Genomic DNA, 112,129 nt, shown 5'->3' on the forward strand with positions numbered 1-112,129 from the left:
CGCGTCAAATGATTGCGACATGGTGGCGCTCCTTTTGGTTGGTTCAACAGCGCCAAAGGATGCCACACCCTCGCCGCTCGACCCATAGCATCTACAGCGCTACTAACGGCGCGCTCGCGAGCGGCTTCGTAACCCCAGAGCTACACCACCTGATGGGACACGACCATGATCTTGGATCGAAACCTGAAATCGTGCCGTCCGATCGCATTGGCGACACCCGAGATCGACAGGAATTCTTCAGGGCGGCAGCCGGAACGATCACGGCCCGAGACCGGCTTCTTGGGCGGCCCAGGCCCTTTTCTGTGCCGCTGCCCTGGCTCGCTCTGCATCGGCAGGCCTCCTTGAGACCGATAATTTGGCGCGGCCCTCGGCCACATGGCAGGCATCGTCTTAGAACATCGTCACGAGCGCTCAGAGCGCGACGTCGCCAGAAGAGACAACGGCGCTGATATTATAAAAATCTCATATAGGTGCCGTCCAGCATCCAGCACGTTGGCGAGCTCTTTTCGACCCTTGCCAGGTTTATCCAGTGGGAGGTGGTCCTCGTTGACCTGTATAAAGGTCCGGATGCTGATGCTGCGCAGGACGCTAGCTATGAAACCCTTCGCACCGCAATGACCGCAGCGCTCTTTCTTCACCACTTTGCCGAGGCAGCATTCGCCCGGGGCGCTCTGGCGCATATCCATGCCAACAACAAGCAGGCGCTGTTTAATGCCATCGGCGGTTTGGTTGCGGTAGATGGAACAAACCGGCCCGATGACGTGAAAATACTTGGGGAGGTTGCCGACGCAGTTGAGCACGGCGTTTTGAACGCAAACCATGTCATCCACGTCCCTAAGAATGGACGCGTCATCGAAATCTCCCATGCACAACCTTTGTTCGGTGAGGGTCACCAAGACGGCAGGCCACAGGTTGTTATCTCTACAGCAGCCGGAGTCCGATCTTTCAGAGCGATCGTCGAGAATGTTTGTCGCGGCTGGATCAATCAGCTCAACCTTGATCCAATTTAGCGCGGTCCGGAGCCAGTGGGACATTGCCGCCGCATTGCCCATAGGTCAGATTGAGTGGTGTAGAAATTTATCACCGCAGCGCGTCGGAAACCAAGCAAACCTTCTCAAGGTGGCTGCTTTCCGTCACCTTTTCCTCGCCGAAATCCGAAAAGATGACAGTCGCGCACCGCATCCGGGAGTAAATGCTCGGCGGCGAATTTCTCGGTGTATCTGCAAAGATAGTCCTTGATGAGGTTCGTGGTGAAATCGCTGATGTTGTCGCGACCGACACCGCTTCGGGCTGCCATCATAGCAGCACTATCCAATCTGCGCGGCATCTGGGGCTGGAAGTAGGCCTTTGCAGATTACCGCCTGACAGTTCGCTTTGCGGCAGGGTCCAGAGATTGGACATCGTCCAGGACGCGGACACGCGCGGCTTATCAATGTGCAATTCGCTGCTCCGCTGCTGCCGTTCCCCCGATAACTGATGTAGCTTGCTCGCGTCTGGCCGAATTGACGTCCATCTCTCTTGTGCAACGATGATTCAAGATTACTTGGCAGAGGTCGTTCAAATACCTTCAATCAATCTCCTCAGACCGCTCATGGTCGCCGTCGTCAGGAATCCACTCAGCTGGGATCAGGAAGTCCGCGGCGCCGCGCCAATTCTCGACTTCCTTGATCCCCTCGATCTCGCCCCAGGCGTGCCGGTCGGCATGGTCGAGCACGATGATCTGCAAGCTCGATTCGAAGGATTTGTGCGCCCGGGCCAGACTCGAGAAGATCTTCTGAGTGCTCTCGAGGTCGCTAAGGCGGCGTTTCCGACGCCGGTCTGCCTCGAGCGATCCCTCGGCGGCGCCGGACACGTCGTCTCCAGTAACGATCTGCTCGAATGTATCGCTCGGGAAGTAGACCTGGCTGGGCTGGTCGATGACGAGGAAGGTCGGCACCGGATTGTTCTGGGCCCTGGCGAGGAAGACCCCGTGCAGCGCCAGTAGCGCCGCCAGGTGGTAGGCCATCCAGTTCTCGCCGCTGCCGATTTCCCAGAGATAGTCCGAGCCCTTCGAGCCTTCGTGATCGAAGCGAAGGTTCAGTTCGCGCTCGTCAAGCACCGGACGACCGTCCGCGCCCTTGATGCCGAGGTGCTGGATGAAGCGGACGATGTAGCTGGAGATCCGCCCATGGACTTCTTGGGCCCGTTTGCGGCGCTCCTCCTCATTGCCCTGACGCTCGATTTCCCGAATCTCGCCACGAAGCTTGTCGAGGCGGGCCTCGAGGCCTTCATCCCCCTGGATGTCACCTAGCATTCGCAACGCCTGCTCGGTTGATCCGATGAACCGGTAGATGTTTTCCAGGCTCTGGGATTGGCCGCGCTCATTGTCGACCACGACCTCGAACTCTCGTCGGGTCCGCTGCAGCGTCAACAGGTCGTTCTCCGCCTGCAGGAGAGTGGTCTGGACCGCGATGAGGTCCCGATCCACCATTGGTCGCGTCGTAGTCGCGCCGGCGGAAAGGCTTTCCAGTTCGGCAATCAGTTCGTTCAGTTCTTCCAGAGCATACCTCGCCACCTCGGTATCCGAGCCACACAACACGCAGGACTCGCCAGCGACGTGGGACTTGAACCAGCCCACGCCCTTCACGCTGGCCGACTGTTCGGCGAGCACATCAGCATAGTCGACGACAGAGCGGGAGAGGCTGCGCAACTTGCGGAGACGACGCCGCTCTGCGTTGATCTTCTTGTCGAGCACCTCCTCCTGCCGGCGGATCTCGTCAAGCCGGTTGACCGCGACGGAAACCCTACCCGGCGCCGCCACGGACTGACCGCCAGCGGCGACGACTTCCTTGAGGACGTTCAGCAATCCCACCAGATCGCCGGGAGGATCGCCGGGCGGCAGGAGGCTGAGCTCCTGGGCGCGGAAGAAGGAGCCGCGAGCGTTAGCACTCCAGTTTTCCAGGGCGTTGCGGCGAGTGCGAAGCTCGGTCTCCAGCTTGCGCTGCTCGTCGCGCAACAACTTAAGGCGATGGGCCCGGACCAGGTCATCATTGGTCACGACGCCCATGGCCAGCGGAAGGACGTGGCGCAGGGTCTCGCGGTGGTGTGAGGAGTCCGCCTTGAAGAACAGGGTGTGAGGGTTGGCGACGATATGCTGCGGCAGCAGGTTGAACGCCGCAAGATCGCGAAAGCTCGCCCGACCACCAAAGCCCTGCTCCCTCTCGGGATCGAGGGCGAGGTTCGACAGGCCGGATCGAAGATCCAGCAGGACCTTTAGCCTAGTGACGCTCGAGTTCGCGTGCGGGCGCGCCGGCAGCGGCTGGCCAACTGAGTCTATATCTTGAATCCAGATGTCTTCGGAAACCTGCCGAGCCGCGGGCTTCGGGCGGGCGATCCGCATCAGGCCGTTGTCCGTCTCGATGGTCAGGCCGAACCAAGACACTGCGTTTCGGATGGCGCCCACCGCAATCGAGCAGGTGCCAGATCCCAGCACATAATCGATGATGTTGACGATCGACGACTTGCCGGTGCCGCTCCAGCCGGTCACCACCGACACAGCGCCGGGATCGAAGGGCAGAGTCCGGGGCTGGAATTTGACGTCTTCCGGCCAGATGACGATTTCGCGAATGAAAAGCTTCATAGGTCAGAACTCGATGTTCAGTTGACGTCGGGCGGCGTCGAAGCCATCCATCGCGAACCAAGTCCCCAGCCGCTTGGCCGCGCTGAGGACATGGGAAACCGGGGGATCGAGATCCCGGATGGCTGAAGGAAGATCGTTGCCGCCCGTGGCACGGAAACGGGGAAACCCGTCTCCACCCTCGCGGACCAGCAGCCCCGAGGCGACCCCGACCTGAAGCGCGCTCAGCGTTGTGTCGGCGTGGGACTCGACGCGACCCTGGAGGCCGGCGAGAAGATCGGGTGCTTCGACGACCGCCTTCAACATTCCACTGTCGAATTGCATCGCGCGGATCTTGGTCACCGTGGCCCTGTGCAGCAGCATCGCGGCGCTGACAAAGAATACGGGGAGGATAGGCGGTTCGCCTTGAGCAGCCCCGGCATGACGGTGCGCCACATGCCAGAAGGCGCTCGCGACAAGGGCTGGGTTTCGGGCGAGGAGTTCCTCGTGGTCAATCTTCACGGGTGTGCTCCGGGAGATAGGTCGGGTCCCACCAGACCTCGTTCTCGTCCGCGAGCCGGTGGTAGTGGCCGGAGGTCATGTAGGTTTCGCCGCATGGCTGCCCGTCGAGCGGTTCCTGATGCTCGTAGGTCGCATCGGCGAGAATTGCCTGCCCAATTTCCCTCGCCGGCCGGGGTTTCATTTCTCTGGAGAGCCGGCGCATCAAAGTCCGCCAGCGGGCGCGAAGGCGTTCGCCGCGGTCGCGCCACTCCCGGTCCGCGATTTCGCCCTCGACGACCAAACGGTGCTTCTCCACATTGAACTTCAGGAAGTGGTCGACGGCGTCGACAATGTCGTCGTCCCCAGCCTCGATCCGACCAAGGTGTTCGACAAAGGTTCTCGACAGGGCGCCCGCTCGATCCGTTTCGGACACCACGATGTCCGAGGCCGCCCTGGGCAGGAACCGGCCACGTGCCTGACGGTCTTGAAGCGCGTCCTTCTGTAGCAGGACCGCGTCGCGGGTGATGAGGCCGGGCCGGCTGGCGCTCCACTCCTCCCGCATCAGCCGCGTCAGCCACCCAAGGAGACCGTCGAGGATGTCGTCCACATTGACCCGGCGGCTGAGCCCCAGTCCATTAGCCATGGCCACCCGGTCCGCCGCTGGGTCGCCGGCCTCAACGATCTCGATACGGTCGATGAGCGCGGTCAGATCCTCGTCGGATCGCTGGAGGACCCGGTCGATCAGGGCTTGAGCCTGACTGATCGTTCTGGCATTGCTTTTTTTGGGCGATGTCCCCTGCGCGCGCAGAGCGGCCAAGACATCCAACGACGTAGCCTTCTGTCGCATTCGCCTTTTCACGAGAGTCGCAATCGGCGTGTCGACTGGCCTATTAACGAAGAACAGATAGCGCTCACACGGGACCGCTTCCGGCGCCTCGCGCTGCAGCAGCCAAATCTCCAGCGTCCGCCAGATCGCCTTACCGCGGTCCGCGAGCAGTTTGGCGCTAGGTGCGGCTGTGCTCTTGTCCTGCTCTTGGAGAACGGTTCTTCCGTCCCGTTGGACGGCGACGTCATCCAGATGCTCGACGGCCACCACGGCCCCCGCACCGGCAAGTGCCAGATGATAGAGGGCCCTCTCAAGTTGAAGGATGTAGCCGGCCGCCTGCGGCGCCGCCGTGTTCTTAGTCCTCACCCACCCCGCCCCTGATCTCGACAGCGATCGCATCGCCAGGACAGCGATTAAGTTTACTTATTCTTGCGAGAACGCCAATAGCGACGTGCCAGTCAACATGTGGATAGGATTTGGTTCTCAGATAGCGGTAATCGCCGTTGCAAGCGTAGATTGCACGCATAGGAACAAGGACGAGCATCGCCCCGCGCGCTACAGCATCCAGCCCTTATCGGTGGCACCCCGTCCCGTGGTGCTTCAGAAGTAGCCTTTCACTGAGCGCACCGAGGATCCGATCGAGACCGGGGACAGGATAATCCGCGCTTCCATTTCGAGATCAGTAGCGAGCAGCCTGACGAGGCCCTGTGGATCGGGTCGCGCTGCATTCTCAAGTTTAACGTGGTAATCTGATCCCGGCCGCAGGACGCCAGGCGCCGTCTGGCCTAACTCACCAACAAAATCCGGCTGGAGGCTCGCGTCGACCTCCTTTGAACACTGGCAGCTGAGAACAAAAGCCCTTTCGAGGTTGCGGCGGCGGTCATTGCGTACGTTGTAGCCAAGTACTTCGGGCTGGAACGGAGTGTGATGCCGGTGCGGACAGACCGAAGGAAGGTGAATCGCGCCGGAATTCTTGGACCAGCTTCAGCGCTAGCTTGTTGATAACGGGCTGCCGCCCTTGCGTCACAGCATGGCGGCTTGTTCAATCAGCATCGGCTTGCGGATAGATTTTTCTGTGGGGGTTCTCCACAGGTGAAAGCAAGACGGCCTTAGTGCTTCCCGAAGAGCGACGACGAGGAGCATTACGTTAAGCGATGATACGCTGGATCGCGTAGGAGTATCCGCAAGCCGCCCCATGACAGTGTCGCTGAAATTAGCGCTCTACAGAAAAGCCAGGGACTTGACCGACGTGGCCAAGATTCTTGACGTCATGCCAGCCCATCTTTCCTATGCCCTATACAAGCTCGATAAACCGGGCTTTCCGCCGAAATACGAAGAGTTCACGGTCTCAAAGAAGGCGGGCGGCGTACGCACCATCAAGGCGCCGCACAAAGCTCTGAAAGCTGTCCAGAAGCGCCTCGCCAACGACTTGCTGGAAATCGAGCAGGTGTTGGAAAAGACGCGGGTGAATAAGGCCGATTGCATCTTGGCGCACGGCTTTAAAAAGAACCTTTCGATCATGACGAATGGGGAGAACCACCGAAAGCGGCGGTACGTTTTCAATGTCGACCTAAAGGACTTTTTCCCGAGCCTGAATTTCGGGCGGGTTCGCGGCTTCTTCATGAAGCACAAGGATTTCGAGCTAGATTCGGACGTTGCCACTATTCTCGCGCAGATCGCCTGCCACGATAACCAGCTGCCACAGGGAAGTCCATGTTCCCCTGTTATCTCGAATCTCATCGCAAGCGTGCTCGACATCCGTCTGAATGAGTTAGCCCGGCAGCATAACTGCACCTACACCCGCTACGCTGACGACATCACGTTCTCCACCAATGAGAAGCTATTCCCGGCCGCCATAGGTCGTCGTGAACATGGAAGCCTCAACCTTTGGGAGGCGGGTTCGAAGCTGGTGAAGGCCATTGAACGGGCAGGATTCGAGCTCAACCCGGCCAAGACCCGTATGTTGCTGGACTGGTCCCGGCAGGAAGTGACCGGGGTCGTCATCAACCAGAAAGTTAACATCCCGGCCGACTATTACGCCACTGTGGCAGCTATGTGCCACCACTTATTCATGGATGGCGCGTGCTTCACCATGGTCGGCGGAGTCAAGCAGCCTTTCCCGCTTACCAAATTGAGAGGGCGACTTGCCTACATCTATCAGGTTCGCGGGAGATGCCCAAAGACCAAGCCAGCGGCCGATGACACGGAGGACAAACCCAAGCTCGGAAAGCCCTGGGCCAGCACAAACCTTTTCCAGAAGTTCGTTGACTATGCCGACCTCTACGGCATCGAAAAGCCTGTATTGCTGTGTGAAGGTGTGACGGACAACATCTACCTCAAGGCCGCGATACAGGCTTTGGCGCCGAAATACCCTGCGCTAGCGACCGCTGCCGGCGAACTGAAAGTGAAGCTGTTCAAATACACCAAGACGTCAGCTGCCCTTCAGCACCTCGGGGGCGGCGGCGGGGACTTGGGCAAATTGGCAAACGTCTACGCGCAGCGCACGAGGAAATTCAAAAGCGGCGGCAAATACCCGCTCATCCTGATCGGCGACAATGATGAAGGGTCGGATAAGCTCTTTGGAGCGGTAAAGACCAAGACTGGCAAAAAGGTCGACGGCTCTGACCCTTGGTACTATCTCGGCCAGAACATGTACGTCGTGCCAATCCCCAAGGTGGGCGGAATCGACACCCCGATTGAACGGCTATTCGAGCCGAAACTTCTCGCCACCCAATATCAGGGGAAGACGTTCAACAAAACCAATGCCAGCAAGGACCCCACCAAATTCTACGATAAGAAGGTATTCGCGACGAAGGTCGTAGCTAAAGACAAGGCCAACGTGAATTTCGGTGGATTTGAGCCTCTGTTGAACGCCATCGTGAGCATTATCAACCACCACAAAGCGAAGGTTGCGCCTATCGCGGTCGCTGCTCCAGCTGTCATGGTCACCGCCGCAGGTCCGTAGGGCAAACCCAATCACTTACCCGGCAGGTTAAGTAGGATCGGCTTGGCGGATGTGTCACTGGCGGATGACATCTGCATCCGTCCCCCTGAACAAATGGCCGCTTTCAGGGTCGGCTATCGATTGATTGAACGACTGAAATCAGGCGCAAAGCGGCCGTCGCAACTGAGCTATTTCTGAATTTCGTTTAGTGGGAGCGTGGCCGAAGCAGCGACTTTGAAGCGAGACGCGGCACGGTAGCTGTGTAACAAACTGCGTAACACACATCGTAAAAAAGTCAACATTTTCAATGCCATAGCAGTAAAATCGAAAGACGCTCTCTCCGCCAGAATTTCTCTAATAAGTCAATTATTTCAAATAATTAGTTAACTCATAGAAGCGCTTCGAGGTCGAAGCGTCGTTAGTCTGTGCAACAAACGGTCAGGAATCCGCATAGTCCGCCATTGCGTCGCTCAACGTCGAGGAGGTCAGCGCCCTGTTTGGGGCCGAGAGCGGACCGGCAGCTTCGGTCTGCGAATCTTCAAGAGCGGACATTCAGGTTGGCCGTGGGCATCGTCCTGACGTGACCCTAGCCGGTCATTCGGGGCCAGCGAATCTGGCGTCCCGCTGCCAGACGGGCTAGATAGAATTACGAGTTGACGAATTGCTGATCGTGACTCGATAGGAAGTTGAATGGCCGAAGGCCGTGCACATCGTCGCCTCGCCGCTATCCTCGCGGCGGACGTGGTCGGCTATTCGCGCCTCATGGAGACCGACGAAGCCGGAACGCTCGCGCGGCTGAAGACGCTGCGCCAGAACATCATTGACCCCTCCATCGCCTCGCATTCAGGCCGGATCGTCAAGCTGATGGGCGACGGCGCCCTCGTCGAGTTCGCCAGCGCGGTCGAGGCGGTGACCAGCGCGGTCGAAATCCAGAACAAGATGCGCGAGCACAACGCCGACGCTGGAGACAACGCGATCTGGTTCCGCATCGGTATCAACGTCGGCGACATCATCGTCGAGGGTGACGACATCTATGGCGACGGCGTCAACATCGCCGCCCGGCTGGAAGCGTTGGCCGAGCCCGGCGGTGTGTTCATCTCCCGCACCGCCGCGGACCAGGTGCGCGATAAGGTGCCAATCAATATCGAGGACCGCGGCGACTTCGCGGTCAAGAACATTGCGCGCCCCATCCAGGTGTTCTGTGTCGTGGTCGACGACCGGGTCGCCAAGGCTGCCCAACGGGGCGAAGCGGCACCTTCCAAGCGGCCCAGAACTCCGTCAATCGCGGTTCTTCCGTTCGTCAACATCAGCGGCGATGCTGAGCAGGAGTACTTTGCCGACGGCATCAGCGAAGACATCATCACCGATCTGTCGAAGGTCGCCGGGCTGCTCGTCATCGCCCGCAATTCGAGCTTCACTTACAAGGGCAAGAGCATCGATATCCGCACCGTGGGGCGCGAGCTCGGCGTGACCTCGGTGCTGGAGGGCTCGATCCGGCGGGCCGGCAACCGGGTGCGGATCACCGCGCAGCTCATCGACGCCACGGCCGGGACACACCTTTGGGCGGACCGCTACGACCGTGACCTCACCGACATCTTCGTGGTTCAGGACGAGGTAACGCGCCAGATCGTCGAAGCGCTGAAAGTCACGCTTACGCCAGCGGAGTCGGCGCGTATCGCCCGTTCGCCAACGAGAAACATCGAGGCGCACGATCTCTTCCTGCGCGGGCGGGAGGCGTTGTTCGGTCCTGAAAAGACAAAGGAGTCTTTCGAGCGCGAAGTCGCGCTGTTCACCCAGGCGATCGAGCTCGACCCCGACTATGCCGAACCATATGTTGGTCTGGCCCAGGCCTACAACCACGACTTCCAGAACCACTGGAGCGGGCGCACCGACAGCCAACAACTATCGGGCCACTACAGCAGGCTGGCGCTCGAGAAGGACCCCACCCTGCCCTATGCGCACTCTGTAGCCGCGATCGTGAAGTTCTGGGAAAAGGATCTGGCCGGACATCGCGAGGAAGTGGAGAAGGCGCTGGCGCTCAACCCCAACTTCGCGTTGGCCCTCCGCATGCGCGGGGTGGGCAACATCTACAACGGCGCGCCGCTGGAGGCGATTCCGGATCTGGAGCACGCGCTGCGCCTCGATCCGCTGGTGGGACACTTGACCTGGCAGTTCATCGGCTCCGCCTATCTCATCGCCGGCCAGTACCAGAAGGCTGTCGAGGCCTTCCGTGAGCGGATCCGCCTCTCGCCCAAGACCGACCTGTCGCGCGGGTTTCTCATTGCCGCCCTTGGTCACCTCGGCGAAGTCGACGAGGCGCGGCGTGTTTGGGCGGAACTGAAAGAGATAAATCCGAACTATCGCATCTCGGAGCATGTCGGGCGGCTGCCATTCCGGGATCCCGCCGATGCCGAACGTATCCGGGTCGGCTTCGCCATGGCGGTACCCGAATAAGCGGTTGCGCGGCCCTCTTTTGCGGGCGCGACCGCGACCTCCAGCGTGGTCGCCGGCAATGCCTGGTTTCGGTCAACGGCAACGCTGACCTTTTCGGCCGATAAGCGGCGCAAAGCGGTCATACGTGACTCACCTATTGCTTTGAACCTGCGCCACGACGAAACCAACTGAGAATGTGCGTAACTCGGTCGGCGTCTGTGATGCAGGCGGATTGGGCGGTGAATTTTAAAGCTGCCGGAGTAATTCGAAATCATGTCAATGGCTGTGCAACAAACTGTGTAACAAACAGCAAGAAAAACTCAATCTTTTCAGCGCCATAAGCGTTGAATCGAAAGATGCTATCTTCGCCAGCAAACTTCCTAATAATATAATGTTTTCAAATTATTATCAGAATCGGTGAGCACCTCAAGGCTGACGCATTCTTGATCTGTGTAACAAGCTGCCACTTAGTCCGCTAAACGTCCTAGAGCCTTTTTCACCACCAAATCATGGGTGGTTTTGCAATTCCGACACCTAGCAGCTTCCTTCAGCATGGCACGATGTTCCTAAGAGCCTATCGTGGGGAAAGTGCTTTCCCGAAGGACAATCAGCCAAAGTCGGTTTTTTGGGCGACAGTACGAACGGTATCTGCGACCGACAGGCGTCAATTCTTAACGTCGGACCAGTCAACGTCGAGTTTGGGCCGATTGCGGACAGGCCGCTTTGGGCCGGGATACAAGAGAGCAGATATTCAGGTCGTCGACCTGACCCGATCACGATGTTCACTCCGGCCAGTGGAATGTATGGATTTGGCGCGCGATTCCGACCTCGGCGAACGAAGTCATGACACGCACTCGCGCTTGCCGAAGGGGCTGTCGGGTCTGACGGGATTGGCGTAAACTACCCGTCCATATGGGGTGCACACATGCACCGTATCATCGCCATAGCAATCGTAATTCTCGCGGCCGTGTTCAGTTCCGCGAGGGCCGAGGTGCTGATCGGGGTCTCGGCTGCGATGACGGGACGGCTTGCCTGGCTCGGCGAGCAGGGACAGCGCGGCGCGGAGATGGCGGTGGCCGACGTCAACGCGGCGGGCGGCGTGCTCGGCCAGAAGGTGAGGCTCATCTCGGTCGACGATTTCTGCGATCCCGAGCAAGCGGTCGCGGCCGCCCAGAAGCTGGTGGCTGACGGGGTGGTGCTCGTCGTCGGGCATTATTGCTCCGGGGCCTCGATCCCCGCATCGAAAGTTTACGAGGAAGCGGGCGTCGTCCAAATATCCCCAGGCTCGACCAATCCGCAGCTGACCGAACAGGGTCGTCGCAATGTCTTCCGCACCATCGGCCGCGACGACGCGCAAGGGTTCATCGCCGGCAACTACCTTGCCGATCGCTGGGGCGACAAGAAGATTGCAATCCTTCACGACAATTCGACCTATGGGAAGGGTCTCGCCGACGAGACCAGGAAGCAGCTGAACAAACGGGGCGTGACTGAAGCTGTTTACGACTCATACGCGCCCGGGAAGGACGACTATTCAGTCGAGGTCGCTGCGTTGCAGAGCGCCGGCGTCTCAGTCTTGTATGTGGGTGGGTATCATGCCGACGTTGCGCTGATCGCTCGCGCCGCACACGACCGTGGCTACACGGTTCAGCTCATATCCGGAGATTCCTTGGCTACCGAGGAATTTGCCCTGATCGCAGGCTCAGCGGCGGAAGGCACCCTGTTCACCTTCCCTGCGGACCCGCGGCGAAATGCCGGCGCGGCCGCGATCGTGGAGCAGTTCCGTGCGGAGAACTTCGAGCCCGCGGGCTACACGCTGTTGAGCTACTGCGCCGTCCAGGTTTGGGCTCAGGCGGTCGCGAAGGCAGGTTCGCTGGAGCCGAAGGCGGTCATCGCGGCACTGCACGAACAGCAATTCGACACCGTCATTGGCCGGGTCGATTTCGACGACAAGGGCGACCTCACGAGGCAGAGCTGGGTTTGGTACGTCTGGCGGGGCGGGGAGTACGTGCCGGTTGAATAGGGTTCGCCGAGCGCCGGCGTGCCGCCTGAGACGTCTAGTCTGATGCAGACCAGTGTGGCTGGATTGTTCCGACTCACCGCGATGCTTGAACGCCTCGGCATACGCGGCCGGCTGCTGTTCGCGTTTTTCGGGATCAGCGCACTTGCGGTGCTGGCAACCGCTGCGGCGCTTTATGCCTTCCTCCAAGTCGGCGACGTCGTCGACCGAATTACCACGGATCGGGTGCCGTCGGCACTGGCCTCCCTGCAATTGTCGCGCCAGGCCGAACGGGTCGCTGCTGCCGCGCCATCGGTGCTGGCGGCGACAAGCAGGGCTCAGCACAGCGAGGTCTCGGCTGCCGTCGCGCTCGAGATGTCCCGCCTCGAGGCGCTGCGCACTGACCTCAGGGACGCCACGCTGGACACAGTGCCTTTGGCCGAGATTGAGGAAGCCGCGATTGTTCTGAGGCGCAACCTGAAGGAGCTCGACTCTCTGGTTGTCGCCCGGCTCGATGTGGTCGCCCGCAAGGAGGAGCTCCTGAACCGCCTCGCCGCGACGACGACCGGAAGCCACCGCCTTCTGGCCACCGGCATCCTGGTGATGGATTCCAGATTCCCGCAATGGCGGGCGGTCGCGGCCGATACGTCGCTGTCGCCCGATCGACGCGCAGCGGCAATGGCCGACATGGTCGGGGCGATTGCGGCTTACATCCCACAGCAGAACGCGCTGCTGGAGATCTCGGCGGTCAACGACGCGCTGGTCAAGGCCGCGACCGCGCCGACGCGAGGCGACCTGGCGTTGATCCTGTTTCCGCTGCGCCGCTCGCTTGCCGCCCTGGAAACGGCTTCCTCGGAGATCGACCAAAAGCTGCAGGCCCGTTTCCGGCAGCGGGTGGACGAGTTCAAGGCACTAGCTGACGGTGAGAACAGCATCCCGAAGGCACGGGAGGAGGAGCTTGCGGTCCTCGCGCAGGGCGAAAAGCTTCTGGCCGAAAACAATCGGCTGTCGCGCAGTCTTACCGCTGCCGTCGACCGTCTTGTCGCAGCAGCGGACCGCGAGATCGCTGCCTCCGGGCGCGAAGCCGCGCTCGTCCAGCGCTACGGAACCGGAGTTGTCCTGGGCTCTGCCTTTCTCAGCCTGTTGAGCTCGGTTCTGGTCGTCTGGCTCTATGTCGACCGCAGTCTTCTCGCCCGTCTGGGAGCGGTGAGCCAGGGCATGCTCGCGATCGCGGGCGGCGATCTTCGTGCGCCGCTGCCGGCCGCGGGCAGCGACGAAATCGGGCGCATGGCCGAGGCGCTGAGCCTCTTCCGGGATACCGCTGTCGAGGTCGAGGAAAAGAACCTGCGCGACGTTGCAGAAGCACGTCAGCGGCTAGTCGATGCCATCGAAAGCATTTCCGAAGGGTTCGCTCTCTACGATAGAGAGGATCGGCTTGTTCTTAGCAACAGCCGCTACCGCGAATTGCTATACGCCGGTCTGGAGGCCGAGCTAACCCCTGGCACGGCATTCGAGGAGATCATTCGCCGATCCGCCGAGCGCGGCTACATCAGGGATGCCGAGGGGCGGATCGATGAGTGGGTTGCCGAGCGCCTGTGGCGGCACCGCAACCCTGGCGAACCATGGGTGCAGCGGCGGGGCGACGGACGATGGATCATGATAAGCGAGCGGCGGATCAGCGCCGGCGGCACAGTCGCCGTCTATTCGGACATCACCGAGCTGAAGCAAAGGGAGGAGAACCTTGCCGAGAAGTCCACGGCTCTAGAGGCGCTCTCCAGCAAGCTGGCCAAATATCTGGCGCCGCAAGTGTACAGCTCGATATTCACCGGCCGCCAAGACGTTAGAATCGCCAGTCAGCGCAAGAAGCTGACAATATGCTTCTCCGACATCGCCGGCTTTACCGAAACGACCGACAAGATGGAGTCCGAGGATCTCACCCAGCTCCTCAATCACTACCTGACGGAAATGTCGAAAATCGCGTCGGATCATGGTGCCACGATCGACAAGTACGTCGGCGACGCGATCCTGATGTTTTTCGGCGACCCTGAGACGCGCGGCGTCAAGGAGGACGCGCTGGCTTGCGTACAGATGGCGCTTGCCATGCAAAATCGGATCAGCGAGCTTACCGAAGTCTGGCGGGACATGGGGATCGAAACACCGCTGCGCTGCCGCATCGGCATTCATACCGACTACTGCACCGTCGGTAACTTCGGCAGCGAGGACCGGATGGACTACACGATAATCGGGGGCGCGGTGAATCTCGCCTCGCGCCTGGAACAGGAGGCGGCTCCAGGGGCCATCCTCATTTCCTACGAGACGTTTGCGCAGGTGAAGGACACGATCGATTGTGAGGAGATGGGGCACGTCCAGGTCAAGGGGATCGCCTATCCCGTCGCCACCTACCGCGTCATCGATCTGAAGGCCAATCTCGTGGGCACTTGTCGCGCTGTTCGAACCGAGCTGCCGCACTTCAGGCTGGAACTTGAACCGGAGCTGATGTCCGCCGACGAGCGTGGCGGTGCCGCCACTGCGCTTCGAGATGCGCTGGATCGGCTTTCCCACAAGCCCGGGCAGTAGGGCTTGGTTCACAACGGCCCTCCCCAAAGGACGCAAGGAGTAGGATGTGGGAAGGCTTGTTGGTGCTATCGATGCAAAGGCCGCAGAACGATCGCGGTTAGTCTTGAACTCGGGCGAGGGTCCGGGTGCCTGACCTGCTCAATGGAAGCAGCTCTTAGCAAGGCGCTCTAGCTACGACACCCACTCGGAAGGTCGATCAGGCGGTCATCTGGTTGAGTTGGATCATGTTTGCGCCTTGCCGCAGACCGGTGGCGACGACCGACACCCGGAACTTCCCAGCCAACGCTTGGTCGAAGATGGCGCCGACGATAATGTTGGCGTCGGCATCGACCTCCTCGCGTATCCGTGTCGCGGCCTCATCGACTTCGAACAATGTCATGTCCATGCCGCCGCTGATCGATACGAGCACGCCCCTGGCGCCCGCCATGGAGGCCTCATCCAGCAGCGGATTGGCGATCGCGGCCTCGGCAGCCGTCTTTGCACGGCCCTCTCCGAAGGCCTCACCGGTTCCCATCATCGCTCGCCCCATGTCCCGCATCACCGCCTTGACGTCAGCGAAGTCGAGATTGATCAGGCCTTCCTTCACGATGAGGTCGGTGATGCAGCCGACGCCCGCGTAGAGAACACGGTCCGCCATCGCAAACGCGTCGGCAAACGTTGTCCTGGCGTCGGCGACCCTGAACAGGTTCTGGTTCGGGATGACGATCACGGTATCGGCGCTCTCGCGAAGGCGTTCTATGCCTTCCTCGGCGGCCTGGGTCCGGCGCTTGCCTTCGAACACGAAGGGCTTGGTGACGACGGCCACGGTCAAAATGCCAGCATCGCGTGCGGCACGCGCAATAACGGGTGCGGCGCCCGTTCCGGTCCCGCCTCCCATGCCCGCGGTGACGAAACACATATGCGTTCCCGCCAGATGATCCATGATCTCGTCGATGGACTCTTCCGCGGCAGCGCGGCCGACGTCGGGCAATGATCCGGCACCAAGGCCTTCGGTGACATGGGCACCCAATTGGATCAGTCGCGAAGACTTCGACATGGCGAGCGCCTGCGCGTCGGTATTGGCCACGACGAACTCCGCGCCTTGCAAGCCCTCGGTGATCATGTTGTTGATGGCGTTTCCGCCGCCGCCGCCAACGCCGACCACAGTGATTTTAGGCCTCATCTCGAGGATTTCGGGCTTGTCGGTCATTGCGATCTCTCCACGGAAGCACCCGCCGCGCGAGCACGCGAATCAGGCGACCCCCACCAAGCCTACGGAATCAGACGGGATACCTCCCTGCAAGGGCTGCGCGAGCGTTGACCGCAGTCGATGTTCGCCGGCGCGTTTATCAGTCCCCGTATGTGGCCACCGGCTTGCCGAACATGCCGGGTTCCGGTTTCACGCCGAGGCCCGGCCGCTGCGGCACGGCGATGTGGCCCTTTTCGATGACGACCGGGTTCTTCCGGTCGAAATGCCCGTCGATATATTCCTGAGCGATCCAGGCGCCCTCCATGCGGCGCGGCTCGACGGTGGCAGCCAGATGGACACACGCCGCCGCGATGATGTCGCCGCCCCAGGCGTCGTCGCAGCTGTGCGGCAAGGAGCGGATCGCGCAAAGATCGCGCACCGTCGTCATCTTGGTGAGACCGCCGAGGCGCGTGACCTTGAAGCCGAAGCCGTCGGCAATCCCCAGCGAAATAGCCCTCAGCACCGCGTTCTGGTCCTCGGTATTCTCGTCCAGATACACCGGATGCGTCACCCTGCCCTTCAGCGTGGCGACTTCATCCATGGTGTTGCAGGGCTGCTCGAAGACGAAGGGGATTGCCTGGCAAAGCCGGTCGAGATGGATGGCGGAGGCGACCGTCAAGCCCCGGTTCCCGTCCACCGCGATGCGCGCCTTATAGCCTACCGCCTCCCAAACCTTGTGAACGGTCGCCACGTCCTCTTCGAGATCGCGGCCACCGATTTTCACCTGAAGGCGTGGATAGCCCGCTTTGACCTTGTCGGCCGCGATGCGGGCGGTTTCCTCCGGCGAACCGACGATCAGCGAGTAATAGGCCGGCACGCGGTCGGTCAAAGCCCCGCCCAACAGCGTCGAGACCGGCACGCCCAGTCTCTGGCCGAGAAGGTCGAGAAACGCCATGTCGAATGCGGCTTTGGCGTAGCCGTGTCCGTTCAGACGCTCGTCCATGCGTTTTGCCAGGAGCCTGATCGAAGCGATCTCGGACCCGATGAGCCCGGGCGCGATCTCGGCGATTGCGGCGCGAGCGCCCAATGCGTGATGAGGCTGGTAGACAGGCCCGACCGGGCAGGTCTCGCCCCAGCCGGTCAGCCCATCATTGGTGACGATCTCGACAAGCGTGCTGTCCAGCGATTCGACATCGTCGCTCGCCATGCGATAGACGCCGCCCTTCACCGGCAGCGCGGTCGTATAGATGTTGATCCTTTCAATGCGCATGACGTCGCTCAGTATTCCTCGTTCAATGCATCGACCGCAGGATTCGCGCGATCGCCGGTCGATATAAGTGCGCAGCTCCTCGTCTTACGCAATATTCAGCCTGGCTCTTCATACTCTGCCAGAAGCCGGGGGGCATGCTCCAGCGCCCGCTGCCTGAGGCCGATCGCGCTATTGCTTCACCGAGGTCGACGTGCCCCACGTGTCCGACAGCACATAGCCTTGCGGATAAGGATCCGTCGGATCGAGGTAGTAGTTGTGCTCGCCCGTGATCCAGGCTCGGCCGGTGATCTCAGGAACGATCGCTTTGTGTCCGGCGATTTCAGTCAGTTCGAGAATTCTGCCGGTGAAGCGCGAGCCGATGATCGATTCATGGATCAGAACGTCGCCGACGCCCATCAGACCGCGCGCCTGCAGCACGGCCATGCGGGCCGACGTGCCGGTTCCCGTCGGGCTGCGGTCGGAGCGTCCGGGCGAGACGATACAGGTGTTGCGCGTGACGTTGCCCGGACCCTGGAACGGCATGGCGAACTGCACGATCGACACGCCGCGCACGTGCTCGAATTCCGGATGCACGACATCGAGCTGCTCGCGCGCTGCGTGACGGACCTTCTCGCCGGTCACCGCCAATTCCCGGGCCTCGTCGGGTGTGACCGAGAAGCCGAGCGCGGCCGCATCGACGATCGCGTAGAACATGCCGCCATAGGCGATGTCGACCTTCAGCGTTCCCAGCCCTTCCACCTCGATATTGGCATCGAGGCGTTCGGCAAAGGCGGGCGCGTTGCGGAAAGTTATCGACAGGCATTTGCCGTCGCGGCATTCGGCGCGCACCTCGATGACGCCGCCGGGCATGTCCAGCTTGAAGCGCGTCTCGGGCTCGTTCATCGGCACCATGCCGGTCTCGAGCAGCACTGTGGCGACGCAGATCGTGTTGGAGCCGGACATCGGCGGGTATTCCGTCGGTTCCATGATGATGGCGCCGGCGACACAATCCTCGCGCGTCGAGGGAACCAGGAGATTGACGTGCCGGGCAACGCTGCCGCGCGGCTCGCAGATCAGCATGCGCCTGATATGGTCGTGATCGCGTTCCATCGTGATCATCTTTTCCATCATCGTGCGGCCCGCCGGCGGCAGCACGCCGCCCACGATGACGTCGCCGACCTCGCCCTCGGCATGGCAACCGACGACGCGAATGCTGGATCTGGTACGCATTGTTTCTCCCTGTCGTCCAAGACTATCCGCTTGGCAAGCGGTATCACTCCGGGACAAACTGGCCAATCTGCCTGCCGGCCTCAAGGAGAATCCGAATGACCGCCAACGTCTTTTCCGGCTGCATGCCGGCGCTGATGACGCCTTGCACCAATGATCGCCTTCCCGACTTCGACGGGCTGGTGCGCAAGGGACGCGAGCTGATCGCCGCCGGAATGTCGGCGGTCGTCTATTGCGGCTCCATGGGCGACTGGCCCCTGCTCTCCGACGAACAGCGCATGGAAGGCGTCGAGCGGCTGGCGAAAGCCGGCGTGCCGGTGATCGTCGGCACCGGCGCGGTCAACACCGCCAGCGCCGTGGCGCACGCCGCCCATGCCCAGAAGGTCGGCGCACGCGGCCTGATGGTGATCCCGCGCGTCTTGTCGCGCGGACCCTCGGTGACGGCGCAGCGCCACCACTTCAAGGCAATCCTTGCCGCCGCGCCCGATCTGCCGGCGGTCATCTACAACAGCCCCTATTACGGCTTTGCCACGCGCGCCGATCTCTTCTTCGCGCTTCGCGCCGAACATCCGAACCTGGTCGGCTTCAAGGAGTTCGGCGGTCCGGCGGATTTGCGCTATGCGGCGGAAAACATCACCAGCCGCGACGATGACGTTGCGCTGATGATCGGCGTCGACACCGCCGTCTTCCACGGTTTCGTCAATTGCGGCGCCTCCGGCGCCATCACCGGCATCGGCAATGTGCTGCCCAAGGAAGTGCTGCATCTGGTGGGTCTGAGCCAGGCGGCGGCGAAGGGCGACGCCGAAGCGCGCCGGCTGGCGCTGGAGCTGGACGCCGCGCTTGCTGTGCTTTCCTCTTTCGACGAGGGCCCGGACCTGGTGCTCTATTTCAAGCACATGATGGTGCTCAAGGGTAACGCGGAATACAAGCTGCACTTCAACGAGACGGATGCGCTGAGCGACAGCCAGCGCGGCTATGCGGAGCAGCAGCTCAAGCTGTTCGACGCCTGGTACGCCCAGTGGTCGAAGCAGCCCGCAATGGCGAGATACGCGGCCTGATCGGCCCGGATGGCGGCGGGAGCTATCTGAACAATACGCTCCTCCGCCATCAATTCCGAGCGGACCAGTCCTGCTGGTCAACGAGCAAGCCCTCGAAGGCGCTCTCGAGCACCTTGGCCATCTCGGCGTAGCCATCGTCGGACGGATGCAGGCCGTCGCCGCAATCGAGGGCGCGGAGCAGCCTGGACGGGTTGGCGGGATCGGCGAGCGCGCGCTCGAAGTCGACGACGGCGTCGGCTTCGCCCGATGTCCTGATCCAGGCGTTCACCGCCTGCCGGTCGCGCTCCTTGGACGCCGAGTAGAAGGTCTTTAGCGGCAGGCCCTCGAACGCGCCGCCGAAGGGCGGCAGCGTGCCGAGCAGCACTTTGATGCCGTTGAGGCGGGCGCGCGCGATCAACTGCCGGTAAGCCGAAATGAGACATTCGACGGCGACAGCCTCTTGGCCTCCGGCAAGCATGGTTTCCGGCCATCCGATGTCGTTGATGCCTTCCAGCACCGAGATCCATTTGACGTTCGGGAAGCTTAGCACGTCGCGGTCGAAGCGGGCGAGCGCGTTGGCGCCGCGGGCGCGGCTGGCGAGCACGCGGTTGCCGCCGATCCCCTGGTTGAGGACACCGATGCCCGACAGCCGGCCGCTTTTCGCAAGCCGTTCCGCCAGCCGGTCCGGCCAGCGCGCATTGCCGTCGATGGTCGAGCCGAAACCGTCGGTGATGGAATCGCCGAGACAAACCAGCGAGCCGCCGCCCGGCCCGCTCTCGACCAGCACGGCGCTGAGGAAATAGCGGCTGGTCGAGGTCTGCTGCACCGGCAGACCGGGCGCATCGGCAAAATCCCCGAACTCGGAAATATAGGCGGTCTGCTGCGCCTCGTAGTGGTAGGTCTCGATCGGCGCGAAGTCGGGGAAATAGAGGCTGATCGCGATCTCTCCGAGATCGCGAACCTTGAGCTCGATCGGGTCGCTAAGAAGCGGTGCGCCGGGCGCGAGATCGGTCTGCCTCTCGCCGCCGAACGTCACTTGCCGAATGGTCGCGGCGTCGACCGCGCCATCTTTCGCGGCAAGGGCGACGGTGGCGGCGCCGATCCGGATCGGCGAGGCGCCATATTCGTTGGACAGCCTCAATCGCAACCTGTCGCCGCCTGTGCTGACGCGCAGCACCTGGCGCACCGTCTGCCGGTGGAAGCCGTAGAGCACCGCGTCGCCCGGCCAGACATTCATCGGGCTCGCGCTCCAGGTTCCGATCCAATGTTCCATTCTCTCCATCCCTTCGATTTTCGGCGCGCAGCCCCTCGCGAACACAGATAGCCGCAGCGCGCGACGCCGGCTACCGGTTGCGCTTTCCACGACCCATACATTTTTGACTCATCTGGCCGCGAGCCGGCGGGCCAGCCCTTTGCCTCCGCGGGTACCGGGCCGCCACGGCATCGGCTTTTCCCGAGCGGAATCAAAAAAGTACTAACACCCGCCCCGGAACGTGGTGGCTGGCCGGACAGCGCGCGCCTAGCCTGAAATCGACATCGGATCGCCGGGGGAGGAGACGTCCGGGAGATGTCGGGGGCTGCGTGCCCTGCCGGGTGGCTTCGTGGAAAAGCCGCGCCGGCCAAGGATTCCAACATTTCAGGGAGCGAGACATGGGTTGCGAGACCAAGAGCTTTACGATGAACCGCCGCACGCTTTTGCAAAGCGCGGCAGCCGCTGCCGGCGGCCTGTTGCTGGCAGGCGGCGAGCGCGCCGTGGCACAGGGCGCGGCATCCAAGGTGGTGGCCTGGGAAACCGGCTATCTCGGCTTCTTCTTCTTCGTCGTGCTGCAGGAGGCGCTGAAGCGCAAGGTCGAAAGCCTCGGCCTGGAGTTCGTCGGCAAGGACGCCAACGGCGATGCCAACGCGCAGGTCAACGACTGGAACAGCCTGCTCCTGCAGAAGCCGCGCTACCTCATTTCCGACGCGCTGGATTCGGAATTGCTCATCCCGCTGAGCAAGAAGGCGAAGTCGCTCGGCGTGCCGCTCGGCATGGTCGACACCGTGCTCACCGGCGGCGAGGTGGCCGCTTCCGTTACCTTCGACAACAAGCAGTCGGGCGTCATGGCGGCCGAGAAGACCGCCGAATTGCTCACCAAGAAGCACGGCGCGCCGAAGGGCAGCGTGCTCAACAACTACGGCTCGCTGACGGCCGTGGCGCTGCGCGATCGCAAGGACGGTTTCGAGGACACGCTGAAGAGCAAGTATCCCGACATCGAGATCATCTCGCGGCCGCAGAACAACCAGCATGAGCAGGCGCTCGCCGTGGTCTCGGCGACGTTGCGCGAACGGCCGGACCTCGACGCCATCCACATGCCGACCGACATCTTCGTCGTCGATGCGCGCAAGGCGCTGGAAACGCAGAAGCGGCTGTTCCCGGTCGGCCACGAGAAGCACATCATCCTCACCAGCATCGATGCCTCGCCGAACGCGCTGGAATGGGTGAAGGCCGGCGAGATCGACGCCGATATCGCGCAGGACCCGATCGCATATGTCGAGATCGTCGTCGATCTGCTGGAAGAGTACACGCTGAAGGGCAAGCCGGTTCCGATCGGGCCGTATGAGAACAAGAAGTATTTCTGGGAGAAGGGTACGATCGCGGACAGCCTGTCCGGCCCGCTGCTGACCATCCCGCCCTATTTCCTCACCAAGGAAAACGCCGACGACCCGCGTCACTGGGCCAATGTCGTGACCCAGGTGTGGAAGATGCAGCAGAACGCCGGCTGAGATCGCGGCCGACGAGACGGGTGGGAACGCGCTGTCGCGTTCTCACCCTATTTCGGAATTACCGGTTACCCAGATGAATGTCGCCGACGGCACGATCGTGCCCGATAGTCATGCGCCGGACAGCGCCGATGCTGTCCTGACCGTCGACAACGTCTTCAAGCGCTTCGGCCCGCTTGCGGTGCTGGACGGCGTCTCGCTGACCGTGTCGAAAGGGGCGATCCATGGCCTGCTCGGCAAGAACGGCGCCGGCAAGTCGACGCTGTCCAACATCATCGCCGGCCTTTTGCGCCATGACAGCGGCTCCGTCCTGTTGAACGGCGAGGACGTATCGGCCCTGCCGCTGACGGCGCGCAAGAGGCGCGGTCTCCATCTTCTTTCGCAGCATTCGGAGATCTTCGAGGACCTCTCGGTCGGCGAGAACCTTCTGCTGCCTGAATTGCCGAAGCGCTTGGGCCTGACCGACTGGACATCACTCCATCGGCTTGCGGCGCATCAGCTCGAAAGCCACGGCATGCCGGTCGATCCGCGTCGGCGCGCCGGCGATCTCAACGCCAGCGACAGGCGAAGGCTCGCCATCATCAAGGCGGTCGCGGCCGAGGCGTCGCTGATCATCCTCGACGAGCCGACGGCGGGCCTCGCCGCGGCGGAACGGCTGCATCTTCTCGAATGGGTCGAGAGCCTCACCGAACGCGGCACGTCCTTCATCTACATCTCGCACCACAATGACGAGGTGCGTCAGCTCTGCTCGGAATACACGGTGCTGCGCGACGGCAAGGTCACCGCCGGCGGCAAGGCGGCGGAGCTGTCGGCCGATGCCATGGCGAGCGTCATCACCGGCGCCGACGTCGCCGAATTCCATCGCAGCCGCGAGGATCACCCCACCGCCATCGAGCTCCGCCAGCTTTCCTTCCCCGGCGGCGGGCCGGTCGACCTGACGATCGGCGGCGGCGAGATCGTCGGCCTCGTCGGCCTGCTCGGCGAAGGGCCGCAGGAACTGATGCGGGCGCTGGGCGGCCTGCTGCCCGTCGAAGCCGGCAGCGTCCTCATCGATGGCCGCCAAGTCCGGCTCGGCTCGCCGGGGCAGAGTCTCGGTTCGGGCGTCGCCTATCTTACCCATGACCGCATCGGCGAAGGCCTGGTCGGCTCGATGTCGGTGACGGAGAATCTCAACCTCGGCAACTGGCCGCGCTCGCTCGGCTGGCTGGTCAGCGGCGCCGGCATGAACCGCCGCATGCGCGAGGCGCGCGGCGCCATGGATATCGTCATGGGTAGCGGCGGCCAGGAGATCGGCGAGCTGTCCGGCGGCAACCAGCAAAAGGTGCTGCTCGGCCGGCTCTTGGAGCGCAAGCCAAGGCTGCTTCTGCTCGACGAGCCGACGGTCGGCGTCGACGTCGCCGCCAAGGAACAGATCCACCGCCTGATCGACGACGCGACGAAGAAGGGCGTCAGCGTGCTGCTGCTCGCCCAGGACCCGGAAGAGATGCAGCGCCTCGTAGACCGGGTGGTGATCTTCTCCAAGGGCTGTATCGCGCGCACCTTGCGGAGTGCCGAGATAACCATCGACGCGATCGCCGAAGCGAGAACGGCACGATGAAAGTTTTGAGGTAAGGCTCGCAAATGGCCAGCAAGAAATTCCTTCTCGACAATGTGGTCTGGATCCTGATCGTGGTGTTCAGCATCCTCGCCGGCTTCCTCAATCCGTTCTTCCTCTCGGAAGGCAATCTGCAGAACGTGCTGGTGCAGGCGACCACGCTGGGCGTCCTGGTGCTTGCGGTTTCCTTCACGCTTCTGATCGGCGAGATCGATCTGTCGGTGGTCGGCAATCTCGTCTTCTCGAGCATGGTCGGCGCCTACGCCATGCAGCAGTTCGGCGTCCACTGGACGCTGGCCGTCCTGATCACCATCGTCGCCGGAGTCCTCGTCGGCCTGCTCAACGGCTACTTCGTCGCCTATCTGCGCATGAACTCGCTGATCGCGACGCTCGCGATGGGCCTTTTCCTGCAGGGCGCGGTGCTCGGCGCCACCCAGGCCCGCACCATGGTCGTCGCCGACGAGGGCTACAGCTACATAGGCAGCGCCACCATCGGCAACTGGCCGGTGATGCCGATCGCCCTTTTCGTCGCCTATCTCCTGGCGCATGTCGTGCTCGCCTATTCCGCCTGGGGCCGGAACCTCTATGCCACCGGCGGCAACCGCCGGGCGGCTAATGCCGCGGGCATCAACGTCAAGCGGGCAAGGCTCGGCGCCTTCACCGCTTCCGGCTTCCTTGCCGGCGTGGCCGGCTTCCTCTACACCTCCTATCTCGGCGGCGTCAGCGTCACCGTCGGCAGCACGACGCTGCTCTATGCGGTGGCAGCACCGGTCATCGGCGGAGTTTCGCTGTTCGGCGGGCGCGGCCGGGTCATCGGCATGCTCGGCGGCACGCTGCTGATCACCGTCATCCAGACCGGCCTGCAGCTTATCAATGTGTCGGCCTATTACATCCAGATGATCGGCGGAGCGATGATCCTGCTCGCGATCGCCGTCGACGCCTTCCGCATCCGAAGCGAGGAACGCGGCGTCGTTTGAGACGCGGTTCGGTGTCGTGGAGGCTCAGAATAGTCAAAAAAGTACCAATGATCGGACGGGAACATAGTGGCGCCGGTTTTGTCGGCTCAGTAGTCTGGCTGGCATGAGGCCGATGGGAGGAGACGCGTCGACGAGGCGATCGCGCTGACGGCCTTGCACGGAGGAACAGCGATGAAACCTGACCTCGAGGTTGTGCAGATCAGGCCGGGCGAATCTTTCACCGCCTGGTCGCACGGCTATCCTTTTCGCACGGTGCGCTGGCATTTCCATCCGGAATACGAGCTGCATCTCATCGTCGCCACGCGCGGGCGCTATTTCGTCGGCGACTTCATCGGCGAGTTCGAGCCGGGCAATCTGGTGCTGACTGGTCCCAACCTGCCGCACAACTGGGTGAGCGATGTGCCGAAGGACGCGACGGTGCCGCTGCGCTGCCGCATCATCCAGTTCAACGAGGGCTTCATCGACGGCGCCATCAACACCTTCCCCGAGCTCGCTGCCCTGACGCCGGTGCTCGAAGCCTCGCGCCGCGGCGTGTTGTTCAGCCGGCAGACCAGCAGGCAGCTTGGCCCCCTGATGGAAGAGATCATGAACTCGCAAGGCGTGCGCCGCATCGAGCTGTTCATGATGATGATGGGGCTGCTCAGCCGTGCCGAGGGCGCGCGCATGCTCGCCAGCGCAAGCTATCTGCCCGACCCGTCGGGCTACATGTCGGCCGGCATCAACAAGGCGCTTGCCTATCTGCGCGAGAACCTCACCCAGCCCTTCAGCGAGACGGATCTGGCCGCCATCGCCGGTCAGTCGTCCAGCGTCTTTTCCCGCTCTTTCCGCCAGCACACCGGCATGACCTTGGTGCAGTATGTGAAGCGGCTGCGCATCAACCTGGCCTGCCAGATGCTGATGAGCGACGAGCAGGCTTCGATCACCAACATCTGCTTCGAGGTCGGCTACAACACCCTTTCCAACTTCAACCGGCAGTTCCTCGCCGAAAAGGGCATGACGCCCTCGCACTTCCGGCGGCTGACACTGCACAACATCAACATGGCGAAAGCGGCTTAGCCGGTCGGCACGACAACAGCGGCATCGAGACGTGGCGCAATGTTCATGCTCACCAGGCCGCGCAACATCACCATTCGCGACCTTGTCATCCCGCCGCAAAGCAATGACCTATAGGAACCGGACGGATCGGGCGAAGGATCTGAAGTCATGAGCAGCCATTTCATCGGCATCGACATCGGCACGGGAAGCGCGCGCGCTGGCGTCTTCGACGAAGCGGGCGCGCTGCTTGCATCCGCCAAGGCCGACATCGCCGTCTGGCATGCCGAAGACCATATCGTCGAGCAATCGAGCAACGACATCTGGCGCGCCGTTGCGGCCACCGTCCGCGAGGCCGTGACGCTCGCCGGCATTTCTGCCCAGTCGGTACGCGGCATCGGCTTCGACGCGACCTGCTCGCTTGTCGTTCTCGGGCCGGGCGGCGCGCCGCTGACGGTGAGCCCATCGGGAAATCCGGAGCGCAACATCATCGTCTGGATGGATCATCGCGCCACCGAGCAGGCCCGCAGGATCAACGAAACCGGCGAGGACGTGCTCAACTATGTCGGCGGCAGCATCTCGCCGGAGATGGAGACGCCGAAGCTTTTGTGGCTCGCCGAGAACATGCCGCGGACTTTCGCCGCGGCGCGGCAGTTCATGGACCTCGCCGATTTCCTGACCTGGCGGGCGACCGGCAGCCCGGCGCGCTCGACCTGCACGGTGACCTGCAAATGGACCTATCTCGCCCACGAGGCGCGCTGGGACGACGCCTATTTCCGTAAAGTCGGGCTTGGCGCGCTTGCGGATGAGAAATTCGCGCGGATCGGCACCGAGATCGTGGCGCCCGGGAGCGCGCTCTCCAACGGCTTGACGAACGAGGCGGCGGCAGAGTTTGGCCTGCTGCCTGGAACGCCCGTCGCGGCCGGCATGATCGACGCCCATGCCGGCGGAATCGGCTCGGTCGGCGCGCGCGGCGGCGCCGGCAATGTCACGACGCGCATGGCCTATGTCTTCGGCACCTCCGCCTGCACCATGACGACGACCGAGCAGGCTGCTTTCGTGCCGGGCGTGTGGGGCCCCTACTTCTCCGCCATGGTGCCGGGCCTGTGGCTGAACGAAGGCGGCCAGTCGGCGGCCGGCGCCGCCATCGATCGCCTGGTCGGCATGCACCCTGCCGCCGTCGAGCTTGCCGGGATAGCGACGCGCAGCGGCCGGAGCCTCAGCCAGTGGCTGGCGCAAGAGGCTGAGCGGCACGGCGGCGCGGCCAGGGCGGACAAGGTCATCGGCGGGCTGCACGTCGTTCCCGAATTTCTCGGCAACCGTGCCCCCTTGGCCAATCCCGACGCGCGCGGACTGATTGCCGGGCTGGACATGGCAACCGGCGCCGACAGCCTCGTCGCGCTCTATCTCGCCGGGATCTGCGGCCTCGGCTATGGCGCCCGGCAGATTCTCGAAGCCATGCGCGCCTGCGGCATCAATATCGACACGATCGCCATCAGCGGCGGCGCCGGGCAGAGCCCGCTGGTGCGGCAGCTCATCGCCGACACCACCGGCAAACTGGTCTACGCGCCGACGTCTCCAGAGCCGGTACTGCTCGGCTCGGCGATGCTCGGCGCCGTCGCCACCGGCCGCCACCCCGACCTTCCGGCGGCCATGGCGGCGATGTCGGAAGTGGGCGAGGTCTATTCGCCCAACTCGTCGCTAGCCGCCTGGCACGACAGGCGCTTTGCGGCGTTCGAGCGCCTGCAGGCGGCGGCGCTGTCGGTGCTGGCTGTTTGAAATTTCCATTCGGCAGCGGATGACGGCCATGCCGGCTCCGCCGAGCTTCGCCGTCAGCTTGCCACCCTTCACCGGGAACCATCGCTCGGCGGAGGGGTTGTGTCGTCAGTCTTCGAGACATGGAGGAAAGACGATGCGGACATTGACGATGGTCCTCACGCTTTCAGCGCTGGCCCTGGCACAGCCGGCCTCAGCCCAACGCGCCGGTCCGCAGCCTCCGCAGGCCCTGCCGCCAGCACAGCAACCTGCGCCCGACCAGCCGCAGGCACAACCCGATCAGGACAATTCCGGCCAGAAATTCACCAGTGTCGTGGTGGTGGCGATCGAGGATCTTCCCGCTGAAGTGAAGGCGCAGGCGGAAGCCGTGGTCACCAGGACGACTGCCAAGGACCTGGCCAAGCTGCAGAAATCGATCGATGCGTCGCCCGAGGCGGTATCGGTCCTGCATGCGAACGGACTGAATTCCTCGCAGGTCGTGGCCGCCAACATCGATGGCGACGGCACGCTGACGCTGATCATCCAGACAACGACATGATCGGCGCCGCGAGACGCGGCGGATCGGACAGGCACCAGCCAGAAAGAAACCAGATTCCACGAAGGACCGGCCATGGCCGAAACCTCAGTCCGTAACTTCACGCTCAACTTCGGACCGCAACACCCGTCGGCGCACGGCGTGCTCAGGCTGGTGCTGGAACTGGACGGCGAGATCGTCGATCGTGCCGATCCGCATATCGGTCTGCTCCACCGCGGCACCGAGAAGCTGATCGAATACAAGAACTATCTGCAAGCCCTGCCCTATTTCGACCGGCTCGACTACGTCGCGCCGATGAACCAGGAGCATGCCTTCTGTCTCGCCGCCGAGAAGCTGCTCGAACTACCGGTTCCCCGGCGCGGGCAGCTTATCCGCGTCCTGTTCTGCGAGATCGGCCGGCTGCTGTCGCATCTGCTCAACGTCACCACGCAGGCCATGGATATCGGCGCGCTGACGCCGCCGCTCTGGGGCTTCGCCGAGCGTGAGAAGCTGATGGTTTTCTATGAACGCGCGTCCGGCGCCCGCATGCACGCCAACTATTTCCGGGTCGGCGGCGTGCATCAGGATCTGCCGGGGCAGCTGCTCGACGACATCTGGGATTTCTGCGATCCGTTCCTGAAGGCCTGCGACAATCTCGAGGTCCTTCTGACCGACAACCGCATCTTCAAGCAGCGCAATGTCGATGTCGGGGTGATCTCGCTCGACGATGCCTGGGCCTGGGGCTTCTCCGGCCCCATGGTGCGCGGCTCGGGCGCGGCCTGGGATCTGCGCAAGGCGCAGCCTTACGAGTGCTATCCCGAGATGGATTTCGACATTCCGGTCGGCAAGCACGGCGACTGCTACGACCGCTACCTCGTGCGCATGGAGGAGATGCGGCAGTCGGTGCGGATCATGCGCCAGTGTCTTGAGAAACTGCGTTCGGCCGACGGCGCGGGGCCGGTCGCCGCGCCCAACCAGAAGATCACGCCGCCGCCGCGCGCCACCATGAAGCGCTCGATGGAAGCGACGATCCAGCATTTCAAGCTCTACACCGAAGGGCATCGCGTGCCGCCTGGCGAAGTCTACGCCGCGGTGGAAGCCCCGAAAGGGGAGTTCGGTGTCTATCTGGTCTCGAACGGCAGCAATGTTCCCTACCGCTGCAAGATACGCGCGCCGTCCTTCGCCCACCTCCAGGCGATGGACTATCTGTCGCGCGGGCACATGATCGCCGACGTCGCGGCCATCATAGGCTCGCTGGATATCGTGTTCGGCGAGATCGATCGTTGACTGAAGCCGTCCGGAGAACAAGACTTTAGGGCAATTCCAGGAAAAGTGTGTAACGGTTTTCCGTCAGGAATTGCCTACGGTGAGGGCAATTCAGCGGTTCCACCCAACGCTGAACGGATCTGATGACGCGAGGCTGCCAGGCGTCACCCTGCCGGCCGGCGGGAAGAGCAGGCAACTCCCCTCCGCCTCCGGCAAAGTCCGGTATTGAACTTAGCCGCGGTTCCGCGAACCGCGGCTATCGCCTCAGTGCATGAACACCGATCTCAGCCAGGCGAGAATGCCTGAACCCGGAGAGATCGCCGCGCGAACGCGGGACGCCGCCCAGCGTGCCGGCAGATTGGCGCCGACATGACAATGGCAGACGACCTCATGCAACTGCCAGTCGCTGAGCTCGAAGAAGCGCTTCGCTTCGCCGTAGGTGTCGTCTTGCAAACCCTGCGCACGAAAGATCGGGTCTTCGAAGGCGACAGTGATTGGCGATCCGGCGGAACGCATTCTTTCGCGCACTTCTGGAGTGGCGTATTCGGTGCCCGCAAGCGCCGAGAGGCGCCGGCTGGGATTTTGCTCGAGAAGTTGCGCCCAGCGTTCGAGGCGCTGGCCTCGACTGGCGATAAGTACCGCTGCTTCAGCATGAACGTCGGCAACGGCATTGAGTTGGTCAACGGTTTGGTACTTCAAGGCCGCCTCCTATGTCGGCAGTTTGACCACCCGCCCCGCAATGGAATTAAGGCGCTGCATGACGCCGGCAAGAGCCGAAATGGGTTACGGGAATCATTTGATCGGCATTCGCGTCGGGCGCCGCCGGAATGCGGCAGGCTCGCATTGGAACCATCCGCCGGCATGACCGTTTTGGCAGCGTCAGCCGCCAGTCGGGCGCTCGATGAGTGTCGGGGATGCGGCGATCAATCCGTCATGTTCTGGTCGGGCAGATTATCCGGTTACCGGAAACCGCATCACGCCGACGGACGGCCCGCCAGCGCAACGAGGGAAATCACTTAATGGCCATTATACCCAATCCCGATCCCACACCCACGCCAGTCCCCACGCCGCCGCCTTTTCCCGACCCGAAGCCGATGCGCGAGCCGGATCCGGAGAGGCTGCCGGACGAGCAACCCGTCCCCAATCCGGATGAGAACGATGTGCCGCCCAAGCACTCGGCGTGGGGAGATGTCCAGCGCGACATCTGAAAGCCCGGAAAGCGCCAGGGACACGCCTCCCGAGCCACGCATTCATTCCCCGCGCATCGTCGCCTGGAAGGCCGGCAGGTGCTTCTTCTGCGCCTCGATCATGCGCTCGCGGTAGACGCCGTAGATGACGTCGGTGTCGTGCAGCGTCACGCCGGCGATGGTCGGCGAAGCGAAGACCGGCAGCTCGATGCCGCGCTTCGACAGCTGCTCGGCCGTGCGCGCCAAGAGCTCATGCGCCATGATCATGGCAAGCACCGTCGAGGAACCCGACACCGGCCGGCTCCAGCCTTCGATCGGCACGACCGCGTCCTCGATCGGCGAGCAGGTGTCGATGACGAGATCGGCGGCGTCCGCCAGCCGCTTGCCGGAGGAATGCGTGGCCGGCTTGTCGAGGTTGTTCTTGCTGGTGACCGCGACGACGAAGATGCCTCGCTTCTTGGCATAGAGCGCGGTATCGATGCCGGAGGAGTTGCGGCCGCTATGGCCGAAGATGATGATGGAATCGCCCTTGTTGAGCGGCTGATGGTCGAGGAATTTCTCGGCGTATTTTTCCGTCCGCTCCAGCCACAAAAGCTCGCGCACGCCGCCGGCGCCGAGCACGTTGTGCCACATCACGCGCGGATCGGTGAGTGGATTGAAGCCGACAAAACTGCCGTAGCGCGGGAACATTTCCTGCGCCGGCAGCACCGAATGGCCCGAGCCGTAGAGATGGACCAGCCCGCCCTTCTCAAGCGTGTCGGCGAAGCGGCTCGCCGCCTGGCCGAAGGCTTCCGAATTGGCCTTCGAAGCCTGTTCGATGAGAGCGACGAGACGGGGAATGTAGAGATCGGACACTTTCGGTACTCCTGTTATCGTGTCAGCTTCTGGTGTTTGGGCGGCCGGCGCGCAGCGTCGAGCGGATCTCGTAGCGGTCACCGCGCATGACGGAGACGGTGAATTCGAACGGGCCGCGCTCGTCGATGGTGATGCGCTCAACGACGAAAGCGGGACTGCCAGCCGCTAAATCGAGCAGTTCGGCATCGGCACCGCTGACGGCGCCGACGCGATAGTTCTCGCGCGCCTCGACCGGCACGATGCCGTACTGGTTCTCCAACGCCTCGTAGAGCGAGCCCTTGAGCAGGCCGGCATCGAGGAAGCCAGGCACGCGCGCCGCTGCCAGCTGCGCCGTCTGGATGCCGATCGGCTCGTTGTTGCCGAGCCTGAGCCGCCGGATGCGCACGATAGGATCGCCCTCCTCGATCTCCAGCGCGCCGGCGGCGGCCGCATTGGCCGTCGTCAGGCTGCAGTCGAGCAGTCGCGAGCCGGCGACGACGCCGATATTGCCCATTTCCTGGGTGAAGCTGGTGAGCTCGCGCGTGCCGGCGACCAGCGTGGTGGAACGCACGAAGGTGCCCCTTCCATGCTCGCGCCTCAGCAGCCCGCTTTCCTCCAGATTGCGCAGCGCGTGACGCAGCGTGATGCGGCTGACCCCGAACAGCGCGCAGAGCCGGTCCTCGGCCGGGATCTGGTCGCCGGTCGCCCACTCGCCGCTCTTGACGATGGCGCGGATCGCCTCCTCGACCTGATACCAGAGCGGTTCGGGCCGCCTGCGGTCCGGCTGCTGAAAGCTCGCTTCGCTCATCGGATCTGCCTCCACCCGCTCCCCGCCTGCCCGGCAAGTGCTGCGCCAACCAGCCCCGCGCGCGGACCGAAAGCGCCGGGCCTCAGTTCGATGCCGCGCAGATGCGGCGGCAGTTGCCGCCGTAACGCCGCAAGCAGCGGCGGTGCAATCGCATCCAGCGCATCGGCCAGGCCGCCCGAGACCAGGATCACACCCGGATCGAGCAGGCCGACGGCGCCGGCGAGTGCGGTACCCAGCCGGCGTGCCGGTTCTTCCAGCAAGGCAAGTGCCGCGCGGTTCCCTGCCCGGCCGGCCGCGATCAATTCGCCGCCATTCGCGAGCCCGATCCGCGTGGACAGTTGATCGAGCGCGCGGCCCGAGGCCACGCGCTCCAGCCAGCCGCTGCGTTCCTCGCCCTGGTCGTCAATGTCGGCGCAGGCCCAGCCGAAGGAGCAGGCGCCGCCATGCGCGCCGGCGACGATGCGGCCGTTGGCCAGCACCGCCGAGCCGATGCCGGTGCCGATCGCAAGCAGGATCGTATCGGACACGCCCTTGGCCGCGCCTTCGGCCGCTTCGGCGAGCAGCGCGATCTGCGCGTCATTGCCGAGCGCGACACTGATGTCGGGAAACAGCGCCGCGACATCGATGCCGTCGAGCCATGGCAGGTTCGGGATCCATCGGCAGACGGAGCCTTCGACGAGTCCCGGCACCGCGAGCCCGAGCGCTTCGATGTTGCCGGCAGCCAAAAACGCACGGACGCGGGCGACGAAACCATCGAGGTTTTCCGGTGCCGGCTGGTGGTTCTGCTGCGCTAGCGCGGCGATATCACCTGTGTAGACGGCGGTCCGCAGATTGGTGCCGCCGAGATCGATGGCCAGCACCCGCGTCATGTGTCGCGCCTCCGGTCGGCAGGCGGCGCGAACAGGCCGCTGCCGGCATTCCAGGAATGCGAGGCGGCAGCAAAAGCCTGCGCATGGCGCGTGCCGCGCAGGCAGCCGCGCAGCCTGTAGAGCGCGCTGTAGTAGTCGACATAGGGAAAGCTGCTCAGCCCGCGCGCCAGCTCGTATTCCATCACAGCCTCGTGCCAGGCGTCGAAACCGGCGCTGACGTCGACGAGATGCTCAGGGCGAAAACCTTCGTCGTCCTCCCAATTCTCGCCGAAGAGCAGGAGCTGCGGCGTATGCGCGGGATGGGCCCGTTTCTGCGTCGGCAGAGCGGAAAGGAAAATGCCGTTCTGGGTGAGGTGCGCCGCGGCGCGATGGTCCTTGTGCCAGCTGCCATGCCAGTGGGTGATGACGACCTCCGGCTTCACCTCGCGTATGACGTCGCAGACCTGCAGGGCGGTCGCATTGTCGTTAGGCAGGAAGGCGTCGCGCAGTTTCATACTCAACATCGACACGCCGAGCCGCGCCGCAGCCTTCGCCGCCTCGTCCTCCTTCTGCGCCGAATACTGCTCCGGGATCAGGCAAGGGTGTCCTTGCTCGCCCATCGAGAGATGCAGGAAGGTGACCTGGGCGCCGCCCTTGGCCGCTGCCGCCGCCAGAGGCCCGGCGATGACCTCGGCGTCGAAGGCATGCGCTCCGACAACCAGGATCGAGCGCGCGGCATAGACCTTGTCCTCGATCATTTCATGCCTCCCCCGGCGCCGACGCCCTCGCGAATCTGGCGCGCCAGCAAACAATACATGATCAGGATCGGCGCCATGGAGATCGCCAGCGAAGCGAACACCAGGCCCCAATCGGTGCGGAACTGCCCGACGAAGACGCTGATTGCCAGCGGCACCGTCTTGTAGCGGTCGTCGAAGATGAAGATCAGCGGAAAGAAGAAGTCGTTCCACACCGCGATCGCCGTGAAGATGGCGACGATCGATACCGCCGGCTTCACCATCGGCAGCACGATCTGGAACAAGATGCGCGTCTCGCCGGCGCCGTCCATGCGCGCCGCCTCGTCTAGCTCGGAGGGCAGCACGCGCATGAAATTGGCGAAGATGAAGACGGCGAAGGGAATGCGGATCGCCGAATAGACCAGGATCAGGCCGGTCAGCGAATCGAGCAGGCCGAGGCTGCGCATCAGCGTGAACAGCTCCACCGATGCGAGCCTGATCGGCAGCATGATGCCGGAAAGGAAGAGGCCCAGCATGATGGCGTTCCAGCCGAGCCTGTAGCGGCTGAGCGGATAGGCGGCCATCGCCGAAACGATGATGGTGAGGATCACCGCACCGCCGGTGACGATCAGGCTGTTGATGAAGTTGTGGCCGAGGTCGGCGCGTGTCCAGGCGCGGACGAAATTGTCGAGAGCCCAGCTCTGCGGCAGGCCGAGCCGGTTGTCGTAGATTTCGGCCGTCGTCTTGAAGCAGGAGACGACCAGGATGTAGAGCGGCAAAAGCACCGCCGCCGTCCAAAGCAAAAGGACGGTCCAGCCGGGCAGCCGCGCCAGCCCCTGCGGGGTAGCGAGCGCGCTCATAACTCAATCGTCCGCTTGTCGAAGAAGCGCAGCATCAAAAGCGTGCCGATGCTGAGGATGAGGAACAGCATGGTGCCGAGCGCCAGCGCCAGCCCTATATCGGTGATGCCGACCGCGCCCTCGGCGCCGAAGGCCAGCCGGTAGAAATAGGTCACCAGCGTGTCGGTCGAATAGCTCGGATTGCCCTGCACGCCCTGCATCACATAGACGATGTCGAACTGGTTGAAGGTGTTGATGAAGGAAAGCGTGGTCAGCGTGCCGAGCGCCGGCATCAACAGCGGCAGCGCAATGGAAAACAGCATGCGCGTGTTGCCGGCGCCGTCAAGCTTCGCCGCCTCGAAGATCTGGCCGGAGATCTGTCTCAAGCCAGCCGTGTAGATCAGCACCGGCAGGCCCATCCAGTTCCACGCATCGACGGCGATCAGCATGCCAAGCGCCGTGTGGCTGTTGCCGAGCACCGTCAGGCTCCCCTGATGCAGGCCGAGGCCGTTCAGCGCCCATTCGACGATGCCGCCCGGCGCCAGAAGCAGCCGCCACAGCGCGCCGACGATGACGGGGCTGAGCACCGCGGGGAAGAAGAACACGGACTGGAAGAAGGCCGCTCCCTTGTCGCGCAGGAAGAGCAGCCAGGCGAACAAGAGCCCGAGGCCGTTCTGCAGCAACATGATGCCGAAGAACCAGACGACGTTGTGCCCGAGCGCGCCATAGAGCCGCGCGCCGCTCGGGAAGACGAACAGGCGCGAGAAGTTCGCCAGGCCCGCGAACTCCTGCATGCGCAGCCCCTTCCAGGCGAAGAAGCTGCCCCATAGCGACATCAGCAGCGGGTAAAGCACGAACAGCCCGTAGACGGCCAAAGCCGGCAGGATGAACAGCACGGCCATGCGCTGCTGCGTGCGCTGGAGGCTGGTCATGCGGCGAAGCTTGATCATCGGCTGTTTTCTGTCGGGATGGAGCGCCGGCCGCGTCGCGGCCGGCTGCATGCCTTACTGCTTTGGCTTGAACCAGGTGGCGACGGCGGCCTGCATGTCGGCCGCCAGCTTCTCCGGCGCGACATTGCCCTCGACCATGTCGATGATCTCGGACTGCATCACCGAGGACGCCGTTGGCGTCTGCCAGCGGAAGCCGACCAGCGTGAGGTACGGCGTCGAGTTCTTCGACATCTCCATCATTTTGGCGAGCACTGGATCCTTGACGGTGACGTCGGTGCGTGCCGGCGGCCAGCCGAGCTCGTCGGCAAAGAGTTGCGCGAACTCGGTCGAGGCCATGAAGTTCAGCACCCTGGTCGCCGCCTCCTTGTTCTGGCTCTCCGAGACGAGACCATAGGAGCCGTCGGAGAAGGCCGACGTGTAGAGCTTGGTAGAGGCATCGTCGGCGGGGAACGGGAAGATCGAGAATTTCAGCTTCGGGTTCTGCGACTTGAAGCTGCCGTTCTCGAACGAGCCGCCGAAGAACATCGCCGCCTTGCCGCCGATGAATTGCTGCGTGGCGGTGGTGTAGTCGATGCCGGCGAAGCCGTCGGAATAATAGGGCTTCAGTTCGGCGAAACGCTTCAGCGCCGCAACGTAGCGAGGATCCTCAAACGTCGCCTTGCCGCTCATCATCTCGTCATAGAAGCCAGGCCCGTAGATCGTCGGGCCGATGACGCCGACGCCGATCTCCAACTCCCACGCCGAGCCGTTGGCGCCGCCATTGGCGATCGGCGTGATGCCCGCCGCCTTGAGTTTTTCGCAGGCGGCGACAAAGTCCTTGTAGGTCTTCGGGATCTCGATGCCTTGCGCCGAGAAGATGTCCTCATTGTAGAAGACGCCCATCATCGGCACCGAATAGGGCACGCCATAGAGCTTGCCGTCGGCACGGCCGCGCGCGCCGCCAAGCGCAGCGTCTGGCATGTTCTTCAATTCTGCCACGCTGTCGTCGAGCGCGTCGAGATAGCCGCCTTCGATAAAGGGCTGCAATTCGCCATAGGCCTTGAGCTGCGCGATGTCGGGTCCGCGGCCGCCGCGCAACGCCGTGCTCAAGCGGTTCTGGTAGTCGGCGTCGGGCGTGAACTGGATATCGACCTTGATGCCCTGATTGTTCTTTTCGAAGACATCGAAGATGCGGCGCATCGCGGCCTCGTCCTCGGTGCGCCAGCTCCACAGCGTCACGGTGCTGTCGGCTCGGGCCGGCAGCGTCGTCAAAATGCCGGCGCAGGCGGCGGCGAGGCCGCCGATAAGGCCGAGCGCGGTGCGCCGGTGGATTGAAAGCATGCTCATTTGCCGGTTCTCCCATTTTTTCTGTTTCTGAGCCCGCGCGGCAGCGAAGCCGCGGGAGAGTCATCTGCTTTTTCATAAAGTCATTATAACGACATGATGCCAATCGCAAGAGCCTGAAAGCCGTGGTGACTATCTGACAGTCGCGGGTGAAACGGGGGCGGCAACGTTATCCATATGAATTTCATACATAAATTTCCGAAGAGCGGTTGCTGAAGATTTTTGAGCCACAAGCGCCAACCGAACGTTCTCACGTTGGGGCTTGCGCTCGAGATCAAACTTGTCATAACGTCGACGCTTCTGCCGCGGCTTGTGTGAGGATGCCGATGTCGTCTGCCTGGATCTCGAAACTGGCTCTTGCCGCGGGTCTCGTCGCGCTTCCCGCGACCGGCTGGGCGCAATCGGTCAACATCTCCTATCTGACCCACTGGTCGCCGGAGACGGTCGCGCTGCTCGAAGCGGCGGCCAAGGATTTTTCGAAGCAAAATCCGGATGTCGGCGTCACCGTGCGCGCGGTTCCCTTCGGCGATCTTCTGACCACGCTGCGCTCGCAGGGCGGCTCCTCCGACGGGCCGACTATCGGCGGCATCTACGATCTGTGGCTGCCGGAACTGGCAAGGGACAAACTCGTCGCCCCTGCACCCGAAGCGATAGCCAATGAAGTGAAGAGCGCCTGGCCGGCGGGCGTCGTCAGCGCCGCCTCGGTCGGCGGCACGCTCTACGGCATCCCGAATGAGATCGACGTCTACGCGCTGAACTACAACAAGGAACTGTTCAAAGAGGCAGGCATTGCCGCGCCGCCCAAGACCTGGGCCGAATTCAAGGATGCCGCGGCAAAACTGACCGACAAGGATAAGGGCCAGCAGGGTTTTGGCATGATCAACTCATGGGCGGCAGGCGTGGTCCATCCTTTCGCCTCGCTGCTCGTCTCCAATGGTGGCAACCTGGTCAAGGATGGCAAGCCGGCGCTGGACAGTCCCCAGGCCGGCGAGACCTTCGCGCTCTACGAAGACTTGATAAAGTCCGGAGCGAGCAATCCCGCGATGGCGACGGCCGACGCCAACACCACCGGTCCGTTCCTCGACAATTTCGTCTCCGGCAAGACCGGCATGATCATCATGGCCAATTGGTGGGAAAGCGCGCTCAAGACCGGCATGGGGGACAAGTTCGCAAACGTCGCCACCGCGCCGATCCCGGTCGGCCCGAGCGGCGACAAGCCGCATTCGATCTCCTATTCCTGGATGACCGTGGTCAACGCCAAGGCCGGCGAGGCCGAGCAGAAGGCGGCCTGGGAATTCCTCGCCTGGCTGAACAGCCCGAAGTCGGGCAAGAACGGCGCTTCGGCCATGTCCGACATCCTGATGTCGATGGGCATCCTGCCCTCGCGCAGCTCCGATATCGAGGCACACAAGGACAAGCTCGGCTCCGAATTCCTCTCCGGCTATGTCAGCGTGCTGGCCGACGCTCGGCCCTTCCCCGTCGTGCCCGGCGGCCAGGAGTTCTCGGAATCCCTGCAGCAAACGCTCGAGGCGTTGCAGTATGGCCAGGTCTCGGCCAAGGATGCGCAAGTGAGCGCTGAGGCCGACGCCACGTCGATCCTGGAGCGCGCGGCGAAATAGGCTCGGGTCTTCGACCCGTAGCCATCGGAAGCATAGGAATGGCCAAAGCTTTTCGTGCCTCGGCGGGCATCATGCTTGCGCCCGCCGTGACATTGATCGGCGTCTTCGTGCTCTTGCCGATGCTGCTCACCATCTGGCTCTCCTTCCACGACTGGTCGACGCAGACGCCTTTTTCCGACGCGAGCTTCGTCGGCCTTGGCAATTTCCAAGAGATCTTCGGCCCGACCTCCATCGGTCGCGATTTTAAGACTGCCCTGCTCAACACCGCGGTCTATACCGCGCTTTCGGTCGTCCTCATCCTGCCGCTGTCGGTCGTCCTCGGACTGATGGTCTACCAGCGTGACGTGCCCGGCGGCACGGCGCTGCGGACGGTGCTGTTCTCCACCTACATGGTGCCGATGATCGCGGTGGCCCTGGTCTGGTCGAAACTCTATTCGCCGAGCGAAGGCCCGCTCAACCAGATGCTCGGGCTGATTGGCATCGGCCCGCAGCCCTGGCTCTCCTCGCCGCGCTCGGCGCTGGTGTCGATCGTCTTCCTCAATGTCTGGCAGCAGGTCGGCTATTTCACCGTGCTGGCGATCGCCGGGCTGACGCAGATCCCCGGCAGCCTCTATGAAGCCGCGACGCTCGACGGCGCCAACGGCCAAGAGCAGTTCCGCTTCATCACCCTTCCCCTGCTTCGCCGCACGCTTTTGTTCAGCGCGGTCATCGCCATCATCAACGCGGTGCAGATTTTCGAGCCGGTGGCGCTGATCACGCAGGGCGGGCCGGTCGGCTCGACCAATGTGCTCACCTACCATATTCGCCGCGTCGGCATCGAACGCGCGCAAGGCGGGCTGGGCTCCGCCATGGCGGTGATGCTGATGCTGTCGCTGATCGTCTGCGTCTCGGCGCTGTTCTCACTTGTCAACCGGAAGGACGGCGAATGAGTACGCCAGCCCATCCGCTGTCCCGCAAGCGACCATCGGGGCGCAACGCCTTGCTTGCAACACTGATGCTGCTGGTCGCCGTGGCCTCCGCCTTTCCGCTCGCCTGGATGGTGCTGTCCAGCCTGAAGACGCCGGCCGAGACCATGCAGGTGCCGCCAGTCTGGATCCCGCACGCGCCGACGCTCGAGGCGTACGAAAAGGTCGCCGGCGTCATCAATCTCGGCCGCTCGATGTGGAATTCCTTGGTCATCGCTTCGGTCACCACCGCCGGCATCCTGGTGACCAGCATGATGGCCGGCTATGCCTTTGCCAAATATTCCTTCCCAGGCCGCTCGCTGCTGTTCTCGCTGCTGATCGCCACCATGTTCCTGCCGCCGATCGTCACGCTGATCCCACTCTACCGCATGGTCGGCTCGCTCGGGCTCAACGCCAGCCTCGCCGGCATCATCGTGCCCAACCTCGCCAACGCCTTCGGCATCTTCCTAATGCGCCAGTTCATCGCCGGCGTGCCGGACGACCTGATCGACGCCGCGCGCATGGACGGCGCCTCCGAACTGCTCATCCTGTTCAAGATCGTGGCGCCGAGCGTCGCGCCGGCGATCGCCGCCCTCGCGTTGTTCGCCTTCGTCTACCACTGGAACAGCTATCTCTGGCCGCTCACCGTGCTGCAGGGCAATGCCGACGCCTATCCGATCGTCATCAGCCTGAGCCGGCTGCTCAGCTACAACCGCGGCGCTGTCAACACCGGCCTGGTGATGGCCGGCGCAACGCTCGCCGTGCTGCCGCCGCTCGTCCTGTTCGTCTTCCTGCAGCGCTTCTTCGTCGACTCGATCGTGGGTTCAGCTATCAAGGGGTAAGTCGTTCGGCCATAGGTTCATGTCGGACGCCTGCAGCCACCAGCGGCGTTGCCGCAATCCTCACACCTTGATACCGCGCAGGAAATGCAGGCCGAGCCAGCCGAGCGGGCCACTTTCAATGCGCTCGAAGCCCGCCGCCGCCAGTGGTTCGCGGAGGCGATGCAGGTCGAACTGGCCATGCAGGCCGTGCTTTGCCGACATGTGTCCACGCTCGCTGACGGGGCCGGCATAATCGATCAGCAACAGCCGTCCGCCGGGCGGCAGGACGCGAGCCGCCTCGCGCAGGCAAAGGCTGCGTCGTGCTTCCGGCACCATGTGCAGCACCGTGGTGAAAGTGACCGCATCGAAGCGTCCGTCCTCGAAGGGCAATTCGGCCGCATCGGCATGATGAAACGCGATATCGAGGCCAGCCCGGCTCGCCTTGCGGCGAGCGGCGGCAAGCATCTTTTCGGAGACGTCGACGCCAACCACCGATCCACCGGGTTGCACGCGGCGCCAGGCCGAAATCGCCTGCGTGCCGGTGCCGCATCCGACGTCCAGCAGTTGGAAGCCCGGCGCCAGGCCGGCCAGATCGAGCAGAGCGTCGCGATAGGCCAGGTCCCGCCCACGCGTCAGCACGAGAACGAGCAGGTCGTAAAGACGCGGGAAGCCGATGCCCTTGTTGGCTTCCGGGCCGATTGCGGTTCCAGCGGTACGCACTTCGCTTCGCATATGATGCATGTCCGTCACGTCCTTTCTTCGAAAGCGCCAGATCTTCAACAGCGCCAAGCTGGCGAATGCCGGTACAGTGGCTGCCAACTGGTGAAGCTTCGAAACAATGCGTATGATAATGGACACTCTGTCCGGAATTTTCGACGGACGATGCAACTGGAACGTCCGTTAGTGGACAATCCGGGCCTGCCGTCCTGGAAAACGTGCAGAGAAGGGAGCGGATTGGCAAAGGGAGGAGTGATTCATGCCGCGCGGAATCGATCGACGGGCCGCCCGTACGCGCAAGGCCCTTCACCAGGCGCTGCTGGCGCTCATGCTGCGCAAGGGCTATGAGGCCCTCTCGGTGCAGGACATCATCGATGAAGCCGATGTCGGCCGCTCGACCTTCTATGCGCACTATACCGGCAAGGAGGACCTCCTGCGCAGCGGCTTCCAGATGCTTCGGCAGGAGCTGAAAGAGGCGCAATCCGCGGCGCCCGCAACAGCTGGAGCATCGCACGACGACCCGCTTGGTTTCAGCACGGCCATGTTCGAGCATGCGGCTCGGTATGCCGACCACTACCGGACGATGATCGGCGGGCGAGGCGGCGCCGTGACGGAGAACGAGATCCGCCTGATCCTGTCGGAAATGGTGCGGCAAGAACTGTCCTCGACGCTGCGAGACGATACCATCCCGCGCGACTTCGTCGTGCAATTCATCGTCGGAGCCTTCCTGACGGCTCTGAACTGGTGGTTCGAGCGGAAGCCTGGATTGCTGCCGTCTGAGGTCGACGCCATGTTCCGGAGCCTGGTGCTTGACGGGCTTTCACCCTTAATCGGCGACGAGCGCGGACGGACGGATCCCCCTGCCGCAAATGGACATGCTGAGTGATCAATCCGAAGGGCCAGGCCCCGCCCGCAAGAGCCGATCAGAGAGAACTGGTCACGCCGGGTGCTTGCCCATCGACATTCGGCAAGTCGAGCGCGGAACGCAGCAAGCCGGCATCCCGCCGGTAGAGCGTCGAATAGCGGACCGGTGCCAGGAGGTCGGCGTAAGGTTGGAAATCCGCAATACGCTTGTTGAAGGGTATCGCTCCGCAACCGGGAACCAGACAGTCTTGCTTTCCTTTCGGACATTGGCTGAAGGAGCAGAGCCGGCCAAGGTAGCGGTCGCTGCCGGGCTCGAACAGGAATACGTCGAGCTGATGGTTGGCGACGCTGATGCCCACGCCTGCCTCGAAGGCCTTTCGCAGCGAGGCGGCTCCCGCGCGGCGCAACTCGCCGAGCTGATGTTGCGAGTCGATCCACACCGCCAGATCGAGATCGCCGCACTCGTGCCAGACCTCGATGCGCGCGCGGCGGAATTCGCTGAACCGGGGGACCTCCTTCCAGAGCGGTTTTGCCACTGACCCTATGACAGCGATCGCCTCGATCTCGGGGAACGCCATCCAGGACTGCGTGACGACATCGGCGGCCTGGCGGAATTCGCGCTGGCGCCGCAGGAGGTAACGGTTCTGCTCTTCGATCTGCGCGCGCTTCATGGTTCACCCAAGCAGCTTCATCAAACTGCGTTTGCGGCCATCGGAGGCCGAGTTCGGCAAGCCGTCAAGAGTGCGACTGCCCCCTCACTCAAACCTCGCCGCTATCCACACGCCGCCTGCCGCGTTCGACTCCACCGCCGCCGCCACGAACTTCACGCCGCGCGCACCGTCGACCACGTCGGGCACCTGCGCCACGCGTGCCGTATCGACCACCTCGCCCGAACGATGCGCGCGGATGATGTCGGCGGCGTCGCGGTAGAAATTGGCGAAGGCCTCGATATAGCCCTCGGGATGCGCGGCCGGCATGCGCGAGACGCGCCGGGCTTCCGCCGTCGATCCGTTGCCGCCGCGCACCAGCGTGCGCGTCTCCTCGCCATAGGGCGAGAAGCGCAGCTCCTCCGGCCGCGTGCCCGACCATTCGAGCCCGGCCTTCTCGCCATAGATGCGCACCGAGAGGTCGTTGTAGTGGCCGGGCGAGGTCTGGCTGGCGAGGATCGTGCCGTGCGCGCCGCCCATCCAGCGCACCAGCACATGCGCATTGTCGTCGAGCCGCCGGCCGGGCACGGCGGTGAAAAGGTCGGCCGAGACCGCCTCCGCCTCGAAGCCGGAGATGAAGCTCGCCAGGTTGAAGGCATGCACGCCGATGTCGGCAAGCACCGCCGACTGCCCGGCGCGCGCCGGGTCGGTGCGCCATTCGGCCTGCTTCTGCCCTTGCGCGTCGATCGGCTGCGTCAGCCAGTCCTGCATATAGGCGCCATGCACGGAAACGATGCGGCCGAGCGCGCCCGCCGCCACCATCTCGCGCGCCTGGCGCACCATGGCGTAGCCGGTGTTGTTGAGCGTGACGACGAAGCGGCGCTTCTTCGCTTTGGTTAGCGTCACCAGCGCCTCGGCCTCGGCAAGCGTCGTCGATAGCGGCTTGTCGCAGATGACGTCGATGCCGGCCTCGAGGAAGGCGGTCGCGATCGGCGCATGCAGATGGTTGGGCGTGACGATGACCACCGCCTCGATGCCGTCCGGCCGCGCCGCTTCGGCTTTCGCCATGGCACGGTAATCGGCATAGCTGCGCTCGGGTGCGATGCCGATCTCGGCGGCCGAGGCGGCTGCGTTCTCCGGATCGGAAGACAGCGCGCCCGCCACGAGGGCGATCTGGTCGTCGAGCCGCATGGCCAGCCGGTGCACAGCGCCGATGAAGGCGCTGCGGCCGCCCCCGACCATGCCGACCGTCAGGCGCTTGCGCGAGGTTCCGTTAGCGGTTGCATGGACCATGTTTCGATTCCTCCCCGATGGCTGTCATTGGCCGGGCAGGACTATAGGGGGCGCTCCGCCAATTTCGAACAGTTATTCCAAATTTTGTTTTGTGAAACGACCGCACCGCGCTAGCCTTGCACGGCATTGTCGAAGGAGGGTTCGATCAGTTTGCGCGATTTTCCTAGCGCTGGCGCTGCCCCTCATCCGCCTGCCGGCACCTTCTCCCCGTATAGTGACGGGGAGAAGGGGACTGGCCGCGGCGCCGGCTCGTTTCCTGCAAAGTTGGCGATTGTCGAAACCGCTGATGAGAGCGCCCCTCTCCCCGTCACTATACGGGGAGAGGATGCCGGCAGGCAGGTGAGGGGCGGCGCCGACTTGGACAATTGGCGGTCTCCACCGCAATGTTGGGTCGCCTCATACACGACAGCTCAAACCCGGCCCGTCCCATGAGCAACGCCCGAACTTCACCCGGCCGCGTCGGCGCCGGCGAGAGCGCCCCCCGCAAACAGGGCCGTTCGTTGGCAGCACTTGGCTACACCAAACCGCAAACCTATGAAGAACTGCGCGCCGTGCTCTCGTCCGGCACCGTGCATTTCCCGAAAAGGCTGCGCCAGGTCGCCATCTTCCTGTGGCAGCATCCGAGCGCCGTGGCGCTGGGCACTATCGCCCAGGTGGCCGACCAGGCCGGCGTGCAGCCCTCGACTCTGGTGCGCTTCGCGCAGATCTTCGGCTATGCCGGATTTTCCGATTTCCAGGGCCTGTTCAAGGACCATATGAAAGGCTCCTGGCCGGACGGTCGTGGACAGGGCAGCCATGAGCCAGCTAAGGAGCGGAGCGCCAACCTGCATTTCCTCCACGGCATGGTCGGCGCCTCGCAGGCCTCGCTCAGCCGCATCGGCAGCGGCTTCGACACCGACAGTTTCGAAAAGATGGTCGACCTGCTTGCGGGAGCCGAGCTGATCTATGTCATCGGCAGCAAGCGTGCCTTCCCCGTCACCACCTATGTTTCGCTGACGCTGTCGCAACAGGGCGTGCGCAACGTGCTGGTCGACAATGTCGGCTCGACCGCGTTCGACCAGGTCGGCTGCATAAGCCGGCGCGACGCGGTGCTCGCCGTCTCCTTCAGCCCGTACAATTCGATCACGCCCGACCTGGTCGCTGTCGCGCATGAGCGCGGGGCATCCATCGTCGCCATCACCGACAGCACCTTTTCGCCGCTGGTGAAACTTTCCGACACCTGGCTGGAGGTGGTCGAGTCCGACTTCGCCGGCTTCCGCTCGCTGGCCGCCTCGCTGGCCGTCGGAATGGCTTTGGTCCACGGCGTCGTCGCGCGCCGGACAGGCTGACCGGCACGGTTGACTACGGAGAACTGTCGTTCCATATTTGAAAAAATAGAAACTTTGTTCCGGGAGGAGGAATGGAGGTTCGGCTCGACGGCAAGGTGGTGTTGATCACCGGCGCAACGCAAGGCATTGGCCGTGCGATTGCCGAGACGGCTGCGCGCTCCGGCGCCCAAGCTCTGCTGATCACCGGCCGCAGCCGGCAACGCGGCGACGCCGTCGCGGCGGAACTGGCGGCCTTGGGCGCGCCCGCCGCTTTCGTCGCCGCCGACCTCGGCGACCCGGAGACTCCGGCGCTGCTCGCCGCGGCATGCATCGAGCGCTACGGCCGCATCGACGGACTGGTCAATGCAGGGGCTCTGACCGACCGCGCCTCTTTCGTCAGCGCAAGCCTCGATGATTGGGAACCATTGTTCGCCGCCAACGCCCGCGCACCTTTCTTCCTGATGCAGGCGGCCATCGCCGACATGAAGAAGCGCGGTGAAGGCGGCGCCATCGTCAACATCCTGTCGATCAATGCCCATTGCGGCTCGCCGGAGCTTGCCGTCTATTCCGCCACAAAGGGCGCGCTGGCGACGCTGACCAAGAACGCCGCCAACGCGCATCGCTTCGACCGCATCAGGGTCAATGGCATCAATGTCGGCTGGACCGACACGCCAGCGGAACGCGTCATGCAGGCCGAAACGCTCGGCGAGGGGCCAGGCTGGCTCGACGCAGCCAATGCCATGCAACCCTTCGGCCGGCTGTTCTCGGTCAACGACGTCGCGAACCTCGCCGTCTTCCTGCTCTCCTACGCGGCCGGCCCGATGACCGGCGCGCTGATCGACCAGGAGCAATGGGTGGTCGGAGCGAATCGGTGAGTGCCGCCGGGAGCCTACGCCCTGCCCTGCTCGACCACCTACCGTCCGAGGTCCGCAAACCCGCTTACGATCGTGCCGCGCTCAAGCCTGGCATCGCCCATATCGGCGTCGGCGCTTTCCACCGCTGTCATCAGGCCGAGTACACCGACGATCTTCTGGCCAAGAATTTCGACCATTGGGGACTGGTCGGCATCAACATCCGACCTCCCCTGCTTGGCCAGACGCTCGGCCAACAGGACGGTCTCTACACGCGCCTGATCCGCCAGAACGATGAGGTCGAGGCGCGTGTCATCGGCAGCATCGTACGTGTCGTCGACAGCCAGGAAAATGCGGCGCCGGCGCTCGAGGTGCTTTCCTCGCCAGACATCGAGATGGTCACCATGACGGTGACCGAAAAAGGCTATTGCCACATCCCGTCGAGCGGCGCGCTCGACCTCGATCATATCGACATCGTCCACGACCTCGCCAACCCTGAGGCGCCGCGCAGCGTGCCGGGCATCCTGGCACGGGCGCTGGAGTTGCGCATGGCCTCGCACAGCCGGCCGGTCACGCTGCTGTCCTGCGACAACATCCCGGCCAACGGCATCATTCTCCGCAATGTCGTGCGGGCAATCGCCGAACGGCGCGGCAACGGGCTGGCGGACTGGATCGCCGCCAACGTCGCCTTCCCCTCGGCCATGGTCGACCGCATTGCGCCGGCAACGACCGAAGCCGATGTCGATACGGTGGAAAAGCGCTTCGGCTACCGCGACAGCGCAGTGGTTGTCGGCGAGCGCTTCCGCCAGTGGGTGATCGAGAGCCGCTTCGCCGGCCGCGTGCCGCGCTGGGACCGTGTCGGCGCGACCTTCGTCGACGACGTCACCCCGTTCGAGCATCTCAAGATGCGGGTGCTGAACGGCGCCCAGACCACGCTCAGCTATCTTGGTATGCTGGGAGGGTTCGAGCACACATTCGAGGCCATCGCCGACCCGCTTCTGGCGGCCTTCGTCCGCCGCATGCTGTTGGAAGAGACGCTGCCGACGCTGATGCCGGTGCCCGGCATCTCGCCGGCAGCCTATGTCGAGCAGAGCCTTGTGCGCCTCACCAACACGGCGATCCGCCACCGCAACCACCAGATCGCCACCGACGGCTCGCAGAAGATCGTGCAGCGCCTGCTCAACCCGATCCGCGACCGGCTGGCCAACGGCCATAGCATCGCGCTTCTCTCGGTCCCGGTCGCCGGCTGGATGGCCTATCTGGTCAAGGCTTCAGCACGCTTCGGTCGCACCTGGCAGGTGTCCGATCCGTTTGCGGAAAAGATCGCTGCAATCGCCGACGGCGCCGGTTTGGACAGCAAAGCCCTCGCCGACGCAATCCTCGCCATCGACGCCATTTTCGATCCGGGTTTAGCCGCCAACGCCACGTTCCGCGCGCATGTCATCGCCGGCCTTGATGGTCTGCTTTCGAACGACCCGATGGGCTTTGTCAGACAAGTCTGTGCTGGGCCAACGGATGCGCGGTTGAAGCAGCCGGCGCGATCTGCATAGTTAGGAACTGGGAGGGATCATGAAGCTTGGACTGCTCACGGCGCCATTTCCGGATACGCCGCTCGGCGAAGTCGCCGAATGGGCGCGCTCGGCCGGCTTCGAGGCCCTGGAGATCGCCTGCTGGCCGAAGGCTTCCGGAGCCAGCCGCCGCTATGCCGGCACCAGCCACATCGACGCCGGCACCTCGGCGGCGCAAGCCAAGGACATTGCCGCCGAGCTTGCCGGCAAGGGCCTGACGATCTCCGGCCTTGGCTTCTATCCCAATCCGCTGCATCCCGATCAGGCGCATCGCGGGGCGGTCATCGATCACCTGAAGAAGGTGATCGTGCTGGCGAGCCGCATGGGCGTCTCGCTCGTCAACACGTTTTGCGGCGGCGATGCGTCGAAGACCATCGACGCCAATTGGGAAGCCGCGCAAAAGGTCTGGCCTGAAATCATCGCCCATGCCCGTGAGCATGGCGTCAAGCTCGCCTTCGAGAACTGCCCGATGATCTTCAGCTATGACGAATGGCCGGGCGGGCACAACATCGCCTACTCGCCTTACATCTGGCGCCGCATCCTGGAGGCCTGGGGCGGCGACGTCGGCATGAATTTCGATCCCTCGCACCTCGTCTGGCAGATGATCGACAAGGAGCGCTTCATCCGCGAGTTCGGCCCGCACATGCTGCATGTGCATGCCAAGGACCTTATGATTGATCATGATGGTTTGTACGAGCGCGGAATCCTTTCGGCCGGCATAGGCTGGCAAGTCCCGCGCATGCCGGGGCTGGGCGACATCAACTGGAGCACCATTTTTTCGGGCCTTTACCGGGCCGGATATGACGGGCCGGTCATCATCGAGCACGAGGACCGGCGCTTCGAGGGGAGCGACGAAAAGGTGAAGCGCGGTTTCCTGCTTGCCCGCGACGTGCTGTGCCCCTTCGTCAAGTGACCGGGCAAACGGCTTGGCTCTGATCGCTTCGGAGCCTGGAACTGAAATCAATGTGGAGGAGTAGTGAAATGAAGAAACATCTGACCATGGCCTCGCTGCTTGCCGGTGCCGCCCTGCTTGCTTCGGCGGGCGTATCGTCCGCCGAAGGCAAGTACACGATCGGCATCTCCAACACCGTGCAGGGCAATGGCTGGCGCGAGGAGATGATCTGCGCCATGAAGGCGCAGGCGCTCGCTTCCGGCGAGGTGGCGAAGCTCAACATCGCGCACCGCAACACCGACGCCGCCGGCCAGCTCGAGGATATCCGCAACCTGATCAGCGCCAAGGTCAACGCCATCGTCGTCAACCCGGCCGATCCGGCGGGCATCAAGGCCGGCCTGGAGGAAGCCACCAAGGCCGGCATCGTCGTCGTCGCCGTCGACCAGGCGGTGACCGAACCGTCCGCCTACATCATCTCCAACAACCAGGAAGAATATGCCTATCTCGGCGCCAAGTGGCTGTTCAAGCAGATGGGCGGCAAGGGCGAGGTGCTCTATATGCGCGGCGCCGCCGGCGCCTCGGCCGACAGCGACCGTGACAAGGGCTTCAAGAAGGCGCTGGCCGAATTCCCCGACGTGAAGGTTGCGCAGGAGGTCTTCACCGGCTGGCAGCAGGACCAAGGCAAGCAGCAGATCCTGTCCTTCCTCGCCACCGGCGCGCCGATCAACGGCATCTGGACCTCCGGCATCGACAATGTGATCGTCGACGCGCTTGTCGAGCAGCAGGCGCCGATGGTGCCGGTTGTCGGCGCCGACAATGCCGGCTTCGTCGGCCAGCTGAACTCGGTCAAGGGTCTGGTCGGTGCCGCCGTCACCAACCCCGGCTCGATCGGCGGTGCCGGCATCACGCTGGCGCTGCAGATCCTCGACGGCAAGAAGCCGGCTGAGCAGACCGTGCTGGTCCAGCCGCAGCTCTGGGAGAACGCCACCGACGACGGCAAGGCCAAGCTGAAGTCGGCCGCCGACCCGTCGCTCAGCCCCGAATGGCCGGTCTCGATCTCGATCCCGGACTGGACCACCTACACCAAGGACCAGATCGTCGCCTGCAAGGGCCCGGGCGAATAAGCTTGGATTTCGTGGTAGACCATGGCCGTTTCCAATTTGTGCGGAGACGGCCAATTGTCGAAGTCGGCGCCGCCCCTCATCGCCCTGCCGGGCACTTCTCCCCGTAGAGTGACGGGGAGAAGGGGCTGGTCGCCACGCCGGCACCATTCTTGCTAGGATGGTGACTGGCGAAATCCGCCGATGACAGCGCCCTCTCCCCGTCACTATACGGGGAGAGGATGCCGGCAGGCAGGTGAGGGGCAGCGCCAGCGCTAGATGATTTGAGCCAATGATCGAGAACCGCACAATTTGACCACCAACCCCCTCCTCGACGCCACCGGCGTCGCCAAGAATTACGGCGCGGTGGCGGCACTGCGCAACGCATCGCTGTCGGTGCTGCCGGGCGAGGTCCATGCGCTGATGGGCGCCAATGGCGCGGGCAAGTCGACGCTGGTGAAGATCCTGACCGGCGCCATCCCCGCGGATGCCGGCCGCGTCCTGATCCGCGGCGAGGCCCGTGACGTGCGTTCGCCGGCGGCCGCGCGCCGCGCGGGCTTGCTGCCGGTCTACCAGGAGCCGGCGCTGATCCCCGATCTTGACGTGCTTTCCAATCTCAGGCTCACCGGCACCCCGGTCGAGCCTTTCCGCGCCTGGGTCCGCGAGCTCGGCATTCCGAACCTCGATATACGCGAGACCGCGCGCGACATTCCGCTGGCTATTTTGCGCGTGCTCGACCTGGCGCGCGCGCTCGCCGTCGAGCCCGATGTGCTGCTGCTCGACGAGATGACGGCGGCGCTTCCGGCCAACCTCGCCGAAAAAGTGCTCGAGGTCGTGCGTCGCCAGGGCGACAGCGGCCGCTCGGTGATCTTCATCTCGCACCGTTTCGTCGAGATCTCGGCGCTGTGCGACCGCGCTACGGTGCTGCGCGACGGCGCCACCGTCGGCGTCGTCGATATCGAGCCCGGCATCGAGGAAAAGATCGTCGAGATGATGCTTGGCGCCCGCATCGAGAAGACCAGCGTCGCAGCTGCGCGCGTGGCAAGCCAGGGCTCCGCCGCACAAGACAGCCATCCGCGGCTATCGGTGCGCAACCTGCAGCTCGGCACCAAGCTGCACGACGTCTCCTTCGATCTCGCCAATGGCGAGGTGGCTGGCGTCGTCGCGCTCGAGGGCCAGGGCCAGGACGAGCTCTTCGCCGCCCTTGCCGGCTCGATCCGGCCGGCCGGCGGCACGATTGCCGTCGACGGCGCGCCGGTGAAGTTCTCGCATCCGAGCGACGCGATTCAAGCTGGCATCGCTTACGTGCCTGGCGACCGCACCGAGGCTTTAGCCATGCAGCGCTCGGTGCGCGAGAACATCGCGCTGCCCTTCAGCGCGGCACTGCGCAAATGGGGGCCTATCCGGGTGCAGCGGGAACGCATGGTGGTTTCCAGCGCCATTGCCAGGCTGCAGATCGATACCCGCGCGCAGGGCGAAGTGCAGCGCCTTTCCGGCGGCAACCAGCAGAAGGTGACCATCGCCCGCTGGATCGCGGCGGACGCCCGCACCATCCTCTGCTTCGACCCGACGCGCGGCATCGATGTCGGCACCAAGCAGGAAATCTACAAATTGCTGCGCGAGCTCGCCGGCCTCGGCAAATCGGTGCTGTTCTACACATCCGAGCTGGAGGAGGTGCAGCGTGTCTGCGACCGCGTCATCGTCATCTTCGGCGGCCGTGTCGTCGACACTTTCCCGGTCGAGCTTGCCGACGAGCCGGCGCTGATGCGGGCTGCCTACGGCCTGCCGCGCGGCGCCAGGGAGGATGTCGGCATCCTTGCCGATGTCAGGCCCACCCCCGATGCGGAGGCCGCGTCATGACCCGTTTCCTGCGCCGCCAGGGCTGGGTCGCCGGCCTGCTCGCCCTGCTCATCTTCCTGTTCGTCATCACCAAGCTGATCCAGCCGGGTTATGGCAGCGGCGACTTCGGCTCGCTCGCGCGGGCAGTTTTGCCCTACGCTTTTGCAGTGGCTGCGCAGACCGTCGTCGTCATCGCGGGCGGCATCGATCTCTCGGTCGCCGCCATGATGGCGCTGACAAGCGTTACCGCCGCCTCGATGATGAACGGCGCCAGCGAGGAATATGCGTTTTTCGTCGTGCCCTTCGTGCTGGCTATGGGGCTAGTGCTCGGCGCGCTCAACGGCCTCCTCATCGTCGTCACCCGCGTGCCGGATATCGTGGTCACCTTGGCCACGCTGTTCGTGCTGCAGGGCGCGGCGCTTCTGGTGCTCGATGCGCCCGGCGGCGCCGCCGCCGAGTGGCTGAAGGCAAGTGTCGTCGGCATCATGCCGATCGCCGGCCTGCCGGATTGGGCCGATGCCTGGGTTCCGAAGGCGCTGGTGCTGCTCGTGGTCTGCCTCTTCGCCATATGGATTCCGCTGAGAAGCTCGCGGCTTGGCCTCTCCATCTACGCCATCGGCAGCGACGAGCTTGCCGCCTTCCGCAGCGGCGTGCCGGTGGCGCGCACCAGGATCGTCGCCTACGCGCTCTCCGGCCTGTTCGCGGCACTTGGCGGGCTGTCGCTCACCATCAGCACCGGCATCGGCGCGCCGATCCCCGGCCCCTATCTGCTCGCCAGCGTCGCGGCGGTGGTGCTTGGCGGCGTCGCGCTCGGCGGCGGCAAGGGCGGGCTGCTCGGGCCGATCATCGCCGTCTTCGTGCTCAGGCTGGTGCGCACAGACCTGACGCTTCTCGCCATCGACCCCAACGTCACCGCCATCATCGAGGGCGCAATCATGGTCGCCGTGGTGATGTTCGGCGCCTTCATCACCATCCGGGGCCGCCCGGCAGGAGCAACGCCATGACGAGCAGCGCGACCATGCCCCAGCCTGTCTCGTTCGGCCGCCGCCTGAAGCGCTTCATGGCGGACCGGCCGCTCATTCCGCTGATCATCCTGCTCGTCATCCTGGTGGCGATCCTGCAGGTCCTGCGCCCCGGCATCGTCAACGAGCGCTGGATCGCCAACACGGCGAAGTTCGCCATTCCGCTGGCGATCCTCGCCGGTTGCCAGACCATGACGATGCTCACCGGCGGCATCGACCTCTCGGTCGGCACGGTGGCGACGATGAGCGCCTTCATCATGGCAACGCAGATCGTCAATCAGGATCCGACGGTAGCCTTTCTGCTGGCCATGCTGCCGGCGGTGCTGATCGGCCTCGTCAACGGCATCGGCGTCGGCGTCTTCCGCGTCCATCCGCTGATCATGACGCTGGGCACCAGCCTGATCGGCACCGGCTTCCTGCAGGTCTACCAGCGCACCGTCATCGCCTCCGGCGCCAGGATCCCGGATTTCCTCAACTGGCTGGGCACCGGCCTCACCTACGGCTTTCCCAACGCGCTCTTCCTGTTCGTGCCGGTGGCGGTACTGATCGTCTTCACCCTCAACCGCACCGGCTTCGGCCGCCTGCTCTACGCCGTCGGCGACAATGAACGCGCCGCACGTTTGTCCGGCGTCCGCTACTGGCAGGTGATCACCGCGCTCTACGTCATCTCCAGCCTGCTCGCCGGCATCACCGGCCTGCTCTATATCGGCTTGATCAAGGCGCCGTCGCTGTCGCTCGCCGAGCCGCTGGTGCTGCCTTCGGTGGCGGCGGCCGTCATCGGCGGCACCTCGATCTTCGGCGGCCGCGGCGGCTATATGGGAACAATCATCGGCGCGCTGATCCTGACCGTGCTGACGACGCTGCTCACCATCCTGCATATGCCGGAAGGCGGTCGCCGCATCCTTTTCGGTTTCATCGTGCTGTTCGTGACCGCAGCGTATTTGAGGATCATCGAGGACCGGTAGGCGGAAGCGCGGAAGCGGCGCTTTTTGGCTCAAGGGATTTGAACCGTCCCTATCCCATGGGAGAAGCCCGATGGCCAAACGTTCGAGTGCAGGAGAAACCGAAAGAACCGTCGCAAGCGATCTTGCCGACGACGATCCTCGTCTTGCGTTCATCTATCAGGAGGCCGTGAGAGGTCTCACTCACCAGCAGACCGTCGTGGAGAACATGAATACTCGCGCCGGCAGCCTTATCTTTGCCACCGCATTCGCAAACTCGCTGCTCGGCGGTGCGGCCCTTTCCAACGGGCTTGGGCTGTGGGACTGGACCGCGGTGGCTCTCCTGTTCGGCATCGGCGGGCTGATCGTCTTCATGCTTTGGCCCTACCACCAATACGCATTCCGCTTCGATCCGGAGGAGCTGCTCAATCAATATGTCGATGGCGACAGGCTGGCAACGATGTCGGCCATGCATCGCGCGCTCGCCCTTCGCATCAAGGCGGACATGGCCGGCAACTGGCGAATTATCCAGCGGCTCCGTATGGCGTTGCAGATAGCGCTGCTCTTTCTGTTGCTCGATATCCTGGCCTGGCTTCTGGCGATCGCGGGCGTTTGAGCCAAAGTATTGGGGCAGTCAACGCATCTGTCCGGCATCCGCTACTGGCAGGTCCATCAGGCGGCCGAGCTGCCCTGCTCCTGCTCTTCGGCATTCGGATCGCCCGGCGCCGTCGCCCAGGCGAGTTCCACCAGCGTCACCGTGCGGCGGCCGGCTCCGTCGATCTGGCAGACGATGAGGCCTTGCTCCTCGATATAGTCGAGCAGCCGCCGCGCACGGCGCAACGAATGCGAGCCATAGGCCCGCGCTATCGCCGAGTCGCTCGGGCAGGGCCGGCCTTCCTTTGCCGCCCTCGCGATCATCATGAACACGCCCTGCATGTCCTCAGGCAGCAGCGAGGCGCGCACCGAAACGTCCCGCCACGCGTCATCCTCCGCCATGTCGGAACCGACACCGGCGCGGGCGCGCGTCAGCATGCGACGGAACTCCGAAAGGTCGGGCACGACCGAAGCGAGCCCCTCGATGCGGCAGCGGACGACGAACTCCTGATAGAGCACGCCGATGACGCGGAATCCCGCGTCGGGCTCGGCCAGGATGGCGCGCAGGATGCGGTCCATCCGCTCGCGCCGCTCGGCGAGATCCTCGGCGCTCGGCTGCGGCTCTGCCGGCTCCGGGCGGATGTCCAGTGGTGCGGCCTTGGCCGCCATCAATTGATCGAGGAGATCGGGCGAGGGCCGGCGCTGCGGCCGCACCGTCTCCGGCGGCGGCGCCGCCAGGATGATCGAACGCGCATCCTCGAGCGCCGCTTCCGGCAGCGGCATCAGCCGCGGCGTGCCGTTGCGTGGGCTCGTTTCCGTCGATCCGATCCGCAGGCTTAGCGGGCGGCGCGACAATGCGGGCCCGAGCGCCATGAAATGCCCCCGCTCCAGGTCGCGAAACGCTTCCGCCTGCCGGCGCTCCATGCCGAGCAGGTCGGCCGCGCGCGCCATGTCGATGTCGAGGAAAGTCCGGCCCATAAGGAAGTTGGAGGCTTCCGCCGCGACGTTCTTGGCGAGCTTGGCCAGCCGCTGCGTGGCGATGATGCCGGCAAGCCCGCGCTTGCGGCCGCGGCACATCAGATTGGTCATGGCGCCCAGCGAAAGCTTGCGCGCCTCGTCCGAAACCTCGCCGGCGGCGGCCGGCGCGAAGAGCTGCGCCTCGTCCACCACCACCAGCATCGGGTACCAATGGTCGCGCGCGACCTCGAACAGGCCGCCGAGGAAGGCGGCGGCGCGCCGCATCTGGTTCTCGGCGTCGAGTCCCTCGAGATTGAGCACCGTCGAGACGCGGTGGATGCGCGCCCGCTCGCCGGCCGCCTGCAGGCCCCGCTCGGTGTGCTCCTCGGCATCGATCACCAGATGGCCGTAGCGTTCGCCGAGCGAGACGAAGTCGCCTTCGGGGTCGATGATTGTCTGCTGCACCCAGGGCGCGCTCTGTTCGAGCAGCCGGCGCAATAGATGCGACTTGCCCGAGCCCGAATTGCCCTGCACCAGCAGGCGGGTCGCCAGCAGTTCCTCAAGGTCGAGGGCCGCCGACGCGCCTGCCGTCGTCTGCCCCATCTCGATTGCAACCGTCATCTCTCGACTCGACTAGTCTCCCTGCGCGGGAGCGGGCTTAGCAACCGGTGCGCGGTGCGTCGAGTATGGGTCTTCGCCGTCGGCACGATGTTCCACATCTAACGCTTGTCGTGCAAAAGTGCGCAGCGGTCTTGGGAAAACGACATGCGTAGTACAAGGATTTAAAGCGCGTCGCCTGAGCCCGTTTCAGCGTGACGTGCTTTAATGCATGTCGCGCAAAAATGCGCAGCGGTTTTGCGAAAACGACATGCATAAAAACAAAGACTTAAAGCGCGTCGCCTGAATCCGTTTCAGCGCGACGCGCTTTTAAGGGGCAAATGGCGGCAGGCTGTCGCCAATCGCTCTGGTCGGACCACCATTTTGCTGGCGCAATCCCACCATTGGCGTATCATCCTTTTGGAGAGGGTTCATGGCAGGAGGAGGCTAATGAGCGTCGCTTCGGAAGTGCCCGTCACGGACCCGACGGTGCAAGATCTTGTTTCCTCTGCGCTTTCGAAATTTCGCGCCGGCGACACCATCTCGACCCGCGCAATGCTCGACACCATCCGCCGATCCGGCCCAGCTTGCGAGGACAGCGACGACCATCTTATCGAACTGATCGTCATGGCTGCCGTTGGTAAGACCATGGGCGTCGTCTTCGACCATCGCTCGCCCGACGAGCGGTTGCCGCGCCTGTCTTAGACTGCCTCTTCGAGCCCCTCAGCTCTCAAAGTGGTCGCGCTCTTGGGTCTGTTGAGATTCAGGTCAGGCCGAGCCGAGAATGGTGGGCCTACGCCGGCCGTAGCCTTCATAGAGCGGAGACACTTATGAGGGCTTCGGCCGGCGAAGGCCGGAGCGGAGCGTACTTCAAGTACGTGAGCACCGGAAGCGCAGGAAGCCGCCATTCGCAGGCCGGCATCACCTGAATATCGACAGACCCTCTAGCTTCCCAGCGGATGCGGCATATAACCGACGAAACCGGCGATCTTCCAGCGGCCGCCGACCTTGCGGCAGAAATAGAGCGTCTGCCATTTGAGGCGGTCGACGCCGCCGTCGGCCTTGGCGACGGAACCATCGAACTTCTTGTGCAGCACCGCGCGATCGCCGTCGACGTCGATGTCGCGCATGTTGGTGATGCGGAACAGCGCTTCGCGCAGCGGCTCGGCGAATGTCGTCGCCGCGGTTTCCTTGGCCTGCCGCAGCCATTCGTCGCGATAGACCTCCAGCCTCGGGAACTGCAGCCGCCAGGCATCGGCATTGGCAAGGAAATGCGCATGCATGCCGAAGAAGCCTTCGGCGATGAAGTCGTCCTCGACCATCGACCAGTCCTGGCCGAGGAAGGCATCGATGTCTCGCCGCACCAGCATTTCCCACAGCACATGGCGGTCGGCATCGCCTTCCGGAAACGGATTCTTGTCGAAGATCATCGGATCCCCTCTCTCTTGTATCTGCAGGCGGCCACGAGTTGCCGGCCCGGCTTCGAGGCGCAGGATGCTCAGGCTTCTGTAATAAAGCAACATTGATTTTCGAAAAATGTTGCTTTCCAACAAGAGCTCTATGAGGATCACGCCGACAGGCGTAGACGGCTATAAGAACCGTCCCATCAAGTCGACAATCAGGAGGCTCACTTGCCCAAGCAGTGCTTTGGAAAATCGCATGTCCCGCTCTCGCCCGCCGTGCGTGCCGGCGATTTCGTCTATGTCTCCGGCCAGGTGCCGGTGGGCAGCGACGGGCTGGTGGTCAAGGGCGGCATCGCCGAGCAGGCCGAGCAGGTGCTGCAGAACGTCAAGGCGGCGCTGGCGCTGGCCGGCTGCACCATGGACGATGTGGTCAAGACCACCGTCTGGCTCGAGGACGCCCGCGACTTCGGCAGCTTCAATACGATCTATGCAAAGCATTTCCCGAATGACCCGCCGGCTCGCACAACCGTCGAATCCCGCCTGATGATCGACATCAAGATCGAGATCGAAGCGGTCGCCTACCGGCCGGTTTGATCGCGACCAAACGAACAAGGGAGGCGCCGATGCAGTTCGATCTGCTGATCAAGGGCGGCCGTGTGATCGACCCGACCTCCGGGTTGGATGCGCCGCGCGACGTCGCCATCGCCGATGGCCGCATCGCCGCGATCGACGCCGCCATCGATGCCGAGGCCGCCGCTGAGATCGTCGACGCGAGGGACTGCATCGTCACGCCGGGCCTCGTCGACCTGCACAGCCACGTCTATTGGGGCGGCACCTCGCTCGGCGTCGACGCCGACAGGCTCGCCGCCAAGAGCGGCACCACCACCTTCATCGACGCCGGCAGCGCCGGCGCCGGCAATTTCCTCGGCTTTCGTCGCCATGTCATCGAGCGCGCGAAGGTCCGTATCCTCGCTTACGTCAACATCTCCTTCGCCGGCATATTCGGCTTCGCCAAGACCGTGTCGGTCGGCGAATGCAGCGACCTCAGGCTCTGCGAGCCGCGCGAAACGGTGGCGGCGGTGCGCGAGCACGCCGATATCGTCGTCGGCGTAAAGGTTCGTTCCGGCAAACATGCCGGCGGCACCAGCGGCATCGCGCCGGTCGACCTCGCGCTCGAAGCCGCCGACAAGGTCGGCCTGCCGCTGATGGCGCATATCGACGAGCCGCCGCCCGGCCGCTCGGAAGTGCTGCCCAGGCTACGCCGCGGCGACGTCCTCACCCACTGTTTTCGGCCATTTCCCAACGCACCGGTCTTCGCGTCCGGCGCGGTGCGGCCGGATATGCGGCTGGCGCGCGAGCGCGGCGTCATCTTCGACATCGGCCACGGCATGGGCTCCTTCGACTTCGACGTCGCGAAGGCCATGCTCGCCGAGGGCCTGGCGCCGGACGTCATCTCGAGCGACGTGCATCTCTACTGCGTCGACGGCCCCGCCTTCGATATCCTCGTCTGCATGTCGAAGCTCATGGCGCTCGGCATGCCGCTGGTCGAGGTGCTGCGCGCGGCGACGCAGCGCCCGGCTGAGGCGATCGCGAGGCGCGAGCTCGGCATGCTTAAGGTTGGCGGCATCGGCGATGTCGCGGTGCTCAAATTGCTGCCCGGACGCTTCACCTTCGTCGATGCGGTCGGCGCCGCACTGGTCGCGGATCGGCGGCTGGTCTCCAACGGTATCGTCATCGGCGGCAAATGGTGGCCGAACGAGGCCGCGAACCACGATGAGACCGAGCGCTTCGAGGCGCATGCGCACCACACGCATGTCGAGGTTGCGGCGGGGCATTTTAGGCGCGGGTGATCTCCCCCCTCGAGGGGGAGATGTCGCCGAAGGCGACAGAGGGGGTCGCCGCGCGTGAAGCGCCAACCCTCGTCCGGCGCAGAAGGGCGAGCCCAGTCGGACCGACCCCCTCTGGCCTGCCGGCCATCTCCCCCTCAAGGGGGGAGATCGGCAGCTTCACCGTCTCGCGTTGCTCGGCTCGCCGTAAACCGGCGTGGCAATCCCCTCCATCCGCGCCTTGAGCTGCAGCGCCACGAACTTCGAGTAGAAGCGCGACAGCGCGAGGTTGCCGCCGTGGAACCACAGCGCTTCCTGCGCGGTCGGCTTCCACATGTTGCGCAGTTCGCCCTGCCACGGACCCGGGTCGCCCTTCACGCCGGAGCCGAGCCCCCAGCACGGACCGACCTCGTCGGCGACTTCGCGCGAGACGATCGCCGCCACCGTCTCGTTCATCGACTGGTAGCCGGTGCAGCAGACGATCGCGTCGACATCCAATTCGGCGCCGTCCTCGAAGAGAATGCCGTTCGCTGTCAGCGACTTGACGCCGACGCCGCTCTTCACCGCGATCTCGCCGTTCAGGATCAGTTCGCAGGCGCCGACATCGATGTAGTAGCCCGAGCCCGTGCGGTAAGCCTTCATCAAGAGCCCTGTCTCGTCCTCGCCGAAATCGATGGCGAAGCCGCTGTCGCTGAGCCTCTTGTAGAAATCCGCGTCGCGCTCGCGGATGACATCGTAGAGAGCCCGCTGGCCCTTGGGCACCAACGCGAACGGCGTCGAGGCTACGATCATGTCGGCCTTGTCGGTGGTGATGCCGCGCGCCAGCGCCTTCTCGGAAAAGATCTCGAAGCCGACCTCCATCAGCGTGTCGGACTTCACCACCGTCGTCGGCGAGCGCTGCACCATGGTGACCTTGGCGCCCGCCTCCCAGAGATCGACGCTGACATCATGGCCCGAGCTTGCAGCACCTATCACCGCGACGCGTTTGCCGCGGAATCTCTCGCCGGTGGAATACTGGCTGGAATGCAGGAGCTCGCCCTTGAAGGCATCGGCGCCCGGCAGCGCGATCTGCCGCGGCGGCCCGTAGGCGCCGGTGGCAAAGACGATGTGCTTGGGCCTCAGCGTGATGCGCTGGCCGACCCGGTCGACCACCACCGTCCAAACCTTTTCCGCCTCGTCATAGGCGGCGCTGATGCATTTGGTGGCGACCCAATAGTTCAGCTCCATGACGCGCGCATACATTTCCAGCCAGTCGCCCATCTTGTCCTTGGGCGTGAAGACCGGCCAGTTCTCCGGGAACGGGATGTAAGGCAGATGGTCGTACCAGACCGGATCGTGCAGCACGAGCGAGCGGTAGCGGTTGCGCCAGGAATCGCCGGCGCGCGCGTTCTTCTCGATGATGACGGTTGGAACGCCGAACTGCCGCAGCCGCGCCCCCAGCATGATGCCGCCCTGACCGCCGCCGATCACCAGGCAATAGGGCTGCTCGTGCACGCCGAGGTCGCGCGTCTCGCGGGCCCTGGCTTCCACCCAGGTTTCGCGGTCCGGGTCGGCCTTGTGGCGGATGCCGAGCGGCCGGCCCGGACCTTTCCGCTCCTCGAAACCCTTGAGCTCGCTCATCGCCGTGAACAGCGTCCGGCAGCGGCCGTCCTTGAGGCGCAGGATACCCTCGCCGCGCGCCACGGCCGTCTCGAAGCTGAGCCAGGCTTCGACGATGCCGTCGTCGACGCTCGCCTCCCCGGACAGACGCCAATGGGACGGCTGTGCCAAGGGCAGCGTCGCCTTCAGCATCTCGCGGACCGCTGCCTGGCCCTCCATGGTTTTTATGTTCCATGTGAAGGTGAGCAGATCGCGCCAGTAGCAATCCTCGACGAAAAGGTTGGCCGCCGCCTCGATGTCGCCCGCCTCGAGCGCCCGCCCGAAGGAGCCGAGCCAGGTTGCCGCCTGTTGCGATGGTGCGATGTCGAGCATTCTTCTTCGTTCCCTTTTTTAGTTCGAATTCCTTATCGAAGCCGGCGGCCCGGCCTTCCCTTCTCCCCTTGTGGGAGAAGGTGTCGCCGAAGGCGACGGATGAGGGGTGCTCCAGGGAAAGCCAGCGTCTCACTCCGCTGGAACACCCCTCATCCGTCTCGGCGCTATCGCGCCGATCCACCTTCTCCCACAAGGGGAGAAGGAAGAACCTGCCTCAATCGCCCAATGGCTCCATCTCCTTCCCTGTCCGATGGATCTGGGCGTTGTACTTGATGCGACGCACCGTCTCGCGCGCCGGGCCGTCGATCCTATATGCGGTCGCCACCGCAAGAAGGTCGATGGCCGCCAGAAAGGCGTAGCGTGAAGCGGTCGGCTTCAGCGTATCGGGATATTCGGGAACCGCCATGGTCAGCCGGACATCGCAGACGCGCGTCAGCTCTGTGTCCGGCGCCGTCACGCAGATCGCATCGGCGCGGTAGTGCTTGGCAAGCTCCACCGCCTCGATCAATTCCCGGGTACGGCCAGTTGCCGAGATCGCAATCACAAGATCGCCTGGCTTCAGCGTCGAAGCGGTCATGCGCATCAGATACGGATCGCATTGTGCGCTGATCGTGATGCCATAGCGGAACAGGCGGTATTGCGTCTCCTGCGCCAGCGCCGATGAGCTGCCGCCGAGCCCGAACACCGTCACCTGCCGCGCCTTGGCGATCAGTTCCGCCGCCTTCTGCAGCTGCCCGGGGTCGATCTGCCGTTCGGCCTCCTGCAGCGCGCGCCGCGCCTCGCCGAACACAGCACTCCAGAACGGCATGCCGCTGTCGCTGTTCGCGGGTCGGGGCTTGGTGCTGAGATAGAGCGCGCCGACGACCAGGCTCTGCGCCAGCTTCAGCTTGAAGTCGCGAACGCCCTCGCAGCCGATGGCGCGGCAGAAGCGGGTCACTGTCGGCTCGCTGACCCCGGCGCGCTGGGCAAGCGCGGCGTTGGAAGCGTCGACGGCATATTTGACGTCGTCGAGCACGACATCGGCGACGCGGCGCTCGGCCGGGCGCAGCTCGGCGTAGCTGTCCTTCACCTGCGAAATGATGTCCGGGATGCGCCTGACATGGTCGTGCCGGTCGTCATCCTCGTCCGGAATTCGCAACGCCTGGCTGTCAGTTTCGGTCATTGGCCAGTCCTTCCCTGCCCGCTTCTGGACCCACCATATTTGCGATTATCCGCCCGCTGGCCATAGGCAATCAACCGGGGTGAGTATGTAGGAAAGTAACACACACTGCAAGTTGGTCGAAAATGAAGAAAAATCAGACGCTTAGATAAGAACTGATTGAGCCTGATTGCGTCAGTCCTTTGTCGCCGCTTGACAGTAAAGTAGGATAGTTACAGACTGATTTCGCGGACAGATGGGGGCCTCCGGCAACCCATCGCGCAGTCTCCGAGGGGGAGCATGAATACGGGCAGCGCAAGAACGCCGAAGCTCGGCGTGCAGGCAGCGAGCAAGGTTTACAACACGGCCTCCGGCGATCTCCTCGCCCTGGACCGCTGCAGCCTTGATGTGCACGCCAACGAGATCGTCTCCATCGTCGGTCCTTCCGGCTGCGGCAAGACCACGCTCTTATGGTCGATGTCGGGCCTGCACCGCCTGACCAGCGGCGCGATCCTGCTCGACGGCAAGGAGATCACCGGCCCGCGGCCCGAGATCGGCATCGTCTTCCAGGAAGCGAACCTGCTGCCCTGGCGCAACCTCGACGCCAACATCAACTTCCCCTTCGAGATCAAGGGCGAGAAGCCCGACCGCGCCTGGATCGCGCATCTCTTGAACCGCGTCGGACTCGACGGCTTCGGCGGCAAGTTCCCGCGCGAGCTTTCCGGCGGCATGCAGCAGCGCGCCGCGATCGTGCGCGCTCTGGCGCTGAAGCCCTCTGTGCTTCTGATGGACGAACCCTTCGGCGCCCTCGACAGCTTCACCCGCGAGGAGATGAACCGCCTCGTCGAGGAGATCTGGCTCGACACCAAGACCACCATCGTCTTCATCACTCACAGCATCGAGGAAGCGATCTTCCTCTCCGACCGGGTCGTGGTGTTGACCACCCGGCCGGGCCGTGTCGCCAAGATTTACGATGTGCCGTTCCAGCGGCCGCGTTCGCTGGAGATCATGGCGACCAAGGAAGTCTTCGACCTCACCAACCGCATCAAGATGGACATCGTCGGCGAGCGCCGGCCGAAGGGGCCGGAACAGCCAGAACACAAGAGCGCTGAAATCGTGAGGATCAGGCCGTGAGCGGGGGCGACGCCATTCCGGAATTCGCAAAGACGAAGTCGGGAGCCAAATCAGGCGACGGCCAGGATGTCAGCCTCACCAATCTTTCCGCCTTCGCCAGCGGTCCCGGCATCAAGTCCGGCGCCGAGGTGGCGGCGATCCTCGCTGTCGCCGTGGTGATCATAGGCGGCATCGAGCTGGCGCTGCGCATCTTCCACGTCCCGCAATACATCATGCCGCCGCCGAGCTCGATCGTTTACGCTCTATTCGACGAGTTCCCGCTGATAGCCCCGCATCTCGGCTACACGCTGGTCGAGCTCGTCTCGGGCTTCGCCATCGGCGCCATCGTCGGCCTGGTGATGGCGGCCGTGATCACGCAGTTCCCCTTCGCCGAAAAGATCGTCGCGCCTTATATCCTCATCCTCGTCACCACGCCGATGCTGGCGCTGGTGCCGCTGCTCATCTTGCGCTTCGGCTTCGGCTATACGCCGCGCATCATCGCGGTGGCGCTCGCCGCCGGTCCGATGGTGATGATCAACGCCGCGACCGGCTTCCGCCGCGTCGACAGCGCCAAGATCGCGCTCGCCCGCTCCTATGGTGCAAGCACCTTGCAGATCTTCTGGAAGATCCGCGCGCCGATGGCGCTGCCGATGATCCTGGTCGGCCTGATGATCGGCGCGATCTTCGGGCTGCTCACCGCCGTCGGCGCCGAGATGGTCGGCGGCGGCTTCGGCCTCGGAAACCGGCTCACATCCTATTCGTCGATGATCCAGATGCCGCAATTCTTCGCGGTGGTACTGATCCTGTCGATCCTCGGCATCCTGATCTACGTGCTGTTCTTCCTGATCGGCAAGAAATGGGCGAGCTGGGAGACGTAAGCGCGGAAGGATGATGCCGCCCGGGAGGCGGGCGAAGGCGAGCAACCAATAAAGGGCAATCAACAAAGGGGAATGCGATGACCAACGAAAGCTCATTCGACACAGCGACAAGAGCAGGCATCAGCCGCCGCTACTTCCTGCAGGTGACGGCGGCCGGCGTGGTGACCGCCACAGCGCTCGGCGCATCAGGCCTGAGAGCCAGGGCCGCGGCCTATGAAAAATTCACCTGGATCTCGCCGCGCGGCACGCTCGAGGTGCTGGACGACTATCCCTACTGGTCGGCCAAGAAGGCCGGCTATTTCGGTGACCTCGCCACCGACATGCAGCCGGGCCCGTCCGACGGCACCGCGACCGTGAAGTTCGTCGATGTCGGTCAGGCCGACATGGGCTTCCCGTCGCCCGGCGTCTTCTCCTTCGCCATCCAGAACGGCATGAAGCTGAAGTCCGTCTTCCATATGGGCGCGCGCGACACCTTCAGCATCGCCTTCCGCAAGGGCCAGGGCACCAAGAACCTCAAGGACCTCGAAGGCAAGACCATCCTGCTCGGCTCCGCCGCCTGGCAGGCGATCACCGATCCGCTGCTTGCAGCACAAGGCGTCGACATCAAGAAGGTGAAATATGTCGAGGCCGGCTGGCCGACCTGGGGCACCGCGCTTGCCGGCGGCCAGGGCGATGCGGCACTCTCCTGGGAAGGCCTGCGCGCCGAGTGGATCGCCAAGGGCCTCGACTTCGAGTACTGGCTGGGCGTGCAGAACTCCAAGTTGCCGGCCAACACCTTCGTGGTCCGCACCGCCGATCTCGAGGATCCCGACAAGAAAGCCTTTCTGGAAAAATACCTGCGCGGCTGGGCGATGGGCCTCGAATTCGGCTACCAGAACCCGCGCGCGGCGGTCGAAGCCGTGTTCGATCAGTTCCCGACTCTGGCCAAGAACCTTGGTCCTGAGCTCGGCACCACCTCGATCCTTCAGCAGATCAACGTCTTCCGCGGCGACATGGACAAGCGCGGCGGCTGGGGCTCGCATGACATGGCGAGCTGGCAGGGCTTCTTCGACGAGATCCTGAAGATCGGCCAGATCACCGCGCCGGTGAAGGCCGAGGACGTCTGCACCAACGACCTGATCCCCGCGGCCAACGACTTCGACAAAGCCAAGGTCAAGGCGGACGCCGACGGCGTGAAACTGTCAGAAGGCTTTGCGGCGCTCGACGTCGAAAAGATCAAGGCGCACCTGTTCGACTCGGCGGTGAAGTGAGGGTGCAGAAAGAGGGCAAAGTCGCACGTGCTTTGGAGGATTATTGAGGTCAGCGCCGCCCCTCATCCGCCTGCCGGCACCTTCTCCCCGTATAGTGACGGGGAGAAGGGAGATGGCCGCGATCTCGGCACTCTATCTGCCACGCTGGCGATTGGCGAAACCTTCGGCGAAAGCTTCTTTCTCCCCGTCACTATACGAGGAGAAATGCCCGGCAGGGCAATGAGGGGCAGCGCCAGCCTAAGGTGTTGCCTGGATTAGACACATGGGCGGCGGCAGCACATCGCCGCCCACCATTCAATCAAAGAATCGGGGAGGCTGACATGGCCGACAAAGTGAGAATCCTGGTGGTTGGTCTGGGCAATATGGGCGCCTCGCATGCCAGCGCCTATCACCGCTCCGACGGCTTCGAGATCGTCGGCATCATGAGCCGCACCATCAAGAGCAACAAGAAGATCCCCAAGGAGCTCGCCGGCTATCCGCTCTATGAGGATTTCGACCTGGCGCTGAAGGAGACGAAGCCGGATGCCGTCTCGATCAACAGCTGGCCGAACACGCACGCCGAATATGCGCTGAAGGCGATCGCCGCCAACTGCCATGTATTCATGGAAAAGCCCTTGGCCACCAACATTGAGGATGCGGAGAAAGTGGTGGCAGCCGCGCGTGCAAAGAACCGCAAGCTGGTGCTCGGCTACATCCTGCGCGTCCACCCGTCCTGGATCAAATTCATCGAGGTCGGCAAGACGCTCGGCAAGCCGCTGGTGATGCGCCTCAACCTCAACCAGCAGAGCAGCGGCAGCGCCTGGCATTGGCACAAGAACCTGATCGACTCGCTGATCCCGATCGTCGATTGCGGCGTGCACTATGTCGACGTCATGTGCCAGCTGACCGGCGCCAAGCCGGTGCGCGTGCATGGCATTGGCGCAAAACTCTGGGCCGAGGCCGACAAGCAGAATTACGGCCACCTGCATGTCACCTTCGATGACGGCTCGGTCGGCTGGTACGAGGCCGGCTGGGGCCCGATGATGAGCGAGACGGCTTATTTCGTGAAGGACGTGGTCGGCCCGAAGGGCGCCGTCTCGATCGTCGCCGGCCAGTCGGGAAGCGGCGCCAAGGAGGCCGAGGAGGTTTCCGATTCCGCCGATATCGACCGCCACACCAAGACCGACGCGCTGAAGATCCATTATGCGCAGGTCGACGGCGACAAGAATTTCTCGAAGCCCGACGAGATCGTCAGCATGGAGGACGAGCCCGGCCATCAGGAGCTTTGCGACCGCGAGCAGGCCTTCTTCCTGCGCGCCATCCGCGAGGATCTCGACCTGACCGAGCAGATGGATGCGGCCGTCAACAGCCTGCGCATCGTGCTCGCGGCCGAGCAGAGCATCGCGGAGAAGCGCACCGTCGAGCTGGCCTGAGGAGTTCTGTTCAGGCCGATTGCCACCGTCGGCGCTGCCCCTCACCCTTACCCTCTCCCCGTGAAGAACGGGGAGAGGGGGATCGCAAGCGTCGCGGCCAGCCTCCTTCTCCCCGTCACTATACGGCGTAGTGACGGGGAGAAGGGAAATAGTCGTAACCTAGGCGCCCTTTCTGCAACGCTGGCGATTGGCGAAACCATCGATGACGGCGTCTTTCTCCCCGTCCCTATACGGGGAGAAATGCCCGGCAGGGCAATGAGGGGCGGCGCCAGCCTCCGCGAGGCAAGAACTACAGCAACTTCACCTACGTTGTTCGCTCCAGACTGAAAGTCGACGGGCCAAAACCCCTATAAAATTCCTATATCTTTCCTCTCCGGCCCGCCTCGAACCTTTATGGCGATCGGGTCCATATTTCCTTCGAAAAACGCTTTGATCGCCGTCGCCGCTAAGGTGACGTGCGTCCGCGTGCAGTTTTGAGCCAGCCACTGCGAGCCGCAAACACAAAGTGGAAAAAAGGAACGCCTGCCATGGACCTCATTGTTCTCGGGATCGGGATTTTGTTCTTCGCCCTGTCCTTAGCTTACGTCAAAGCCTGCGACAGAATCTGAGCGAAAAGGTCGGATCATGCTTTTCGATTACATACTCGGCGGCGCGGTGACCTTGTTCCTGCTTGCCTATCTCACTTACGCGCTCATTCGCCCAGAGCGCTTCTGACCGGCACGCGGAGAGCTCATCATGACTATGAATGGCTGGATACAGATCCTCATTTACTGCGGCATCCTCGTCGCGCTCGTTAAGCCGCTTGGCGGCTATATGTACCGCGTCTTCGACGGTGATCGTACCTTTCTGTCGCCGGTGCTCGCGCCGGTCGAGCGCGGCCTCTATCGCCTCGCCGGAACGAATGAGAAGGAAGAACAGCACTGGGCCGTCTACGCGACCGGCATGCTGCTCTTCAATCTTGCCGGTTTCCTGGTTCTTTACGCGCTGCAGCGGCTGCAAGGCGCCCTGCCCTACAATCCCGCGGGCATGACCACGGTCGAGCCGGGGCTTGCCTTCAACACCGCCGTCAGCTTCGCCACCAATACCAACTGGCAGAACTACGGCGGCGAAAGCACGATGTCCTATCTCGTGCAGATGGCCGGCCTCGCCGTGCAGAACTTCGTCTCGGCCGCCACTGGCATTGCCATCGCGATTGCCTTGATCCGCGGCTTTGCCCGCGCCTCCGGCAAATCGATCGGCAATTTCTGGGTCGATCTGACCCGCTGCATGCTCTACGTGCTGCTCCCGCTCTGCATCGTGTTGACGCTCGCCTATGTGTGGCTGGGCATCCCGCAGACGCTTGGTCCTTATGTCGACGCCACCACCCTGGAAGGCGCCAAGCAGACGATCGCGCTTGGACCGGTCGCCTCGCAGATCGCCATCAAGATGCTCGGCACCAATGGCGGCGGCTTCTTCAACGCCAACGCCGCGCATCCGTTCGAGAATCCGGACGCCATCTCCAACCTGATCCAGATGCTGTCGATCTTCGCACTTGGCGCTGCCCTCACCAATGTCTTCGGCCGCATGGTCGGCAGTGAGCGCCAGGGCTGGGCGATCCTGGCCTCGATGGGCGTGCTGTTCCTCGCCGGCGTCATCGTCTGCTACTGGGCCGAGGCCGCCGGCAACCCGCTCGTCCATGCGCTTGGCATCGACGGCGGCAACATGGAAGGCAAGGAGACGCGCTTCGGCATCGCGCTCTCGGCGCTGTTCGCGGTCATAACCACGGCGGCCTCCTGCGGCGCCGTCAACGCAATGCATGATAGTTTCACCGCGCTTGGCGGCATGATCCCGCTCATCAACATGCAGCTCGGCGAGGTCATCGTCGGCGGCGTCGGCGCCGGCTTCTACGGCATCCTGATGTTCGTCGTCCTCGCCGTCTTCGTCGCCGGCCTGATGGTCGGCCGCACACCCGAATACCTCGGCAAGAAGATCGAGGCCAAGGAGGTCAAGATGGCGATGCTTGCCATCCTGTGCCTGCCGCTGGCGATGCTGATCTTCACGGCGATCGCCGTGGTCCTGCCGAGCGCCGTGGCCTCGATCGCCAATGGCGGCCCGCACGGCTTCACCGAGGTGCTTTACGCCTATACCTCGGCGGCCGCGAACAACGGTTCGGCCTTCGGCGGCCTCTCCGGCAACACGCCCTGGTACAACATCACGCTCGGCATCGGCATGCTGATGGGTCGCTTCCTGGTCATCATCCCGGCTTTAGCCATCGCCGGCTCGCTGGCCGCCAAGAAGACCGTGCCCGCTTCGGCCGGCACCTTTCCAACCGACGGCACGCTGTTCGTCGGCCTGCTGGTCGGCGTCATCATCATCGTCGGCGGTCTCACCTTCTTCCCGGCGCTCGCCGTCGGGCCGATCGTCGAGCACCTGGCAATGATCCGTGGGCAGACTTTCTGAGATGACCATGCCCTGGTTCAACCACATACGCCGGCACGACCGTCACCAACCCGGTGACGGTCAGCCCGATGACGGAAGGGACGAGAGGCCTCGTCCTTTCCCGACGCTCTCCACCTTCCTCGGCATGGCAGCGGTGCTGCTCGTGCTGTGGCTGCTGGCTTCCGCCCTTCCGCACCTCTTCCCGAAGACCGAGCACCCCGCGCCGTCCAACATCACCGATACTGGAGCCTCGAAATGAGCCAGTCCAAATCCGCGGGCATTCTGGATGCCCGCATCCTGGTGCCCGCCATTGGTGGCGCCTTCCGCAAACTCGATCCGCGCACGCTCATCAAGAACCCGGTGATGTTCGTCGTCGCCATCGTCTCGGCGCTCACCACCGTTCTGTTCGTCAAGGAACTCATCACCGGCGGCGGCGATCTCGGCTTCACCCTGCAGATCATCATCTGGCTGTGGTTCACCGTGCTGTTCGCCAACTTCGCCGAAGCCGTCGCCGAAGGTCGCGGCAAGGCCCAGGCCGACTCGCTGCGCAAGGCGCGCACCGAGACCCAGGCCAAGCTGCTCGTCAACGGCGACGATCGCGGCAAGTTCAAGCTGGTGCCGGGCACCAGCCTGAAGGTCGGCGACATCGTGCTGGTCGAGGCCGGCGACATCATCCCCTCGGACGGCGAAGTGATCGAAGGCGTGGCTTCCGTCAACGAGGCGGCGATCACCGGCGAATCCGCCCCCGTCATCCGCGAATCCGGAGGCGACCGTTCGGCCGTCACCGGCGGCACGCAGGTGCTATCCGACTGGATCCGCGTGCGCATTTCCGCCGCCTCCGGCCAGACCTTCCTCGACCGCATGATCTCGCTGGTCGAGGGCGCGGAGCGCCAGAAGACGCCGAACGAGATCGCGCTCAACATCCTGCTCGTCGGCATGACGCTGATCTTCGTGCTGGCGACCGCGACCATCCCCAGCTTCGCCTCCTTTTCGGGCGGCTATATCCCGGTGACCATCCTCGTCGCTCTGTTCGTGACGCTGATCCCGACCACGATCGGCGCCCTGCTGTCGGCCATCGGCATCGCCGGCATGGACCGCCTGGTGCGCTTCAACGTGCTCGCCATGTCCGGCCGCGCCGTCGAGGCCGCCGGCGACGTCGACACGCTGCTGCTCGACAAGACCGGCACCATCACCCTCGGAAATCGGCAGGCGACCGAATTCCGTCCGGTCAAGGGCGTCACCGAGCAGGAGCTGGCCGATGCTGCCCAGCTCGCCTCGCTGGCCGATGAAACCCCGGAAGGCCGCTCGATCGTCGTGCTCGCCAAGGACAAATACGGCATCCGCGCCCGCGATATGGCGAGCTTGCACGCGACCTTCGTGCCCTTCACCGCGCAAACCCGCATGAGCGGTGTCGACATCGACGGCTCGTCGGTGCGCAAGGGCGCGGTCGACGCGGTGCTCGCTCACGTAAATCAGGCAACCGTCGCAGCTCATGGCTTACGTCCGACCAGCGACACCATCCGCGATCTGCAGGCCATTGCTGACGAGATCGCCAAGGCCGGCGGCACGCCGCTGGCGGTCGAGCGCGACGGGCGCCTGCTCGGCGTCGTCCACCTCAAGGACATCGTCAAGGGCGGGATCAGCGAGCGTTTCGCGGAACTGCGCAAGATGGGCATCCGCACGGTGATGATCACCGGCGACAACCCGCTGACCGCGGCGGCCATCGCCGCCGAAGCCGGCGTCGACGACTTCCTCGCCCAGGCGACGCCGGAGAACAAGCTGTCGCTGATCCGCGAGGAGCAGGCCAAGGGCAAGCTGGTCGCCATGTGCGGCGACGGCACCAACGACGCCCCTGCGCTCGCCCAGGCCGATGTCGGCGTCGCCATGAACACCGGCACGGTGGCCGCCCGCGAGGCCGGCAACATGGTCGACCTCGACAGCGACCCGACCAAGCTGATCGAGATCGTCGAGATCGGCAAGGCGCTGCTGATGACACGCGGTTCGCTGACCACCTTCTCGATCGCCAATGATGTGGCCAAGTACTTCGCCATCATCCCGGCCATGTTCGCGGTCTTCTACGTCGCGCCCGGACAGTCCACTGGTCCGCTGCAGGCGCTCAACATCATGCATCTGGCGACGCCGCAGAGCGCCATCCTGTCGGCCATCATCTTCAACGCGCTGATCATCATCGCGCTGATCCCGCTGTCGCTGAAGGGCGTGAAGTACCGCGCCATCGGCGCCGGCGCGCTGCTTACCCGCAACCTTCTCGTCTACGGCCTCGGCGGCATCGTCGTGCCGTTCGTCGGCATCAAGGGGATCGACTTGATCGTCACGGCCCTCGGCCTCGCATAAGGATCTATTCCGATGTTCAAGCAACTCAGACCCGCTTTTGTCATGATCGTCTTTTTTACGGTGCTTGCCGGCCTCATCTATCCGATCGGCATGACCGGCATCGCCCAGGCGCTGTTTCCCAAACAGGCCAATGGCAGCCTGATCGAAAAGGACGGCAAGATCATCGGCTCCGAACTGATCGGCCAGGCCTTCGCCGGCGACCGCTATTTCCATGGCAGGCCGTCGGCAGCCGGCGACGGATACAACGCCGCCTCTTCCAGCGGCTCGAATCTCGGCCCGACCAATCCGAAGCTGATCGAGCGCATGAAGGGCGACGCCGACAAGCTGAAGGCCGAAAACCCGAACGCGCCGGTGCCGATGGACCTCGTCACCACTTCCGGAAGCGGCCTCGACCCTGACATCAGCCCGGAAGCCGCCCATTTCCAGGTGCCACGGATTGCCAAGGCCCGCGGCATCGACGAAGCCAAGGTGAAATCGCTCGTCGACAGCCATGTCGAGGAGCGCGAGCTGGGCTTCATGGGCGAGCCCGTGGTCAATGTGCTGGCGCTCAATCTCGCGCTCGACGACCTGAAATAATCAGCACCCGCGCCGGGGATCGACACGATCCCCGACGCAATTCATGATTGGACTTGATGCCGGACGACAGGACCAACCCCGAGAACAGACCATCTCCCGACGCGCTGCTCGAGCATGCCGAGCGGGAGGGCCGCGGCCGGCTGCGCATATTCCTCGGCGCCGCGCCCGGTGTCGGCAAGACCTACGAGATGCTGATGGCGGGCCGTGCCCGCCGCGCCGACGGCATCGACGTCGTCATCGGCGTCGTCGAGACGCACGGCCGCAAGGAGACCCAGGCGCTGGTCGACGGCTACGAGGTGATCCCGCGCCGCGGGGTCGAGTACAGAGGCCGCGCTCTCGAGGAGATGGATATCGACGCCGTCCTGAAACGGCGTCCGGCATTGGTCCTGGTCGACGAGCTCGCCCACACCAACGCGCCCGGCAGCCGCCATCCCAAGCGCTACCTCGATGTGCAGGAAATCCTGTCGCAAGGCATCGACGTCTACACCACGCTCAACATCCAGCATGTCGAAAGCCTGAACGACGTCGTGGCGCAGATCACCCGCGTTCGCGTGCGTGAAACCGTTCCCGATTCCATCATCGACGAGGCCGACGATATCGAGGTCATCGACCTCACCCCCGACGACCTGATCCAGCGGCTGCAGGAAGGCAAGGTCTATTTCCCTCAAACCGCCCAGCGCGCCATCGAGAACTATTTTTCCCCGGGCAACCTGACGGCGCTTCGCGAGCTGGCGTTGAGGCGCACGGCCCAGCGCGTCGACGAGCAGCTGCTCAATCACATGCAGTCCCACGCCATTCCGGGACCGTGGGCTGCCGGCGAACGCGTCCTCGTCTGCGTCGACTCGCGTCCCGGCGGAGCCGCCCGCATCCGCTACGCTCGCCGGCTGGCCGATCGGCTGCGCGCCCCCTGGACGGCGCTGCATGTCGATACGCCTCGCCTTGCCGGCACGTCGGAAGAGGACAAGGACCGGCTGGCGACCAACCTGCGCCTGGCCGAGCAGCTCGGCGCCGAGGTGGCGACCATCCCGGGCCAGAACGTCGCCCAGGACATCGTGCGCCACGCGACGGCGAACAACTTCACCCATATCGTCATCGGCAGGCCGACCCGCTCGCGCTGGCGGGAACTGATCGAGGGCTCGCTCACCTACGATCTGATCCGCAATGCCGGCGACATCAGCGTCCACGTCATTTCGGGAACCGAACGCGACGCACAGACGCCGGCCGCGAAGGTGAAGGCAGCGGCCGAGCAGAAGCCTTTCCAGATCTGGCCCTATTTGTTCTCCACGGCTTATGTCGCCGGTGGGTTGGCCGTCAGCACCGTTCTCGACCAGTTCTTCGATGTTCGCAATCTCGCCAGCGTCCTGCTCTTGGCGGTGCTGACATCGGCGGTTACGTTCGGGCTGTGGCCGGCGCTCTATGCCTGTTTCCTGAGCGCGCTTGCCTTCAACTTCTTCTTTCTCGAGCCGCGCTACACGCTGACGATCAGGGACCCTGAGAGCATCGTCGCCTTTGCCGTCTTCCTCGTTGTCGCCGTCATCGCCAGCAATCTGACTGCCCGCGTGCAGCGCCAGGCGGTCGCCGCCCGTTCCCGCGCGCGTGCAACCGAGGACATCTACTCCTTCTCGAGGAAGCTCGCCGGCGCCGGCACGCTCGACGACGTTCTCTGGGCCACCGCCTTCCAGATCGCCTCGATGCTGAAAGTGCGCGTGGTGCTGCTTCTGCCCGAAAACGGCACCATCACCGTCAAGGCCGGCTACCCGCCGGACGACACGCTGGCCGAGGCCGACATCGCGGCCGCCCGCTGGGCCTGGGAGCACGACCGCCCGGCCGGCCGTGGCGCCGACACGCTGCCAGGCGCCAAGCGCCTCTATCTCCCCTTGCGGACGGGGCGCACCGCCATCGGCGTCGTTGGCCTCGACAACGACAAGCAGGGACCGCTGCTGACGCCCGAGCAGCAGCGTCTTCTCGATGCGCTTGCCGATCAGGCGGCGGTCGCCATCGAGCGCATCCAGCTCGTTGCCGATGTCGACCGCGCCAGGCTCGCGGCGGAAGCGGACCGGCTGCGCACGGCGCTGCTCACCTCGATCTCGCATGACCTGAAGACGCCGCTTGCCGCCATCATGGGCGCCGCCGGCACGCTGCGGGAATACGCGGCCGCCCTTCCCGAAAAGGACCGCGCGGACCTTCTGTCGACCGTGGTCGATGAGTCGGAGCGACTGAACCGCTTCATCGCCAACCTGCTCGACATGACCAAGATCGAGTCTGGCGCCATGGAGCCGAACTACGCTCTCCATTATGTCGGCGACATCGTCGGCTCGGCGCTCGATCGAGCGCGAAAGATCACCGGTGAGCACCGGATCGACACCGACATTCCGCCGGACCTGCCGATGCTGCGCCTCGACCCCGTTCTGTTCGAGCAGGCGCTGTTCAACCTTCTCGACAATGCCGCCAAATATGCGCCGCCCGGCTCGGCCATCCGCCTGCAAGGCTGGCTCGACAATGGGACCGTCATCCTGCAGGTCATGGATGAGGGGCCGGGCATTCCGCCCGGCGACCTCGAGCGGATCTTCGACACCTTCTACCGCGTCCGCAAGAGCGATCAGGTCCGCGCCGGCACGGGCCTCGGCCTGTCGATCAGCCGCGGGTTCATCGAGGCCATGGGCGGCGCGATTTCGGCGGCTAACCGCACCGACCGGCCGGGCGCGATCTTCACCATCCGCATGCCCGTGCCGGAAGCAATTCCGAACCTGACCGTCGCCAAAACGGATGACGCCGCATGACCAATCCGAACGTCAGCATTCTGGTCGTCGACGACGAGCCGCCGATCCGAAAGCTGCTGCGCGTCGGCCTCGGCAGCCAGGGCTATACGGTATCCGAGGCGCCGAATGCCAAGGCCGCGATCGAACTCATTGAGGCGCAGCCGCCCGACCTGATCCTGCTCGACCTCGGCTTGCCCGGCATGACCGGCCTCGAGCTGCTCGGCAAATGGCGCAACGACGGCCTCGACATTCCGGTGGTCATCCTGTCGAGCCGTACCGACGAGGCCGGCATCGTCCAGGCGCTCGAGCTCGGCGCCGACGACTATGTGACAAAACCCTTCGGCATGAACGAGCTCGTCGCCCGCATCCGCGTGGCGCTGCGCCACAAGTTCCAGCAGCAGGGCGAGAAGCCGGTGTTCCAGACCGGCGACCTCTCGGTCGACCTGGTGAAACGCATCGTCAAGGTCGAGGGCAAGGAAGTAAAACTATCACCGAAGGAATACGACATCCTGCGCATGCTCGTACAGTATGCCGGCAAGGTGCTGACCCACCAGTTCCTGATGAAGCAGATCTGGAACGACTCGACCGACGTGCAATATCTCAGGGTCTATGTCCGCCAGTTGAGGCAGAAGATCGAGAAGACGCCGGACCAGCCACGCTACATCATCACCGAGACAGGCGTCGGTTATCGGCTGCGTGAGGTGGAGTAGTTTCTCAACATCGAAGCCCTCTCGAGGCCGTCATCTCAAGGCGAGCGAAGCTCTTGGTGGGACGGTTAAGAAAGGTACTGTGGCGCCGCGTTCCTTCATACCCCTCTGTCCTGCCGGACATCTCCCCCGCAAGGGGGGGAGATTGGCAGCTTAGGCGCTGCGCCTCCTTTCGACGTCGACAATTGGCGAAAGCCGCGCAACATCCGATCTCCCCCCTTGCGGGGGAGATGTCCGGCAGGACAGAGGGGGGTGCTGTCCCGCCAGCATTTCGGACTTCTGCGCCACTACGGCGCTCTCATGTGACGGCGAGGTCCTGGGGTGCGGCGACGGTCAGTCCGCCGACAGGTCCGCCGTCCTGGCGAGCGCGCTGGCGAATCCGTTGAGCGAGATGGTGAAGGCGACCGGCTGCATCGTGTCCGCGGCCGTGGCGTTGATTTTCAGCGTGGTGCTGTTCTGCAGCTGTGAGGCGGTGTCGGCATCGAACGCCACCGGCACCAGGCAGCCCACGGCCTGGCACGTGTTGAACTGCAGGGTTCCTTCCAGCTTCTTGTCGTCGGCCTCGAGCGAGATGCCGTTGGCCAAAGCCAGCCCGAAGGGCAGCGCCAGCGTGCCCATGGCGTCCTGGCCGGTCTTGGTCGTCAATTCGATAGCCAGCAGGCGCTGTCCGCTTTGCTTGTTGAACTGCTGATGCGACAGGCTGCACAGCTTGTTCGTGCCGGTGACCTGGCAGTTGACGGTCCAGTCGCCATGCGTCTCCGACAACGCCGAAGCGCCGCCCGGCAGCTGCGGCTTGGCCGCGGCGTCGGCCGGTTGGCCGGCCGCCGGCGCCACCTTGTTCTGCGCGGCGAGCGCAGGCAGGCCTGCGACCCCGGCAACGACCAGCATTGCGACGAACAACTTGGACCTACTTCTCATCATGGAATCTCTCTTCACCCGACCCCGTCCGGCCGCGCGATAGAGCGGTGAAACCGCCGCTGCCGTCAAGCGCAATGCTGGTTCGCCAGCCGGATTTTCTTTGGCATGACAATCGATCGACTGGTCGCATCCAAGCCTTGGACCATGGCACATCCGGACAAACACCCTATATTGGGTGAGGTTTTGGTTTCATGCGGGAAGGACACGATGTCTCATCCTCGCCTCTCGGCGGTTTTGATATCGGCAGCTCTGGCGACTGCTGTGTTGTCGGGCACCGCTTTCCATGCCTCGGCGCAGGTCGTCATCCCGACAAACCGTAACGCCCTGATCCAGCAGAACGAACTGCAGGCGCTGCGGAATCAGCTGCAGCGACAGCAGTTCCAGCAACAGCAGCAGTTTTATCGCGAGCAGGACCGGCAGGTCGTGCCGAAGCCCCGCCCCGAAGTGCCGATTGTCAAGCAGAATTGCCAGTCCCAGGTGATCGGCACCACGATTTCGCGGGTTTGCCGCTGACATCCGGCTTTTTTCGGTTTATTTAGCCGACTTACTTGCTGGCGAAAGCCGGGATTGCAAGGGTGACGGTTTTAGAGCAATTCCAGGAAAAGTGTATAACGGTTTTCCGTCCGGAATTGCGTAAAAACAAATAGTTAGAGCAGTTCAGCGTTTCCGTGAAACTATGAACTGCTCTAGGGTTTGCAAGGGCAGGATTTTGCCGTGCGCGGACAGCGCCCGGTGTGAATGCTGCTCTTATCGGATTTTGGGATGGCAACAGCCAAGAAGAAAGCGGTACGCAGGGCAAAGAAGGGGGAGCGGATCCGCCAGGTGGCGGCCATCCCCTTTCGTGTGAGCGAGGGCGGCAACCTCGACGTGTTGTTGGTCACGTCGCGCACGACCAGGCGCTTCATCGTGCCCAAGGGCTGGCCGATGAAAGGCAAGAGCGGGCGCAAGGCAGCCATGATCGAGGCTCAGGAAGAAGCCGGCGTGCTTGGCAAGGCGCTGAAGCAACCCGCCGGCGGCTACTCCTACTGGAAGCGGATGGCCAACCGTTTCGTCCGCGTCGACGTGGTCGTCTACCTGCTTGAGGTCACCGAGGAAATGGCCGACTGGCGGGAAGCAGCGAACCGGCAACGCGCCTGGCTGCCGGCGGCCGATGCGGCTCTGCTCATCGACGAGCCGGAGCTTTCGACCCTTCTGAGGGATTTGACGGTCCCAACGACCGAGCCGGCCTGACAGGATGCCCTATTCGGAGTCGCCGGGAAAGGGCCGTACCGGTGTGCCGGTATAGGCCCACAGCCATTCCCTTGGCAGCGGACCTTTGTTGCGATCTGCCTCCTGCGATTGCTCCCAGGCATGCGCCAAGATGCCGACCGAACGCGACAGCACGAACAGGCCGCGCGTCAGTGCCGGCGGGAAGCCAAGCTCGCCATAGATGACGGCGGTGGCGCCATCGATATTGAGCGGGATCGTCTTGCCCTTGCGTGTCGCGACCTCCGCCTCGATCGCCTCGGCTATGTCGGCGAAGCGACCGCTGACGATCCCACGCGCGGCGAAATCGCGCGTCAGTTCGATGAGGCGCGGCGCGCGCGGGTCGATCGGATGGAAGCGATGGCCGAGACCCGGCAAATAGCCTTTTTCCTCGGCGAAGAAACGGTCGAGCCGCGCCGACACCGCATCGGCAAGCGTCGCGCCCTGGTCCACTGCCGCGGCGATGTCGCCATAAAAGGTGAGCGCCTGTTCGCCGGCGCCGCCATGCACGTCGCCCAGCACATTGATGGCGGAGGCCATGGCGTTGTTGATGCCGACGCCGCAGGTCGCGGCCATGCGCGCGATCGCGATCGACGGCGCCTGCGGCCCGTGGTCGACGGCCGCACCCAGCGCGATCCCGAGCAGTTCTGCCTGCTGCTCGCTCGGCAATTCGCCGCGCAGCATCAGCCAGATCATCGCCGGAAAACTGACGCGGCCGATGAGATCCTGGATTTCGTAGCCGCGCAGCCGGATGACGCCGGGCCGCATCTCGATGAGGCCGGTCCGCCACCATTCCTCGCCGCGCTCGCGGCCAGTCTTTTTCTCCGTACCGCTCATGCCCGCGCCCTTGTCTTGTCGCGGGCCGGCAACGCGGCGAAAACCTCGTCCATATGCTCGCCAAGCCGCGGCGGCGGTCCGGCGGGCATGGGTGCATCGCCATCGACCATGAAGCCGCCGCGCACCACCGTCAGCGGCTTGTCCATGCCTTGCACATCCGCGAAGCGGGTTGCCATGCCGCGCTCCGTCACCTGGCGTTCCTCGAGCACCTCTGGGATCGTCAGCACCCGTCCCGCCGGTACGCCCGCGCGGTTGAGCTTTTCTTCCCAGGCGGCGGCCGGAGCGCCGGCAAGCGCTTCCTCGATCAGCGTCTTCAATGCGGCCCGGTTCAGCTTACGCCTTTCGCGTTCGGCGAAACGTGGATCGGAGGCCAGTTCCGGCCGGCCGATCAGCCCGCAAAGCGTGACGAACTGCTCCTGCTTGTTGGCGGCGATGTTGAGCAACCCCTCGCCGGTGCGGAACGCGCCGGAGGGCGCGGCCGTCATGTTCTCGTTGCCCATCGGCTGCGGCTCGACGCCGGCCGTCAGGTAGTTCGACACAGGCCAACCCAGCGCCGACAGCGTGCATTCGAGCATCGACACGTCGAGGAAGGCACCCTCGCCGCTGGTCTTCTGCCTGACAAGCGCGGCGGCAATCGCAAAGGCCCCCACCAGCCCGCCCAGCGTGTCGGCCACGGGATAGCCGACACGCAGCGGCGCGGTCTCCGGCGTGCCGGTGATGCTCATGATCCCCGACAATCCTTGGATGATCTGGTCATAGGCCGGGTTGCCGCGCATCGGCCCGGTCTGGCCAAACCCGGATATCGCGCAATAGACGAGGCTCGGCCGGACTTGCCTGAGCTTTTCATGGCCGAGGCCGAGGCGATCCATGACGCCCGGCCGGAAATTCTCGACCAGCGCGTCCGACGTGGCGACGAGATCGAGGAAACGGTCGCGGTCTTGCGCCTTCTTCAAGTCGAGCACGACCGATCGTTTGCCGGCGTTCTGCGCCAGGAACGATGCGCCCATGCCGGCCTGGTTGAGTTCCGGCGAGGCGCCGAGCTGGCGCGCGAGATCGCCGCCCGGCGGCGCCTCGACCTTGATGACGTCGGCGCCGAGCAGCGCCAGCTGGTAGGCGCAGTAAGGGCCTGCCAGCACGTTGGTGAGGTCGAGGACGCGGATGCCGGAAAGCAGGTCTGTCATGATGCTCCAAATCGATCAGGCATCGCCAGGCACATGCTCCGGCCCACGCATGCGCCGGTGTTCGATCCAGGCCCAGATATGCGGCCCGACCAGACCGATGAAGGCCAGCGTCAACAGTGTCAGCGACAGCGGATGCCGGTAGAACACGGTCCAGTCGCCATTGGCGATCGTCATCGCCCGGCGGAACTGCGTTTCGGCGAGCGGCCCGAGGATCATGCCGATGATGACCGGCGCGGTCGGGAAATCGAAGCGCCGCATCAGGAAGCCGGCAGCCCCCAGAAGATAAAGGATAACGAGATCGATCGGCGACTGCGAGATGCCGTAGGTGCCGACGGTGGCGAACACCAGGATGCCGGCATAGAGCTGCGGCGCCGGGATTTTCAGCAAACGCACCCACAGGCCGATCAGCGGCAGGTTGAGGATGACGAGGATGACGTTGGCGATGAACAGGCTGGCAATCAGGCCCCAGACGAGATTGGCCTGCGTCGTCAACAGCAGCGGCCCAGGATTGATGCCGTAGCTCTGGAACGCCGAGAGCATGATCGCGGCGGTCGCCGAGGTCGGCAGGCCGAGCGTCAGCATCGGCACCAGCACGCCGGCGGCTGACGCGTTGTTGGCGGCCTCGGGTCCGGCGACGCCTTCGATGGCGCCGACCGTGCCGAACTCCTCCTTGTGCTTCGACAGCTTCTTCTCGATGGCATAGGAAAGGAAGGTCGGGATCTCGGCGCCGCCGGCCGGCATCGCACCGATCGGGAAGCCGATCGCGGCACCCCTGAGCCACGGCTTCCACGAGCGCGCCCATTCGGCAGCCGTCATGTAGAGCGAGCCTTTCAGCGGCACGATCTCGTCCTTGCCGGCATAGCGGCGCGAGGCCATGTAGAGCGTCTCGCCGACCGCGAACAGGCCGACCGCGACGACGATGACGTCGACGCCGTCGAGCAATTCGCCCATGCCGAAAGTGAAGCGCGGCTGCCCGGTCTGCAGGTCGACGCCGATCATGCCGATGACGAAGCCGACGAACAGGCTGGTAAGCCCCCGCACCGATGACGAACCGAGCACCGCCGACACCGTGATGAAGGCGAGCACCATCAGCGAGAAATACTCGGCCGGCCCGAAGGCAAGCGCGAACTTGACCACGATCGGCGCCAGGAAGGCGACGCCCAGCGTGCCGATGGTGCCGGCGACGAAGGAGCCGAGCGCCGAGGTCGCAAGCGCCGCGCCGCCGCGCCCCGAACGCGCCATCCGGTTGCCTTCGAGCGCGGTGACGATGGTGGCGCTTTCGCCGGGCGTGTTGAGCAGGATCGACGTGGTCGAGCCGCCATACATGGCCCCGTAATAGATGCCGGCAAACAGGATGAAGGAAGCTTCCGGCGCCACCTGGTAGGTGATCGGCAGGAGCAACGCGATGGTCAGCGCCGGCCCGAGGCCGGGCAGCACGCCGATCGCGGTTCCGAGCGTCGTGCCGAGCAGGCACCACAACAGATTGGTCGGCGTGAAAGCGACCGCAAATCCGTGCGCGAGATAGCCGAGCGTGTCCATTGCGTCAGCCCCTTACCAGGCCGACGACGGCGTTGATCAGCGTGTTGAGCTGGTTCTCGATCAAACCCGCGCCGATGTTGACGCCGAGCGCCCGGGCGAAGCCGAAATAGGCCGCCAGCGCCAATACCAGGCCGAGCAGCGCGTCGCGCAGCGGATGTCGGTTGCCGAAGCCGAAGCAGACCAGCACGAACATGATCACCGAGGCGGCGGTGAAGCCGAGCGGCTGGATGAGCAGAAGATTGGCGACGAGGCCCGCGACCACGAAGCCCATCCCCTTCCAGTCGGTCGGCGTTTCCTTCTCTTCTTCGGGTTGCCAGCCGCCGCGAACAGCGGCCAGGATGAGCAGCAGGGAAAGCAGGATCATCCCGGCCATGGTGATGTAGGGGAAGATCCTTGGGCCAACCTTGGAGTAGAGCGGCGACACCGGGATCGCCAGGGTCTGCCAGGCAACCGCCCCTGCGCAGGCGAGAAGCCCGACGCCGATCAACAATTCGGGTATGGCAAGGCGCGGCGGTGACGCCTGCTGGTCGCTGGTGCTCATGATCTCCTCCCCGGAAGGCCGGCCTTCCACTGCCGGCATCGCCGCAGTCTCAATGCTGCTCGATCATCTGTCCATGCTGTTCCGAAGGGAGCCAGGCCCCCTTCGGACATTGCGCCGGCCAGAGCTCAGGCGAGGCCGAGATCCTTGAGGATGGCGCCGATCCGGGCGGTGTCTTCGGTGACGAACTTGGCGTAGTCGTCGCCGGTCAAAAGGATCGGCGTCCAGTTCCGGTTCTTGCACTCGGTCGCCCAGGCGTCGCTCTTGGCCATGGTCTCGACCAGCTTGATCATCGCCGCCTTGTCGTCGTCGGAAACGCCGGGCGGGGCAAAGACGCCGCGCCAGTTGAACAATTCGACATCGATGCCGGCTTCCTTCAGCGTCGGCGCGTCGATGCCCTCCTGGCGCTTGTCGGACGAGATCGCCAGCAGCCTGAGCGCGCCCGCCTTGACCTGCTCGGAGAACTCGCCATAGCCGGAGATGCCGGCGGCGACCTGGTTGCCGAGCAGCGCCGACAGCGCCTCGCCGCCGCCGGCGAAAGGCACATAGGACAGGTTTGCAGCCGGCACGCCGGCCGTCTTGGCGATCAGGCCGAACAGGATGTGGTCGGAGCCGCCGGCCGAACCGCCGGCGACCGGAACCTTGGTCGGATCCTCCTTCAGCGCGGCGACGAAATCATTAGCCGTCTTGAATGGCGAGGCTGCCGGCACCACCAGCGCCTCGAACTCGCCTGTGAGGCGCGCGATCGGCGTGACTTCGGTGAGATTATTGGCGGCCTTGTTGGCGATGATGGCGCCGACCATGACCATGCCGGCGACCATCAGCGAATTGCCCTTGCCCTTCCACTGGTTGACGAATTGCGGCAGGCCGACCGTGCCGCCGGCGCCGCCGACATTGGTGATCTGCGAGCCGGAGATCAGCTTTTCGGAGCGCAGCACCTGGTCGATCGTGCGCGCGGTCTGGTCCCAGCCGCCGCCGGGCGCCGCCGGCACGAAGATCTGGATCTGCGGGGTGTCCTGCGCAAAGGCGGGTGCGAAATGCAAAGCCGCGAAGCCGGCGGCGGTGCTCGTCAAGAATCTGCGTCTGTTCAGCATGGGATTCCTCCAAATCACGACACCTCCTCCGGTGCCTGCCAAGACGTGGCCTGAGTACAGACCCGCATTTCGAGTTCAAGCAGATGTTACCGCGTTCTGTCAACGGGAATGGCATTCTACTGGACAGAACGCTTCTATCCGGACTAAATCTCTTTGTCCGGGCCTGCCTGGACTGAGCGATCACATGAAATCATCATCGGGATGAAAAATACACCTTCCAGTCCGACATCGTCCGACGGCGTTGCCGCGCTTGACCGCGCCATTTCCATCCTCAACGCGTTCACCACCGCTGACCGGTCGCTTGGCCTCGCCGAGATCGCGGCCCGCACCGGCCTCTACAAGAGCACGATCCTGCGGCTGGCCAACTCGCTGATGCGCGGGCAATTGCTGGAGCGCCTCGATGACGGACGCTACCGCATCGGGCCCGCCACCTTCCGGCTTGGCGCGCTCTACCAGCGTTCGGTCGTGGCGATGGAAATCCTGCTGCCGATCATGCGCGACCTCTCCGAGCGGAGCTGGGAAAGCGTCGCCTTCTATGTCCGCTCGGGCGACGTGCGCACCTGCCTCTACCGGGTCGAGTCCAAGCACCCGATCCGCTACACGATACGGGAAGGCGACGTGCTGCCTTTGCTTGCGGGCTCCGGTGGCCGCGTTCTCGCCGCCTTCTCGGGCCAACCGGGCGAGCCCTACGAGACGATCCGCGAGACCTACAATTACATCTCGCTCGGCGATCGCGACCCGCAGACAGCGGGCGTCTCTGCGCCAGTGTTCGGCCCGGGGCGGACATTGGTCGGCGCGCTGACGCTCTCCGGCCCGAGCACGCGGGTCGATGCGGTTTTTCTCGAGCGCATGAAGCGCCCGTTGATCGAGGCAGCCGCGCGCGCCACCCGGGCATTCGGCGAGGACGCATCCATGCTGGAGGAGGCAAGCCTCAACGCGGGCGCCGCCAGCTAGGTTCGAGAGCACGCCGGCTCACAGCCAGACATCCACTTGACTCACACATATCTCAATGGTTATAGATCAATCAATAGCCAATGGGTTATTGATCAAGATGCCGGCCACGCATGATATGCTCTTCCGAACGCTTGCCGATCCGACAAGGCGCGCCATTTTTGAGCGTCTGTGCCGTCAAGGCGAGCAGACGGTCGGCGCGCTGACGGCTGAGGCCGGGGTCTCGCAGCCGGCGGTGTCGAAGCATCTCGGCCTGCTGAAGGAAGCCGGGCTGGTGCGCGACCGCCATGAGGGACGCCAGACGCATTACAGCGCGCAGCTTGGCGCGCTGGCGCCGCTGATGGACTGGACGCGTCAGATGGCGGGGTTCTGGGAGAGCCGGTTCGACGATCTCGAGGATCTGCTGAAGAGGATGGATCAATGAACGACATGCCGGCCGGAACGCGCTCCGTCGTCGTCGAGCGCGAGATTCCTTATCCGCCGGAAAAAATCTGGCGTGCGCTGACGCAACCGCATCTCATCGAGGAGTGGCTGATGAAGAACAACTTCAAGCCGGTCGTGGACCATCGCTTCAATCTGAGCGCGGACTGGGGCGGCGTCGAGTGCCAGGTCCAGACGGTCGAGCCCAACAAAACGCTGTCCTACACGTGGGATACCAAGGACCTGGAAAGCATCGTCACCTGGACGCTCACCCCGACGGGCATGGGCACTCATCTGCGCATGGAGCAGGTGGGATTCCGGACGGATCAGGAGCCGTATTACCGCGGCGCTACGGTAGGCTGGAAGAGGTACTTCGCAGCCCTGGAACAGGTGCTTTTGCGGATCGATTGAAGTCCGCCGCAAGGTTCAAAAAAGCGGAAACTGCCTGGCGGACGGCAAACCGCAGGCGCGATCGATGGAGACATGCGATGAAGATCAAGCTGACCAGCGTCTATGTCGACGACCAGGAGAAGGCTCTTGGCTTCTACACGGACGTGCTGGGCTTCACCAAGAAAGCCGATTTCACCAACGGGCCGTTTCGCTGGCTGACGGTCGCCTCGCCCGACGACCCGGATGGGACCGAGCTGCAGCTGGCGTTGAACGACAATCCGGCGGCCAGGACCTACCAGCAGGCCATCTTCAAGCAAGGCCAGCCGGCGCTCATGCTGTTCACCGACGACATCAAGGGCGACCACGAGCGCATCACGGCGAATGGCGGCAGCTTTGCCATGGCGCCGACCGCGGTGACCGGCTCGACCATCGCGCAGCTCAACGACACCTGCGGCAATCTCATCCAGATCACCCAGCTGGCGCGCTGGTAAGGCCGGCGTTTCATTCGCTTTTCAAAAGGAGGCAGCATTGGACTGGAGCAAGTGGATCAGGCAGTTGCATCGCTGGTTGTCGATCATCTTTACCGCGACCGTCATCGCCAACTTCGTCGCCATGGCATTGGGCGAGCCGCCCGCCTGGGTGGTCTATTCGCCGCTCCTGCCGCTTTTCCTGCTGCTGTTCAGCGGCCTCTATATGTTCGTGCTGCCCTATGCCGTCAAATGGCGCGGCGAGCCGGCGCGCGAGCGCATAGGATCGGCCTGATGGCGAAGGCGAAATCGCCGAAGGTTGCCGCCAAGCCTTCAGAAGCCAGGCCCGCGGACGCGAAACCCGTCCTGCTTTCAGGCGGCAACCCGCAGATCGCCAAGGGCTATGGCGACGCCCCCGTGCAGGCCTATATCGCGGCGATGCCGGGCTGGAAGAGCGAGGTCGGCCGCCGGCTCGACCAACTGATCATGCAGGCCGTTCCGCAGGTTGAGAAGGCCGTGAAATGGAACTCGCCGTTTTACGGGATGGAAGGCGAAGGCTGGTTCCTCGGCATCCACTGTTTCACCGGATACATCAAGGTGGCCTTCTTTCGCGGCCTGTCGCTCAGGCCGGTGCCGCCCGGCGAATCCAAGAGCAAGGACACACGCTATCTTCACATCCATGAGGACGACCATCTCGACGAAGCGCAGTTCGTCTCTTGGGTGAAACAGGCAAGCCAATTGCCCGGCGAACGAATGTAAGCGCATTATCGATCAAGCACGGTTCGCCTGAAGAGGCGCCATGGCGATCCATTTGTCCAGCATCGGAGGAGAACAGATATGGAGAAAAGCGGCGTGCAGGAAAGCAAATCTCCTTCCGAGCTGATCGATGGACGCATCGCGGAACTGGGCGATTGGCGAGGCGAGATGCTTGGCCGGCTGCGCGCCCTGATCAAGCAGGCTGATCCTGATGTCACCGAGGAATGGAAGTGGCGCGGCGTGCCGGTCTGGGAGGATGCCGGAATGATCTGCACCGGTGAGACCTACAAGGCCGTCGTCAAATTGACCTTCGCCAAGGGCGCGGCGCTGCCGGACCCCGCAGGCCTCTTCAACTCCAGCCTCGAGGGCAACACGCGGCGCGCCATCGATTTTCGCGAGGGTGAAGTCATCGACGAGGAGGCGTTCAAGGCTCTCGTTCGTGCCGCAGTGGCCCTGAACAAATTCAAAGCCAAACGCTGATCAACTGAGATTGCCTCCAGCCTGCCGCTCCAAAAGGATCGTCGGCGTGTCGTGATAGGTGGTGCGCAGGATCTCGCGATAGCCGTTCTTTTCCGCCACCTTGAGCGAAGCGCCATTGTCGGGATCGATGATGCAGACGGTTCTGGCCCGCCCGAACACCGCATCCCCCCAGGCGACGATGCGCCCGACGACTTCGCTCGCCAGCCCCTGGCCATGCGCGACCGAAGCCAGCGCCCAGCCAGCCTCCGGCACGCCTTCGATCGACGGCTCGATCTCGCGCTTCAGATCATGAAACCCCGCCTCGCCGATGAACCGGCCTGTGGCCTTGTCCTCGATGGCCCAGAACCCATAGCCAAGCAGCGACCATAGCCCGGCATGTCGCAGGAAGCGCATCCAGCTTTCCTCGCGGGTGCGCGGCTTGCCACCGATGAAACGGGTGACCCCGGGGTCTGCCCACATCGCGACATAGCTCTCGAAATCACCGAGCCGATGCGGCCGCAGAACGGTTCGCGCCGTCTCGAGTATTGGCACGCCGGCTTCCCTTGCAATGCTCATGGCATTTACCTCTAGGAGCAATTCCAGGAAAAGTGTGTAACGGTTTTCCGTCCGGAATTGCATAAAAAACAAAGAGATAGAGCGGTTCGGCGTTTCCGTGAAACGCTGAAACGCTCTAGTGAGGCGGCAGCGCTTAGCAAACCAGTGCGTTCGAACAAGGGCCAGGATGGCCCGAGGCATCTTCCAGAGGCAACAAAGGCCGGCAAACGCCGGAGGGTTGGCTTCAGCCGTGCCAGGCCATGTTCATATAGACGCCGCCGCGCGCCAGTTCGTCGAGCATCTGGTCAAGCCGCTTCTGCCTCGTGCCGGGGCGTTTAGCGCGCGCGATCCAGCCGAGATAGTCGTTCTTCTGATAGTCCGGCCGCGCGTCATAGGCGGCAGTCAATCCGCGCCCCGCCAGGGCGGTCCGCACGTCGTCAGGCATCGGATTGAAGGCACGCGTCAATCGGCTCATGATCCAAGCAATAGACTGCCGGTAGTTGGCGTCAACGCTGCACATGGCTAGCTTGCGCATATGGGATTTTTGTTCCGCGATGCTACTCTGCAACTTCTGAAAACTGATTCAACACTCGCGCTCTTCGACCAAAGGAAGACCCATGGACACCACCGACCTTCTGCTGGCGATCGCCCATCACCTTCTGGTGTTCTCGCTGGCCGGCATCATCGGCGCCGAGTTCGTGCTGGTGCGCGGCGACTTGGGGGCGGCGGCGCTCAAGCGTCTTGCCGGCATCGACCGCCACTACGGCATCATCGCCGCGCTGATCGTCATCATCGGCATCTGCCGGGTGTTCTTCGGGCTGAAAGGCTGGGAATTCTATGTCTACAACTGGGTGTTCTGGGCAAAGATGGTGGCCTTCGTCGTCGTCGGCCTGCTGTCGATCGTCCCGACCGTTCGCTTCCTCTCCTGGAGCAGGCAGGCGGGCGGCAATCCTTCTTTCTCGGTGCCGGCGGCCGAACTCGCCTCGGTGAAGAACTATGTCCGCGCCGAGGGCTTCATCTTCCTGCTCATCCCTGTCTTCGCCGCGGCGATGGCGCGCGGCTACGGCTACTGAGCAATCCCAGGAAAACCATGCAGCGGTTAGGCTCGGCGATTTCGCCGCAGCCCTCCGTCCGGAACTGCGAAAAACATAAACTCTAAACCTCCGCGGGAAACGCCTCCTTCAAGGGCGCGATCGGCACCAGCGGCGCCGGCACGTCGGTGGTCTTTTCCTTGGATTTGCAGATGTCGGCGATCACACAGATCGGGCAATCCGGCTTGCGCGCCTTGCAGACATAGCGGCCGTGCAGGATCAGCCAGTGATGCGCGTGGCGCATATATTCGGCCGGGATAACTTTCAAGAGCCCCTGCTCGACCTGCTCCGGCGTCTTGCCGGGCGCCAGCCCGATCCGGTTGCCGATGCGGAAGATATGCGTGTCGACCGCCATCGTGTGCCGGCCGAAGGCGACGTTGAGCACGACATTGGCGGTCTTGCGCCCGACGCCCGGCAGCTTGACCAATTCGTCGCGATCCTCCGGCACCTTGCCGGCATAGTCGTCGATCAGCGCCTTCGAGAGCGCGATCACGTTCTTGGCCTTGTTGCGCCACAGCCCGATGGTGCGGATATAGTCGCCGACCTTGGCCTCGCCGAGCGCCAGCATCTTCTGCGGCGTGTCGGCCGCCGAAAATAGCGCTTTCGTCGCCTTGTTGACGCCGGCATCGGTTGCCTGCGCCGACAGCACCACCGCGATCAGCAATGTGAAAGCGTTGATATAGTCGAGCTCGCCCTTCGGCTCCGGCCGCTGCACGGAAAAGCGCCGGAAAATCTCATGCAGCTCGGCGGCAGTATAGAGCGAGCGCGGCCCGCGCTTCCGGGACGGCGCCTTTGCTTTCGCGCCGCCGCCTGAGGCGGAGGCAGACTGCTTTTTGACGGGCAAGGAATTTTTGGACTTGGGAAGCGTCATTCCCCTCCTATAATATTCCCTCATGAGCGACACAAACGCCTCGTTCGAAGCCGACAAGCCGTTTTTCGAGGCTTTGCTGACGCCGCATCGTTCCCTCGGCCGCACCGGCTTTCTCATCCTGATGGGCGCGCTGATGTTCGGCTGGGCGGTCACCGGCGCGATCTTCCTGGCGCATGGCGCATGGCCGGTCTTCGGCTTCTTCGGGCTCGACGTGGTCGGTGTCTACATCGCCTTCCGCGTCAACTATCGCGCCGCGCGCGCCCGCGAGGAGATCTCGGTCTCGCGCACCAGCCTCGACATCCGCAAAACGGCGCCGTCGGGCCGTTTCGAGGATCATCGCTTCAACCCGTTCTGGACGCGGTTTTCGATCGCCCGCCATGCCGAGATCGGCATCACCAAAATGGCGGTGGAAGCACAAGGCAGGAGCGTCTCGATCGGCAGCTTCCTCAATCCTGACGACCGCGAAAGCTTCGCCACCGCCTTTTCGCGCGCGCTGGCGACCGCCAAGGCGCGCTGAGGTCTCCCTCGCCCCGGTCACACTAACTTTTCGCCGGCCATGATTGTCCCTCTGGTTGGAACCGATATGGGCGGCGGGAAGGCAAGTTTCGGGTGGTGGCAAAGCGCCGGAAGACCGATATTCGCGGTCAAAGAGATATTGCCATGGGAGATATTGCCATGAACGCCCAGATGACCATGAATACCCTGATGAAACCGTCCGCGATCCTGCAGAACGACATCACTCCCGAGGGCAGCGACTACGAAGTGGTTCGCCGCGCCATCGAAAAGATCAGCCTCGACTATCGCGACCAGCCTTCGCTGGAGGTTCTGGCCGAAGCAGTCGGCGAGACGCCGACCGGCCTGCAGAAGCTCTTTACCCGTTGGGCCGGCCTGTCGCCGAAAGCTTTCCTGCAGGCGGTAACCCTCGACCACGCGCGCAGGCTGCTCGATTCCGGCATGCCGCTGCTCGAAACCTCATTCGAGCTCGGCATGTCGGGCCCCGGCCGGCTGCACGACCTCTTCGTCACCCACGAGGCGATGTCGCCCGGCGACTACAAGACCCGCGGCGCCGGCCTCACCATCCGCTACGGCTACCACATCTCGCCTTTCGGCATCGCGCTCATCATGGTGACCGACCGCGGTCTGGCCGGCTTGGCCTTCTGCGATGCCGGCGGCGAGCGGGCTGCCTTCGCCGATATGTCCGGCCGCTGGCCGAACGCTTCCTATGTCGAGGATATGTCGGCCACCCAGCCTTATGCCGCGCGCGTCTTCGATCCGACGCTGTGGCGCGCCGACCAGCCGCTGCGCGTGGTGATGATCGGCACCGATTTCCAGCTGCGTGTCTGGGAGGCGCTGCTGCGCATCCCGATGGGCAAGGCCTGCACCTATTCCTCGATCGCGGCAAGCATCGGCGCGCCGAACGCAAGCCGGGCTGTCGGTGCGGCGGTCGGTGCCAATCCGATGTCCTTCGTGGTTCCTTGCCACCGTGCGCTGGGCAAGTCCGGAGCGCTGACCGGCTATCACTGGGGCTTGACGCGCAAGCGCGCCATCCTCGGCTGGGAAGCGGGGCAAGTGGCTTCCTGAAAGCTCGACTTTTCCGCACAGTTGCGAAAAAGCGCGCATCAAAGTATAAACAAGTATAACTGAAACAATTCCATCCAAATATCTGAAAAATACAACCGGCAGCAACCTCTGGTTTCGCCGGTTGTATTATAAGTTGCTTGGTGTTCTTATTTTAGTTAACGCTAAATTAACCATGATGAATGGATGATGCCCCTATGCTGAGCCGGCCATTCGGCTCGAAAGAGGGGTCTCGATGAAGTTCCTGCGCGTCGCAATGGCCGCGAGCCTGCTGGCCGCTTGCGCCGGCCAGACGGCATCGGCCGCCACCGGGAATGTGCTGTTCAACGGCACCATCACCGCCACCTGCACGCTGACCGTCAACTCGAACGGCACCATGACCGTGAGCAGCAACCTGCAATCGCTGAGCTCCCACAATGCGGGCGGCTCGGCCGGCAGCGTCCAGGTCGACACTACGGGCGGCGTTTCGCTGAGCGTCGACCCGGTGACCACGACCACCGCGCCGACGAGCGACGTCACAGCCACCACCTGGACACCGACCTTCGCTACAACCGGCGCGCAGACCATTGTCGAAACAGGCACCGCGACAGCGCTCACCGTGCCCGGCACGTCGACCGCCGCGATCAATCTTACGGGCACCAAGAGCGGCACCAACCGCTTCTCGGCCGGCGGCTACCAGGCGACGGTGACGGTGCGCTGCGAATAGTTCTCTCGCCAATGGAGCGGTCGTTGACAAAGGTTCGGATCTTCTTCGCGGCAGCGCTGGCAGCAAGCCTTGCTCCCCTTGCGGCGACGGCACAGTCGATGACGCCCATGCGCGGCGAAGTGAGATCCTTCACCGATGCCTTCGCCGTCCGGGTCTTTCCCGGCAATCCGTATGATCAGCGAATCCGGGTCGAGGTCCATGTCTACGACCAGGATTTTCAGCCCGTCGACGCCCAGATCACGCCGAGGGCCTTCCTGCTTGCCGGCCAGGCATCGCGTCCGGTTCTCGTGGTCGTGCCGTTCGACGGCGCGACCGAGCGTAAGGTGCGTATCTGTACCGAGAGTATCCCCTTTCCAGGCGAGCAGACGCAGATAAGGGCGCAGATATGCGGAAAGTTCTTCGGGCATCGCAGGTTCTGACCCTCTCGTTGCTGCCTGCCTTGGCGGTCGTCAGTCGGGGGTTCGCCGAGGATATCCTGAACCTGAACCAGAACCAGACGGGCTTCACCTTGCCCGGCGTCACCTTGCCCCAAGGCCAGGATGAGGTGCATGCCAGCGACGGCACGACCTGCCGCTCGGCCGTTTCAGGCAGCGGCGCCTATCTGGATGTCGGCGTCATACGGGGCAACAGCAGCAGCCAGTCGAACAGCGACGTCGCCACCTACGGCCGCGTGGTGATCCCGATCGGGCGGACGCCCAAGCGCCTGGACTGCAGCCGCCTCTACGAGCTCGAGGTCGAGCGCCTGCAAATGGAGTTGCGGCTCCTGAAGATGGGACTGGCTCCGGACGGCCAGATTACCGGGAGCGTGGCCGCCACGGCTCCCTCGGGCACGCCACCGGCATGGGCCAACGAAGGCTGGAGCATCAGAGGCGGAACCGACGGTGGCAGGAAAAAGAAGAAGAACTAGCCACGCGCTGCTTGCCGCAGCCGCGCTCGGCGGTTTCGGCCTCCCAGCGCAAGCCGCAATCGTCGGCACCTGCACGATCGTGATCGGCAGCTCAGGAGCGATGAAGGCGAACCCGGCGATCAACATATTCGGTTCCAGGCAGGCGGGCGGATCGAGCGCAACCGCCACCATCACCGCGAGCTCGCTGCTCTGCACGATCCTCAACCTGCTCGACTGCTATTCCGTCTCGGCGCCCGCGCCGATCGCCTTCACCTCGGCGCCGAGCGGCGGCGACGCCAACGTCACTTTTGACACCGTCTTCCGCCTCGACGGCTCGGGGGCGGACATACCGGGCAGCTCGCCGCAGCGCGTCACCAACGGCACCCACACCATCCAGGTCGACCTCACGGCGACGAAATCTGCCGGCATCTTCCCGGCGGGCAATTATCAGGGCATGGTCACAGTGCGCTGCGAATGAAGCTGTGGGCCAAGCCACACGCGCAACCGGCATGATCTGGCAACCGGCGATCTTTGCGGCTAGCCTCCCGCGCAATCAATCGCGTAAAAGCAAGGGCTTGGAGCACACCGGCCTTCGACCGAAGGCTGGACCGTTCCGGCAGGAGGCGTTTCTTGATCATCATCGTCGGCTCGATCAACCTCGACCTGATCGCCAATGTCGACCGCTTGCCGGAGCCCGGCGAGACGGTCCGCGGCTCCGGCTTCGCCACCGCTCCCGGCGGTAAGGGCGCCAACCAGGCGCTGGCCGCCGCCCGCGCCGGCGCCGAGGTGCGCATGGTGGGCGCCGTCGGCAAGGATAGCTTTGCCGCCGAGGCGTTGGCGCTGCTGAAAGCCGGCAATGTCGATCTTTCCGGCGTCGGCGAAAGCTTCGCCTCCACCGGCACGGCGCTGATCCTGGTCGGCGCCGACGGCGAGAACGTGATCGCCGTCGTGCCGGGCGCCAACGATTCGGTGCTGCCAGGCGACATCGCCAAGGCCCACCTGAAGAAAGGCGATGTCGTGCTTCTGCAGCATGAGATCCCGCTGCCTACGGTCGATGCCACGCTCGACGCCGCGCGTGCGGCAGGTGCCGTCAGCATCCTCAACACCGCGCCTTTCCGCGCCGAAGCGGCCGGCTTCCTCGGCAAGGCGGACTTTGCCGTCGCCAACGAAACCGAATTCGACCTCTATGGCGAGGCGCTGGCGCTGTCGGGCCGCGACCGGCAGGCCCGGATGCGCGACTATGCCCGAAAGACCGGCCGCGCCATCGTCGTCACGCTCGGCGGCGACGGCGTGCTGGCCGCCACTGCCGACCATGTCCTCACCGTTCCGGCGCTGAAGATCACCCCGGTCGACACGGTCGGCGCCGGTGACACCTTTTGCGGCTATTTTGGCGCCGGCATGGCGTCCGGCCTCTCGCTTGAACAGGCGCTCACGCGCGCCGCGGCGGCAGGCTCGCTCGCCTGCCTGAAGCCGGGCGCCCAGCCGGCGATCCCGCTGGCGAAGGACGTCGACGCCGCCCTGGCCGCACGGTGACGGCGATGCGCCCCTCGACGAAACATGCCGTGTCGCCGGCCGGCGACATCTGCCGCCTGTCCGCCCTGGAACTCGCAGACAAGATCAGGCAGCGACAGCTCTCGGTGCGCGAAGTCATCGGCGCTTTCCTCGACCGTATCGAAGCGGTGAACCCGCTGGTCAACGCCATCGTGTCGCTGCGCGACCCATCCGACATCCTCGCCGAGGCCGACCGGGCCGACGCCCATCTGGCGCGAGGTGGCGAGGCTGGATCGCTATTCGGCCTGCCGATCGCCATCAAGGACCTTGCTTTGACCAAGGGCTTGAGGACCACTTTCGGCTCGCCGATCTTCGCCGATTTCGTGCCCCAGGAAGACGACTTCTTCGTCGAACGCCTCCGCAAAGCCGGCGCCATCATCATCGGCAAGACCAATGTTCCGGAATTCGGGCTGGGCTCCAACACCTACAACCCGGTCTTCGGACCGACGCTCAACGCCTTCGATCCGGTCCTCACCGCCGGCGGCTCGAGCGGCGGCGCGGCGGTGGCGCTGGCGCTCGACATGGTGCCGGTGGCCGACGGCAGCGATTTCGGCGGCTCGCTGCGCAACCCCGCAGCTTACAACAACGTCTATGGCTTTCGCCCGTCGCAGGGGCTGGTGCCGGCCGGCCCCGACATCGATGTCTTCCACGCCCAGATGGGCGTCGAAGGGCCGATGGGCCGCAACGTGCGCGACATCGCGCTGCTGCTCGACGAGCAGGCCGGACACCATCCACGGGCTCCGTTGTCACATGACAAGCAGGGCTCCTTCCTGGAAGGGCTGCGCACGAAAGCGGTCGGCGGCCGCATCGCCTGGCTCGGCGATCTCGGCGGCCAGCTGCCGACGGAGCGGGGGGTCCTCGAGCTTTGCGAGGCCGCCCTCGCCCGCTTCTCCGATGCATCCTTCGCAACCGAGGCGCTGGTGCCGGACGTCGATTTCGAGGCGCTGTGGCAGGCTTTCGTGACGCTGCGCCAGGCAAGCAGCGGCTGCGGGCTGAAGGCGCACTATGACGATCCGGAAAAACGCAAGCTGCTGAAGCCGGAAGCGGTCTGGGAAGTCGAACAGGCGATACGCCTCACCGCGCCGCAAATCCACGCCGCCACGGTCCGGCGCTCTTTATGGCACCGCACGCTGCTGTCGCTGTTCGAGCGCTTCGATCTCATCGTCCTGCCGACGGCGCAGGTTTTCCCCTTCGACGTCGCCACCCACTGGCTGCGCGAGATCGCCGGGCGCGCCATGGACAGCTATCACCGCTGGATGCAGGTCTCCGCCTTTGCCACGCTGGGCGCCTGCCCGGCGCTCAACGTGCCGGTCGGCTTCGACGGCAAGGGTCGGCCGATGGGCATGCAACTGATCGGCCGCGCGCGCGGCGACCTCGCCGTGCTCAAGGCTGGCGCCGCCTATGAGGCGACGCTGCCCTGGCCGGCGGGCGCGAGCTGAAGCAATTCGCGAGAAGTGTAGCGGTTTCCCGTCCGGAATTGCATCAAGCCAAATAGCTGGAGCAGTTCGGCACGGCCATATTGGACTGCTCCACCTGTCACATCGCAACCGGAGCCGGTTTGGCGAAATCGCCGAGCTCGCCATCGGCGATGTCCAGCCACACGTCGCGGTCGATGATCAGTGTCGCCGTGTTGCGGCCTGTTCCGCAGACGATCTGATCGAGCCCGAGCACGGCGCGATCGATAAGCACGCGGGCGCTGCCGATGGGCAGCGGCACGATGCCGCCCTGCTCCATGTCGAGGTCCCTGCGCACGCTCTGGGCGTCAGCAAGCCACAGATCGGCCCTGCGCAGCCCGAGCGCGTCGGCGATCTTCTTGTAATCTGCCCGGTCGGCCGCTCTCAGCGCGACGATCGCGAAGCCGCCCGGCCGCGCGAAGGTCAGGCCCTTGACCATTTTCGCCGGGTCCAGCGACAGGATGGTCTTGGCGTCCTCGAAGGAGATGAGCGGCGCATGCGTCTCGACCTGGTAGCGCGCGCCGCGTTCTTCCAGGAACCGCTTGACCGAAGGGCTCATGCTTCCGCCATCTCCGCCGCTTGCAGTGTCGTCGCCACTTTCCCGGCCCAGCAAAACCGCGCCGTGAAGTGGCGCAGGATCGGCGGCTCATAGACGAAGTCAAGGCCGCGGATCGTCTTTGCCCGCTTCGCGACCGCGATCAGCGCATCGGCGATGTAGTCCATATGGTCGTTGGTGTAGACCCGGCGCGGGATGGTGAGACGCAGGAGCTCGAGCGGCGATTTTTCCTGCTTTCCCGTCGCGGGATCGCGGCCCAGCATCAGCGAACCGATCTCCACGGCACGCACGCCCGCTTCCAGATAAAGCTCGCAGGCCAGCGCATGTGCAGGGAAACTGTCGGCGGGAATATGGGGCAGCATCGCGGCGCCGTCGACGAATACGGCGTGCCCACCGGTCGGGTACTGAATCGGCACGCCCGCCTGCCGCAGCCTTTCGCCGAGATAGGCGACCTGGCCGACGCGGTATGCGAGATAATCGGTCTCGACCGCCTCCTCGAGGCCAATGGCGATCGCCTCCATGTCGCGGCCGGCAAGTCCGCCATAGGTGATGAAGCCTTCCATCGGCACGCAACGCACCTGCACCGCCCGGAACAGGTCGGCGTCCTGGCGGAAGGCGCAGAAGCCGCCGATATTGACCAACCCGTCCTTCTTGGCCGAGAGCGTGAGCAGGTCGCCATAGCACATCATCTCGCGAACGATGTCGCGGATCGAGCGGTCGGCATAGCCCTCCTCGCGCTGCTGGATGAACCACGCATTTTCTGCAAAACGCGTGGCGTCGATCATCACCGGGATGCCGTGGTTGCGCGCCATTTCGGACGCGGCTCTCAGATTGGCCATCGACACCGGCTGTCCCCCGGCGCTGTTGCAGGTCACCGTCGCGACGATGCCGGCGACATTGGCGGCGCCATGTGTCTCGATCGCCGCGGCCAGCGCGCCCAGATCGAAATTGCCCTTCCAGTCGTCATAGCGAGCGGTGTCGTTGGCGGCAGTCGTCAGCACATTGATGGCCTTGGCCCCGGCGAGCTCGACATGCGCCTTGGTCGTATCGAAATGGTAGTTGGACAAGAAAACCGGCGCCTTGGAGCCGCGGCGCTTCACCAGCTCGGGGAAGACTATCTGCTCCGCGCCTCGTCCCTGATGGGTCGGGATCGTGTAAGGGTAGCCGAACAGCCGTTCGACCGTTTCGGAGAGACGATAGAAATTGCGGCTGCCCGCATAGGCTTCGTCGCCAAGCAGCAGCCCCGCCCATTGGCGATCGCTCATCGCGCCGGTACCGCTGTCGGTCAGAAGGTCGATATAGACATCCTCGCTTCTGAGCAGGAACGGGTTGAGCCCCGCCTCGGCGAGCGCCGCCTCGCGGAAGGCGCGGTCGGTCATGCGGATCGGCTCGACCATCTTGATGCGGAAAGGTTCGGGGATGCGCTTGTTCATGGCATGCTCCATCGTTGCGGCCTGAAGCGCCGCGTTCGTTGCAGGGATTGGCTGGATCAGGTCAGGCGGCGAAGGCCGCGCGATAGGCCCCGGGAGGCACGCCGACGCGCGCCTTGAAGATACGGGTCAGATGCGCCTGGTCGCTGAAGCCTGTGGCCATCGCCGCCGACAGCGGATCGAGGCCGCTCCGCAGCATGGCCTTGGCCGCGTCGACACGCCGGTTGATCAGGAAGGCGTGCGGCGACATCCCGGTCCTGCGGTGGAAGGCGCGGATCAGCCGCTGCCGCGACAGCCGCGCCTCGGCCGCCAGATCGTCCAGCGTCAGCCGCTCGGCGAAGCGCTCCGAGAGAAGCTCGACAACGCGGGCAACCGGCCCGCGCTCGCTGCCGGCGAGCGGGAAACGCACCCCGGCATGCACCGACAGGCAGTAGACATAGGCGGCGAGCAGCTTCTCCTCGGCCTCCATAGGCGAGCATTTCTCCTCCCACAGGCGATGCGCTGCGAAAAACAGGGCAGCACCGCGCGGGTCATGCACGATCGGCTCGCGGAATGTCGGCGTTCCGGTCCGGTCGAACGAGGTGTTTTCCGAGGCGATCTCGCGCAGCAGGGCAGCCGACGGATAGCTGACGCGGTAGCTGAAACCGTCATTGGCCGGCGCGCCGTCATGCACCTCGAAAGGATTGTAGAGCGTGAGATCGCCGGCGCGCACCGCATGGTTGCGCCCGCGAATGAAGATGGTGCCTGTGCCGTGCCACAACGTGCCGACAACGAAGGTATCGTGCGCATGCGGCTGATAGCGGTGGCGCTTGAAGGTGGCGGAGAGGCACTCGATACCGCCCACCGGCGCGGTGAAATAGCTCGCACTCTCGTCCTGGCTCAGCGCGTTCATGACCGTCTCCGTGCACTGCATGGCCGGAAATCTAACATCCTGGGGGTCACCGGTATTGCACAAAGATATCACCGGCCGAATTTGTGAAGCGCCGCAAAATCAGCCGATAGTCCTCCGACGCGCTATTTTCGTTGGCTTGCTTCCCCGGCACGTGCATTCTGGCGGCCGGCTGCCGCACGAGCCGCAGAAGAGCCGAGGGAAGATCATGTCGCTGGAGCTTTACGCCGCCTATGTCGTCGCCTGCATCGTCATCATGCTGGTGCCGGGGCCAACCGTCACGCTGATCATCGCCAACAGCATGCGCCACGGCTCGCGCGCCGGGCTTGCCAATGTCGCCGGCACCCAGGCGGGCCTCGCCATCATGATCGCCATCGTCGGCATCGGCCTCAACACGCTGATCGCCGGCATGGGCCACTGGTTCGAATGGGTGCGGCTGATCGGCGCCGCCTATCTGATCTGGATGGGCGTGCAGATGTTTCGCGCCAAAGGCACGCTGAATCCCGACGGCTCAGCCAGGAAGCCGCGCGGCGGCTTCTTCCTGCAGGGGTTCTTGGTGGCCATCTCCAATCCGAAGACGCTCGTCTTCTTCGGCGCTTTCTTCCCGCAGTTCATCGCCCCGCAGGGCAATTACACGCTGCAGATCTTGGTCATGGGCCTGACCGCGATGGTCTTCGCCGCCATGTCGGACTCGACCTACGCCCTTGCCGCCGGCCGCGCCGGTCGCGTCCTATCGGCCAGCCGCGTCAAGCTGCTCTCCCGCGTCAGCGGCAGCTTCCTGGTGGGCGGCGGGCTCTGGCTGGCGTTCTCGAAGGCGAAGTGAGCGCCTCCTCCCCTTCCCCCCTTGCGGGGGAAGGAAGAGGCGTTACAGCCGCCCCAGCCTCTCGACCAGCAGCGCGAAGAAAGCGTCATGGTCGATGTCGCGCATCACCATGGCGTTCTTCTCGCGCCTGCTGACGCCCCACCAGTCGATCACCGTCATGCCCATGGTGAGCTCGGAGGTCGTCTCGACGCTGACGTTGCAGCGGCGGCCCTTGAACAGTTCAGGCTTGATGAGATAGGCGATCACGCACGGATCGTGCAGCGGCCCGCCGTCGGTGCCGTATTTCTCCTCGTCGAAGCGCTCGAAGAATTCCAGCATCTCGGCGGTTGCGGTGCCGACCCTGGTGCCGAGCTCGCGAAAGGCCTTGGTGCGCCTGGCGGTGGTCAGCGCCTTGTGGGTTACGTCGAGCGGCATCATCACGATCGGAATGCCGGATTTGAACACCACGTCGGCCGCCTGCGGGTCGACATAGATGTTGAATTCGGCGGCGGGCGTGACGTTGCCGCCCTCGAAGAAACCGCCCCCCATCAGCACGATTTCCTTGATGCGCGGCGCGATCCGCGGCTCGCGGATCAGCGCCAGGGCGATGTTGGTGAGCGGCCCGAGCGGGCAGAGGGTGATCGTGCCGCTTGGCTCGTTCATCAAAGTCTCGACGATGAAGTCGACCGCGTACTTCTCCTGCAACGGCATCGTCGGTTCCGGCAGTTGCGGCCCGTTGAGGCCGGTTTTGCCATGCACTTCCTCGGCGGTGACGAGCTCGCGCGCCAGCGGGCGGATGGCGCCCGCATAGACCTTGATGTCGGGCCGGCCGGCAAGCTCGCAGATCTTGCGGGCATTCTTTTCGGTGAGTTTCAGCGGCACGTTGCCGGCAACGGCGGTGATGCCGACGACCTCCAGTTCGGAGCTGCCGAGCGCCAGCAATATGGCGACGGCATCGTCCTGGCCGGGGTCCGTGTCGATGATGATCTTTCGTGACTGGGGCATTTCAATTCCTTTTTGGGGAGTCTTTTTGGGCGGGGTTTTGATGGCTTGAACTTGATCGCGCGGCGGACCATATCAAGACCATCGGGAAAAATGCCATCCGGGTTTTTCCAGTTTATGTCGCTCTTGAGAGGACAGTGTAACATGAGCCGAATGACGCCCTTCTCCAGCCCGCTTCTGCTGGGTTTCGACGCCATGGAAAAGACGCTCGAACGTCTGGCGAAGTCGGGCGACAGCTATCCTCCGTATAACATCGAGCGCCTGAGCGCCGCCGACGGCAATGCCGAGAGGCTGCGCATCACGCTTGCCGTGGCGGGTTTCGCCGAGAGCGACCTCGATGTCACCACGGAGGAGAACCAACTGATCGTGCGCGGCCGTCAGACCGACGACACCGAGCGCGAGTTCCTCCACCGCGGCATCGCCGCGCGCCAGTTCCAGCGCTGCTTCGTGCTGGCCGACGGCATGCGGGTCGTCGGCGCGGAGCTGAAGAACGGTCTTTTGTCGATCGATCTCGACCGTCCGGAGGCCGAACGGCTGGTACGGAAAATAAACATATCGGTGAAAGACTGATCTTTGCCGATGGCTCTAATGCGGGACGGCCGGAAGCGGCGTCCTCGCGCCAAGGAGGCTTGAAAATGACCAGAACTGACGAAACCCTGACCATGACCAGCGGCGAATTCGCCCATCTCGGCGAGGGTTCGGTCGCTTACCTGAGGAAAGTATCGAGCGACGATCTGCGCGGCCGCTTCCCCGGCCTCGACGAGATCGCGCCCGGCCTTGAACTGTGGGCGCTGTTTGCCGCCAACGGCCAGCCGATCCTGCTTTCCGATGCCCGTGACCGGGCGCTGGCGGGTGCGCTGGAGAACGATCTCACCACGGTCGCCATCCACTGATCCCGGTCGTCGTCTGAACTGGAAAGGGCCGCTCCCGGCGGCCCCTAAAGGTTTTATCCCAAAAAACCACGTTTCGCGCGAGAAGCTTCAGGCCGCGTGCGAGGCCTGCGTATCCGACAACAGCGCGTGGATCGCCACCGCGTCGCGCGTCCCCCTGATCTTGGCCACCGTATCGGCATCGCGCAGCACGCGCGCGATGCGCGACAGCGCCTTGAGATGGTCGGCGCCGGCGCCTTCGGGCGCAAGCAGCAGGAACACCAGATCGACCGGCTGGTCGTCGAGCGCCTCGAAATCGACCGGCGTCTCCAGCCGGGCGAACACGCCCGCGATCCGCTTCACGCCCGCGAGCTTGCCATGCGGAATGGCGATGCCGTTGCCGACGCCGGTGGAGCCCAGCCGCTCGCGCTGCAGGATCGTGTCGAACACTTCCCGCTCCGGAATCCCTGAAATCGCTGCCGCCCTCTCCGACAGCAATTGCAGAAGCTGCTTTTTGGAATTCGCCTTCAACGCCGGCATGATAGCCGAGACGCTGATGAGATCGCTGAGATCCATGCTTGAAAAATCCCTTGCTCGCCTTGCCGCGCCAGTCGTCCCCCTCGCACGGCTGGCTTTCTTATCCCTGCGCGACTTTGGCCGTCGACGGATCGATCCAGCCGATGTTCCCATCCGGCCGGCGGTAGACGATGTTGAGATGGTCGTTTCCGGCGTTGCGGAAGACGAAGACCGGGCTGTCCTTGGTGTCGAGCTCGATGACAGCCGATGCCACCGACATGGTGCGAAGCGTCATGGTCGATTCGGCAACGATAGCCGGAGCGAAGTTCTCCGGGATTTCCTCGTCATCGTCGGCGAGCGGCTCCATCACGGTGTAGGCGATGTCGGTGGACTCGCCATTGCCATTGTTCGAAGTGTGCGACTTCAGCCGGCGCTTGTAGCGCCGCAGCCGCGTTTCGAGGCGATCGGCGGCCGCCTCGAAGGCAAGTGTGGGATCCTGGGCGTCGCCGGTCGCCTGCAGCGAGGCGCCGGAATCGAGTCGGATCATGCAATCGGCCGAGAAGCGCGACCCTGCCTTGATGACCGTTACATGTCCTGAAAAACCTCGATCGAAATACTTTTCGATCGCTTCGTTGACACGATCGTTGATGCGCGTGCGGAACGCATCGCCGATGTCCATGTGTTTTCCCGAAATGCGCAGATTCATCTGAAAACTGACCTTCCTTGCTCAGGCTTCAAACTGTCCCGAGTTTATACCCGTGGTGCGCGCGCACAAGCTTTGCAGCGGCATGCGCGCCTATTTTAGACCCGAACTTTCCGGTTGATCACAAGTCGCCTTCTTGGCCGTCCGAGGCCTTCGCTTTGACGGACCCATTCGCGAGCGGGCATCACGGCCCGGCTCATGCGGGCGGGCTTCTAGACACTTCATTGCAGCTTGTCAATGAAGCTCGAAAACTGTGGAAATCCGCGCACTCCTTAAGCCCACACCAACTAGGGCAGGCCGGCTGAATATCAACCGACCTTAGCGTCCGGCGTTGGCGAGCGCCCGCTTCTCGCGGCGGCGCTGCACCGATGAAGGGATGTTCATGCCTTCCCGGTACTTGGCGACGGTGCGGCGGGCGATGTCAACGCCATTTTCCCTCAGCATGTCGACGATGGCGTCGTCGGAAAGCACATCGGCGGGCTTTTCCTCGTCGATCAGTTGCTTGATGCGGTCGCGCACGGCTTCCGAGGAATGCGCCTCGCCGCCTTCCGCAGAGGCGATCGAAGCGGTGAAGAAATAGCGCAGCTCGAACACGCCGCGCGGCGTCAGCATGTATTTGTTGGCGGTGACGCGGCTGACCGTCGATTCATGCATGCCGATCGCGTCGGCCACTGTGCGCAGGTTGAGCGGTTTCAGGTGCCGTACGCCATGGACGAGGAACGCGTCCTGCTGGCGCACGATTTCCGAGGCCACCTTGAGGATGGTCTTCGCCCGCTGGTCGAGGCTGCGCGTCAGCCAGTTGGCGTTCTGCAGGCATTCGGCGAGAAAGTCCTTTTCCGCCTGGTCCTTGGCGTGGCTGGAAACACGGGCAAAATAGACGTTGTCGACCAAAACGCGTGGCAGCGTGTCGGGATTGAGCTCCACCGCCCAACTGCCGTCGGCGGCGGCGCGCACCTCGACATCGGCGACGATCGCGTCGCTGGCGCCGCCCGAAAATGCCATGCCGGGCCGCGGATCGAGCGCCCGGATTTCGGCCAGCATGTCGAGAAGGTCTTCCTCGTCGACGCCGCAGATGCGCTTCAGTGTCTGGAAATCGCGCCGCGCCAGAAGTTCGAGGTTGGCGACCAAGCTTTTCATCGCCGGGTCGAGCCGGTCGCGCATGGCAAGCTGCAAGGACAGGCATTCGGCGAGATCGCGCGCAAACAGGCCGGCCGGCTCGAAGGCCTGGCAGACCGTGAGCACGCGTGCCACGGCCGCCTTGTCCGCACCAAGCCGCGCGGCAACCTCGTCCAGGTCGGAGCGCAGATAGCCGGCCTCGTCGAGCCCATCGGCGAGTTCGCCTGCAATCAGGCGTTCGGCAGGGTTCGGGAAGGCCAGCGCGATCTGCTCGCCGACATGCTCGCGTAGCGTCACTACGGTCGCCGCCATCTCGCCGACATCGAAACCCTCGGACGAAGTACCGCCGGCGCTGCCTCCGGACGCCGACTTCCACTGCGCCGTGAGGTCCGGTCCCAGCCTCTCGCTCGTTCCGGGGTCGTCGGGGAACAGGTTCTCCAGCGACGAATCAAGCTTTTCCGAGATCGCCTCGGCGCTCCATTCCGTTTCGGTCTCGAACCAATCATCCCCGCTGGCGGGTTCCGCCGCGGTCTCGCTCTTCTGCGGCTGGTCGCCGCTCGCATCCTCCTGCGGCTCGGCCCGCTCCAAAAGCGGATTGCGCTCGATCTCCTCGTCGATGAAGCGTTCGAGCTCGACATGGGTGAGCTGCAGCAGCCGGATCGACTGCATCAGCTGGGGCGTCATCACCAGCGACTGGGACTGTCTGAGCTGCAGTTTGGCCGCCAGCGCCATGGTTGGATTCAAACGCCTCGTCTACGCATCGAACTGCCGTTTTTCAGTCGGGCATAGAAACTGGCCCGGCTTTTGCTTGTCAAGGCAAACGCTAGCAGCGACGGCTTACCGGAGCGTTATTCGCGGGCGGAACTGGCGGGAATCTCGAAAAACAGACGAAAATCCTGCCGGATTGGAGAATTTTACACCTAGAGCGTAAATCCCTCGCCGAGATAGAGACGCCGCACATCGGCGTTGGCGACGATTTCGTCGGCCCGGCCATGCGTCAGCACCTGGCCGGCATGGATGATATAGGCGCGGTCGATCAGGCCCAGCGTCTCGCGCACATTGTGGTCGGTGATCAGCACGCCGATGCCGCGCGCGGTCAGATGGCGAACGAGCTGCTGGATGTCGGCGACCGCGATCGGGTCGATACCGGCGAAGGGCTCGTCGAGCAGCATATAGGCCGGCCGCGTCGCCAGCGCCCGCGCGATCTCGAGACGGCGTCTCTCGCCGCCCGACAGCGACAGCGACGGCGCCTTGCGCAGATGGCTGATGTGGAATTCCTCGAGCAGCTCGTCGAGGGTGCGCTCGCGCTCCTTGCGGCTCTTTTCCACCACCTCCAACACCGCGCGGATGTTCTGCTCGACGCTCAAGCCGCGGAAGATCGACGCTTCCTGCGGCAGGTAGCCGATGCCGAGGCGGGCCCGCCGGTACATCGGCATCGAGGTGACGTCGAAGCCGTCGATCTCGATCGTGCCTTCGTCCACCGGGACAAGGCCGGTGACCATATAGAAGCAGGTGGTCTTGCCGGCGCCGTTCGGGCCAAGCAGCCCGACCGCCTCGCCGGCGCGCACGCCGAGCGTCACGCCGCTCACCACCTTGCGGCCCTTGTAGCTCTTGGTCAGGCCCTTGGCGATCAGGGTGCCCTTGAACTTCGCCTTGTCGACGCCGACCGTTGCCGGGGCAGCCGGTTTTGCGGCCGCCCGCCCCGGAAGGCGGGCCAGCAGCGACGATACGCCGGCCATTAGTTGCTCGACGCTCCCTGCTGGGCCGTTCCCTGCTTCTGGGGCGTTATCGACATGATGACGCGGCCGCTGCTGCCGCAGCCGTCGACATTGGCAAGGCCGCTCTTCATCTGCACGGTGAGCTTGCAGCCCTTGAGCACATTGTCGCCCTGCGAGAGCACCACTTCATTGCCGGAAAGAACGAGCACCTGCGTCTTCATGTCGAAGGTGCCCTTGTCACCGGTGGCGATCTGGTCGTTCGACTTGATGTAGACTTTGTTCTCGACCACGAGGTGGTCGATATTGGCCGCACCCGTCATCGCCGACGCGCCGGCGGCCGCGCCCTTGGGGGCGTTGGCATCCTTGACGTAAAAAACCGTCATCTTGCCGGCCTTGAGCAGCGTCGGCCCCTGGTTGACGGTGACGTTGCCGCTGAAAATCGCCGCGCTGTCTGCCTGCCGGACCTCCAGCTTGTCGCTTTCGATCTGGATCGGCTGGTCGCCCGACAATTTCAGGCCGGACATCTGGCTGGTGCCGCTCGACTGGGCAAGCGCGGGCGCCGCCCCCAGCAACAGCAAGAAAGAGGCCGCCGCTGCAAGCCTTGCCGAATTACTGCGACGCATTCTGTTCTCCGCTCTTTGCCTCTGCCGCCTTCAGACTGGCCGCATCGATGTTGACGCGCACCCGGTTCTCGAAGACCACCACCTTGCCGTTCTCTTCCACCGACATCGAGTCGGCGGTGATGCGCGACCCGGCGCGGCTGACATCGACCGGATTGTCCGTCTTCATAGAGCCTTTGCCCATGTCTAGGAAGACCGATTTGAACTTGGCTTCCATGCCGTCGCTGGTGGTCACCGAGACATCGCTGGTGAGGTCCATCGTGTTGGCGTCTCGGTTGTAGATGCCGTGCGCGGCGTTGACCGACACGACGTTGTCGCTGGCGACGGGCAATTTGGCATTGATGCCTTCGAGGTCGATGATGCCTTGCTTGCCGACATCCTGCGTCGCCCTGGTCGCCGTCAGCGAATAAGGCAGTTTCTGCTTGGTGAAGCCGTTGAGCTTGGGATTGGCCATCACCAGCTTGCCGTCCGAAAAGGCTGTGCCCTCGGCCTGCACCGAGACCGACACCGGCGCGGCGAAATAGGAATAGATCGGAAAGGCGATCGCAATTGCAGCCGCCAGCAGCGGCACGGCGAACTTCAGCACGCGCACGCGGCGCGAATGCCGCTGCGCACGGTCGAACGCGTCGCCCCGCGTGCCGCTTTCGCCAGCGGCAGCCGACACCATTTCGGCATCGCTCGTTTCGTCAGATCGCGCCAACATGACTGTTTTCTAATGAGCCCTTGCCCGCCAAACACCGCCTATAGGTGGTATGCCGGTCCCCGCAAGCAAGCACAAGCGGAGGAAAACTGCAAAAATGTGACGGCTACTACCGCACGACTAGGACGAATTCGGCTGAACTGCCAGCCCTTCATAGCAGATAGGGGCCGGCTGCGTTAATTTTTCGTGAGGTCATCTCCAGCATTCGATCAGCAGCGCCGGTGTTCTCATGAAACGGTAGCCGCGCGCGGAGGCTTGCTTTAAAAGCGTCCTTTCCCACCGACTGTGAGGCTGACGATGGCAATGAGAGCCGACGACCTGATCGACCGCCGCCGCTTGCGCCGCAAGCTGACGTTCTGGCGCGTCGCCGCGTTTGTGGTTCTGGCGGCGGCGCTGATCGCCTTTTCGGCATGGATCTACGGTGAGGATTTCACCGGCCAGGCGGTCGACCACATCGCCAAGGTCAAGATCGAGGGCACCATCACCGAGGACGAGGAGCTGATCAAAAGGCTGGAGACGATCCGCAAGTCCGCGACGGTGAAGGGCGTCATCCTGTCGATCGATTCGCCCGGAGGCACCACGGTCGGCGGCGAGTCGATCTATGAGGAAGTGCGCAAGCTCGCCGGCGACAAGCCGGTGGTGGCCGAGGTCGGCACGCTGGCGGCGTCCGCCGGCTATATGATCGCGAGTGCGGCCGACCACATCGTTGCCCGCAAGACCTCGATCGTCGGCTCGATCGGCGTGCTGATCCAGTATCCCGACGTCAGCGCCCTGATGGACAAGCTCGGCATCAAGCTCGAGGAGGTGAAATCCTCGCCGCTCAAGGCCTCGCCTTCGCCCTTCAAGCCGACCAACGACGACGAGCGCGCCATGGTGCGCAAGCTCATCCTCGACAGCTATGACTGGTTCGTCGGCATTGTCGCCGAACGGCGCAAGATATCGCATGAGCAGGCGCTCGCTCTGGCCGACGGTTCGATCTTCACCGGCCGCCAGGCGCTCGGCAATCACCTGGTCGATGCCGTCGGCGGCGAGACCGAGGCGATCGACTGGCTGGCGACCAAGGGCATCGACAGCAAGCTCAAGGTCGTTGAATGGAAAAGCACGGAGGGGCGCGGCTTCTTCTTTACGAGGAGCATGACCAAAGCCGTCGCGAACGCGCTCGGCCTGCCCGACGCCGTCGGCGACGTCATTCACGAGCTTGGCGCCGACCGCTTGTTCCTTGACGGTCTCGTTTCGGTCTGGCACCCTTGACAACCGTTAGGAAGAACCAAATAAAGCAATAAAATCATCCTGATAAGTGACTGCAGTGGTTTACGGGGAACGTTCTCATGATCAAATCCGAACTTGTGCAAATCATTGCCGCGCGCAACCCGCACCTTTTCCTGCGCGACGTCGAAAACATCGTCGGCGCAATCTTTGACGAGATCACCGATGCGCTTGCCGAAGGCAACAGGGTCGAGTTGCGCGGTTTCGGCGCCTTTTCGGTGAAAAACCGCCCTGCCCGCACCGGCCGCAACCCGCGCACCGGCGAGTCCGTCGAGGTCGAGGAGAAGTGGGTGCCGTTCTTCAAGACCGGCAAGGAGTTGCGCGAAAGGCTGAACGGCGGCAAATAGGCGCCGTGCCGGCGGATCGAAACGACGTCTCGGCGCTTAAAGCATGTCTCCCGAAAGTGGGAACCGGTTTCGGGGCAAAGACATGCGTAAAATCAAAAACCTAAGCGCGCAGGGCGAACTCGAAAGATCGCGACGCGCTTTGAGCCGCCTCTCCATGGAGATCTGATGTTCAATCGCTTCATGCTCGTCGTGGTCCTCGTGCCGCTGGCCGTCATCTTGATCGCGCTTGCCGTCGCCAACCGCGGACCGGTCGCCTTCACGCTCGACCCGTTCCATCCGGGCAATCCGGCGCTGACGCTGAATTTGCCGCTTTTCATCTTCCTGTTCCTGGCTTTAGCCATCGGCATGATCGTCGGCAGCTTGGCGACCTGGGTGAAGCAGGGCCGCTACCGCAAGCTCGCGCGCCAGCGCGGCATCGAGGCCGAGAACCTGCGTCAGGCGGTGAGCCGCGCGCCGGCGGCGCCTAAGGGACCAGCGCTGCCGAAACCCTCGAACTGAAGCAATCCCAGGAAAAGTGTATGGCGGCTTTCCGTCCGGGAATTGCGTGAAAACAAATACCCTAGAGCATGATGCCGAAAAGTGTGAAGCGGTTTTCGGACGACATCATGCTCTATCTCTTTGATTTAGAGCCGGATTCAGATTTCGGATCGACTCGATCCGAAATCATCCGGCTCTGGCGGCGCTCTAATTCTAAGGAGTCTTCGATGCTGACCATCTCGGCCGCCGAGGTCGATCAGGCGCTCACCTTTCCAGGGCTGGTCGAGACGCTGCGCACGGCCTTCCGCGACGGTGCGGTGCAGCCGGTGCGTCATCACCACGCCGTCGAACGCCCGGATGGAGCCGCCTCGACACTGCTGTTGATGCCGGCCTGGACCGACTTCAACGCCGCCGGCAGCTCGGCCGGTGGCCATATCGGCGTCAAGATCGTCACCGTGTCGCCGGACAACAACGCCATCGGCAAGCCGGCGGTGATGGGCCTCTATCTGCTGCTCGACGGCACGACGGGCGAGCCTGAGGCGCTGATCGACGGCCAGCGGCTGACGCAATGGCGCACCGCTTGCGCTTCGGCGCTCGCGGCGTCCTATCTCGCCCGCAAGGATGCCTCGCGGCTGCTGGTGATCGGCGCCGGCGCGCTGTCGTCCTTCCTCGCCAGGGCGCATTCGGCGATGCGGCCGATCAAATCCGTTCGCATCTGGAACCGCACGCCGGCCAATGCCGAAAAGGTGGCGGCAGCGCTCCGCGCCGAAGGCCTTCCGGCGAATGTTGCCGGCGATCTCGAAGCGGAGCTTGGCGAGGCCGACATCGTCTCGTCGGCGACGATCTCAACCACGCCGCTGATCAAGGGCGCGCTGCTGAAGCCGGGCACCCATGTCGATCTGGTCGGCGGCTTCACACCGGAGATGCGCGAGAGCGACGACGATGCAATCGTCCGCGCGCGCGTCTATGTCGACACCCGGGCCGGCGCCACCAAGGAGGCCGGCGACATCGTCCAGCCACTGGCTTCCGGCGTGCTGAAGCCGGAAGCCATCGTCGCCGACCTGCATGAGCTGACGCGCGGCGAGAAACAGGGCCGGCAGGGCGACGGCGAGATCACGCTGTTCAAGTCGGTCGGCGCCGCGCTCGAGGACCTTGCCGCCGGCATCGCCGTCTATAAGGCTCTCAAATAGCCGACACCGCCGGCTTTGCGCCCATTGTCTCGCCGATCAGTCGGAAGTCGTGCTCGCTGATCTCGAACAGGCCAAACCGCAACTGATTGCCCCAGTTCGCCTTGCCGGCGGTGAAATCAAGGCGGTCGAGCAGCGGCTTGATCGGCGCTTCCTTGGCGTCTGACCAATCGACATCACGCCGCGCCGGCTTGAAGCCGCCGCCCATCTCGCCCTGGTAGGTCTTGCCTTCGCGCACCGTGCCTATTGCCGTAAAGGACTGCAGCCCGTCCTTCTCGCCGAGCACGGTGCTCGGCGAGTAATAGACGATGCCGTCGCCGGGCTTGATGCGGCGCAGCGGTGAGGCCTTGCCGTGATTGACCTGCATGAAGCCGGCCTGGCGGCCGATCCTGACATGCCCGGCCGATGCGACAACAACCCAGTAGGTGCTCATCCCTGCGCTCCCTCGAAAGGCCAGTAGACGCGCAAGCGGTGATTGTCGGGGTCGAGCGCGACGAAGGTGCGGCCGAAATCCATGTCGGTCGGCGTCTGCAGGATTTTCAGCCCGCGCTTGGCCCAGTCGGAATGCGTAGCGTCGACGGAGGGTGCGTTCTCGACCGCAAGCACCAGTTCGCCGCCTCCACCAGCAGCGGCTGCAGCCGGCTCCACGGTGTGGCGCGACCAGAGGCCGAGCTTGAAGCCCTTGTCGAGCACGAACATGACGAAGGTCGGCGAAGTCTCGACCGGCTCGCTCCCGAGCAGCGAAGCGTAAAACGCACCGCTCCGCTCAGGGCTGTCGACATAAAGGATGACGAAATTTGGCGTGGCCATGTCTGATCTCCAAGCTGTTTGAACCTTGGCGACCTTAGATCGCGCCACTGTCAGATTCTGGCAGCAGTGTTCAGTCCTCGGAATTGTTCGACGCGTTCTGAACCGGCCTGTCGAGCGTCGCCCGCCATTCCTTCAGCATAGCCTGGCGGCGGCGCGGATAGCGAATATCCGTGGCACTGAGACCCGACATGCGATCGGCGCGAAAGTGGCGAAAATCCTGGCGCATCTCGCACCACGCCACCATCACCCGCACCTTGTCGAAGAAGCCGAGCGCGAACGGCCAGACCATACGCTTCGATGCGGCGCCCCCGGCATCGCGATAGAGGAAGCCGAGCTTGCGCTCGTCGCGGATCGCCTGCCGCACGACGCCGAGGTCGATCGCCTCGACGGTTCCCGAACCCGGCCCGACCAGCAGCGTCGTGGCGTCGAGATCCTCGCGCAGATCGTCCGGCAGGACAGCCGCGATCTTGGACAGCGCGTCCGTCGCGGCCGCGGCCAGTCGCTTGTCCGGCTGTTTCGCCACCCAGCGCGAGCCGAGCACGATCGCCTCTATCTCCTCGTCGGTGAACATCAGCGGCGGCAGCATGAAGCCGGGCTTCAGCACATAACCCAGCCCCGCCTCGCCCTCGATCGGCGCGCCCTGCCCCTGCAGCGTCGCGATGTCGCGATATAGCGTGCGGATCGACACGCCCATCTCGCCGGCAAGCGTGCGGCCGCTCACCGGCCGGCGGTGTCGGTGCAGGATCTGAATCAGGTCGAGCAGGCGTTCGGAACGGGACATGACTGGAGATTTGCCTGTTTCTTCGGGCGAGGTCCATCGCATCGCGACAGAGAAGCGGCGGACCATCTGGTTGCGAAGGCGGAGGGCCTATGCCAAAAGCGGCCTGCCGTTCCGGAGATTGTTCTTGAAGTCCTTTCGCGACCGAAACCGCGACAACCGTCCGCGCCAGCCGGCGAAACCCGGTTCCAGCCCGTCGCGCCTGCGCGAGACCGCTTCGGCGGCGAGGTCGGAGCCGCATCATCGCCAGGAGGCAAAACCCGCGCCGCGCGTGCTTGCCCGCCGCGACGGCCCGCTGCCCGCCGAGCGCCTGCCGCTGATCCTCGAAGTCGCGCCCAACGCCGACTATGCGCTGTTGGACAGCGGCGCCGGCGAGAAGCTGGAGCAGTATGGGCCTTACCGCATCGTGCGTCCGGAAGGCCAGGCGATCTGGCAGCGCGCGCTCCCGGCGAAGGAATGGGAGCGCGCCGACGCCATCTTCACCGGCGACACCGACGAGGAAGGCATCGGCCGCTGGCGTTTCCCGAAAACGCCGCTCGGCGAAACCTGGCCGATGAAGCATGACGGCATCGACTATCTCGGCCGCTTCACCTCCTTCCGCCACGTCGGCGTCTTCCCCGAACAGGCCTCGCACTGGGACCATATGGCAGGGCTGATCGCGGCCGCCCGGCGTCCGGTGAAGGTGTTGAACCTCTTCGGCTATACCGGCCTTGCCTCGCTGGTGGCGGCCCGCGCGGGCGCCGAGGTCACGCATGTCGATGCCTCGAAGAAAGCGATCGGCTGGGCGCGGCAAAACCAGGAGATGGCCGGCCTCTCCGACAAGCCGATCCGCTGGATCGTCGAGGACGCGGTGAAGTTCGCCGAGCGCGAGGAGCGCCGCGGCAGCCGCTACGACATCGTCCTCTTCGACCCGCCCGCTTATGGTCGCGGCCCCAAGGGCGAAGTCTGGCAATTGTTCGAGGACCTGCCGGGTCTCACCGACCTCTGCCGCTCGATCCTGACGCCGAAGCCGCTCGCTGTCGTTCTGACCGCCTATTCGATCCGCGCCTCCTTCTTCGCCATCCATGCCTTGATGCGCGACACCTTCGCCGGCATGGGCGGCACGGTCGAATCCGGTGAACTGATCATCCGCGAGAAATCCGCCGGCCGCGCGCTGTCGACCTCGCTGTTCTCGCGCTGGGTGGCTTGAAATGGTGGCGTATGACGGACACCGGCCGGTCGGCCAGGTCAAGGAAGTCACCAGCCTCGCCAATCCGCTGGTCAAGGACATCAAGGCGCTGGCGCTGAAGAAATTCCGCGACCAGCAGAACGCCTTCATGGCCGAAGGCTTGAAGCTGGTCATCGACGCGCTCGACCTTGGCTGGTCGATCAGGACGTTGGTCTTCGCCAAGGCAGGACGCGGCAACGCGGCCGTCGAAAAAGTCGCGGCGCGCACGGTCGCCGCCGGCGGCACCGTGCTCGAAGTCTCGGAAAAGGTGCTCACCG

Annotated in this window: 113 protein-coding genes and 1 pseudogene (1 of these 114 cut by a window edge); 69 read left to right on the plus strand and 45 right to left on the minus strand. The window is 64.0% G+C overall.

Features of this window, described 5'->3' with window-relative positions:
* The first annotated feature begins 470 nt into the window (after positions 1–470).
* Positions 471–1,010: a hypothetical protein gene (locus tag ABID26_RS23460; RefSeq protein ID WP_354416803.1), complete on the plus strand. Its 540-nt coding sequence runs from the start codon at positions 471–473 to the stop codon at positions 1,008–1,010.
* Between the two features lie 104 nt (positions 1,011–1,114).
* On the opposite strand, the gene ABID26_RS23465 is transcribed toward ABID26_RS23460, so the two are convergent.
* The 4 genes from ABID26_RS23465 to ABID26_RS23480 form a co-directional block, all read right to left on the minus strand.
* On the minus strand, positions 1,115–1,300 hold the full coding sequence (locus ABID26_RS23465) for a hypothetical protein (protein WP_354416805.1): 186 nt from the start codon (positions 1,298–1,300) through the stop codon (positions 1,115–1,117).
* Between the two features lie 267 nt (positions 1,301–1,567).
* Complete coding sequence (locus tag ABID26_RS23470; RefSeq protein ID WP_354416806.1) at positions 1,568–3,619, minus strand: DUF3732 domain-containing protein; 2,052 nt, start codon at positions 3,617–3,619, stop codon at positions 1,568–1,570.
* A 3-nt stretch (positions 3,620–3,622) separates the two neighbouring features.
* Positions 3,623–4,117, minus strand: a complete 495-nt coding sequence (locus ABID26_RS23475) for a three component ABC system middle component (RefSeq protein ID WP_354416807.1) — start codon at positions 4,115–4,117, stop codon at positions 3,623–3,625.
* On the minus strand, positions 4,107–5,288 hold the full coding sequence (locus ABID26_RS23480) for an ABC-three component system protein (RefSeq protein WP_354416809.1): 1,182 nt from the start codon (positions 5,286–5,288) through the stop codon (positions 4,107–4,109). The genes ABID26_RS23475 and ABID26_RS23480 overlap by 11 nt, the downstream gene beginning before the upstream one ends.
* Before the next feature lie 829 nt (positions 5,289–6,117).
* On the opposite strand from ABID26_RS23480, the gene ABID26_RS23485 reads away from it, so the two are divergent.
* The 4 genes from ABID26_RS23485 (at position 6,118) to ABID26_RS23500 (ending at position 14,872) form a co-directional block, all read left to right on the plus strand.
* Positions 6,118–7,887, plus strand: coding sequence for a retron Ec67 family RNA-directed DNA polymerase/endonuclease (locus ABID26_RS23485; RefSeq protein WP_354416811.1), 1,770 nt, complete (start codon positions 6,118–6,120; stop codon positions 7,885–7,887).
* A gap of 669 nt (positions 7,888–8,556) precedes the next feature.
* On the plus strand, positions 8,557–10,320 hold the full coding sequence (locus ABID26_RS23490) for an adenylate/guanylate cyclase domain-containing protein (protein ID WP_292299734.1): 1,764 nt from the start codon (positions 8,557–8,559) through the stop codon (positions 10,318–10,320).
* Between the two features lie 904 nt (positions 10,321–11,224).
* On the plus strand, positions 11,225–12,319 hold the full coding sequence (locus tag ABID26_RS23495; RefSeq protein WP_292299733.1) for a branched-chain amino acid ABC transporter substrate-binding protein: 1,095 nt from the start codon (positions 11,225–11,227) through the stop codon (positions 12,317–12,319).
* Positions 12,320–12,400: 81 nt separating this feature from the next.
* Complete coding sequence (locus tag ABID26_RS23500; protein WP_292299791.1) at positions 12,401–14,872, plus strand: adenylate/guanylate cyclase domain-containing protein; 2,472 nt, start codon at positions 12,401–12,403, stop codon at positions 14,870–14,872.
* Between the two features lie 196 nt (positions 14,873–15,068).
* On the opposite strand, the gene ftsZ is transcribed toward ABID26_RS23500, so the two are convergent.
* The 3 genes from ftsZ to ABID26_RS23515 form a co-directional block, all read right to left on the minus strand.
* Entirely contained in the window at positions 15,069–16,061 is a 993-nt protein-coding gene (gene ftsZ / locus ABID26_RS23505) for a cell division protein FtsZ (RefSeq protein ID WP_430702128.1), read from the minus strand.
* A gap of 139 nt (positions 16,062–16,200) precedes the next feature.
* Positions 16,201–17,310, minus strand: coding sequence for a mandelate racemase/muconate lactonizing enzyme family protein (locus ABID26_RS23510; RefSeq protein WP_292299732.1), 1,110 nt, complete (start codon positions 17,308–17,310; stop codon positions 16,201–16,203).
* Positions 17,311–17,478: 168 nt separating this feature from the next.
* On the minus strand, positions 17,479–18,519 hold the full coding sequence (locus ABID26_RS23515) for a proline racemase family protein (protein WP_292299731.1): 1,041 nt from the start codon (positions 18,517–18,519) through the stop codon (positions 17,479–17,481).
* A 95-nt stretch (positions 18,520–18,614) separates the two neighbouring features.
* On the opposite strand from ABID26_RS23515, the gene ABID26_RS23520 reads away from it, so the two are divergent.
* Entirely contained in the window at positions 18,615–19,574 is a 960-nt protein-coding gene (locus tag ABID26_RS23520; protein ID WP_292299730.1) for a dihydrodipicolinate synthase family protein, read from the plus strand.
* A gap of 49 nt (positions 19,575–19,623) precedes the next feature.
* On the opposite strand, the gene ABID26_RS23525 is transcribed toward ABID26_RS23520, so the two are convergent.
* Positions 19,624–20,826 carry an SGNH/GDSL hydrolase family protein gene (locus ABID26_RS23525; RefSeq protein ID WP_292299729.1) on the minus strand — a complete coding sequence of 401 codons (1,203 nt, stop codon included), beginning with the start codon at positions 20,824–20,826 and terminating at the stop codon, positions 19,624–19,626.
* Between the two features lie 377 nt (positions 20,827–21,203).
* Here ABID26_RS23525 and ABID26_RS23530 point away from each other — a divergent pair, with 377 nt between their 5' ends.
* The 8 genes and pseudogenes from ABID26_RS23530 (at position 21,204) to ABID26_RS23565 (ending at position 29,493) form a co-directional block, all read left to right on the plus strand.
* Positions 21,204–22,316, plus strand: a complete 1,113-nt coding sequence (locus ABID26_RS23530) for a sugar ABC transporter substrate-binding protein (RefSeq protein WP_292299728.1) — start codon at positions 21,204–21,206, stop codon at positions 22,314–22,316.
* 73 nt (positions 22,317–22,389) lie between these two features.
* Positions 22,390–23,910, plus strand: coding sequence for a sugar ABC transporter ATP-binding protein (locus tag ABID26_RS23535; protein ID WP_292299727.1), 1,521 nt, complete (start codon positions 22,390–22,392; stop codon positions 23,908–23,910).
* Positions 23,911–23,933: 23 nt separating this feature from the next.
* Complete coding sequence (locus ABID26_RS23540) at positions 23,934–24,884, plus strand: ABC transporter permease (RefSeq protein ID WP_126097959.1); 951 nt, start codon at positions 23,934–23,936, stop codon at positions 24,882–24,884.
* Positions 24,885–25,055: 171 nt separating this feature from the next.
* Entirely contained in the window at positions 25,056–25,940 is an 885-nt protein-coding gene (locus tag ABID26_RS23545) for an AraC family transcriptional regulator (protein ID WP_126097958.1), read from the plus strand.
* Between the two features lie 39 nt (positions 25,941–25,979).
* Positions 25,980–26,054: pseudogene (locus ABID26_RS23550) on the plus strand (glucose dehydrogenase); the annotation flags it as partial.
* Positions 26,055–26,087: 33 nt separating this feature from the next.
* Entirely contained in the window at positions 26,088–27,695 is a 1,608-nt protein-coding gene (locus ABID26_RS23555; RefSeq protein ID WP_292299726.1) for an FGGY-family carbohydrate kinase, read from the plus strand.
* Between the two features lie 133 nt (positions 27,696–27,828).
* Complete coding sequence (locus tag ABID26_RS23560; RefSeq protein ID WP_126097956.1) at positions 27,829–28,230, plus strand: hypothetical protein; 402 nt, start codon at positions 27,829–27,831, stop codon at positions 28,228–28,230.
* A gap of 72 nt (positions 28,231–28,302) precedes the next feature.
* Entirely contained in the window at positions 28,303–29,493 is a 1,191-nt protein-coding gene (locus ABID26_RS23565; RefSeq protein WP_126097955.1) for an NADH-quinone oxidoreductase subunit D, read from the plus strand.
* A gap of 243 nt (positions 29,494–29,736) precedes the next feature.
* Here ABID26_RS23565 and ABID26_RS23570 read toward each other — a convergent pair whose 3' ends face one another.
* Positions 29,737–30,171 (minus strand): hypothetical protein, encoded by a 435-nt coding sequence (locus ABID26_RS23570; RefSeq protein ID WP_126097954.1) that lies wholly within the window; start codon positions 30,169–30,171, stop codon positions 29,737–29,739.
* 320 nt (positions 30,172–30,491) lie between these two features.
* Between ABID26_RS23570 and ABID26_RS23575 the strand changes: the two genes are divergently transcribed.
* A complete protein-coding gene (locus tag ABID26_RS23575) occupies positions 30,492–30,680 on the plus strand; it encodes a hypothetical protein (RefSeq protein ID WP_126097953.1) in 189 nt (62 codons plus the stop codon).
* Positions 30,681–30,722: 42 nt separating this feature from the next.
* Here the strand turns inward: ABID26_RS23575 and ABID26_RS23580 are convergent, their stop codons facing one another.
* From ABID26_RS23580 to ABID26_RS23610, 7 genes are read right to left on the minus strand one after another with little or no spacing between them, the layout of a single operon-like run.
* Entirely contained in the window at positions 30,723–31,514 is a 792-nt protein-coding gene (locus tag ABID26_RS23580; protein ID WP_292299725.1) for an SIS domain-containing protein, read from the minus strand.
* Positions 31,515–31,536: 22 nt separating this feature from the next.
* Positions 31,537–32,301, minus strand: a complete 765-nt coding sequence (locus ABID26_RS23585) for a GntR family transcriptional regulator (RefSeq protein ID WP_354416817.1) — start codon at positions 32,299–32,301, stop codon at positions 31,537–31,539.
* Entirely contained in the window at positions 32,298–33,170 is an 873-nt protein-coding gene (locus ABID26_RS23590) for an ROK family protein (RefSeq protein ID WP_292299724.1), read from the minus strand. Before ABID26_RS23590 ends, ABID26_RS23585 begins: the two co-directional genes overlap by 4 nt.
* Positions 33,167–33,907, minus strand: coding sequence for a PIG-L deacetylase family protein (locus ABID26_RS23595; protein ID WP_354416819.1), 741 nt, complete (start codon positions 33,905–33,907; stop codon positions 33,167–33,169). The genes ABID26_RS23590 and ABID26_RS23595 overlap by 4 nt, the downstream gene beginning before the upstream one ends.
* Positions 33,904–34,743: a carbohydrate ABC transporter permease gene (locus ABID26_RS23600; RefSeq protein ID WP_292299723.1), complete on the minus strand. Its 840-nt coding sequence runs from the start codon at positions 34,741–34,743 to the stop codon at positions 33,904–33,906. The genes ABID26_RS23595 and ABID26_RS23600 overlap by 4 nt, the downstream gene beginning before the upstream one ends.
* On the minus strand, positions 34,740–35,723 hold the full coding sequence (locus tag ABID26_RS23605; protein ID WP_292299722.1) for a carbohydrate ABC transporter permease: 984 nt from the start codon (positions 35,721–35,723) through the stop codon (positions 34,740–34,742). The genes ABID26_RS23600 and ABID26_RS23605 overlap by 4 nt, the downstream gene beginning before the upstream one ends.
* 3 nt (positions 35,724–35,726) lie before the next feature.
* Positions 35,727–36,998, minus strand: a complete 1,272-nt coding sequence (locus tag ABID26_RS23610; protein ID WP_292299721.1) for an extracellular solute-binding protein — start codon at positions 36,996–36,998, stop codon at positions 35,727–35,729.
* Between the two features lie 323 nt (positions 36,999–37,321).
* Here ABID26_RS23610 and ABID26_RS23615 point away from each other — a divergent pair, with 323 nt between their 5' ends.
* The 3 genes from ABID26_RS23615 to ABID26_RS23625 are packed head-to-tail and all read left to right on the plus strand — an operon-like array spanning position 37,322 to position 40,400.
* Positions 37,322–38,614 carry an ABC transporter substrate-binding protein gene (locus ABID26_RS23615; protein ID WP_292299720.1) on the plus strand — a complete coding sequence of 431 codons (1,293 nt, stop codon included), beginning with the start codon at positions 37,322–37,324 and terminating at the stop codon, positions 38,612–38,614.
* Between the two features lie 38 nt (positions 38,615–38,652).
* Positions 38,653–39,543, plus strand: a complete 891-nt coding sequence (locus ABID26_RS23620; protein WP_292299719.1) for a carbohydrate ABC transporter permease — start codon at positions 38,653–38,655, stop codon at positions 39,541–39,543.
* Positions 39,540–40,400: a carbohydrate ABC transporter permease gene (locus ABID26_RS23625; RefSeq protein WP_292299718.1), complete on the plus strand. Its 861-nt coding sequence runs from the start codon at positions 39,540–39,542 to the stop codon at positions 40,398–40,400. Before ABID26_RS23620 ends, ABID26_RS23625 begins: the two co-directional genes overlap by 4 nt.
* Before the next feature lie 60 nt (positions 40,401–40,460).
* On the opposite strand, the gene ABID26_RS23630 is transcribed toward ABID26_RS23625, so the two are convergent.
* Positions 40,461–41,120: a class I SAM-dependent methyltransferase gene (locus ABID26_RS23630; protein WP_292299717.1), complete on the minus strand. Its 660-nt coding sequence runs from the start codon at positions 41,118–41,120 to the stop codon at positions 40,461–40,463.
* Positions 41,121–41,355: 235 nt separating this feature from the next.
* Here ABID26_RS23630 and ABID26_RS23635 point away from each other — a divergent pair, with 235 nt between their 5' ends.
* Positions 41,356–41,982 (plus strand): TetR/AcrR family transcriptional regulator, encoded by a 627-nt coding sequence (locus ABID26_RS23635; protein ID WP_292299716.1) that lies wholly within the window; start codon positions 41,356–41,358, stop codon positions 41,980–41,982.
* Positions 41,983–42,019: 37 nt separating this feature from the next.
* Here ABID26_RS23635 and ABID26_RS23640 read toward each other — a convergent pair whose 3' ends face one another.
* Together ABID26_RS23640 and ABID26_RS23645 are read right to left on the minus strand one after the other, a co-directional pair.
* Positions 42,020–42,631 (minus strand): hypothetical protein, encoded by a 612-nt coding sequence (locus ABID26_RS23640; protein WP_292299715.1) that lies wholly within the window; start codon positions 42,629–42,631, stop codon positions 42,020–42,022.
* 84 nt (positions 42,632–42,715) lie between these two features.
* Positions 42,716–43,900, minus strand: coding sequence for a Gfo/Idh/MocA family protein (locus ABID26_RS23645; RefSeq protein ID WP_292299714.1), 1,185 nt, complete (start codon positions 43,898–43,900; stop codon positions 42,716–42,718).
* A gap of 428 nt (positions 43,901–44,328) precedes the next feature.
* On the opposite strand from ABID26_RS23645, the gene ABID26_RS23650 reads away from it, so the two are divergent.
* The 9 genes from ABID26_RS23650 (at position 44,329) to ABID26_RS23690 (ending at position 54,036) form a co-directional block, all read left to right on the plus strand.
* Positions 44,329–45,228, plus strand: a complete 900-nt coding sequence (locus ABID26_RS23650) for a MurR/RpiR family transcriptional regulator (RefSeq protein WP_292373372.1) — start codon at positions 44,329–44,331, stop codon at positions 45,226–45,228.
* Positions 45,229–45,299: 71 nt separating this feature from the next.
* Entirely contained in the window at positions 45,300–46,082 is a 783-nt protein-coding gene (locus tag ABID26_RS23655; RefSeq protein WP_292304618.1) for an SDR family oxidoreductase, read from the plus strand.
* The gene (locus ABID26_RS23660; protein ID WP_435528602.1) at positions 46,079–47,608 is read left to right on the plus strand and encodes a mannitol dehydrogenase family protein; all 1,530 of its coding nucleotides are present in this window, start codon (positions 46,079–46,081) and stop codon (positions 47,606–47,608) included. Before ABID26_RS23655 ends, ABID26_RS23660 begins: the two co-directional genes overlap by 4 nt.
* Before the next feature lie 19 nt (positions 47,609–47,627).
* Positions 47,628–48,539, plus strand: a complete 912-nt coding sequence (locus ABID26_RS23665) for a sugar phosphate isomerase/epimerase family protein (RefSeq protein ID WP_292304620.1) — start codon at positions 47,628–47,630, stop codon at positions 48,537–48,539.
* Positions 48,540–48,607: 68 nt separating this feature from the next.
* Entirely contained in the window at positions 48,608–49,642 is a 1,035-nt protein-coding gene (locus tag ABID26_RS23670; protein ID WP_292304621.1) for an ABC transporter substrate-binding protein, read from the plus strand.
* A gap of 288 nt (positions 49,643–49,930) precedes the next feature.
* Entirely contained in the window at positions 49,931–51,478 is a 1,548-nt protein-coding gene (locus ABID26_RS23675; protein WP_292304622.1) for a sugar ABC transporter ATP-binding protein, read from the plus strand.
* Positions 51,475–52,461 carry an ABC transporter permease gene (locus ABID26_RS23680; RefSeq protein WP_126097936.1) on the plus strand — a complete coding sequence of 329 codons (987 nt, stop codon included), beginning with the start codon at positions 51,475–51,477 and terminating at the stop codon, positions 52,459–52,461. Before ABID26_RS23675 ends, ABID26_RS23680 begins: the two co-directional genes overlap by 4 nt.
* Positions 52,458–53,444, plus strand: a complete 987-nt coding sequence (locus ABID26_RS23685) for an ABC transporter permease (RefSeq protein ID WP_292304623.1) — start codon at positions 52,458–52,460, stop codon at positions 53,442–53,444. Before ABID26_RS23680 ends, ABID26_RS23685 begins: the two co-directional genes overlap by 4 nt.
* Positions 53,445–53,514: 70 nt before the next feature.
* Positions 53,515–54,036, plus strand: coding sequence for a hypothetical protein (locus tag ABID26_RS23690; protein ID WP_292304624.1), 522 nt, complete (start codon positions 53,515–53,517; stop codon positions 54,034–54,036).
* Between the two features lie 56 nt (positions 54,037–54,092).
* Here ABID26_RS23690 and ABID26_RS23695 read toward each other — a convergent pair whose 3' ends face one another.
* Positions 54,093–55,592 carry a helicase HerA domain-containing protein gene (locus tag ABID26_RS23695; RefSeq protein ID WP_292342771.1) on the minus strand — a complete coding sequence of 500 codons (1,500 nt, stop codon included), beginning with the start codon at positions 55,590–55,592 and terminating at the stop codon, positions 54,093–54,095.
* 426 nt (positions 55,593–56,018) lie between these two features.
* Here ABID26_RS23695 and ABID26_RS23700 point away from each other — a divergent pair, with 426 nt between their 5' ends.
* Positions 56,019–56,273: a hypothetical protein gene (locus ABID26_RS23700; protein WP_292342772.1), complete on the plus strand. Its 255-nt coding sequence runs from the start codon at positions 56,019–56,021 to the stop codon at positions 56,271–56,273.
* Between the two features lie 239 nt (positions 56,274–56,512).
* On the opposite strand, the gene ABID26_RS23705 is transcribed toward ABID26_RS23700, so the two are convergent.
* Positions 56,513–56,998, minus strand: a complete 486-nt coding sequence (locus ABID26_RS23705) for a hypothetical protein (protein ID WP_292302561.1) — start codon at positions 56,996–56,998, stop codon at positions 56,513–56,515.
* A 201-nt stretch (positions 56,999–57,199) separates the two neighbouring features.
* Here ABID26_RS23705 and ABID26_RS23710 point away from each other — a divergent pair, with 201 nt between their 5' ends.
* On the plus strand, positions 57,200–57,565 hold the full coding sequence (locus ABID26_RS23710; RefSeq protein WP_292302560.1) for a RidA family protein: 366 nt from the start codon (positions 57,200–57,202) through the stop codon (positions 57,563–57,565).
* A gap of 29 nt (positions 57,566–57,594) precedes the next feature.
* Positions 57,595–58,821: an amidohydrolase/deacetylase family metallohydrolase gene (locus ABID26_RS23715; RefSeq protein ID WP_292302559.1), complete on the plus strand. Its 1,227-nt coding sequence runs from the start codon at positions 57,595–57,597 to the stop codon at positions 58,819–58,821.
* A gap of 156 nt (positions 58,822–58,977) precedes the next feature.
* Here the strand turns inward: ABID26_RS23715 and ABID26_RS23720 are convergent, their stop codons facing one another.
* Together ABID26_RS23720 and ABID26_RS23725 are read right to left on the minus strand one after the other, a co-directional pair.
* Positions 58,978–60,768, minus strand: coding sequence for an NAD(P)/FAD-dependent oxidoreductase (locus ABID26_RS23720; protein ID WP_292305012.1), 1,791 nt, complete (start codon positions 60,766–60,768; stop codon positions 58,978–58,980).
* Positions 60,769–60,982: 214 nt separating this feature from the next.
* A complete protein-coding gene (locus ABID26_RS23725) occupies positions 60,983–61,930 on the minus strand; it encodes a MurR/RpiR family transcriptional regulator (protein WP_292304900.1) in 948 nt (315 codons plus the stop codon).
* 276 nt (positions 61,931–62,206) lie between these two features.
* On the opposite strand from ABID26_RS23725, the gene ABID26_RS23730 reads away from it, so the two are divergent.
* From ABID26_RS23730 to ABID26_RS23780, 11 genes are all read left to right on the plus strand, one after another.
* A complete protein-coding gene (locus tag ABID26_RS23730; protein ID WP_126097928.1) occupies positions 62,207–63,040 on the plus strand; it encodes an ABC transporter ATP-binding protein in 834 nt (277 codons plus the stop codon).
* Positions 63,037–63,897, plus strand: a complete 861-nt coding sequence (locus tag ABID26_RS23735) for an ABC transporter permease (protein ID WP_126097927.1) — start codon at positions 63,037–63,039, stop codon at positions 63,895–63,897. The genes ABID26_RS23730 and ABID26_RS23735 overlap by 4 nt, the downstream gene beginning before the upstream one ends.
* 77 nt (positions 63,898–63,974) lie before the next feature.
* The gene (locus tag ABID26_RS23740) at positions 63,975–65,147 is read left to right on the plus strand and encodes an ABC transporter substrate-binding protein (RefSeq protein ID WP_126097926.1); all 1,173 of its coding nucleotides are present in this window, start codon (positions 63,975–63,977) and stop codon (positions 65,145–65,147) included.
* A gap of 320 nt (positions 65,148–65,467) precedes the next feature.
* A complete protein-coding gene (locus ABID26_RS23745; protein ID WP_126097925.1) occupies positions 65,468–66,559 on the plus strand; it encodes a Gfo/Idh/MocA family protein in 1,092 nt (363 codons plus the stop codon).
* 624 nt (positions 66,560–67,183) lie between these two features.
* Positions 67,184–67,273, plus strand: coding sequence for a K(+)-transporting ATPase subunit F (locus ABID26_RS23750; RefSeq protein ID WP_036257910.1), 90 nt, complete (start codon positions 67,184–67,186; stop codon positions 67,271–67,273).
* 21 nt (positions 67,274–67,294) lie between these two features.
* On the plus strand, positions 67,295–68,998 hold the full coding sequence (kdpA, locus tag ABID26_RS23755; protein ID WP_292303246.1) for a potassium-transporting ATPase subunit KdpA: 1,704 nt from the start codon (positions 67,295–67,297) through the stop codon (positions 68,996–68,998).
* Positions 68,982–69,236, plus strand: a complete 255-nt coding sequence (locus ABID26_RS23760) for a hypothetical protein (protein WP_292303245.1) — start codon at positions 68,982–68,984, stop codon at positions 69,234–69,236. Before kdpA ends, ABID26_RS23760 begins: the two co-directional genes overlap by 17 nt.
* The gene (kdpB, locus tag ABID26_RS23765; RefSeq protein WP_292303244.1) at positions 69,233–71,329 is read left to right on the plus strand and encodes a potassium-transporting ATPase subunit KdpB; all 2,097 of its coding nucleotides are present in this window, start codon (positions 69,233–69,235) and stop codon (positions 71,327–71,329) included. The genes ABID26_RS23760 and kdpB overlap by 4 nt, the downstream gene beginning before the upstream one ends.
* Before the next feature lie 12 nt (positions 71,330–71,341).
* The gene (gene kdpC / locus ABID26_RS23770; RefSeq protein ID WP_292303243.1) at positions 71,342–71,905 is read left to right on the plus strand and encodes a potassium-transporting ATPase subunit KdpC; all 564 of its coding nucleotides are present in this window, start codon (positions 71,342–71,344) and stop codon (positions 71,903–71,905) included.
* 56 nt (positions 71,906–71,961) lie between these two features.
* On the plus strand, positions 71,962–74,685 hold the full coding sequence (locus tag ABID26_RS23775; protein ID WP_292303242.1) for a sensor histidine kinase: 2,724 nt from the start codon (positions 71,962–71,964) through the stop codon (positions 74,683–74,685).
* Complete coding sequence (locus tag ABID26_RS23780) at positions 74,682–75,374, plus strand: response regulator transcription factor (protein WP_292303241.1); 693 nt, start codon at positions 74,682–74,684, stop codon at positions 75,372–75,374. The genes ABID26_RS23775 and ABID26_RS23780 overlap by 4 nt, the downstream gene beginning before the upstream one ends.
* Before the next feature lie 330 nt (positions 75,375–75,704).
* On the opposite strand, the gene ABID26_RS23785 is transcribed toward ABID26_RS23780, so the two are convergent.
* Positions 75,705–76,292: an invasion associated locus B family protein gene (locus tag ABID26_RS23785; RefSeq protein ID WP_292303240.1), complete on the minus strand. Its 588-nt coding sequence runs from the start codon at positions 76,290–76,292 to the stop codon at positions 75,705–75,707.
* 102 nt (positions 76,293–76,394) lie between these two features.
* Here ABID26_RS23785 and ABID26_RS23790 point away from each other — a divergent pair, with 102 nt between their 5' ends.
* Both ABID26_RS23790 and ABID26_RS23795 read left to right on the plus strand, forming a co-directional pair.
* Positions 76,395–76,802 carry a hypothetical protein gene (locus ABID26_RS23790; protein ID WP_292303239.1) on the plus strand — a complete coding sequence of 136 codons (408 nt, stop codon included), beginning with the start codon at positions 76,395–76,397 and terminating at the stop codon, positions 76,800–76,802.
* A gap of 249 nt (positions 76,803–77,051) precedes the next feature.
* Positions 77,052–77,519, plus strand: coding sequence for an NUDIX hydrolase (locus ABID26_RS23795; RefSeq protein WP_126097917.1), 468 nt, complete (start codon positions 77,052–77,054; stop codon positions 77,517–77,519).
* A gap of 9 nt (positions 77,520–77,528) precedes the next feature.
* On the opposite strand, the gene ABID26_RS23800 is transcribed toward ABID26_RS23795, so the two are convergent.
* From ABID26_RS23800 to ABID26_RS23820, 5 genes are all read right to left on the minus strand, one after another.
* On the minus strand, positions 77,529–78,371 hold the full coding sequence (locus ABID26_RS23800) for a citryl-CoA lyase (protein WP_292303238.1): 843 nt from the start codon (positions 78,369–78,371) through the stop codon (positions 77,529–77,531).
* Entirely contained in the window at positions 78,368–79,552 is a 1,185-nt protein-coding gene (locus tag ABID26_RS23805) for a CaiB/BaiF CoA transferase family protein (RefSeq protein ID WP_292303237.1), read from the minus strand. Before ABID26_RS23805 ends, ABID26_RS23800 begins: the two co-directional genes overlap by 4 nt.
* Positions 79,553–79,567: 15 nt before the next feature.
* The gene (locus tag ABID26_RS23810) at positions 79,568–81,091 is read right to left on the minus strand and encodes a tripartite tricarboxylate transporter permease (protein ID WP_126097914.1); all 1,524 of its coding nucleotides are present in this window, start codon (positions 81,089–81,091) and stop codon (positions 79,568–79,570) included.
* 4 nt (positions 81,092–81,095) lie between these two features.
* Positions 81,096–81,632 carry a tripartite tricarboxylate transporter TctB family protein gene (locus ABID26_RS23815; protein WP_292303236.1) on the minus strand — a complete coding sequence of 179 codons (537 nt, stop codon included), beginning with the start codon at positions 81,630–81,632 and terminating at the stop codon, positions 81,096–81,098.
* Positions 81,633–81,757: 125 nt separating this feature from the next.
* Positions 81,758–82,723, minus strand: a complete 966-nt coding sequence (locus tag ABID26_RS23820) for a Bug family tripartite tricarboxylate transporter substrate binding protein (RefSeq protein ID WP_292303235.1) — start codon at positions 82,721–82,723, stop codon at positions 81,758–81,760.
* 201 nt (positions 82,724–82,924) lie between these two features.
* Here ABID26_RS23820 and ABID26_RS23825 point away from each other — a divergent pair, with 201 nt between their 5' ends.
* From ABID26_RS23825 to ABID26_RS23855, 7 genes are all read left to right on the plus strand, one after another.
* Complete coding sequence (locus ABID26_RS23825; protein ID WP_292303234.1) at positions 82,925–83,677, plus strand: IclR family transcriptional regulator; 753 nt, start codon at positions 82,925–82,927, stop codon at positions 83,675–83,677.
* A gap of 97 nt (positions 83,678–83,774) precedes the next feature.
* Complete coding sequence (locus ABID26_RS23830) at positions 83,775–84,098, plus strand: ArsR/SmtB family transcription factor (protein ID WP_292303233.1); 324 nt, start codon at positions 83,775–83,777, stop codon at positions 84,096–84,098.
* Positions 84,095–84,505: an SRPBCC family protein gene (locus ABID26_RS23835; RefSeq protein ID WP_292303232.1), complete on the plus strand. Its 411-nt coding sequence runs from the start codon at positions 84,095–84,097 to the stop codon at positions 84,503–84,505. The genes ABID26_RS23830 and ABID26_RS23835 overlap by 4 nt, the downstream gene beginning before the upstream one ends.
* Before the next feature lie 77 nt (positions 84,506–84,582).
* Entirely contained in the window at positions 84,583–84,975 is a 393-nt protein-coding gene (locus ABID26_RS23840; RefSeq protein ID WP_126097908.1) for a VOC family protein, read from the plus strand.
* A 37-nt stretch (positions 84,976–85,012) separates the two neighbouring features.
* Entirely contained in the window at positions 85,013–85,246 is a 234-nt protein-coding gene (locus tag ABID26_RS23845) for a hypothetical protein (protein ID WP_126097907.1), read from the plus strand.
* Complete coding sequence (locus tag ABID26_RS23850; RefSeq protein ID WP_292303231.1) at positions 85,246–85,710, plus strand: DUF1801 domain-containing protein; 465 nt, start codon at positions 85,246–85,248, stop codon at positions 85,708–85,710. The genes ABID26_RS23845 and ABID26_RS23850 overlap by 1 nt, the downstream gene beginning before the upstream one ends.
* 78 nt (positions 85,711–85,788) lie before the next feature.
* On the plus strand, positions 85,789–86,187 hold the full coding sequence (locus ABID26_RS23855; protein ID WP_292303230.1) for a DUF1801 domain-containing protein: 399 nt from the start codon (positions 85,789–85,791) through the stop codon (positions 86,185–86,187).
* Here the strand turns inward: ABID26_RS23855 and ABID26_RS23860 are convergent, their stop codons facing one another.
* Positions 86,188–86,742, minus strand: coding sequence for a GNAT family N-acetyltransferase (locus ABID26_RS23860; protein WP_292303229.1), 555 nt, complete (start codon positions 86,740–86,742; stop codon positions 86,188–86,190).
* A 223-nt stretch (positions 86,743–86,965) separates the two neighbouring features.
* Complete coding sequence (locus tag ABID26_RS23865; protein ID WP_354416834.1) at positions 86,966–87,256, minus strand: YdeI/OmpD-associated family protein; 291 nt, start codon at positions 87,254–87,256, stop codon at positions 86,966–86,968.
* Between the two features lie 82 nt (positions 87,257–87,338).
* Between ABID26_RS23865 and ABID26_RS23870 the strand changes: the two genes are divergently transcribed.
* Entirely contained in the window at positions 87,339–87,794 is a 456-nt protein-coding gene (locus tag ABID26_RS23870; RefSeq protein ID WP_126097903.1) for a DUF2214 family protein, read from the plus strand.
* Positions 87,795–87,876: 82 nt separating this feature from the next.
* On the opposite strand, the gene nth is transcribed toward ABID26_RS23870, so the two are convergent.
* Positions 87,877–88,683: an endonuclease III gene (nth, locus tag ABID26_RS23875; protein WP_292303227.1), complete on the minus strand. Its 807-nt coding sequence runs from the start codon at positions 88,681–88,683 to the stop codon at positions 87,877–87,879.
* A 22-nt stretch (positions 88,684–88,705) separates the two neighbouring features.
* Here nth and ABID26_RS23880 point away from each other — a divergent pair, with 22 nt between their 5' ends.
* The 8 genes from ABID26_RS23880 to ABID26_RS23915 all read left to right on the plus strand — a co-directional run bounded on the left by ABID26_RS23880 (position 88,706) and on the right by ABID26_RS23915 (position 94,843).
* On the plus strand, positions 88,706–89,200 hold the full coding sequence (locus tag ABID26_RS23880; protein ID WP_292303226.1) for a DUF2244 domain-containing protein: 495 nt from the start codon (positions 88,706–88,708) through the stop codon (positions 89,198–89,200).
* A 158-nt stretch (positions 89,201–89,358) separates the two neighbouring features.
* Positions 89,359–90,264 (plus strand): methylated-DNA--[protein]-cysteine S-methyltransferase, encoded by a 906-nt coding sequence (locus ABID26_RS23885; RefSeq protein ID WP_189521442.1) that lies wholly within the window; start codon positions 89,359–89,361, stop codon positions 90,262–90,264.
* Positions 90,265–90,496: 232 nt separating this feature from the next.
* Complete coding sequence (locus tag ABID26_RS23890) at positions 90,497–90,967, plus strand: hypothetical protein (protein WP_126097900.1); 471 nt, start codon at positions 90,497–90,499, stop codon at positions 90,965–90,967.
* Positions 90,968–90,978: 11 nt separating this feature from the next.
* On the plus strand, positions 90,979–91,386 hold the full coding sequence (locus tag ABID26_RS23895; protein WP_435528603.1) for a hypothetical protein: 408 nt from the start codon (positions 90,979–90,981) through the stop codon (positions 91,384–91,386).
* On the plus strand, positions 91,353–91,874 hold the full coding sequence (locus tag ABID26_RS23900) for a hypothetical protein (RefSeq protein WP_126097898.1): 522 nt from the start codon (positions 91,353–91,355) through the stop codon (positions 91,872–91,874). Before ABID26_RS23895 ends, ABID26_RS23900 begins: the two co-directional genes overlap by 34 nt.
* Positions 91,849–92,331 (plus strand): hypothetical protein, encoded by a 483-nt coding sequence (locus ABID26_RS23905; RefSeq protein WP_126097897.1) that lies wholly within the window; start codon positions 91,849–91,851, stop codon positions 92,329–92,331. The genes ABID26_RS23900 and ABID26_RS23905 overlap by 26 nt, the downstream gene beginning before the upstream one ends.
* 152 nt (positions 92,332–92,483) lie before the next feature.
* Positions 92,484–93,386, plus strand: a complete 903-nt coding sequence (locus ABID26_RS23910) for a ribokinase (protein WP_292342773.1) — start codon at positions 92,484–92,486, stop codon at positions 93,384–93,386.
* 5 nt (positions 93,387–93,391) lie between these two features.
* Positions 93,392–94,843, plus strand: a complete 1,452-nt coding sequence (locus ABID26_RS23915) for an amidase (protein ID WP_292342774.1) — start codon at positions 93,392–93,394, stop codon at positions 94,841–94,843.
* Positions 94,844–94,940: 97 nt separating this feature from the next.
* Here ABID26_RS23915 and ABID26_RS23920 read toward each other — a convergent pair whose 3' ends face one another.
* The 3 genes from ABID26_RS23920 to ABID26_RS23930 form a co-directional block, all read right to left on the minus strand.
* Entirely contained in the window at positions 94,941–95,417 is a 477-nt protein-coding gene (locus ABID26_RS23920; RefSeq protein ID WP_292302587.1) for an aminoacyl-tRNA deacylase, read from the minus strand.
* Positions 95,414–96,847: a tryptophanase gene (locus tag ABID26_RS23925; protein WP_292302586.1), complete on the minus strand. Its 1,434-nt coding sequence runs from the start codon at positions 96,845–96,847 to the stop codon at positions 95,414–95,416. Before ABID26_RS23925 ends, ABID26_RS23920 begins: the two co-directional genes overlap by 4 nt.
* 61 nt (positions 96,848–96,908) lie before the next feature.
* Entirely contained in the window at positions 96,909–97,736 is an 828-nt protein-coding gene (locus ABID26_RS23930; protein WP_292302585.1) for an AraC family transcriptional regulator, read from the minus strand.
* 205 nt (positions 97,737–97,941) lie between these two features.
* Here ABID26_RS23930 and ABID26_RS23935 point away from each other — a divergent pair, with 205 nt between their 5' ends.
* A complete protein-coding gene (locus ABID26_RS23935) occupies positions 97,942–98,556 on the plus strand; it encodes a LysE family translocator (RefSeq protein WP_126097891.1) in 615 nt (204 codons plus the stop codon).
* Positions 98,557–98,598: 42 nt separating this feature from the next.
* Here ABID26_RS23935 and ABID26_RS23940 read toward each other — a convergent pair whose 3' ends face one another.
* Entirely contained in the window at positions 98,599–99,540 is a 942-nt protein-coding gene (locus tag ABID26_RS23940) for a nucleoside hydrolase (RefSeq protein WP_292302583.1), read from the minus strand.
* A gap of 141 nt (positions 99,541–99,681) precedes the next feature.
* On the opposite strand from ABID26_RS23940, the gene ABID26_RS23945 reads away from it, so the two are divergent.
* Both ABID26_RS23945 and ABID26_RS23950 read left to right on the plus strand, forming a co-directional pair.
* Entirely contained in the window at positions 99,682–100,107 is a 426-nt protein-coding gene (locus tag ABID26_RS23945) for an Hsp20 family protein (protein WP_126097889.1), read from the plus strand.
* Positions 100,108–100,172: 65 nt separating this feature from the next.
* Positions 100,173–100,430 carry a BQ00720 family protein gene (locus ABID26_RS23950; protein WP_126097888.1) on the plus strand — a complete coding sequence of 86 codons (258 nt, stop codon included), beginning with the start codon at positions 100,173–100,175 and terminating at the stop codon, positions 100,428–100,430.
* An 87-nt stretch (positions 100,431–100,517) separates the two neighbouring features.
* On the opposite strand, the gene ptsN is transcribed toward ABID26_RS23950, so the two are convergent.
* The 6 genes from ptsN to lptC all read right to left on the minus strand — a co-directional run bounded on the left by ptsN (position 100,518) and on the right by lptC (position 105,782).
* Positions 100,518–100,982, minus strand: a complete 465-nt coding sequence (gene ptsN / locus ABID26_RS23955) for a PTS IIA-like nitrogen regulatory protein PtsN (RefSeq protein ID WP_027165361.1) — start codon at positions 100,980–100,982, stop codon at positions 100,518–100,520.
* A gap of 61 nt (positions 100,983–101,043) precedes the next feature.
* Positions 101,044–101,628: a ribosome hibernation-promoting factor, HPF/YfiA family gene (hpf, locus tag ABID26_RS23960; RefSeq protein ID WP_292341269.1), complete on the minus strand. Its 585-nt coding sequence runs from the start codon at positions 101,626–101,628 to the stop codon at positions 101,044–101,046.
* 315 nt (positions 101,629–101,943) lie between these two features.
* Positions 101,944–103,473: an RNA polymerase factor sigma-54 gene (gene rpoN, locus ABID26_RS23965; protein ID WP_292373341.1), complete on the minus strand. Its 1,530-nt coding sequence runs from the start codon at positions 103,471–103,473 to the stop codon at positions 101,944–101,946.
* Positions 103,474–103,661: 188 nt separating this feature from the next.
* Entirely contained in the window at positions 103,662–104,480 is an 819-nt protein-coding gene (gene lptB, locus ABID26_RS23970; protein WP_126097885.1) for an LPS export ABC transporter ATP-binding protein, read from the minus strand.
* Positions 104,480–105,082 carry an LptA/OstA family protein gene (locus tag ABID26_RS23975; protein WP_126097884.1) on the minus strand — a complete coding sequence of 201 codons (603 nt, stop codon included), beginning with the start codon at positions 105,080–105,082 and terminating at the stop codon, positions 104,480–104,482. Before ABID26_RS23975 ends, lptB begins: the two co-directional genes overlap by 1 nt.
* Positions 105,069–105,782, minus strand: coding sequence for an LPS export ABC transporter periplasmic protein LptC (lptC, locus tag ABID26_RS23980; RefSeq protein ID WP_292373339.1), 714 nt, complete (start codon positions 105,780–105,782; stop codon positions 105,069–105,071). Before lptC ends, ABID26_RS23975 begins: the two co-directional genes overlap by 14 nt.
* Before the next feature lie 294 nt (positions 105,783–106,076).
* On the opposite strand from lptC, the gene sppA reads away from it, so the two are divergent.
* The 4 genes from sppA (at position 106,077) to lhpI (ending at position 109,059) form a co-directional block, all read left to right on the plus strand.
* Positions 106,077–107,030 (plus strand): signal peptide peptidase SppA, encoded by a 954-nt coding sequence (gene sppA, locus ABID26_RS23985; protein ID WP_292373337.1) that lies wholly within the window; start codon positions 106,077–106,079, stop codon positions 107,028–107,030.
* Positions 107,031–107,107: 77 nt separating this feature from the next.
* The gene (locus tag ABID26_RS23990) at positions 107,108–107,392 is read left to right on the plus strand and encodes an integration host factor subunit beta (RefSeq protein ID WP_027165368.1); all 285 of its coding nucleotides are present in this window, start codon (positions 107,108–107,110) and stop codon (positions 107,390–107,392) included.
* A 165-nt stretch (positions 107,393–107,557) separates the two neighbouring features.
* Positions 107,558–107,890, plus strand: a complete 333-nt coding sequence (locus ABID26_RS23995; RefSeq protein WP_126097881.1) for a LapA family protein — start codon at positions 107,558–107,560, stop codon at positions 107,888–107,890.
* 206 nt (positions 107,891–108,096) lie between these two features.
* Positions 108,097–109,059: a bifunctional Delta(1)-pyrroline-2-carboxylate/Delta(1)-piperideine-2-carboxylate reductase gene (gene lhpI / locus ABID26_RS24000; protein WP_292373335.1), complete on the plus strand. Its 963-nt coding sequence runs from the start codon at positions 108,097–108,099 to the stop codon at positions 109,057–109,059.
* Here the strand turns inward: lhpI and ABID26_RS24005 are convergent.
* The 3 genes from ABID26_RS24005 to ABID26_RS24015 all read right to left on the minus strand — a co-directional run bounded on the left by ABID26_RS24005 (position 109,052) and on the right by ABID26_RS24015 (position 110,647).
* A complete protein-coding gene (locus ABID26_RS24005; protein WP_292373333.1) occupies positions 109,052–109,489 on the minus strand; it encodes an EVE domain-containing protein in 438 nt (145 codons plus the stop codon). The genes lhpI and ABID26_RS24005 overlap by 8 nt on opposite strands.
* A complete protein-coding gene (locus ABID26_RS24010; RefSeq protein ID WP_292373331.1) occupies positions 109,486–109,866 on the minus strand; it encodes a VOC family protein in 381 nt (126 codons plus the stop codon). Before ABID26_RS24010 ends, ABID26_RS24005 begins: the two co-directional genes overlap by 4 nt.
* A gap of 70 nt (positions 109,867–109,936) precedes the next feature.
* Positions 109,937–110,647, minus strand: a complete 711-nt coding sequence (locus tag ABID26_RS24015; protein ID WP_292373329.1) for a helix-turn-helix transcriptional regulator — start codon at positions 110,645–110,647, stop codon at positions 109,937–109,939.
* 124 nt (positions 110,648–110,771) lie between these two features.
* Here ABID26_RS24015 and ABID26_RS24020 point away from each other — a divergent pair, with 124 nt between their 5' ends.
* Together ABID26_RS24020 and ABID26_RS24025 are read left to right on the plus strand one after the other, a co-directional pair.
* Entirely contained in the window at positions 110,772–111,833 is a 1,062-nt protein-coding gene (locus ABID26_RS24020; protein WP_292373327.1) for a class I SAM-dependent rRNA methyltransferase, read from the plus strand.
* Between the two features lies 1 nt (position 111,834).
* Positions 111,835–112,129, plus strand: partial view of a TrmH family RNA methyltransferase gene (locus ABID26_RS24025; protein WP_126097876.1) — the beginning only. The gene runs 566 nt beyond the window's last position; only the first 295 of its 861 coding nucleotides appear in the window; the start codon lies at positions 111,835–111,837; its stop codon lies off the right edge, out of view.

This window comes from Mesorhizobium shonense, from assembly GCF_040545255.1.
Taxonomy (GTDB): Bacteria; Pseudomonadota; Alphaproteobacteria; order Rhizobiales; family Rhizobiaceae; genus Mesorhizobium; species Mesorhizobium shonense.

Coding starts and splice junctions, on each gene's coding strand:
- ABID26_RS23625 (WP_292299718.1), top strand. CDS start 39,540: ATGAGTACGCCAGCCCATCCGCTGTCCCGCAAGCGACCATCGGGGCGC.
- ABID26_RS23665 (WP_292304620.1), top strand. CDS start 47,628: ATGAAGCTTGGACTGCTCACGGCGCCATTTCCGGATACGCCGCTCGGC.
- ABID26_RS23850 (WP_292303231.1), top strand. CDS start 85,246: ATGGCGAAGGCGAAATCGCCGAAGGTTGCCGCCAAGCCTTCAGAAGCC.
- ABID26_RS23990 (WP_027165368.1), top strand. CDS start 107,108: ATGATCAAATCCGAACTTGTGCAAATCATTGCCGCGCGCAACCCGCAC.
- ABID26_RS23975 (WP_126097884.1), bottom strand. CDS start 105,082: ATGCGTCGCAGTAATTCGGCAAGGCTTGCAGCGGCGGCCTCTTTCTTG.
- ABID26_RS23880 (WP_292303226.1), top strand. CDS start 88,706: ATGAGCGACACAAACGCCTCGTTCGAAGCCGACAAGCCGTTTTTCGAG.
- ABID26_RS23740 (WP_126097926.1), top strand. CDS start 63,975: ATGACCAACGAAAGCTCATTCGACACAGCGACAAGAGCAGGCATCAGC.
- ABID26_RS23535 (WP_292299727.1), top strand. CDS start 22,390: ATGAATGTCGCCGACGGCACGATCGTGCCCGATAGTCATGCGCCGGAC.
- ABID26_RS23860 (WP_292303229.1), bottom strand. CDS start 86,742: ATGAGCATTGCAAGGGAAGCCGGCGTGCCAATACTCGAGACGGCGCGA.
- ABID26_RS23670 (WP_292304621.1), top strand. CDS start 48,608: ATGAAGAAACATCTGACCATGGCCTCGCTGCTTGCCGGTGCCGCCCTG.
- ABID26_RS23840 (WP_126097908.1), top strand. CDS start 84,583: ATGAAGATCAAGCTGACCAGCGTCTATGTCGACGACCAGGAGAAGGCT.
- ABID26_RS23935 (WP_126097891.1), top strand. CDS start 97,942: ATGTCGCTGGAGCTTTACGCCGCCTATGTCGTCGCCTGCATCGTCATC.
- ABID26_RS23775 (WP_292303242.1), top strand. CDS start 71,962: ATGCCGGACGACAGGACCAACCCCGAGAACAGACCATCTCCCGACGCG.
- ABID26_RS23640 (WP_292299715.1), bottom strand. CDS start 42,631: ATGAAGCGCGCGCAGATCGAAGAGCAGAACCGTTACCTCCTGCGGCGC.
- ABID26_RS23925 (WP_292302586.1), bottom strand. CDS start 96,847: ATGAACAAGCGCATCCCCGAACCTTTCCGCATCAAGATGGTCGAGCCG.
- ABID26_RS23945 (WP_126097889.1), top strand. CDS start 99,682: ATGAGCCGAATGACGCCCTTCTCCAGCCCGCTTCTGCTGGGTTTCGAC.
- ABID26_RS23520 (WP_292299730.1), top strand. CDS start 18,615: ATGACCGCCAACGTCTTTTCCGGCTGCATGCCGGCGCTGATGACGCCT.
- ABID26_RS23655 (WP_292304618.1), top strand. CDS start 45,300: ATGGAGGTTCGGCTCGACGGCAAGGTGGTGTTGATCACCGGCGCAACG.
- ABID26_RS23555 (WP_292299726.1), top strand. CDS start 26,088: ATGAGCAGCCATTTCATCGGCATCGACATCGGCACGGGAAGCGCGCGC.
- ABID26_RS23885 (WP_189521442.1), top strand. CDS start 89,359: ATGAACGCCCAGATGACCATGAATACCCTGATGAAACCGTCCGCGATC.
- ABID26_RS23805 (WP_292303237.1), bottom strand. CDS start 79,552: ATGACAGACCTGCTTTCCGGCATCCGCGTCCTCGACCTCACCAACGTG.
- ABID26_RS24010 (WP_292373331.1), bottom strand. CDS start 109,866: ATGGCCACGCCAAATTTCGTCATCCTTTATGTCGACAGCCCTGAGCGG.
- ABID26_RS23950 (WP_126097888.1), top strand. CDS start 100,173: ATGACCAGAACTGACGAAACCCTGACCATGACCAGCGGCGAATTCGCC.
- ABID26_RS23730 (WP_126097928.1), top strand. CDS start 62,207: ATGAATACGGGCAGCGCAAGAACGCCGAAGCTCGGCGTGCAGGCAGCG.
- ABID26_RS23685 (WP_292304623.1), top strand. CDS start 52,458: ATGACGAGCAGCGCGACCATGCCCCAGCCTGTCTCGTTCGGCCGCCGC.
- ABID26_RS23490 (WP_292299734.1), top strand. CDS start 8,557: ATGGCCGAAGGCCGTGCACATCGTCGCCTCGCCGCTATCCTCGCGGCG.
- ABID26_RS23815 (WP_292303236.1), bottom strand. CDS start 81,632: ATGAGCACCAGCGACCAGCAGGCGTCACCGCCGCGCCTTGCCATACCC.
- ABID26_RS23620 (WP_292299719.1), top strand. CDS start 38,653: ATGGCCAAAGCTTTTCGTGCCTCGGCGGGCATCATGCTTGCGCCCGCC.
- ABID26_RS23510 (WP_292299732.1), bottom strand. CDS start 17,310: ATGCGCATTGAAAGGATCAACATCTATACGACCGCGCTGCCGGTGAAG.
- ABID26_RS23700 (WP_292342772.1), top strand. CDS start 56,019: ATGAGCGTCGCTTCGGAAGTGCCCGTCACGGACCCGACGGTGCAAGAT.
- ABID26_RS23715 (WP_292302559.1), top strand. CDS start 57,595: ATGCAGTTCGATCTGCTGATCAAGGGCGGCCGTGTGATCGACCCGACC.
- ABID26_RS23540 (WP_126097959.1), top strand. CDS start 23,934: ATGGCCAGCAAGAAATTCCTTCTCGACAATGTGGTCTGGATCCTGATC.
- ABID26_RS23890 (WP_126097900.1), top strand. CDS start 90,497: ATGAAGTTCCTGCGCGTCGCAATGGCCGCGAGCCTGCTGGCCGCTTGC.
- ABID26_RS23780 (WP_292303241.1), top strand. CDS start 74,682: ATGACCAATCCGAACGTCAGCATTCTGGTCGTCGACGACGAGCCGCCG.
- ABID26_RS24015 (WP_292373329.1), bottom strand. CDS start 110,647: ATGTCCCGTTCCGAACGCCTGCTCGACCTGATTCAGATCCTGCACCGA.
- ftsZ (WP_430702128.1), bottom strand. CDS start 16,061: ATGACCGACAAGCCCGAAATCCTCGAGATGAGGCCTAAAATCACTGTG.
- ABID26_RS23545 (WP_126097958.1), top strand. CDS start 25,056: ATGAAACCTGACCTCGAGGTTGTGCAGATCAGGCCGGGCGAATCTTTC.
- ABID26_RS23610 (WP_292299721.1), bottom strand. CDS start 36,998: ATGAGCATGCTTTCAATCCACCGGCGCACCGCGCTCGGCCTTATCGGC.
- lptC (WP_292373339.1), bottom strand. CDS start 105,782: ATGTTGGCGCGATCTGACGAAACGAGCGATGCCGAAATGGTGTCGGCT.
- ABID26_RS23515 (WP_292299731.1), bottom strand. CDS start 18,519: ATGCGTACCAGATCCAGCATTCGCGTCGTCGGTTGCCATGCCGAGGGC.
- ABID26_RS23575 (WP_126097953.1), top strand. CDS start 30,492: ATGGCCATTATACCCAATCCCGATCCCACACCCACGCCAGTCCCCACG.
- ABID26_RS23560 (WP_126097956.1), top strand. CDS start 27,829: ATGCGGACATTGACGATGGTCCTCACGCTTTCAGCGCTGGCCCTGGCA.
- ABID26_RS23930 (WP_292302585.1), bottom strand. CDS start 97,736: ATGAACGCGCTGAGCCAGGACGAGAGTGCGAGCTATTTCACCGCGCCG.
- ABID26_RS23470 (WP_354416806.1), bottom strand. CDS start 3,619: ATGAAGCTTTTCATTCGCGAAATCGTCATCTGGCCGGAAGACGTCAAA.
- ABID26_RS23495 (WP_292299733.1), top strand. CDS start 11,225: ATGCACCGTATCATCGCCATAGCAATCGTAATTCTCGCGGCCGTGTTC.
- lhpI (WP_292373335.1), top strand. CDS start 108,097: ATGCTGACCATCTCGGCCGCCGAGGTCGATCAGGCGCTCACCTTTCCA.
- ABID26_RS23830 (WP_292303233.1), top strand. CDS start 83,775: ATGCCGGCCACGCATGATATGCTCTTCCGAACGCTTGCCGATCCGACA.
- ABID26_RS23915 (WP_292342774.1), top strand. CDS start 93,392: ATGCGCCCCTCGACGAAACATGCCGTGTCGCCGGCCGGCGACATCTGC.
- lptB (WP_126097885.1), bottom strand. CDS start 104,480: ATGGCCGGCGTATCGTCGCTGCTGGCCCGCCTTCCGGGGCGGGCGGCC.
- ABID26_RS23795 (WP_126097917.1), top strand. CDS start 77,052: ATGGCAACAGCCAAGAAGAAAGCGGTACGCAGGGCAAAGAAGGGGGAG.
- ABID26_RS23680 (WP_126097936.1), top strand. CDS start 51,475: ATGACCCGTTTCCTGCGCCGCCAGGGCTGGGTCGCCGGCCTGCTCGCC.
- ABID26_RS23645 (WP_292299714.1), bottom strand. CDS start 43,900: ATGGTCCATGCAACCGCTAACGGAACCTCGCGCAAGCGCCTGACGGTC.
- ABID26_RS23600 (WP_292299723.1), bottom strand. CDS start 34,743: ATGAGCGCGCTCGCTACCCCGCAGGGGCTGGCGCGGCTGCCCGGCTGG.
- ABID26_RS23720 (WP_292305012.1), bottom strand. CDS start 60,768: ATGCTCGACATCGCACCATCGCAACAGGCGGCAACCTGGCTCGGCTCC.
- hpf (WP_292341269.1), bottom strand. CDS start 101,628: ATGAATCTGCGCATTTCGGGAAAACACATGGACATCGGCGATGCGTTC.
- ABID26_RS23745 (WP_126097925.1), top strand. CDS start 65,468: ATGGCCGACAAAGTGAGAATCCTGGTGGTTGGTCTGGGCAATATGGGC.
- ABID26_RS23465 (WP_354416805.1), bottom strand. CDS start 1,300: ATGATGGCAGCCCGAAGCGGTGTCGGTCGCGACAACATCAGCGATTTC.
- ABID26_RS23855 (WP_292303230.1), top strand. CDS start 85,789: ATGGAGAAAAGCGGCGTGCAGGAAAGCAAATCTCCTTCCGAGCTGATC.
- ABID26_RS23725 (WP_292304900.1), bottom strand. CDS start 61,930: ATGACCGAAACTGACAGCCAGGCGTTGCGAATTCCGGACGAGGATGAC.
- ABID26_RS23630 (WP_292299717.1), bottom strand. CDS start 41,120: ATGCATCATATGCGAAGCGAAGTGCGTACCGCTGGAACCGCAATCGGC.
- ABID26_RS23590 (WP_292299724.1), bottom strand. CDS start 33,170: ATGACGCGGGTGCTGGCCATCGATCTCGGCGGCACCAATCTGCGGACC.
- kdpC (WP_292303243.1), top strand. CDS start 71,342: ATGTTCAAGCAACTCAGACCCGCTTTTGTCATGATCGTCTTTTTTACG.
- ABID26_RS23605 (WP_292299722.1), bottom strand. CDS start 35,723: ATGCAGCCGGCCGCGACGCGGCCGGCGCTCCATCCCGACAGAAAACAG.
- ABID26_RS23800 (WP_292303238.1), bottom strand. CDS start 78,371: ATGAGCGGTACGGAGAAAAAGACTGGCCGCGAGCGCGGCGAGGAATGG.
- ABID26_RS23790 (WP_292303239.1), top strand. CDS start 76,395: ATGACAATCGATCGACTGGTCGCATCCAAGCCTTGGACCATGGCACAT.
- ABID26_RS23900 (WP_126097898.1), top strand. CDS start 91,353: ATGCGGAAAGTTCTTCGGGCATCGCAGGTTCTGACCCTCTCGTTGCTG.
- ABID26_RS23895 (WP_435528603.1), top strand. CDS start 90,979: ATGGAGCGGTCGTTGACAAAGGTTCGGATCTTCTTCGCGGCAGCGCTG.
- ABID26_RS23565 (WP_126097955.1), top strand. CDS start 28,303: ATGGCCGAAACCTCAGTCCGTAACTTCACGCTCAACTTCGGACCGCAA.
- nth (WP_292303227.1), bottom strand. CDS start 88,683: ATGACGCTTCCCAAGTCCAAAAATTCCTTGCCCGTCAAAAAGCAGTCT.
- ABID26_RS23530 (WP_292299728.1), top strand. CDS start 21,204: ATGGGTTGCGAGACCAAGAGCTTTACGATGAACCGCCGCACGCTTTTG.
- ABID26_RS23920 (WP_292302587.1), bottom strand. CDS start 95,417: ATGAGCCCTTCGGTCAAGCGGTTCCTGGAAGAACGCGGCGCGCGCTAC.
- ABID26_RS23750 (WP_036257910.1), top strand. CDS start 67,184: ATGCTTTTCGATTACATACTCGGCGGCGCGGTGACCTTGTTCCTGCTT.
- ABID26_RS23525 (WP_292299729.1), bottom strand. CDS start 20,826: ATGGAACATTGGATCGGAACCTGGAGCGCGAGCCCGATGAATGTCTGG.
- ABID26_RS23995 (WP_126097881.1), top strand. CDS start 107,558: ATGTTCAATCGCTTCATGCTCGTCGTGGTCCTCGTGCCGCTGGCCGTC.
- sppA (WP_292373337.1), top strand. CDS start 106,077: ATGGCAATGAGAGCCGACGACCTGATCGACCGCCGCCGCTTGCGCCGC.
- ptsN (WP_027165361.1), bottom strand. CDS start 100,982: ATGGATCTCAGCGATCTCATCAGCGTCTCGGCTATCATGCCGGCGTTG.
- ABID26_RS23940 (WP_292302583.1), bottom strand. CDS start 99,540: ATGCCCCAGTCACGAAAGATCATCATCGACACGGACCCCGGCCAGGAC.
- ABID26_RS23690 (WP_292304624.1), top strand. CDS start 53,515: ATGGCCAAACGTTCGAGTGCAGGAGAAACCGAAAGAACCGTCGCAAGC.
- ABID26_RS23785 (WP_292303240.1), bottom strand. CDS start 76,292: ATGATGAGAAGTAGGTCCAAGTTGTTCGTCGCAATGCTGGTCGTTGCC.
- ABID26_RS23835 (WP_292303232.1), top strand. CDS start 84,095: ATGAACGACATGCCGGCCGGAACGCGCTCCGTCGTCGTCGAGCGCGAG.
- ABID26_RS23500 (WP_292299791.1), top strand. CDS start 12,401: ATGCTTGAACGCCTCGGCATACGCGGCCGGCTGCTGTTCGCGTTTTTC.
- ABID26_RS23485 (WP_354416811.1), top strand. CDS start 6,118: ATGACAGTGTCGCTGAAATTAGCGCTCTACAGAAAAGCCAGGGACTTG.
- ABID26_RS23865 (WP_354416834.1), bottom strand. CDS start 87,256: ATGCGCAAGCTAGCCATGTGCAGCGTTGACGCCAACTACCGGCAGTCT.
- ABID26_RS23650 (WP_292373372.1), top strand. CDS start 44,329: ATGAGCAACGCCCGAACTTCACCCGGCCGCGTCGGCGCCGGCGAGAGC.
- kdpB (WP_292303244.1), top strand. CDS start 69,233: ATGAGCCAGTCCAAATCCGCGGGCATTCTGGATGCCCGCATCCTGGTG.
- ABID26_RS23820 (WP_292303235.1), bottom strand. CDS start 82,723: ATGCTGAACAGACGCAGATTCTTGACGAGCACCGCCGCCGGCTTCGCG.
- ABID26_RS23870 (WP_126097903.1), top strand. CDS start 87,339: ATGGACACCACCGACCTTCTGCTGGCGATCGCCCATCACCTTCTGGTG.
- ABID26_RS24005 (WP_292373333.1), bottom strand. CDS start 109,489: ATGAGCACCTACTGGGTTGTTGTCGCATCGGCCGGGCATGTCAGGATC.
- rpoN (WP_292373341.1), bottom strand. CDS start 103,473: ATGGCGCTGGCGGCCAAACTGCAGCTCAGACAGTCCCAGTCGCTGGTG.
- ABID26_RS23595 (WP_354416819.1), bottom strand. CDS start 33,907: ATGATCGAGGACAAGGTCTATGCCGCGCGCTCGATCCTGGTTGTCGGA.
- ABID26_RS23825 (WP_292303234.1), top strand. CDS start 82,925: ATGAAAAATACACCTTCCAGTCCGACATCGTCCGACGGCGTTGCCGCG.
- ABID26_RS23695 (WP_292342771.1), bottom strand. CDS start 55,592: ATGACGGTTGCAATCGAGATGGGGCAGACGACGGCAGGCGCGTCGGCG.
- ABID26_RS23810 (WP_126097914.1), bottom strand. CDS start 81,091: ATGGACACGCTCGGCTATCTCGCGCACGGATTTGCGGTCGCTTTCACG.
- ABID26_RS23615 (WP_292299720.1), top strand. CDS start 37,322: ATGTCGTCTGCCTGGATCTCGAAACTGGCTCTTGCCGCGGGTCTCGTC.
- kdpA (WP_292303246.1), top strand. CDS start 67,295: ATGACTATGAATGGCTGGATACAGATCCTCATTTACTGCGGCATCCTC.
- ABID26_RS23585 (WP_354416817.1), bottom strand. CDS start 32,301: ATGAGCGAAGCGAGCTTTCAGCAGCCGGACCGCAGGCGGCCCGAACCG.
- ABID26_RS23635 (WP_292299716.1), top strand. CDS start 41,356: ATGCCGCGCGGAATCGATCGACGGGCCGCCCGTACGCGCAAGGCCCTT.
- ABID26_RS23705 (WP_292302561.1), bottom strand. CDS start 56,998: ATGATCTTCGACAAGAATCCGTTTCCGGAAGGCGATGCCGACCGCCAT.